This window comes from Pirellulales bacterium, from assembly GCA_035533075.1.
GTDB lineage: Bacteria > Planctomycetota > Planctomycetia > Pirellulales > JAICIG01 > DASSFG01.
Genome location: DATLUO010000039.1, coordinates 1 through 115,343 on the forward strand (window position 1 = coordinate 1; position 115,343 = coordinate 115,343).

Genomic DNA, 115,343 nt, shown 5'->3' on the forward strand with positions numbered 1-115,343 from the left:
CAGGGCCAGGCCCAGAACGAGCTGCCTCAACCAGGGCCTTGTGACGGGCAGGTGGAAGATCACCTTATCGGCGGGCTCGTCGTGCGAGCTAGAAAACGCTTCGTCTAACGCTCGTTGGGCCGTGTCTGCTTGCCGGTAAACGAATTTGCGGCTGACCTGGAAATCTCCGGCCAAGGACGTGATGGGTTGGCTGCCCGCCAAAGCGTCAACCGCAATGCGCTGTCGCTGTTGGGAGGTCAGCGACTTGGCAGGGCAAAACGAGGACTGGGAAAGGAACGATGGCTGGGTAGAATGTTGCACGTCTGTTTCCTCCGTGAACACTGGGTGAATTCAGGACCAGTTTGGGGGAAACAGACACTTTTCGAGAATACCAACTCCAACGTAGGTTGTTACCCTGCTTTGAACCACGCCTATTCTCCACAAGTGTTGTAGATCGGCAGCACGCCACCTGATCTCCCACGTCAAGTGTTTTCAAAAGCGGTGGCTTTCAGGGCGGGCAGCCGCTTGTCCCGGCGCGCCGGGACTCGGTGCGTCCCTACGGGGCAAGTTTGCCAATCGACAGCGAGCATGATGACGTTCAAGCCCGAGCCGATGCCCAGCATCGCCACCCGGTCACTGGGCGAGAGGTGCCCTTGCTCGATGCCGATGGCCGCCGTGACGGGCACCGCCGCCGAGCCGGTGTTGCCCAGAAACTCGACGGTCGAAAAATCGGCCTGCGGACGCAGTCTCAACGTCTCCAACAACCGCCTGCGGTGCGCCACGCCGACCTGATGGGAGAATACTTTGTCGATATCGTCCACGTCGCAACCCAGCGCATCGGTGAATCGGGCGAAGGCCTCTTTGGCGGTGGCCACGCCGGCGTGCAGCAATCGCTCGGAGTCGGTCGTCATCCAGGGCTGCATACCGCCGGCCACCGATTCGTCGCCGCCGCTGTGGCAGAGCGCGTGGTGTTGCGTGTTTGCCCGCACCACCGACGCAGTCAGCCGGTTGTACGTGCGGCTGATCTGGCGATCGACCAAGAGCACCGCCGCGCTGGCCGAGCCGATGGTGAGCGAGGCCACGGCCAGCTTCATCTGCTCCCGTGTGAGCGACGTGTCGCGGTTCAGCCTGTCGATCGTGGTCTCCACCAACGGGCGACTGCTTTCGGTGCCGACGACCAGGCCGGCACGAATCTGGCCCAGCTCGATCATGTTGGCCACTTGAAGCATGCCGTTCAGCATGCCCAGGCAGGCGTTCGACGCATCATAAATCGTGCAATCGGGGCCGAGACCAAGGCCATCGTGGACGCGGCAGGCGGTCGCCGGCTCCAGGTGGTCGCGGCACACCGAGCCGTGAATCAGGCAGCCAATATCGGCCTTGTCGATGCCGCCGGCTGCGATGGCCCGTTCGGCCGATTGAATGCTGACATCGCTAGGCAACGTGCCGGGCGGCCAGAACCGCCGCTCGCGAATGCCGGTCATCAATTCCAGCCGGCCCTCGGGCAGCCGCAGCCGGCGATAGAGGGGCGCCAGCCGCTCTTCGATTTCGGCGGACGTAACGATCTCGTCGGGCAGCGTGTAGCCGAAAGCTTCGAGGCAAACTCGTTGGTAGCGCATGGAGTGCTCACAGATTGGAAGATGCCTTCAACATAAGACGGCAAACCGCGGTGGTAAAGCGGCGATTCAGGGTTCAGGGTTCAGGGTTCAGGATGAGAGATGAGGGATGAGGGATGAGAGATGAGTCAGGCATCTGAACCCTGAACCCTGAACCCTGAACCCTGAACCCTGAGTCCCGGACCCTCCCACTGCTATCACTCCACTGCTAGCACATTATCTTGGGGTCCCAGCGCGGCACACCCACAAAATAGCCGAATTGCTTGCGTTTTTGAGAGACGGGCTTATAAATCTCCCGTCGCTTGTCGCGTGGGCAAGCGGGTGGGCAGAGTGTTTTTGTCTCAGGGATTTCGAGGCTACAAGTTCAAACCCAGGTTGCTCCGGCGTAGTGCCCAAGATGGGGACGTGAGCGTGGCCGCTGGCCGCGTTCACGCCGTGGTGGTGTCAAGGATGACTCGCGAAGCTGAATTCTTCGTCGTCTCTCAATCTTCCGGCTGGCAATCCGTCGGCCGCGATGCCTCCTCCGCTCGACGGCGCTTCGATGAGCCTCGAAGTCGTTCCGTTCCGTTCCTCTATCAGGACAAGGATCTGTCCAAGGAGTGTGGAAGATGAAGCAGTCGAAACCGTTGATCGGATTGAACGCAGACTACCGCCCGGCCAAGAAGGATTCTCCGGCCTTCAGCTATCTCTGCGCGGGCTATTATGACTCGGTGGTGCGGGCGGGCGGTTTGCCGATCGTCATCCCGCCGCTGGTCGAAGATGCCGACGTCGACCGCGTTCTCGACATGCTCGACGCGGTGGTGTTGGTGGGCGGGGGCGATCTCGATCCGCGTCGCGACGGGTTCATGTTGCACCCTTCGGTGCGGATGCTCGACAACCGCCGCGAAACGTTCGACCGCCGGTTGATGAAGCACGTTTCCGACCGCCGCATGCCGGTGTTCGGCATCGGCGTGGGCATGCAGTTGCTCAACGTCCACGAGGGCGGAAATCTCTTCTTGCACATCCCCGAAGACCTGCCGAAAGCCCTGCCGCACCGCGACGCCCTGGATGCCGCCCACCGGCATGCGTTGGAAGTCGTGCCCGGCTCGCTGATGGAGCGGGTGTATGGCGAGGGTGAAATCCGCGTCAACAGCCTGCACCACATGGCGATTGACGAGGTGGCTCCGGGCTTCGCGGCAACGGCGCGATGTCCGGACGGCGTGGTGGAGGCGATCGAGAGCACGCAGAGCGAGTGGTTCGCGATCGGCACGCAATTCCATCCCGAAAGCGACTCCGCCAGCGCGCTCGACCTGCGGATCTTCGAGGAGTTCATCGACGGCATCCGTACACCCAGCGGCGCCATGCGATTGGTGGCTTAAGGCCACAAGGGTTTGCCGCCCCCAGACACAAAGACACGAAGGCCCAGGCCGCCTTCGTGCTCTTTGTGTCGTCGTGCTCCTCTTGCGCGCGTTGCCCAAGCAAACGGGTCCGGCAAAGTTTTACTTCCCCGCGCAGCGGGACGACTTGGAAACCGGCTTGCCTCGCGGATGTTTCCTGATAAGTTAAACTGCTTCTGCGCGTCGGCCTGCCAGAAAAGCGAAGCTCATGAATGGCCGATGGACGGTGGCTGTAGCTCAGTTGGTTAGAGCACCAGATTGTGGATCTGGGGGCCGTGGGTTCAAGTCCCATCAGCCACCCCTTGTAAACTCGTGCTGAGGCAAAAAAAGCGGCCGGGCGGCTTTCGCCGCCCAGCCGCGTTCCACGGGAAGCTACCTTGCCTTACGATTTCACTTCCACTCGCTGTGGTTTTTGCTCCTCCGTCTTGGGCACCGAGATCCTCAGCACGCCTTCCTTGTACTCGGCCGCGATCTTCTCCGCAGCCACTTTGCCGGGGATCGGAATCACTCGACGGAACTCACCGTAGGTGCGCTCGATGCGATGGAAGGTTTTCCCCTTCTCCTCTTTCTCTTCCTTCTTCTCGCCGCTGACCCACAGCTCACCGTTCTTCAACTCGACTTTGAACTCCTCGGGTTTCATGCCGGGCAGTTCAAGCGCGACTTCGTACCCCGTCTCGGTCTCGGCCAGATTGGCTGCCGGAACGAATCCGACCAGCCACCTGCCCTCCTCGGGGGCGAAGAACCTGTCCATCAGGTTCTCCATCTCCCTCTCGAACCGAACCAGAGGCCGAGGAAGCCGTTCGACACGTGGAACCAATGTTCCAAACATGACACACCTCCTCAAGAACTGAACCTTGTCAAAGCCTCACCGGCCGGGCCACCGCGGCCCAGCCTCCATTTTTAATACGCCGCCGGCCCGAACGCGGTTGTGGATTTTTTCCAAACTTCTTGCCGCCGCGGGCGTACAAAATAGGGAGCGGGGAGGAGGCAGGAAGGGGGCAGGAAGTGGCAAGCTGTCGAGCACAAAGGAGACTGATCTTCGCTGACGAACGATATCGGAAGGGAGCCTCGCGAGCGGGGATGTGAGCTTCGACTTTACGTGGCGCCTGCCGAGGGAGGCAGCCAGGCGGCGCATCCTGCCAGCGGGAAAAACGGCGACTTGCAACGCTTGCGAGGCTCGGGATTGAGGCCGCAGAAGGGCGGCTTTTCGTGGAGGATGGGCTTCCTTGCCCGTCGCATGGGTGGTGACGGCCTAGGAAGGCCATCCGCCTGGGAAGTTGAACGTGCGTTCGGGCGCGCGGACGTGCTAGACAGCCCGCCCTAAGATGGGCGCCTGTCAGCAAAGAGCGTAGAAACACGCTTTCTCACGCCGGCACGAAAGCTGCCTCCTAAGCTGGTGCCCGCGATCTTTGAGCAAGTTGCTCTTTACGGCGACGAGATCGCGACGGCTTTGGCGAAGGAGGCGACCATGGCCACAAATCTTAGTACGACGTCCGATTCCGATCTGCCGGCAGAACCACCGCCGTTGAGCGACGAAGCGTTGCTGTTGCGGTATCGCGACCAGCGCGACCAAGACGCGTTCGGTGAATTGGTAGGGCGTTACCAGGAGGAGTTGTTCCATTACTTGTGGCGATATTTGCACGATGCCAGCCTGGCCGAAGAAGTCTTTCAGATGGCCTGTTTGCGGCTGGCCCAGCACAGCGACCGCTTTTTGCCCGACCATCGGGTCAAGCCCTGGTTCTACACCATCGCCACCCACTTGGCGATCGACGCACTTCGTCATGCGGGCCGCCACGCCGCCACCAGTCTCGATGCCGAGCACGGTGACGATGCTACATTGAGTGAGCTTTTGGTCGGACACGGCGACGATCCCACGGCGCACCTGGAACAGCAAGAGCGGCAAGCGTGGCTGAGACAGGCGATCGCGGAATTGCCGCCGCACCTGCGCGACGGACTCAACCTCGTCTATTTCGAGGGTCTGAAATATGCCGACGCCGCGCGGCGACTCGGCATCCCGTTGGGTACGCTCAAGTCTCGGATGCACGAATCGCTGGTCAAGCTGAACGAGGCATGGCAACGGGATGCGAGGGTGTAGCCGGCGAGCGTGAGAAATCAGGCGGTTGTAAGCTGGCCGTTGTGCTCATGGGTACGTGCCAAGGCGTTGATGGCGTCCATCACGTCGATCGGCACGGCCAAGACCACGGTGTTCGACGACGTGGGTCCAAGTCCGTCGATCGTCTGCAGGGTGCGAAGCTGCATCGCGCCGGGGCTGGCAAACATCGTTTTGGCGGCCAGCGCCAGGTTCGCGGCCGCTTCGCGATCACCCTCGGCCTTCGTGATCGTGGCCCGCTTCTCGCGCTCGGCCGAGGCCTGCCGCGACATCATCTTCTTCAGCTCTTCGGGCATGTCGATGTCTTGAATGCGGATGCCCGTCACTTCCAGCCCCCAGCCTTCGATGTCTTTTTCGACGTTGGCCTCGATGGCCTTGCCGATGGCCTCCCGTTCCACGAGGAGTTGATCGAGCGTCATTTGCCCGATCACGTCGCGCAGCGAGGTTTGAGCATACTGCGAGATGGCATAACGGTAGTCCTGGACCTTGATGATGGCGTCGGCGACGTTATCGACCTTGAAAAAGAGCACTCCGTTGATCTGCACCGGCACGTTGTCCTTCGTGATCACCTGTTGCGTGGGGATGTCGTTGGCGCGAATACGGGTATCGACTTTGCGCACCTGATCGACCAGCGGAATGATGCAGAACAGGCCGGGACCACGCACCGCGTGATACTTTCCCAGGCGAAAGACGATGGCTTTTTCCCATTGCGCGGCGAGCTGAATGCTCGACGACGCGATCACGGCGAGAGGCAGCCAGAGCACGGCGAAGGCGATTGCCAACGACGTACTTTCGGCCGCGATCAGCAGGCCCATCAAAGTCCCGATGATTAGCAAACCGACGAACGCCAGACTGGAAATGTAGTTGATCACCGCGGACCTCGCTGTATAGGGAAAAGTGTAAGTTTTCACTCTCCTGCACGATCAATGCCAGTTTGGTCGATCGCGGCGAAAATCGGTGATTCGCCAGCAAACCTGCCCGCGCGGCGGTTGTTTTATCTAAACCGCATGCGTTTGCCGCCTTCCGGTCCGTGCCAACTCGCTCGCTGGGAGCGGAACCGCGCGCCTTTCGGCCACGCCGGAGGCTAGCCACCGCCCCAAGGGGGAAGCTTGATGGGTTCGATGAAAGCAGGCGCGCCGACGGACTTCATGTGCCGTCGATAAAGCTTGCCGCCGCCGGTGGCGAACAGCATATCGAACTGCTTGCCACCGAAGCAGACGCTGGTCGCGCCGCCGGCGGGCAACGGCAGAATTCCGCGCGAACGGCCGTTGCGATCGAAAATCTGTACGCCCATGTGCGTGGCGACATAGGGACGCCCGTCGCGGTCCATGCACATATTGCCGGCGCCGCTGTCGACGGCCCAGTCCGGCACGTGCATCCAGTAAAATCGCTGTTTCAATTCGACCGTGCCGTCTTGCTTCACGCGGTAACTGTAACCCCAATGAGTGCGGCTTTCCATCACGGCCAACCACAGGCCGTCCGGCGACAAAGCGATGCCCGTCGGATTCTTCAAGCCTTCATCCAGAAGCGTCTTCGTGCCGTCGGATTTGATCAGCCACACGTTGCCGGCCGCCCCATCCGTGGCGTAGAGGTCGCCCCGATGCGTGGCGGTGAGGCAAGTCGCCTCGATGTCGTCGACGCACACCGCTTGACCGTCGGCCTGGAAAGCGAAGGCTTTGTCCGCGGGAACGTTCGCGGCGTCAGCGATCTTGCCGTCAAGATCGAGCTTGCGGGTCCGCCCGGCCGCAATGTCGTGAAAGAACACCTGGCCCTGTGGATTGGCGGCGAGATGGCTGCAGGCGTCGCAGGCCTCGCTGACGACCTCCCAAGTCGAGTTGGGGTCGAGCGTCGCCTTGAGCACGACGTTCTGGGTCTTGGCCGTTTGCGGCGCCAAGGGTTTGTGCCAATCTTTCCAGAGAAAACGCATGGCGTCGGGAAAGATCGCCGTCGCGTGCTTGCCGCTGTGCGGGCCGGTTCCCCAAACATGCTGGTGCTCATAGCCGGAAAACTCCAAGGCCCGGTCGAGCGTCATGTTGCCCATCCACCAGTCGCCGACTTCGGGGCCGCCCATCCACTGGTCGTTTTCGCCGTCCTGCTGGAAGACGCGAATCGGCTTCGGCTCGGTTTTGCGCACGAGCACGGGATAGCGGTCGCCGCCGCGCATGCCCACGAACGTGCCGATGGCCGAAAACACGCGTCGAAACTGGTCCGGCCGCTCCCAGGCGAGCGTGAAGGCCGCGATGCCGCCGGTGCTGCCGCCGCCCGTGCAGCGGTCGTTGGGATCGGCCGACAGCCTGATCGGCAGCCCGTCCGGCGTCTGCCGTTTTTCGACTTCGGGAAAAACTTCATCGACGATCAAGCGGGCCAACGAGTCGTTCAGACCGTCGAACTCGAAGCTGCGATCGAAACGCGGATTCTCCTGCTTGTTCCGCGACGCAACCGTGCCCGACGAAACGCCGATGGCAATCGTCACGGGCATCTCGCCTTTGTGGATCAGATTGTCGAACACCACCGGAACGCCGAAGCCCAGCGCATCGAGCCCCACGTACACGCAGGCGGTCTTGTCGCCTTGGTACTGTGCGGGCACATAGACGGTGATATTGCGGCTGGTGCCGGGAAAAACCTTCGATTCTTCGAACCGGAACGAAAACGTCTTTCCCTTCGGCACGCCCTGTTGAGGCTTTGAATCGGCTCCCGGTTCGTAGTCGTCGATGCCCGTCTTCGCCGGCTGCGCGTGGACACGGGCGGCGGTGCAAACGACGAGACAGAGTAGCAGTGTCTGGAAGGCTCTCATTTCTGGCGGGACCCGATGTAGATTAATGTGGTTCCGTCGGTTGATCGAATCGGCTTCGTCCGGCCCGAGTGCGCGTGTGGCGCCGGTGCTGAAAAGCCATTCTACTTTGATCTGTTCCAGAACCAAAACCCGTGCGCCAGTGAAGACGTGCGGTTCAGGTCCATCCGCCATCTCACGGCTCCGCCGCCGGCGCCGAAAAAGCGCCGCATCGGCCCGGTTGTGCGAATCGAACTGCTGCGGATCTGCCCGCGCCACGCGGGACCATGCGGGCAAGACTGATTGACCCGGTACGCGATCCGTGGGAGACTAACGTTGGCATGAAATACGTCATCGAGATTCCCGGCGAGATCGAGCAGGCCCTGGAAAAGCGGGCGTCCGACACGGGCAGTGATGTGCCGCACCTGATCGAAATGGCTGTCGTCTCGTTCGTCCGCAACGAACTGCGCGCTTCGCCAGCCGGCCGCCGGCCTGATCCACCACTCGAAACGCTCGAATTCGTTCCGCCCTGTGACCTGCCTCGGACCGCCCCGCGCTTCGTTCCCATCCAGCAAACTTCGCACCGGACCCCCGACCCGACCGCGGACATGGCATGATCTACGAGGCTCGTCCACGCGAAGCGCCGCTTGGCCAAGGCGACATTCTCGAAGTGTGTCCGCTGGTGTATTGGACCGCCGAGAGGGATCAAGGCGGCGAACTGCAATTACGCAGCGCATCATCCAATGAACGCGTGATCGTGCTCACGCAGGCGTGTGACCTGGCGAACTCCAAAACCTCTAAGGTGCAGATCGCCGTCGTTCATGCCACCGTCAGGCTCGTGCGCGAAGGCATTCTCAAAGCGCAGACGATCCGCGATCAGGTGCGGCGGCACCTCGTATTTGGGTGGTACTTTCTGCCAGCCGCGGAGCGTAACCCAGAATCGATCGTCGACCTGCACGACATCCATACTGTTCCGCGCGAGCTTCTCGAAGAACAAATCCGACAGGGTCACCGAAACTCGGCGATTTCGACACCGTTCCGCGAACATCTCGCCCAGCATTTGGCGACGACGTACTCTCGCATTGCCCTGCCCGAACCCTACGAAACGCTACCGGAATAGATCGCAGCTGGCGGGACTCCTTCCAGGCGCGCCGAAAATCGCTCGTCACAAGCACCCGCGCAACAGCTTGCGGCCCTTGACGATCAAATAGGCTTCTTCCGGCCCGAGCGCGCGTGCCGCGCCGGTGCTGGAAAACCACTCGACCTTAAGGCCATCGTCCACCAGTATGCCCGGCTGACCTTGCCGCCGTGCCGTGGCCACGTAATGAATCTGGCCGAAGAAGGCGCCCGCCTTGACGAGCCGCGGATCGTCGTAGTCCATGCCGACAAGCTCGCCGCGGCGGCGCTGCCAGGCAGCCAAATCCGCGGCGGTCAAGGCGTCGGCCGCCTGTTCGCGAATCTCGTCGTGCTCGGTGATCCAGCCCGCATAGGCGGCGTAGATGTCTTGCGGCGGCAGGTCGCCCAGGTCGGCCCGAAAAGCGTGGACCACCGGACCCGCGATGCCGATGCCCTGCAGCGTCCGCTCCGCCAGGCGATACTCGTAGCGGAAGAGGTAGCAATCGACTTCGTGTTCATAGCCCGGCCAGTGTTGACGGCAGGCGTCGACCAGCTCCATGCGTTGCGGCGGAGCGCCGAAATAGGTGGGCAGTGCCAGCCTCACGGCCAGCTCGGCCTCGGCCCGTGCTTCGGGCGAGCGGTATTGCTGCGGCACCTGCTCGAGCTGCTCGATCTCTTCCAGCGTCGCCAGTGCCCGCAACCGCACCACCGGCTCGGCCGCCATATCGACCAGCACCTCGGTGCCGCGCTCGTCGCCCAGCCTGGCCAACGCCGACGCCGCCTCGGTCCGCACCCGCCGGTGCGAGAGCTCGAGCGTCTGGTGCAACTTGCCGGCCACACGCGGATCGCCGATCATCGCCAAGGCGTTCATAAGCGCCACGACCAGCCCCGTGCTGTCGCTGACGATCTGATTCAACTCGGCGGGCGAACGGGCAAACTCGTCGGGCCGCTCTTCCAGCCGCGCCAGCCGATTGACCATGCCGCCCAAAAGCCCGCTCAGACGCTCAACCCGGCCGGCCGCCGGGTGCCGGCTTACGCGGCCGCAGCGCGTCAGGTAATTGGCCAGATCGAGCACCACGGTGGCCAGCATCGGGCCGTGCATGGCGTCGAGCAGACGCGGAAAGAGCGCGTCGGCCGGATAGGTTTTGTGCTGGAACAACGGCACGAAGGCCAGCAAGACGTCGTTCGTCTCCGACGGCGGGTCGCTGACAACCAGCCCGGCGAACGTCGCCAGCGCGGGCCGCTGTCCGCTGCCGGCAAGCAGTCGCAAAAGCTGCGGCCTGGCGCGGCTGTCGGCGCCCAAATAGCGGTAAATCTCGGCGGCGCACTTCACGGCGACCGCGTCGAGCGACTCCGACAGCGCTTTGGCCGGCAAGCCACACCACAGCTTTTCGAGAACGGGCGACCAGAAGCGGTCGGCCGCGAGCGGTTCTGAGAGCGTGGTCGCCAGGTCATCTCGTCTGGTCAGATCGGCGAGCAAACCGAGCGTCGCCGGCAGATCGGCCGCACTGACGCGCGCAGCGGCCAGCGAGTCGCAGTAAGCCGACCATCGAGCATCGCTCTGGCTGGCGGCCGCGAACACGTCTGGCAGCAGCAAATCGGGCAGAGAATCAGACATAGGGTGCCGGTAACTCGGTTATACCGGGCGACCGGGCAAAGAGCGAGCGGCGGCGGCAGACCTCACGCCGCGGTACGGCGCGGAGTGCCGGCGTTCGCCTGTTGCCGGATTTTATCGTGCTCCAACAGCATGAATCGCACGGTCGCCGGACCCTCGCCAGGCTGCCCGACATAGACCAAGGTCGCGGCATGCATCAGCCGCGGAAAGTAGAACCAGGCCCTTTCCAGCGATTCGCCGGCCTGGTCGGCCGAAACGACGATCAAGTCGCACTCGCCGATGCTGTTGGCCGCGCGGGAGAGCGCAGCGAACGGATCGCCCGGAACGAGGCGGATGCGTACGCCCGTCGGCTGGAGCATGCAGTGGGCGTGTTTCAGCGAAAGCCGGGCGCTGTCGCTTCGCGGAGAGCTTTCAAACAGGTCGATGCCGGTATAGCAGAGATTCCCGACGCCGCGCGTGCGCCGGACCAGGTCGAGCATTCGCCGTGTACGCAGGCCATCATGCATGCCCAACTCCAAGATCCGTTTCACGGGAGCTTTGCGAATCGCCCGGTAGATGACCCTGTCGGCCGAGGGACGGGAAAAATAGGCGAGATGTAGGGCTCGGCAGGAATCGAGCAACTTTCCCATGGCGTGCTCTCAGGTAGGAATCGTCCCTCACGGGCTCTGTATGTAGGGAGCGCCCCTCACTTGTTATAAGTCGGCAAAGCGAGCCAGCGGATTTAACGACTTCTGAGCAGGCCGGGCTGAGCGTCCAGCTCCAGCGGTTCCAGCAGGCCCGCCTTGAGACGTTCGATGGCAATGGCCCCCATCACGGCGTTGTCGGTGCATAGCTCAGGCGGAGCCAAGTAGATTCGCAGGCCGTTTTCGGCGGCCGCTTGATCGAGTCGCTGACGCAGCAGGCGGTTTGCCGCCACGCCGCCGCCTACGCACAGCGTCGTCCAACCAGTGTGCCGCAGGGCGTCGAGCGATTTGCCGACCAGCACATCGACCACCGCCTCTTGAAAGCTGGCGGCCAGATCGGCGGCCGTTTGCTCGTCGGGCGGCGTCACTTCGGCCCCCTGATCGGCGATCTTATACCGCACCGCTGTCTTCAGCCCGCTGAAGCTGAAAGCCAGCCTCGCCGGCTCGTGCAAAAAGGTCCGCGGCAAAGTGTAGGCCCGCGGATTGCCGCGTTCGGCCGCCCGCTGAATGGCGGGTCCGCCGGGATAGCCCAGCCCCAGCATGGCGGCCACCTTGTCGAACGCTTCGCCGGCCGCGTCGTCGATCGTGCCGCCCAGCATTTCGAACTCCAGCGGGCCACCGCAACGGAACAGGTTCGTGTGCCCGCCGCTGACCACCAGCCCCACGCAAGGAAAAACGCCCTCGCCATAAGCCAGCCGGCAAGCATAGATGTGGGCCTGCACGTGGTTGACGGCGATCAACGGGATGTCGAGCGCGACGGCCAACGCTTTGGCAGCCGACACGCCCACCAATAGTGAGCCGGCCAGGCCGGGAGTGTTGGCGACGGCCACGGCGCCGATATCGGCCAGCGTGACCTGAGCGCGTTTGAGGGCTTCGTCGATCACGGGCAAAATCCGCTCGACATGTGCCCGCGACGCGATTTCGGGCACGACGCCGTGAAACCGCTCGTGCAGCGCGTCTTGCGATGCCACGGCCGAGCCGAGCACGTCAAGCCGATCGCTGACGACGGCGGCCGCTGTTTCATCACAGGTGGTTTCGATGGTCAGAACGAGCGTCATTCGCGGCGCAGATATCCGGCGCTCGATTCAAAGTACTTGCGGCGCCGGCGATGTCCGGCCTCAGCGGCTTCGGCCTGTTGCCGCTTGAGGTCGTCGTGGTTGGCCTGGCAATAACGGCAACCCGCTTCTTCCAGGTGAAACGCGATATAGGCCGTGTGGTCTTTGGCCAGCACTCCCAACAGAAAACTGCCCAGTTCGTTGCGCGTGGGGCACGTCAGCCGGTGGCGTCGCCAGATGTCGCCCAACGAATGCGTGCCGCCGTCGCGTCGGGCGTGGATCGCTGCCAACCGCCGCGCCAACTCGGTGTCTTGGCGCGCGGCCGCTTCGATGCGCGCCATCTGGTCGCTGGGCAAAGCCTCGTCGAGGTACGATTCCAGCTCGATGTCGGTAAATGAGGGCGTCATAATGCGAACTCGTTTGCTTCAGATGTGCCTCAATAAGGGTCTGTCCGGTTGTTCAACGATCTGCTTGCTGGGTTGTTTCAGCCAGCCCTAGATGTCATATTTTAACGTGACCATCACCCACGTCTTTATAGTTCGGATCATTGGCCGGCTCAAAGTTCGGCGGAAGCTGATCGTTGCGACGAACCATCTTGCCGATGTATGTGAAGAGGTTCCCGCTGAGTGTATAAACGCCTTGTTTCCAGTTGTCGGGCAGAACCGGCTCTTGCCCGGTTGCAGGCTCTACCACGGCCGCCGTCGAGTTCGGCAACTTTCGCAACTTGCAGGAAGTACCGGGAACGGTCACCCCATCGCCTTGAAACGCCGCTATCAGCGCTTGTTGCTGCTGAGTGCTCAGGCCCAGGTTCTCGAACCCGAGGTCAACATCGCCACGAAGAAACGCGAACTCTGGTGGCGTCTGCTTAAATTCCGCCCAATCGGCCATTTCCGTCAATCGAAAAGATTCGGCGAACCCACGCATTCCTAGCCCTCTTTCAATATGTATCCGTCTGGCTCTTCCTTGTACTGCGACAAATCCACGTCCACAGCGGCAACTTTCTTTCCAAGCCATTTGTCGGAACGGACGGTCTGCCGCCAACTTCCGGGCAGCGTAACTTCACCGCCCTTAGCCGGTTCGACGAACGTAAACATAGACATCACAGAATGGCGAAGTTTGTACAGTGTGCCGGGAACAGCCACTCCTTCACCAGCGAATGCTCTGTAGATTCTGTCTATTTCGCCTTGCGGCAGCCCCAGTTTATCGAATCCGAGATTGCACAGGTGTCCGCCAAGGAATCGCAGTTCCTTCGGTAGGTCGTCGGAGACCGGAGCGCTGGGCGGTTTCTTGGACGGATCTTTGATGCGCACAGCCGTTGTCGAAGATCCCCGCAGCAGTAATTGCCTGGTATTTTCCGGAAACTGCTGCAAGCTTGACAGGTAATTACGGTCCAAAAAATCAGTCATCTAGGTCATTCCTCGCTTCGTACAACTCAGGAAAGACATCCTCCGGCAGATCCTGCTGCCGTACGGCCGCCCGCAGCTTGGCCAGGAAGTCGAACTTGTAATTGGCCACCGTCTGCTCGGAGATTCCCAGCTTCGCCGCCGCGTCTTTGTTGGCGACGCCGCGCACGAAGAGCAGCTCGGTACACTCGATCTTCTCCCAATCGCCGCGCGTCCGCCAATGCGCCAGCAACTGAGTCATGGCCTGCACCAGCGCCGCTTCTTCCAAGTGCCGCCGTTCGCCGCTGCGCACCAGGCTGCTGGCGGCGCGCTGCGAGCCGGGCACGTCCCATTCTTGCTCGCCGCTGGGGCCGCCGCCGATCAGCGGCAAGGCGGGCCGCCGACCTTGCCGCCGCAAATGATCGGTCAGTTTGTGGGCCGCGATCGAAAACAGATAGCTCTCCAGCGGCCGGTGGGTATCGTAGTTCGGCAGACTCGTCAGAAAACCGATGAACGTCTCTTGCACCACGTCTTCGCTCGTGCTGCGGTCGCGGAGCCGCGTTTCGACGAACGCCAGCAGCCGGCCTTCGAAACGGCCGATCAACTCATCCCAGGCGTCGTTTTCGCCGGCGCGGATGCGGTCGATCAGAAGTGTGTCGGACTGGCTGACAGGGGGCATGGAGCGTCTCGTGCCAAAGGTTGGCAGCGGTCCGCCGGTAGGTCCGAGAAGCTCTTCGAAAACTCCCCGTAGGGCGGCCTTCCTAGGCCGTCGCTCGATCCAGACGGCCTGGGAAGGCCGCCCCACGGCGACTTTACGACCATCCCCCGCCACGGAGTACTCTCACGACCAACAGGCCGGCGACCGCTGCTAAGGCCAGTATCGCCGCTGTGGCGGTCAGCCGCAAGCGCCCGGTGTAGTAGCCGCGCGTCAGCGTGTCGAGCTTGAGATAAGCAAACAGGATCGTGAGCAGCCCCAGCAGCGCGCCGCCGCCCGCCGCGGTGTACGCCAACCGCTCCGACACCATGGCTTGCCGATAACTGCCCTCGATGCGTTGCTTGGCATCGCCGTCGAATTCGAGCAGCTCGTGCAGATAAATCATTTCGTCGATCGTCGTCTGCCGCCGCTCTTCCCATTCGCCGCGCACGATGTGCTCGTCGATGTACGAATCGGACAGCGCGACGTGGGCGGCCTTTTCTTCGCCGAGCAGACGCGCGGCGTACGCCCGCACGGCCTTGTGCAAGGCTTCGGGCAACTCATTCTCGCACTCGGTGCGCGAGAGGTAGGGACCGACCGTAATTCGCGTGCGATAAAGGTTGTCCACGCGGCCCGTTTCGGCGTCCATCCAGGCGGGCCGGGGCGAACCGGACGGCGCCGTGCTGGCACCAGCTAGAGGCGGCGTTGCGGGTTTTGCGATGTCCGTCTGGATCTCGACGGTGCCGCCTTGGGGCACGTTAAGCCGTTCCGGTCGTGATTCGATTTCAATCGGGATTCGCGGGGCCGGCGCGATCGGAAGCGGCCCGGTCCGCTCCTGAACTGATTGGACTTGTGGAGGCGGCGGAAGAACAGGCCCGGACCGACGGAACGCGTCTTGGTCGCGGACGACGAAAATCGTCAATAACAGAGCGACCATCAACAACAGAGCCGCAATGCCAAACGCCACCGGTGCGACGGGCCGAACCCGCCCGCGCGTGCGACAGGCACGTCCGCCAAAACCGCCCGCCACGAACAGCACAAAGAACACGACAATGAATGGGAACCAGGCAACCATCATAGGGTTCATAGCGTCGCCGCCCTCCGTTTACCCCGTTCCCAGCTCGCGGACACCTGTACGGCCACCGACATGCTGACCGCCACCATCGTGCCCCAAGGCTGCGGGAACGGCAAAAAGGAATAGAGCAGCCAGGCCCAGAAGATGGCCACCACCACCGGCCACAGCCGCAGCCGCGAGGGACGCAAGGGATCGGCCTGCTTCCACCAGCGGACCAGCAGCATCAGGAAAGCGAAGTAGGCCATGTGCCCCACCAGGCTCGGCGCGCCGTTGGAGTCGTAGAACCGGGCGCTGACGTATTCTTCGGTGAACGCCAGCACCGGCGCGGGGTCTCGCCAGTCGGCCGTCAGCGGCACCAACAAAAAGTCTTTTACTCCCCAGGCCGCCGCGCCCAGGCCGAGGCCCAGCAACATCAGGGTCAATCGCCGCAAAGTCGAGTCGCCTTCGTGGCCCTCCCAGAGTTTGCTGGGAATGAGCACCAGCCAGGAGCCAAGCGTGCTGACCACCAGCAGCCAGGCGAGTTGCCCCGGCTGAAGCGTCTTGGCATGCACGACGCTCAAGAAGACGCTCATGGCGGCCGCCACGGCCGTCGATGCCAAGAGCGAACCGGTCAGCTCTTCCACTCGCTGCCGAGCTGTCTTCGGCGGTGCGACGGACCTGTCAGCAGCCGCTCGGCGATAATTGCGAAATCCGGCATGGGCAGCCGCCTGTCTAGGGACGGCCGGCGCCGCAGGCGCGACAGGCGCCGCGGGTTGGGCCGGCGCGACCGGTCGCTGAGCAGCGACGGCCGCTGGCTCCGCCGACGGCGTGCGACAGGCCATGACCACGCTGCGAATGGCGTAATAGCAGGCATAGACCATCAGCAGCGACACGGCCGTCGGAATGATCACGATGCCGTGCATCACCAGGATATATGCCGACGCGAGGATGATGGCCACCTTGCCGGGCCCCTGAATGCGACCCGTGTTCCAGGCGGTGGAGAATCGGTCAAAAGCGCTTCGAAAGGCGCGGGCGATCGGCTCTTCGTCGGCGACCAGAACGGCGGAGACGATGTCGCTCTTATGGTGCGGGCGTCTCGCCTGCGGAGTGGCAGTGGTGACACCTGCTTCTGGCGCAGAAGAGGGCGGGTTGCCTCCCTCGTGCGCAGCGGCAGGCGGGACGCCTACGCCACAAGTTGCACCCGCGTCCGAGGCGGTCTTCTTGCCATTGCTCGCTACAAACGTTCCGAGCGGCCCGGCCGGCAACAGGGCCATCAGTTCGCCCACTGTCTTAATGCGCGTGTCGGGGCTCTTGGTGAGCGTTTTGGCGATGGCCGAACGATACGGTTCTTCCACCCCGTCCAGGTTCGGCTCGGCGGTAAGGTGCTTCATCAACACCTCACCCACGCTTTCGCCCTCGAACGGCACGTGCCCGGTGAGCATCTCGTAGAGGATGATGCCCAGGGCATAGATGTCGATCTCTTTGCCGTAACGGCCGTTGCCGATCTCCGGCGCCATGTAATGCACGGTGCCGACGCTCTCGGTTTGCCCGCTGCGGCGACTGGCCGAAATAAACTTCGAGAGGCCATAGTCGCCGATCTTGACGATGCCTTCATCGCTGAAAATGTTGCCCGGCTTGAGGTCGCGGTGGACGATGCCGTGATCGTGCAAGTAGGTCACACCGGCGGCAATGCCGTAAAACCAGGCCAACAGCTCTTGGCGAGGCAATCCGTCGGGATGCCGCTCCAAGACGGCTTCCAGCGAGTCGCCGGCGACGTATTCCATCACCACCCAGCTATCGCCGGTCTCGTCTTGCTTGACATCGAACAGCGACAGCAGGTTGGGGTGTTTGAGATTCAAGCACTGCGTGACGCCGCGCAGCTCGACATCGAGATTGCGGCGGATGAGCTTGAGGGCCAGCTCTTTGCCGGCGTCGCTCGTGGCGTAGTAAACTTCGCCGAAGCCGCCGCGGCCGATGCCGCGCTTGAGCGTGTAGCCGTCGAGTGGCCGCGAACCGCTGGCGTAAGTGAACTTCATCGCCGCGGGCCGCGGGGCGGCTTCTGGTTCGGCTTGGGTCGCGCGGAGGTTCATGGCATGATCTTCGTCTTCATCCAGGCTAACGGCTGCGAGTTGCATTTGTCCACACTCACCCTACCAAGCTTTCGATACTGAGCGAAAAATCTTCGCCCGACACCTGCGATTTCAAGGTCAGCGGGCTGCCATCGACCACTCCCTGGCCATCGACTTGAAATCGCCCACTGCGTCGGCACAGCAGATCATCACCTTGCCGATAAAGAATCAGCTCTCGCGACCAATCTCCGCAGACCACATGGCTTTGCGTGCCCGGCCCCAACACGCACGACTCGGCCAGCAGCAGCACGGCGTCGGCCGAGGGCTGCGTGCGATGCCGGCTGACGAACTCCAGCCGCGCCGTGGCACTTAACGGGTGCGGCTGACGAAATCGCAGCTTCACGTTGCCCATCTCGATGGTCATTCCATCGGCCAGTGCCGTCGCCCGGTCGATCGACCGGCCGTCCAACCGCACGGGCCGGCGTGGCTCGATCAGGTAAGCCTCGCCGTCGCGGCGAAGCTTCGCGTGCCGCCGCGAAAGATCGCCCAGCACGGGAATATCGACCTGGCTCTCCGGCACGGGCTGACCAATCGTCACCTCAGCTCGCCCGCAGACCAGATAGCCCCCCACACCGTCCACCCAAAGCAGAAAACGGTCCATCGGCCGCCACGCAACGGCCGGCGGCTTGGGCGGCGTCGGCGAGGGACCGGTATATGTGTTCGTCGATTCATCCATCAAGTGCATTCCGACCGCCGACCAGGCCCGACTGCGTGCCTGCCGGGCAATCAGGTGATCGGGGCACAGCTCGATCAGCCTCTCGGCGTGACGCAAGACCTCCGCCCAATGTTCGCCGGCCAGCGCGGCGTGCAGGCGATCCGCAAGCTCGCGGCTTTCCGCTCTCTTAAGACTACACGCTCGAGCGGCGTCGGCCAACGCAGCCACGTGCGGCAACAAAGCGGCTGCCCGTGAATACTCGCACTCAGCCCGCGTCAGTTCGCCGCGGCGAGCGAACCGCTGCGCCGCGGCAACGTGGCCCGCCGCCTCGCGTAACTTCACGATGGCCGTATCTTCAGCGCGAGTGCGATCAAGTTGACCGAGCCGGGCCAGTGCGGCAGCCGGTTCGCCGGCCGCCAGGCACTGCTCGGCTTCATAAACGCGGCGCTTGACGACCTCCGCCAGCAGTTTTTTGGCGGGACGGAAGTCGCGTAGACCGCTCTGGCAGAGCAGCCGCCCGGCTTCGTCCAGTCGTCCGCCCCGAAAGGCGTCGGTCGCTTCGCGGAGTTTGAGTCGCCACATGGGGAAGGTCTTGGAATTGAGGGACGGCGCAAAAAACATCGTAGGGTGGGACCAGCGAGCTTGCGAGCGCCGGCCCACCATGTTCAAGGCGATAGGTGTTAGGACATGATCCTCACACCGCGCCTAATGCCCAACGCCTGAAGCCTGACGCCTGACGCCTGATGACGCCTGACGATGGTGGGCCGGCGCTCGCAAGCTCGCTGGTCCCACCCTACTACCTGCTTCTATTGCCGTTCCGCCACCGCGCCGACCGTCTGCGGTCCGCCGAAGTATTCGGCGACCTCATCGACGATATTCTCCGGGGCCGGCTCGCTGACGGGAATCTCGTCGCGGAACTCGCCCTCGGCGTTGACGAGCTTCTCGGCCACTTCCAGCCGCGTGCGAAGATCGGTCACCAGTTCTTTGACGCGCGAAAGCTGCGTGTCGTCGAACTTGTAGTCGCTCGTCGTCTGGGCCGCTTCGACCATTTTCAGGCGTGCTTCGAGCTGTTCCACGTCGACCTCGAGCTGCCGCCTGGCGGAAAGCATCCCTTCCAGCTTTTGCCGGGCGGCATCCAGGCTTCGCCGCCGGGCCTGGTGCATCTCTTTCAAGCTGGCCAGCGTGGCGTCGTTCGACTTGTAACGCTCGAAGCGGTTGGCCAGATCGAGCTTCACCTGTTCGGCCGAATAATCGCGGCCGGCATAACGGTAGCTGACCTTGCTGGCCGACAGATCGTCTTTGAGCTTCATCAGCTCGCCGCGGTCCTTGGCGAGCCGCGTCTCGGCGCCGTCGATCTTCTTTTCGAGTTGATCGACTTCGACCTCCTCGGTGGCGATGACGTGCATGTTTTTGCGGATGTCGGGCACCAACTCTTTGACCATCCTTCGCGCCCGTTCGATCTCGAATTCGATCGGCACGTTGTTCTTGACCGAATCTTTGACCCAACACGCCGAGGTGCGGACGTAGCTCACGGCCTCGCGTCCGCCGAACAGCAACACGGCCAGCACGGTCGCACCGGCACCTCCCCAAACCAATCGTTTCAGCATGATAGAACCCTCCCAAAGCCCGGCGGCAGCGCGTCAGCCGGTTCAGCGGTAAAAAGCATCCGGCGCCATCCAACATGGTCGCCAACAAGTTCTCTTCGCCGCTTGGCCAAGAATCTTGGGACTCCGGCTCAATTTTTTTCGGCGCCCGGCCGGCTTCGTGAGAAGTCGGGGCGTCGTCAGCGCCAGAACTCTCACGAGTTCTGCTACGCACACGGAAACTTACCCCACCAATGGGCCAACTGTCGGATTCCGACAGTTGCCACGCGGGCGACGACCATTTTCTCGTGCTAAACTTGCCTGAAGGGTAGGCCGGGCAGGCATCCAGGGAGCAAGGCCCCATGAGCGACCAAGCCGAGGGCGAACCGCATCTCAAGCACGTCAGCGTTTTTACCGACGGCGCCGCGGTTCCCAACCCCGGCGCCGGCGGCTATGGAGTCGTGCTGCGCTACGGCGAGCACGCCAAAGAACTTTCGGGCGGATTTCGGCGGACCACCAACAACCGCATGGAACTCATGGCCGCCATCGTGGGTCTGGAGGCGTTGAAGGAAAAATGCCGCGTCATGCTGCATAGCGATTCGAAGTACCTCGTCGATGCCATCCGGTTCGGCGCCGCTTTCAAACGCCGCAACGCCGCTTGGGCGGCGAATGTATCGGGCAGCAGGCGGGTGAAGAACGCCGACCTGTGGGAGCGGTTGCTGGCCGCCTACGATCGCCATGAAGTCGAGTTGGTGTGGGTCAAGGGACATGCCGGCATCGCCGACAACGAACGTTGCGACGCCCTGGCGATGTCTGCCTGCCAGCGGCCCGGTCTGCCACCGGACGAGGGTTACATCGAAGACGAGCGAGCGCCGGCCGGCCGTGCGGCAGAGTCGAATGTGAAGATCGTGACCGAAGGCCAAGCCTGCCGCAAATGCGGCACGCCGGTCGTCAAGCGGACGACTCGCCGACGTGCGAAGGCCACGCAAACCTATCGGTTCTCATGGTACCTGTTCTGCCCGAAGTGCAAGGCCATGTACATGGTCGAAGAGGCCAAACAGCCCATCGGGGGCGACGAGGCCGGCGCCGCCGAAGCGGCCCGTCAACCCAATCGGAACGGCCAGTTGTTTCCAACGTGACTTGGACGGCTCGATGAGGTGCAAAAACTTCCCTAGCCACCCGGTTTCCGTACCTTGGGGCTGGCCGCCAAGGGATCTTCCGGCCAGGCATGCTTCGAGTAACGCCGCTTCAGCTCCTTTCGGACGATCGGGTAGGCATTCTTCCAGAAACTGGCCAGGTCGGCCGTCACTTGCTGCGGCCGCATGTTCGGGGCCAACAGGTGCAGCAGCACCGGCACGCGTCCGCCGGCCACGCGAGGCGTGTCGTGCAACCCAAACATTTCTTGAATCTTCACGGCCAAAATAGGCGGCTGACCAGGTTCGTATCGCAAAGGCACCATCCGGCCGCTGGGAACGCGCAGCCGCTCGGGCGCCTCGCGCTGGAGTGCGGCAAGTTGCGGCCCCGTGAGCATCGCTTCCAGCGCCGGCACGACGGGCGCCCGACGCAGTTCTTCGAACGATTGACGCCCCATCGCCAGCCAGGGGAGCAAGCGACGCAACGGATTGTCGCCCAGATCCGGCAGGTCCAACTCCGGCATCCATTGCCGGAGAAAGCGGATGCGGGCCACAAAGCTGCTCGCCTCTTCATCGAGCGACAGCGTCCGCTCAAGCTGTTCGGCGGCGGCCGCGGCCAGCAGGGGCGCGGGATCGACGTCGCCGGGCAGGCTGGTCATCGCCTCGTCCAGCACCAGGTCGTCCAGCCGCGTGCGCCGCACCGCCACCACCCGCTCGCGGCTCCGATCGAATTCCACATCGACGCTCACGTGTACGCTTTCCGCCGGCAGCCAGTCGCGTTCGACCGCCGAAGCAAGCGGAACGAGCGACTCCGACTTGCCGGTTTCGCTCAGGCTGACACACACGAACAGCGGGGCGTCGCGCACCGCGCTGGCCCGCGACAACCGCACGCCGCGGCCGCCGAGCATCACCGCCCGCGGGCTGTGGGGCTCGCGGCGTCGCGCCAGGCGATCGGCAAAGGCCGCGAACAGCGAACGCAGCACGACTTCGTCGGCCGGTTCGCCCCGCGAGACGGCTCTGGCCGGCATGTCGGACAGCAGCCGCACGAGTTGTTTTCTCGATCGCAAAACCGCGCTGGCCGCCGCCGCGTCGAGTTGTCCGACGTCGCTATGGCGTGTACCCGACCGGTCGAACGCCTCGAGGGCGGCCACGCGGTCGAGAATGTCGGAGGGCGACGTGTGCCGGCTTTCGTCGTGGCGACCGCCGCGGAACGGATCGCGGTCCGAGAGCAAGGCGCAGGCCAGTGCCACGCGCGGCCCTTGGCCCCGTGCGTGTCCTTCGATCAAAGCACGGGCCAGCCGCGGATGCACCGGCAGACGCGACATTCGGCGGCCCAGCTCGGTGGCGCCGCTTTGGCCGCACGCGCCCAGCCGCCGCAACAGCCGCAGCGACTGCTCGATCGACGAGGCAGGCGGCACTTCGTACCAGCCAAAATGTTCCAGATCGGTTTCGCCCCAGCACAGCAATTCGAGCACGGGCCCGGCCAGATCGACACGGGCGATCTCCGGGCTTTCGAAATCGCGCAGGCCGGCCTGCTCGCGCTCGCTCCACAGCCGCAGGCAGATGCCCGGCGAAGTGCGTCCGGCCCGTCCGCAGCGCTGGTCGGCCGACGCCCGCGAGATGCGCGTCGTCTCCAAGCGGTCGATGCCCAGAGCCGCATCGGACCGCAACACGCGGGCCAGTCCGGAATCGACGACCGCCGTCACCCCCTCGATGGTCAGGCTGGTCTCGGCCACGTTCGTCGCCAACACGATCTTGCGGCGACGGCCCGGTTCCAGCACGGCCTGCTGCTCGTCGAGCGGCAAATCGGCGTAGAGCGGCATCAGGTCCGCGTCGTCGATGCGGCCGCCCCGCAAAAGCTCCCGCTCGGCCTGGCGGATTTCGGCCACGCCCGGCAGAAAGGCGAGCACGTGGCCGCCGGTTTCGCCGAGCAGTGTCTCCACGCCGCGGGCCACGAGCGGCGCTATCGGCCCCTGTGGCGAATGGGGCAGATAGCGCACCTCGACCGGAAACGTTCGCCCCTGGCTGCGGACGATCGGGCAGTCGCCGAGCCAGGCCGCGATGGGTTCGGGAGCGAGCGTGGCCGACATGACGACGATCTTCAGCTCTGGCCGCACTTCGAGCTGAACGCGGCGGGCCATGGCCAGAGCCAGGTCGGTATGGACGCTGCGTTCGTGGAACTCGTCGAACACCACAACGCCGATGTCTTCGAGAAACGGGTCGTCGGCCAGCATGCGGACAAAGACGCCGTCGGTGACGGCCAGGATGCGCGTGGCCCGGCCGGCCTGACGCTCGAACCGCACCTGGTAGCCGATCTCATCGCCGAGTCGCCCGCCGCGCTCGGCGGCGATGCGTGCGGCGGCGGCGCGTGCCGCCAGTCGCCGCGGCTGAAGCACGACGACCTGCCCGAAAGCGGCCAGGCCCGCGTCCAGGATGGCGGGCGGCACGCGGGTGGTTTTGCCGGCCCCGGCCGGCGCTTGCAGCACGACCGCCGGCTGTGCGGCCAGCGACGACAGCAGTTCCGCGAGGACAGCGTCGATGGGAAGGGGCGGCAGCGTCATGTTTGGTCGCTTACATCCGCCGGTCGAACCAGTCGGCAAAGTAGACGGCGGCCAAGACAGGTACAAACAGGGCGATGCCGCCCGCCGCTTTCATCAGCAACGGCCCTGCCGGCGGCGGGCAGACGTGCAACGCCAGCCCCATGGCCGCGGCCGTCGTCGCCGCCAACAGCGTTTTGAGGCCGAACTGAGCCATTGCCACAAAGTCCTATGCGCCGAGTTCCTCCCGAGAATATAGTATGTCCCTCAGACCACGATTACCAGAGTGGGGTCCGGCTTGCTTCGCCCGATTATCTGGCCCTGTCGAAGCGATTTGCAAGATGCTTATGGATAAGTCGGGGTAGGTCAATAGCGGGCTGGCGCGGTAGAATTTGCACGGCGATGGTCTTCGATTGCGCGGCATTCAATCCAAAATCGAAAATCCAAAATCGGCCTGGGGAATCAGCGATGAATCTTGTCAGAAAACCCACCCGTTCCGTCCGCATCGGCTCGGTGACCATTGGCGATAACCGTCCGGTGGCCGTGCAAAGCATGACGGCCACGCACACTCAGGACATCGACGCCACCGTGGCCCAGGTCAACGCCTTGGCCGAGGCCGGGGCCGACGTGGTCCGCATCGCCGTCGATAGCAGCAAAGACGCCGAGGCGCTGGGCGAAATCCGCAAGCAGACCAACGCCAACCTCTCCGTCGATCTGCAAGAAAACTACCGGCTGGCAACGCTGGTGGCCCCGCACGTCAACAAGGTCCGCTACAACCCCGGCCACCTCTATCACCACGAGCGTAGCAAGCCCTGGCAGGAAAAGGTCCGCTTTTTGGCGGGCGTGGCCGCCGACAACGACTGCGCCATTCGCGTGGGCGTCAACTGCGGCTCGGTCGATCCGGCCAAACGCGAGAAGTACGCGGCCGACGACTCGATCACCCCCATGCTCGAAAGCGCCCTGGAGCACTGCGAGCTTCTCGATTCGATCGGCTTCACGCGCTACTGCGTCTCGCTGAAAGATTCCGACCCCAGGAAGGTGGTGGAGGTCAACCGCCGCTTCGCCGACGAGCGGCCCGACGTGCCGCTGCACCTGGGCGTGACCGAGGCGGGCATTCCGCCCGACGGCATCATCAAGACCCGCATCGCCTTCGAGCAGCTCATCAGCCGCGGCATCGGCGACACGATTCGCGTATCGCTCACCGTGCCCAATCCGCGTAAGCCCGAAGAGATCGCCGCCGGCCGGCAGATTTTGGCCGACATCGCCGCCGGCCGGGTGCGCAGCGTCGTCGATTATGGTCTCTCGACGTTGAACATCATCAGTTGCCCGAGTTGTTCGCGGGTCGAGAACGAAGCCTTCGTCGAGTTGGCGCAGCAGGTGAAGGAGATGACGGCCTACGCACGCGAGCACGCCATCACGATCGCGGTGATGGGTTGCCGGGTGAACGGACCTGGGGAGACCGACGATGCCGACCTGGGGCTGTGGTGCGGGCCGAACCATGTGAACCTCAAACGCCGCAGTGAGCAGATCGGCGCGTTTGCCTACGATGCCATTTTGCCCAGGTTGAAGCAGGAGTTGGATGCGTTGATCGCTGCGCAATGAGGGATGAGGGATAAGGGATGAGGGATAAGGTGTGGCACAGTGAAAACGCGAACTCGATCCATCATCGCCGGCATCCTCGCGTGGAGCACCTTTGGGGCCGTCAATGGGTCCGTGATCGGGGCATCCATTCACCTCCTCGCCGGCCAAGCTAGGCCGTCGTCTCGCGGAATGCTGCTCGGCGCGCTAGGTGGCGGATTGGCCGGAACACTACTGTGGCTTCTCGTTGCCGCCCTCAGAAGTCTGCGCCACCAGCCACCACCCTGAATCCCTGCGCGCCGGGAAACCCTGAACCCAGAACCCTTCTCTGAACGCTATCCCGCCTCATGCATCACCGCCGCCAACTCGGTCAGAATCATAGCGGTGGCGCCCCATATCCGGTGTCGGCCCCATTGGAAATGCGGCACGCTCAACTCGATTCCCCGTTGACGCCGCGTGTGGCTGCCGCGCGCCGCCGGATCGAGCAGCCGGGAAAGGGGTACTTCGAGCAACTCGCTTACCTCGTCGGCGCTGGGACGGAACCGCGGCCGCGCATCAATGGCCGCCACCCAGGGAGTGACCAGATATTCGCTCACGAAGACGTAAATCGGCGACAGCGGGCCGAGCAGCGACACCTCGCTCGCTGGCACACCCAGCTCTTCCGCCAACTCGCGCAAGGCAGCCTGTGCGGTCGTCTCACCCGGCTCGCTGGCCCCGCCCGGCAGGCTGATCTGGCCGGCATGGGCGGTTAACGTCGCCGGACGCACCGTGAGCGGCAGATACCAGTCGCCGGCGTGCGGATAAAGCAGGGCGATCACGGCCGCGTCACGCGCGCGGCAGGTGGGCGGCCCGAAATGCCGGCCGTAACACAGCGACGGTTCCATTTCGCGTTGCACGGCCTTGCCGGGCAGGGGCGGCCTGGTCAACCGGTCTCGAATCGCTTGTAAAAGATCCGCGTTCATTCGCCTCCTGCCAAAAGCAGCATTCCGCTACAGTATACTGCGCGCGGCCACGAATGAGGCCATTGCGGTGGCTGGGGCTTACAATTCAAAGTTCCTGGCCGGGGCGGTTTTCGCTATATTCAGTGGTATGGCAAAGAAGAAACCCGACCCGTCGCGTAAGCCCGATCCAAAACCCGCCGACGACAAGGCCAAAGCCACCCCGCGCGACAGCCTGCGCGAGACGGTCGAATCGATCGTGATCGCCTTTGTGCTGGCGTTTCTGTTCCGCACCTTCGAGGCGGAAGCGTTTGTGATTCCCACCGGGTCGATGGCCCCCACGTTGATGGGCCGCCATAAGGACCTGGCTTGTTCCAACTGCGGCTATCACTACCGTGTCAGCGCCAGCGACGAAGAGCGGCGTGGAGGCGGCGACTGGGCGAGTTCGCTGGAGCGGCAGCGGCACGAGGTCCGCGCATGCACCTGCCCGATTTGCCGATATGAGATGCGGTTTGGCCGCGGCGACCCGGACGAATCGGTGCCGCACCGCTCCTATAAGGGCGATCGGATTCTCGTGGCCAAGTTTCCCTATGAGTTCAGCGGCCCCAATCGCTGGGACATCGCCGTGTTCAAGAATCCCGGCAGGGCCAAAGAGAACTATATCAAGCGGGTGGTCGGGCTGCCCAACGAGTCGGTCGTCATCTGCCACGGCGACGTGCTGACGGCCGGGAATCCCGCGGCCCAGGACCGGCTGCAAGGGGTGATCGACGATCTTCCCTCCGAGCTGAACGCCGAAGTTGTGGGCTTCTTGCAGCGGGAGAGCGTGTTGGAGATCGAGCGAAAACCGCCCGCCAAGGTCGAGGCCATGCTGCAGGTCGTCCACGATAACAATTATCTGTCGCCCCGCTTGCCCGCGCGTTGGTATCCCGTTGAGACGAACGCCGACCACTGGGAGCGAATCGACGACGCCAAAGGTTTTCGCTACGACGGCACGGGCGAGGGCGAAGCGCTGGCCGTGTATCAGCACCTCGTCGCCTCGCCGCAGGACTGGCGCGCTCTGGAGCAAAATCCGCGCATGACGGCCGAAGAGCTGCGGATTCAGCCGCAGCTTATCTCCGATTTCTACGCCTACAACACCGGGGTCTCCGACAACGATTTCTCCGGGTCCGACACGCGCGGCTCGCGGTGGGTCGGCGATCTGGCCGTCGAATGCCGCGTGGCGGTCGAAGGCGAGCGGGGCGATCTGCTGTTCGTGCTCGTGGAAGGCGGTTACTTCTTCCGCTGCCGCATCGACGTGGCCAGCGGCGCGGCCCAACTTTCGATTTCCAGCGACGCCCGCTTCGACGAGCAGGCTGCGGCGCCGCTCGCGGCGCAGACGGCAACGACGGCCATCCGCGGCCGCGGAACGCACCGCGTTCGTTTTGCGAACGTCGACGACCAGCTCCATCTGTGGGTCGATGGCGCGGTGGTCGCCTCGCTCCCCTTCCGGCCCTTGGAGAACGGCCTGCCGACCGAGGACGACCTGAACCCGGTGCAAATCGGCTGCCTCGGGGTGGCCGCCGAATTTCGCGACCTGCGCGTGCTGCGTGACATCTACTACGTGGCGAACAGCATCGGGGTATACGAGGACGAGGGGCACGGCCATGAGATACCGCTGCCGCCGGACCAGTGGCCGCCGTTGAACCAGTTGCGGGCGCTCTATTTCCCGCTCTCCGCCGACCGCTTTCTGGTGCTGGGCGATAACAGCCCGCGCAGTGCCGACAGCCGCTTATGGGACGGCCGCGACGAGGAAGGCAGGACTGAATACTACGTCAAGCGCGATTTGCTGGTCGGCAAGGCGCTTTACATTTACTGGCCGCACGCGCTGCCGTTGCCGGGCTTTCCGAATAGCTGGTTTCCGTTCATTCCCAACGTGCCCCGGATGGGCTTTGTGCGTTAAAAAGGGAGGATGGCCTTCCTAGGCCGTCCCGTTGATCGTGGGACGGCCTAGGAACGCCATCCTCCGTGTTACCGTCAAGGAGGACCGATGGAGAACGTCGTCATTTCGGTTCACGGCCTGGTGAAAATCTACGGCCGCCGGCGCGTCGTGGACGGGGTCGATTTCGACGTCCGCCACGGCGAGATCGTCGGGCTGCTCGGCCCCAACGGCGCCGGCAAGACCACCAGCTTTCGCATGGCCTGCGGCATGACCGAGCCCAACGCCGGCAAGGTGATCCTCAACGGTCTCGACGTCACGGGCTGGCCCATGTATCGCCGCGCCCGCGAGGGCGGCATGGGCTATCTGGCCCAGGAGTCGAGCGTGTTTCGCAAGCTGTCGGTTGAGAACAACTTGCTGGGCATGATGGAGATGCTGGGCTTCGACCGCAAGCGCCGCCGCAACCGTTGCGAGGATCTGCTGGAAAAGTTCGATATCGCCCGGTTGCGAAAGTCGCTGGCCATGTCGCTTTCGGGCGGCGAGCGGCGGCGGTTGGAGATCGCCCGCTGCCTGGTCTCCGACCCGCGGCTGATTTTGCTCGACGAGCCGTTCACCGGCATCGACCCGGTGACGATCGCCAGCATCCAGCAGATCATTCGCTCGCTGCGCGATTCGGGCATCTCGATCTTGATCACCGACCACCAGGTGCGCGAGACGTTGCAGATCACCGACCGCAGCTACGTCATCCGCGGCGGCCGGGTGCTTTGTCATGGCCGGCCGAAGGAAGTGCTCTCGAACCCGGAGGCACGCAAGTATTACTTCGGCGAAGGGATGGACATGCCCGACCGCGACAGCCACGATCGCCCGCATGCGGCGTAGTAAGGGAGGGTTAATTTCAGCAGGCGACTGCCCCGGAAGCTTGTTATAATTGAAGGATGCCCGACAAGTGGCGGGAATTGCTCTGGGAACGAGTGAGGTTGTACGTGAGTTAGCGGAAATGCTTTGCGCGGCCCAGACGGGCCGCGTCGAAATGTTTCCGTTTCCGTCACTGACCGGTCCTGACGATGCCCCGTGGCAAGGTATTCGCCGCGCAATGCAAAATGCCGATGCGATCCATTTCAGCCTCAAGGGATTGGCGAGAGACGATTTCCAAAGATGGCTCAAGAGCGGCTATCTCCGCTACGACCCCGGGCTGAACGAGTTTGGCTGGACGAACCGCGAGCTTTACGAAGTACTCACGTCCGAACATCTACTCGCGAAGACGACGTTTTATGGCGAGTCAGGAGAGATCATCGATGAGCCTACCGACTGGCTGGATTTGTCCTAATGGCGATCAAGAACTGACTGAATTGAGGGGCCTCCGTGCCGACGTACTTCGCTACTTCGCCACGCCACATCGGATGCTCGTCATTCGCGTAAAAGAGGTTGCCGGGAGCACCGAGCCACGATTCATTCTATGCACGGGCGTTTTGCGAATGGAGGTGCCGCCGAGTTGGTTGGTCGAGCGATTGCACTGTTCCAGGGTCGATGAAAATACTCTGCTGCTTGAAGATAGGCAACCATCAATGAGGGTCCAATGCTACGCTCTCAGAGTGTTCAGCGATGCCGAGTTCAAGCGATGGCTGGGTCCCGATTTTGCGCTGGTCGATCCCTCCGCTGAGGAATTTCATTCGGTTCCGCAACCCTCGGTCGCGACCTGATTCCGTCGACCGCAGCATGTTGCCTTTGAACGCGCGCTCGCTTCCTCCGCTCGACGACCAGGCTTGCTCGAACGCGAGCATGCTCTTAAACCCCTGCTCCCCTGACAATGCCGAGGGATGGGCACGTGGTCGATCAGCGCTGTAGATGGCGTCCCATTCGCCGGTGTTCCATGCGTACGACCACACATGATATTTCTCTTCGGCCCTATTCCTTGGCGGCCGCTTGGCGAGGCGCTGCTGGCGGCGCTCGATCGTGTCGCCAGCCGCATTGGCGCCGAAGCGATCAGCATCGGTGACGAGCGCGAAGGCGCAAACGTGCTCGCCGGAGCGACGATCCAGCAGATCCAGGTATGCCTGCCGCGCCTCGTCGCGGATGATCGAGCGAAAGTCGGCAAACGTCTCCAAGGTCATCGCTCGTTAGCTTGTGTGGGAGAGCGGCCGGTCGCGAAATTCATTCGGGTCATCGTTCATGTCAGTTCGCAACCTTGGCCATTGTTTTAGTATATCTTCATTGTCCGTCGGGCGTCAGATTGGTGCCAAGTCTGCCGAAAGCCACCAGCGTCCGCGCGGCAAGCTTCGGCGAAGGCATGGACATGCCCGACCGCGACAGCCAAGATCGCCCGCATGCGGCGTAGTAAGGCGTCAGGCATCAGGGGCCGGGCGTCAGGGGGCTCGGGGTTCGGGGTTCAGGAAATTGCAAATTGCGAATTGCGAATTGAAAATTGCCCAACGCCCAACGCCTGACGCCTTTCCAACGGTGGGACGGCGCTCGCCAGCTCGCTGGTGCCCATCTACGGCCTTCCTGAACCCTGAACCCTGAACCCCCTACGGCTTCGTCACGCGCAATGCAAATCGCAACGTCGGCAACTCGACCGACTGCTCGCCAAGTTGCAAATGCGGCTTGATCTGTACGATGCGGCGAATTGGGCTGGCCGTCGCGCCTTCGCCGGCTTGGAGCTTCAGCTCAAAACGTTCGACGCCGGGAGCAATCGTCGTAGACTCCGCGGCGACGCCTTTGGGCAATCCTGTCAACGTCAACTCGATGGCGGTCGCCGCCGAAACGTTGCGGACCACGCTGAACTCCACCTTGGCCGCACCGCCCTGCGGCAGGTTGATCTGCTGCGAGGCCAACTCGACCGTGGCCAGGGGCAACACGTTCAGGTCGAGCGGGAAGGTGGCCACTACGGGTTCCTTTTTGCCGGCCAGGGGCATCGTGGCCTGCACGAGTACGCGGTGCGGGCCGGGCGTCAGTTCTGTGCCGGCCGTCAATTCGATTTCGGCGGCGTTTTGTTCGGCGGCGATCTCACCGTTGGCGGACGCCAACCCGCTTGGCAGGTTGACCAGGCTGAGCTGAATCTTGCCCACGTAGCCCTCGCGTCGCTCGGCGGCGACCCGCAGCTTGACCTTGCCGCCCGGCACCAACCGATCGGCCAGCGAGGCCTGAATCGCCAATTCGGCCCCTTGCCGGCTGACGCCGACGGCCACGTCCGAGAGACGGGTTTCCAGCGCGCCATTGACCGGCAACGACGACCAAACGACCGGTTGCGTCGCCAGCCGCTTCATCGCCGGCACATCGGCCTGCGCAGCCGTGCTGCCGACGATGCGGACCAGCGAGGCACTGCTGACAGCCGCGAAATCGGCCGCCAGGTTGATGGTGGCCTCGTTCTGGCCGGCGGCGATGGTCGCCGCGCTTGCCCGCACGCCTTCGGGCAGACCTTCGACGCTGATCTCGATCGGGCCGATGTATCCGTTGCGAAACGCCCGGACCACGAGACTGCCGGTGCCGCCCCGGTCGAGGCTCAGCGAGCCGCTGCCGATGCCCGCGTATGTGGCTTGGACGGGACCATTGCGGCGTCCGGCGGGCGGAGCAGCATTGGCGATGGCCGGCTGAACGACCAGCTCGAAGTCGGCGGCCGCCGGGCTCAGTTCCAGACGATAGGCGTACTCCGGCCCGCCGTTGCCATAGCGGTCTTCGATCGCGAGGTAATAGTCTCCCTCCACTGTGGCCGTAAACTCACCCAGCGGGTCGTCGATGGGCGGCGTGGCGATGGCCCGCACGACCGGCGGTTCGCGGGGCACCGGCTGGCGGTCGTCGAGCGAAAGCAGCTCCTTGCCGCCGGCCTCACTCACGGTGACGAGGGCGTCGAGGGGACTGCCGAGCTGCTGGGCAGCCACGCGCAAGGCCAGCTTGCCGCCCGCCGCGAGGTGAAAACGAAACACATCACGATCGCCCGGCCGGTCGACGCGGCCATTGACGGTGACGGGCCAATTTACCGGCGCCGCCTGCGGTGGCTCGTCGTTCGGTTCGTTCTCCAGCACCTCCGGCGCGTCGCCGACGGTGAAAAACGCCGGAGCGGCAAGCACGTCGTCGCCGAACGGGAATTGCCAGCGCATAAGTTGCCACGACGGGTCGCCCGTCAAATCGACGGTGTGAATGAACGGCTGGTCGAGCGTGCCGCCGCTGAAGGTGACGGGCACCTTCGACCCGCGCTGGCCGCCCAGGGGATACATGGCGGTGGCGAAGGCGATCGGCCCGATCCGCAACTGGTAGGTGGCGAAGTCGGCGCCGGCGTAGGTGAGGTCGCGGAGACGAAGACAGTAGCTGCCCGACTCAGGGAATGTGTAGACCAGGCGGTTGTCGGGGGCGATGTCACGCGGTGCGGCCGACTGCTGCGCCAGCTCGCGTCCGGCGGAGTCGAAGAGCGTGAGCACCGGCCGCAACGGCGAACCGAGCCGCTGGGCGAGCACGTCGAACACGACTCGCTGGCCGGCCGCCGCGTCGAAGCGAAACCAATCATGGTCGGCCGCCGCGAGCACGCCGGATACCCCGCAAGGCCAACGCACGGGCGTGGCCTCCGACAGGCTGTTGTTGTCTTCGTGCTCCTCGGTCTGGGGCCAGGGGTCGATGCGCACCAACTTGGGATTCGACAGGCCGTGCTTGGCCAGAAAGTAGCAGGCGAAAACACCGGGCGGAGCGTCGGCGGCCACTTCCACGGCCACACGCGCTTGCTTGGCCTCGACGGCGAGAACTTTGGCCAGCTTCACTCCCGGCGGCCCGACAATGCGGTCAAGGTCTTCCAGACGCTCGCCCATGACGGTCACTTCCACGGTTTGTCCGCGGGCCAAGCCGGTCGGCTGCAAATGATGGATGGCGGGCATATCGTCGCGCAGCCGCTGGGCGACCATCTGGGCCCGCGCCGGCGATGCCGCCAGAAGCACCGCGAGAAAGAACGTCCGCCATGCCATGCGAAATTCCTAGCGACGCGCTGAAAGAATTGCGATACCGTGCCGAAACTATACCCCTACTTCGCCGCGGGGGTTTCAGTATTGTACCGTCGCCCGCGCCCTTCCGCTTGCGGAGCAAGCGGGCCACGTAGCCCGCTCGCTCCGCGAGCGGAACGGCTTTGCACCACCTGCTCAACGTTTTCCGTTCACGAGAGCGTTCCATGGCGTCGGCGCCCTTCCGCTTGCGGAGCAAGCGGGCCACTTGGCGCATAAAAAAGCCCTTCGCAGGCGGGGCAGGTACCTGGAAGGGCCGGTAGCCGGAGTTGCCTCCAGCCGCCGCGTAGCATTTTGAGAGCCATCCCGGTGCTTGTCAAGTGGTGAAAAAACAAAAACATCCGTTTCGGCCAAGCCGCGGCGCATGACCACCGCGCAGCAAAAAAGACGTGGCCGCTGCTGGCTTTTTTTGACAAGTTGCTGACTTGTCGCCAATTTGCTGACCTGCAAACTTTCGCTTGCATTTTTCAGCTCACGGTCACGTCTTACGGTAACGGACTTTTGGGCGATTCGTTTCCTTTCGGATTTGAAATCACCCCGCTGAGTTGGAAAGCCTTTCGGTTTTCGGTTCAGCTTAGGTCCGTTACTTAATTGAATAGTAGGCCTGTCCAGTGACCGAGAATAGCTGGACACATGTCTCTAACTCGGCAGCAGCTTGCGAAATTCGGCGAACAGATAATCGCTGTCGTGCGGGCCGGCCGAGGCCTCGGGATGATATTGCACGCTAAAAGCCGGCAGCCCGCGGTGGCGGACGCCTTCAATCGTGTCGTCGTTCAAATTCCGGTGCGTCACCTCCAACTCCGCCGGCAATGACGACTCATCCACCGCAAAGCCATGGTTCTGGCAGGTAATCTCAACCGCGCCGGTGAGCTGGTTCAAAACAGGCTGGTTCGCTCCCCGATGGCCGAATTTGAGCTTGAACGTCCGCGCTCCGCAGGCCAGCGACAAAAGTTGATGCCCCAGGCAGATGCCGAAGACGGGCGCCTTGCCCAGCACTCCGCGGATGGTGTGGATGGCGTAAGTCAGCGGTTCCGGGTCGCCGGGGCCGTTGGAGAGGAAGATGCCGTCGGGCCGCTGGGCCAGCACTTCGTCGGCCGTCGCCGTGCCGGGCAGCACGGTCACACGGCAGCCCAGCGAACGCAAATGCCGGGCGATGTTCCATTTCATGCCGTAGTCGAGGGCCACCACGTGCGGCAACCGGGCGCTTTCGGGCGCGACGGTCTCTCCGCTCAGCTTCGACCAGGGGCTCAGCTCTTCGGTCCACGCACGGATGCCTTCGGGCACAACTTCCCGCACCAGGTCGCGGCCGACCAGTCCGGGACTTGCCTGGGCCTTGGCCACCAGGCTGCGGTCGTCGAGATCGACGGTCGACAGGACGCCTTTCATGACCCCTCGCGTGCGAAGCCGCCGCACCAAGGCCCGTGTGTCGATGCCGGCCAGCCCCACTACGCCGGCCGCCGCCAGATAATCATGCAAGTTGCCCGAAGCTCGGAAGTTGCTCGTTTGCCGGCTCAACTCGCGCACTACGAAGCCGGCGAGATGCGGACGCTGGCTCTCGACGTCTTCGCAGTTGACCCCGTAGTTGCCGATTTCGGGATAGGTCATCGTGACAATTTGCCCGCGATAGCTGGGATCGGTGACGATTTCCTGGTAGCCGGTCATCGACGTGTTGAAGCAGACTTCGCCATCGACTTCGCCGGCGGCGCCAAAGGAGACGCCGGCGTAAACAGTTCCGTCTTCGAGTGCGAGCTTGGCAGGTTGGGTCATGGTTCCGGATCTGCGGGCAGGGCGGCGGTGCTTAAAGTCGTCCAGTGGAGTTGCCCGATAGCTGTTTACGGCTGTGGGTCTCCGGGCGAAGCAAACCACGGTTTGCCAGTCCGGACAGCCTCTGATGAGGGCCCTTGTACCGGCGAACAAGGGCCCTCAGTTTTTTTCTCCGCGCGACAAAAGTATACCCAGCCGGTCGGGCCGGGAAAAGTGGCGGCTTCGGGCCGGTCCCCGTAGCCCTTTCACTCCGCGAGACCCGTGGTTTCTACTCGCCGGCGCCACGCAACCGAAGCACCGCTTCGATCGCGAGCTTGTCCGGATCGTCGGCCATGCGAAGCACAAACCGGTCGAGCTGAGCGAGCAGATCGAGCAAGGCTTGCACGGCGGTTTCCGCTTCGGGGCGGCTGTGTCCTTGGCCGAGCATGTTTTGAGTGATCAACAGCTCTTGATTGTCGGCCAAAATGGCGGCCAGCGGCGCGGCCTCGATGGTGAAAGCCGTGTTGTCCTTCAGCGCGGCGGCCGTTCCGCCCGGTTTCAACGCATCGACGACCTGCCGCACGATTCCGACCGTCGAGCCAAGCACAAAATGATCGTCGATTCGGGCGCAGGCCGGGCCAAAGTTGTACTGCACGGGAGCCTTGTCCTTGGCCACCTTCGCGTTGTGCAGATACGCCGACTTGGAGATCGTCGTGCCTCGATACTCTTCGGTCGACAACAGCAACTGCGGCTTGCCCTGCTGTGCTCCCGTGATATTGACGATGCCGATGATCTTTTGATAGGCCATCAGCAGTTCGGGGGCGAAGTCGTCGGGGTGCTTGAGTTTGAACACCAGGCCGAAGGCCGGCAGCTTCAAGGCGGGCGTCGGTTTGTCGGCCCCATATTCCTGCCTAGCAACGATCAATTGCACGGGCGCGTCGAGCTCGCCGAGCACCTCCGGACCAAAATCGCGGCCGGAGAAGAACAGCCCGAACTGCGTGTCGGCCTGGGCGAACCTGGCAACGACCGTTTCGTCGAACAACTCGTCGCGGGCCAGCCACAGACCCGCCAAGTCGCGGAACATGGTGAAGGCGCCGATCGTGCCCGGCGGCATGAGCGCCGTTTCGTCGGCTTGGCGGGCAAAGAACCACGCCCGTGAAGCGCTCGTGGTCGAAGCCTGACGCGGCAGCTCCGTCCGCAGCCGCAAAGTATCGGCGTCATAGCTGACCGACGACGTCACGTAGGGGGCTTGCTTGATCGCTTCGATCACGCCGGCCAGCAACAGTTCGATCAGCGGATTGTCGGACCGTTTATTCAGCGCCTGTTGCACGTGGGCGTCTTGACGAAGGGCGGCGAGATTGAGCCACGACCAGCCGAGGGCCCCGGCAGGCTGCTTCGACCGGCACTGCGCGAACTCGGCGTTGGCGGCCAGATTCTTCGCGGCGGGGTCGCGATAACGGTCGATCGCCGACTTCAGAACCTCCGACTTGTTGCTGATGAGGAGTAGGTCGTCGACGACGACGTGCATTGCGTCGCCACCGAAGCTCCAGCCGGTGAAGCCCTGGTACTCCTTGGATTTGACGGGCGATGGGCGGCCGTTCATTTTGGCGTCGGCCTCGATCAGTTCCGCCAGGGTACCGTTCAACTTGGCCAACAGGCCGGGATTGCGGCTGCGGATGGCGATCAAGCCCGATTGGGTCGCCGGATCGAAATTCGCCGAAACGCCCCCGCCCAACAGATCACGCACGGCCGCCTCCCAGGTGGTTCCCAGCCGCGTTTCCAGCACTCCCACCACGGCCTGGAGCTGCTGATACTGATCGCTCCGCAGGTATTTTTGATAGCCTTCGACGTTTTCCAGCAGCTTGCGCGTCTTGGACGCCAGAGCGAAATCGAGCAGCGGTCCAGGATTGGCCAGCTCCGCATACCAAACCGCCGTTTCGGGCGCGAGCTTCGCCGCGTCGGTCGCTTGGCCACGGGCGACGGAATCACACAAACCAACCAGGCAAACCAGCAACAGAGCAAATCGGCGACGCATTCGGTTCTCCGTGAGAGACGGCGGGCAACGGTGCGAAAAAGAGGGCGGTCGTCGGAATGTACCCGGAAGGTGGGCCGTGGGTTTCAAGTTTCTTGCGATCGAGCACGTCGACTATCGAACCCGCTTCCGTTTCCGTGTCGGTGGCCGCCTTCGACCGCCTCGGCGGCGGCCAGGCCCGTCAACGTCGCCATCGCCGTTGCCTGGAGCCGGACAGGTGCCCTACAATGGATCAGTTCAGGTTCATACCAGGACGACCAATGATTGCACACATGCCTCCCGCCGATTACGTGGATCCGGTTATCGAGGTTTACAAGAAGGACGTTGACCGTTCGTTGCTGCGCGAGAATCTGAAACTCAGCGTCGCGGAGAGGTTCGAAAAGTTCATGCATTTTATGAACTTTGCAGCCGAGCTGCGAGAAGCAGGAGCGTCGCGCGAGGCTCGGCGCAGCGAATGAGCCTCACGTTTGAAGCATTGTTGCCCGTCTTGGTGAAGGGCGAGGTGCAATTCATCGTTATCGGTGGAGTGGCGGGCATCGCGCACGGCGCGGCCCGCGCGACGTACGACGTTGATGTTGTCTATGCACGCGCCCCGGAAAACATCCGGCGTTTGGTGGCCGCCCTCGAATCGCATCAGCCGTACCTTCGCGGCGTGCCGCCTGGATTGCCGTTCAAATGGGACGAGCCGACCGTGCAGGCGGGACTGAATTTTACGCTGACCACCAAGATCGGCGACCTTGACTTGCTGGCCGATGTCACTGGCGGCGGCTCGTATGAACAGGTGTTGCCATTTTCCGAGGAGTTGGAAGCGTTCGGCGTAAAGTGCCGTTTCGTGAGCCTCGAAAAACTCATCCAATTGAAGCGAGCCGCGGGACGCCCGAAGGATTTCGAGGCAATCGCCGAGCTGCAAGCGCTCTTAGAGGAGCGACGGTCGGGATCTGATGCCACCAGCTAAGCATCGGCGGTCTTGATACGTCACGCCGCGCTCCGTTCTTTTGAAACTCGCCGCCCTCGCGTCGGGTATCTCTATCTGAACAGACCTAACTCCGGTGAGATGTGCGATGGCGGCCCAAGCCCACGATGGATCGAATCCCCTGGCAGGCGTCGAACCCGCCTGGGCCTGGGCGCCTTATCAGCCCGACGCCAAGACTCCCTGGACGCGCGAATTGGCCAGCCATCTTTATCGCAGGGCGGGCTTCGCCGCCCGTTGGGCCCAGCTCGAAGAGGCGCTCGCCGTGGGGTGCCAGGCGACCGTCGATCGCTTGCTGTCGGGCGGCCCCGACACAGAAAGCTTTTATCACGAGGCCGCGCGATCGGTCGAGTCGCTGCTGGGCTCGGGCAATCCACAACAATTAGCGGCCTGGTGGCTCTATGTGCTGGTCCACTCGCCGCACCCGTTGCGCGAGCGGCTCACGCTCTTTTGGCACGGTCACTTCGCCACCTCGGCCGCCAAAGTGACCGATCTACGGATGATGTATGCCCAAAACTCGCTGTTCCGCCAGCACTCGCTCGGCCGCTTTGGGGCCATGCTCGACGACGTTTCCAAAGACCCGGCTATGCTCGTCTGGCTCGATGCGACCACCAATCACAAGGCCCGTCCGAACGAGAACTTTGCCCGCGAGGTGATGGAACTCTTCTGCCTGGGTATCGGCAACTACAGCGAGCACGACGTTAAAGAGGCCGCCCGGTCGTTCACGGGCTGGGAATTGAGGCAAGAGAAGTTCCGCTTCAACCGCTACCAACACGATGTCGGCCAGAAAACGGTGTTGGGCCAGACCGGCGCCTGGACCGGTGACGACGTGTTGCGAATCCTGCTCGGCCAGCCGGCGACGGGCCGCTTTCTGGCGCGCAAGCTGTTTCGATATTTCGTCAGCGAGACCGCAGAGCCGCCCGCCGCCTTGCTTGAGCCTCTGGCCGCGGGGCTGCTCCAGCGCGATTATGATTTGGGTTGGCTCGTGCGCACCGTGCTTGGCTCGAATTTGTTTTATTCGCCCTATGCCGTGCGGCAGCGGGTCAAAGGGCCGGTGGAATTGGCGGTGGGGCTGTTGCGATCGCTGGAGGCGTCGGTCAATACTTACGCGCTGCATGAAGACCTGCAGAAGCTGGGCCAGGGCCTTTTTTTTCCGCCGAACGTGAAAGGCTGGGATGGCGGCACTGCCTGGATCAACTCCTCGACGCTCGTCGGACGCGCCAACCTGGTGTGGGCGATTGTGAGCGACGATGGCCGGATGAAAACTCGCGTCGTTGCGGACCGGCTGGCCGCCCTGGCCGGCGCCCCACAACCGGCGGCGAAGGCGGCGCGATTGGAAGAGTTGTTGTTGGCCTGTCCGCTGCCGGACGCCGTGCAAGTGCAGCTTGCCTCGATCGCCTCGGCCGGCGACGGCGGCGAGCGACAGCGGCTCGCGAGGCTGATTCACGCCGTCGCCACATTACCAGAATATCAATTAGGGTAGAAACAATACCTTGTCGGCCAGCCGTACTCGGAGATGCAAATGCAAACGCGACGCAAGTTTCTGCAAACCACCCTTGGCGGCTCGATGCTGTTGTCGACCGGACTCAGCGCACCGGCCTTTCTGGCCCGCGCCGCCCACGCGGCCCAAGGCGCGTCGGGCGAAAAGGTGCTCATCGTCGTGCAGTTGAGCGGCGGCAACGACGGGCTGAACACCGTCGTGCCTTATGCCGACGAGGCCTACGAAAAAAACCGCATCGTGCTGCGAATACCCAAAGATCAGGTGCTGAAGATCGATTCGCAGGTGGGGCTGCACCCGCAGATGACCGGCTTCCGCAAGCTGATCGAGAGCGGCCGATTGGCCATCGCGCAGGGCGTCGGCTACCCAAACCCCGATCGCTCGCACTTTCGCTCGATGGATATCTGGCACACCGCCAGGCCCGAAGTCGAAGACAAGCGCGACGGTTGGCTGGGCCGCTGCCTCGATTGTTCGGCCGGTGCGGCGGGCGGCGATGTGCCCGCTCTCCATTTGGGCCCCAGCCCCTCGCCCTTGGCGCTGGCCAGCTTGAAAACGGCGGTGCCCTCCATCGAGTCGCTGGAAAGCTTTCGGCTCAGGGCCGACGGCGGCGCTTTGCCGCTGCCGTCGCTAAGCAAACTGGCCGAGGCGGCCCGGCCCGACGCGCCCGAGCTTTTGGAGTTGATGCGTCACAGCGCGCTTTACGCTTATGCTTCGAGCCAGGAAGTGCAACAGGTGCTCAAGCAAGAAAAAGAAGCCTCGCCGTATCCCGCCTTCGCGTTGGCGCAAAAACTCAAGCAGATTGCGCAACTCATCGACGCCGGCCTGAAAACGCGAATCTATTATGTCTCGCACGACGGCTTCGACACGCACGCCAACCAACTCGGCGGGCATGCCGCTCTGCTGGGCGAGCTTTCGGCTTCGGTCTCGGCTTTTGTGGAAGACCTGGCGCAGCGCGGCCAACTCGACCGCGTGCTCGTGCTGTGCTTCTCCGAATTCGGCCGGCGCGTGCGCGAAAACGCCAGTCAAGGCACCGACCACGGCACCGCCGCGCCGGTGTTTCTGGCCGGCGCCGGCGTGCAACCGGGCGTGATCGGCTCTCAGCCCAGCTTGACCGATCTGGACGGCGAGGGCGATTTGAAATTCCACACCGACTTCCGCCGCCTTTACGCCACGCTGCTCGAAAGCTGGCTCCGTTGCTCCAGCGAAGCCGTGCTGGGCAAGAAGTTCGAGCCGCTCGGCATCTTTAAAGCCTGATATGGCACACGTTCTCGCCGTCCTTCGCTACTTGGTGCGGCCCATGCATGCTCGAGCTGCCGCACATGGAAGATATCTGGAAAGCCAATCGAGCACGTGATGATTTCGCTATGCTCGTGGTCGGCCGCGAAGAAACCGACGACTCGGTAACGGAATTCAAGCATAAGCGGAACTACTCCTTTCCCATCGCGGCCGATCCGGAGGGTGCTGCATATTCGCTGTATGCGAAAGAATTGATTCCGCGAACCTATCTCATCATGCGGGACGGCACGATCTGCTTTGCCAGCACCGGTTTTCAAGAGGACGCTCTTGCGGCACTCAAGGCGGAACTCGCCAAACAGCTCGGTGCATCGCCCTAGCCTGGATGCCCATAGTGCCGTATTCACCTAAAAGTCGGCCCCGCCGATCCAACGGGCTCGGGGACCCTTGCCGCGCCAACCAAGCAGCCCGGCTAAAGCCGGCTCAAGATTATTGATGATGTTCGTCCACCACCAGCTAAAGCTGGTGGCAAACACGACGGCTCTCGCGGAACAAAACAACTGCGAGCGCCGGCCCGCCCCGCAGCTCACTCCCCCACTTCGACCACCGCCTTGATGACGCCGCTTTCGGGCCGGGCGTACGTCGGAAAGACCACGATCAACTCGTCGAAGGCCGTGCGGTGCGTGATCCACGGGCCGGTGTCGAGCCGGCCCTCCTCGATCAGCCGGATGATCCGCGCGAAATCCTTCGACAACGCGTTGCGCGAGCACAACAGCGTTCCCTCGGGACGGTGAAACACGGGATGGCGGAAACGCACCTCGTCGGTCGTGATGCCGACGAACACCAGCCGTCCGGCGTGTGTGATCAGGCCGAAGGCGTTCGACATCGACGCGCAATTGCCGGTGGCATCGATCACCACGTCGGGCAAGTGGCCGTCGGTCAGCTCTCGCAACTGCGGTTCCAGGGCGTCGGACATTTCGAGCGTGTGCTCCACGCCCATCACGCGGCGGCAGAACTCCAGCCGCCCCGCGTTGACGTCGAGCATGATGATCTTGGCGCCGGAGAGCTTGGCGAACTCCAAGGTGGCCAGCCCGATGGGGCCGGCGCCGATGATCAAGCACGACTCCTCCGCCTTGAGCGCCGCCCGATCGACCGCGTGGCAACCGATGGCCAAAGTCTCAACCAAGGCAAGCTGCTCGAAGGCCAGTTGCCGCGAGACGTGCAGCTTTCGGGCGGGCACGAGAAAGCGGGGCCGCAAGCCGCCGTCGCAATGAACGCCGAGCGTCTGGTGCTTCTCGCAGCAGTTGGTGTGGCCGCGCAGGCAGGCATAGCACTTCTGGCAGTTGATATAAGGCTCGACCGAGCAGCGGTCGCCGGGCTGGACGTTGGTCACGTCGCTCGCCACGGCCAGCACTTCCACACCCAGCTCGTGGCCGGGAATCCGCGGATAGCTGAAGAACGGCATCTTGCCGAGATAGCCGCCGATGTCGGTGCCGCAGATGCCGACGGTATGCACCTTGACCAACGCTTCGCCGGGGCCGGGCTTCTCCGGTGCGGGCACGTCGACGCGCTTGAACTGCTTGGGAGCTTCCAACGAGATCGCCTTCATCACTACCTCGACTCGATGGCCATGCGGTGCGTCGGCACGGGCCGGCCGGGACGGAAACTTTGCATATTGTTGAGCCGCCAGAGCATTTGATACTGCGCGCCGAGCGCTTGCACGTTGGTCTGCACAAGCTCGCTCAGCAGCTCGGGGGCGATGGCCACTCGGGCGTTCACCGTCAGCTCCGCGGCGCGTACGGTTGCCCCGGAAGCGAGCGACAGCTCCACCTGCGAGTCGGAACTGACCAGGTTCGCGATGGCCGTGGCATCGTCGGACGCGGCCAACACCTTGAGATGGGCCGGCTCCGCCGAAACCCGCCCGCACGCCCTGGCGATGCGGCCCACAAAGTCGAGGGCCAGCTCGTCCAGCCGAAAGGGTTCATCGCGCTCGACGGTCACCTGGCAGTTCAACCAGCCCAATTCGGCCTCGCCCGCGGCGTAAATATCGTAATCGACGTCCGGCGTCGGCGAGCGCGACGCCGGGCGCTGGAGTGCCGCGGTCAACGCCTCGAAGCCTTCGCCGCTGCGAGCGCTGACCGCAAGCAACTCTTTGCCCGGATACCGCTCGCGCACCTGCCCCAGCAACTCCTCGCGGCACTCCGCTTCCAGCCGGTCGATCTTGTTCAGCACGATCAGATCGGCCTCTTCGAGCTGCTTCAAAAAAATGTAAGCGGCCTTGGGCGAGAAACCAAGACCGGGCTGATCGGACAGAATCTTGCGTCCATGCTCGGGCTTCAGCAGCACGGCCAGCGGGGCGATTTCATATTCGTCGCCGTGCAGCGAGCGCAGCGGCTCGATCACCGTGGCCGCCAGGTCGGTGCAGCTTCCGACCGGCTCGGCGATGATGACGTCGGGCTGTCCGTGGGCGGTCAGCCCCTCGACGGTGGCGACCAGATCGTTGAACTTGCAGCAGAAGCAGGCCCCGGTGACTTCTCCCACCTGAAAGCCCTGTGCCCGCAACGATTCGGTGTCGACCAGGCCATACGCCTGATCGTTCGTCACCAGCCCGACGCGCAGACCTTGAGAGGTCCAATGCCGCGTCAGCCGGGCGATGGCCGTGGTTTTGCCCGCTCCCAGAAAACCACCGACCATTGCAAATCGAATACGTCTCGTCATCGCCGCCTGCGTGCTCAATCGGCCTACCATCTACTGTTCGCGTCGCCAGCGTTTTAGACTAGACGATGTTTCCGCCTTACGCTAGGACACCGTTCACTTGCCATGCCTGATTCCTCCCACGACAGCGGACCTCTCTTCGACGACAGCCCGCTTGTGCCGCCCGGCTGGCCGCCCGACGACCCTGAAGTAACGGAAGCAGTCAACCGGGCAATGGCCGACGGAAGCTGGGGCCGTTATCACGGACCTCATCTTCCGCGGCTGGTGGAGGCGCTGGCCGAGTTCTTTGGTCTGCCGCACGTTTATCCCTGCTGCTCCGGAACCTTCGCGGTCGAGTTGGCGCTGCGGTCGGTGGGGGTTGGGTCAGGCGACGAGGTGATCCTGGCCGGCTATGACTTTCCGGGCAACTTTCGGGCGATCGAAGCGATCGGCGCGCGGCCCGTGCTGGTCGACGTGCATCCGCTGAATTGGAACCTCGACCCCAGCCGGCTTGCGGCGGCCATCGGCGACCGCACGCGGGCCGTGCTGGTGTCGCACCTGCACGGCGGCCTGGTGCCGATGACCGCCGTAGTCGACGTTACCCTGCGGCACGGCCTGGCGGTCGTCGAAGACGTCTGCCAGGCTCCGGGAGCCGTTGTCGAAGGCCGCCTGGCGGGCACGTGGGGCGACGCGGCGGTGCTTTCGTTCGGAGGAAGCAAGTTGCTGACCGCAGGACGCGGCGGCGCCATTTTCTCTCGGCGTGCCGATGTGCAGCAACGGGCCAAGGTGTTTTGCGAGCAGGGCAACCATGCGTTTCCACTTAGTGAGTTGCAGGCGGCCGTGCTCCTACCGCAGGTGGCGAAGCTGCGCGAGCGCAACGAGCGGCGGCGGGCCGCGGTGCGGCACCTTTTGAGTCGCTTGCGCGATGCGGCATGCCTGCAACCTCTTGAGAACATCGCCCCTTCGTCCACGCCCGCCTATTACAAGCTTGGTTTTCGCTATGTTCCACCGGGCGGCGGCCGAACACGGGCGGAACTCATCGCGGCGGCCCAGGCGGCGGGCGTGGCGATCGACGCCGGCTTTCGCGGGTTCCTGCATCGCAGCGAAAAGCGGTGCCGCATCTCCGGCGAGCTTGTCGAGTGCCGTCGAGCGGCCGATTCAGCGCTCGTGCTGCACCACCCCCTGCTGCTGGCGCCGCTGGCCGCCCTCGACCGCGTCGCGGATGCACTGCTCCGGGCGGCGGGCCGAATGGAATGAGCCCTTGACGGAACGCCGCGCAGCGCGCTGACTAAGGGTTCTTGTTTGGTCAGCAAGGTAGGGTGGGACCAGCGAGCTTGCGAGCGCCGGCCCACCATTATTAGGCGTCGGGCGTCAGGCGACAGGCATCAGGTTGTTGGTCCTGACGCCTGAAACCTGACGCCTCAAATCGGTGGGCCGGCGCTCGCAAGCTCGCTGGTCCCACCCTACCAGGAACGAGAAGATCCGCAGCCGGGAGCAACCATGAAAACTGCCGTCATTGCCATTACCAAGCACGGCGCGGCCTTGGCGCGCAAGCTCGAAGGCGATCGTTACATCTCGGCCAAGTTCCGCAGCGACGAGCCGGCCCATTACTTCGAGAAGCCGATCAAGGAACTGACGGCCGAAATCTGGCCGCAATACGAAGCGCTGGTCTACATCGTGTCGCTGGGGGCGGTCGTCCGCACGATCGCGCCCTTTCTCAAAGACAAGCACGTCGATCCGGCCGTGATCGTGGTCGACGACAAGGCCAACTTCGCCATCAGCGTGCTGTCGGGCCACGTCGGCGGCGCCAACGTGCTGACCGAGCAGATCGCCGGCCGGCTGGCCGCCCAGGCCGTGGTGACCACGGCCAGCGATGTGGGCAAGACCATTCCCGTCGATATCTTGGGCCGCGAGCTGGGGTGGACCACCGAGTTGGACCAGAACATCACCAAGGTCAGCGCGGCGGTGGTGAACGAAGAGCCGATCGCCTTCGTGCAGGAGACCGGCGAAACGAACTGGTGGCGCCGCGACACGCCGCTGCCCAAAAACATCCAGCTTGTTTCGCTCGACGACGCCCGGCGGTTCAAGACGGCGTTGATCGTCACCGACCGGTTGGTGGAGGAGGAGTTTCTTTCCAAGGCGGTGCTTTATCGTCCCAAGTCGCTGGTGCTGGGCATGGGCTGCGACCGCGGAGTGACCCTCGAGCAGGTCGAAGAGTTCGTCTTTGCGACCCTCCAGCAACACAGCCTCTCGTTCACATCCGTGCGCAATCTGGCCACGGTCGATTTGAAGCAAGACGAGCCGGCGCTGGTCGAGTTCTGCGCCAAGCACAAGCTGCCGATGGTCTGCTACGCAAGCGAGCAACTCAAGAAGGTCGCCGCTCCGAACCCATCGGCCACAGTCGAGAAATACGTCGGCACGCCCGGCGTCTGTGAACCGGCCGCCTTGCTCAGTTCCGAAGGCGAACTGATTGTGCCGAAGCAAAAAGCGCCGATGCTGACGCTGGCGGTAGCGAGGGTGGGGTTCTAATCGCGGTGCTTCACAGCTTCTCCAGGTAGGCAAGAGTTCCTCAGCCCCGTTGCCGAAGATTGCCTAAACGGCCCCGGCGCGGTTTAATGCCTCCTTCGCTTTCGCAGGAGACATCATGCCAGGCAAATTGTTGCTGGTCGGCTTTGGGCCGGGCCAACACGACCATCTCACGTTCCGCGGTCGGGCGGCCATCGAAGAAGCCGAAGTCGTCATCGGCTACACCACTTACATCAAGCTGGTCAAGTCGCTCTGCGAAGGCAAGCAGGTGATCTACACCGGCATGACCGAAGAACTCAGCCGGGCACGCAAGGCCATCGACCTGGCCTACGAAGGCCGCCGCGTGGCCCTGATTTCGTCGGGCGACGTCGGCGTGTATGGCATGGCCGGCCCCAGCTTCGAGATTCTCAAAGAACGCGGCTGGCGGCGGGGCGAGGGAATCGACGTGGAGGTCATCCCCGGCGTGACGGCGGCCAGCTCGTGTGCCAGCGTGCTGGGAGCGCCGTTGATGCACGACTTCTGCACCATCAGCCTTTCCGACTTGCTCACGCCCTGGAACTTGATCGTCGAGCGAATCGACGCCGCGGCCAAGGCCGATTTCGTCGTGGCGCTCTACAACCCCAAGAGCGGCCGCCGCACCAAACAAATCGTCGAGGCCCAGCGGATCCTGCTTCGCTACCGCTCGCCGAGCACGCCCGTGGGCCTGGTGAAATCGTGCTACCGCGACTTGCAGAAAGTGGTGCTCACCACGCTCGACGACATGCTGAACCACGAGATCGGCATGCTCACCACGGTGATCGTGGGCAACAGCCGCACGTTCACCTTCGAGGGGCTGATGGTCACGCCCCGCGGCTATCAGACGAAGTACGATCTGGAAAGCGTCGATCATGGCACCGTCGAGATGATGCGGCGGCAGTTGGCTGAAAAACCGGTGCCCGGCCGGTCGCTCAAGACCTACGGCACGCTGTACGGCATCGGCGTCGGTCCCGGTTATGCGAAGTATCTCACGCAGCAGGCCCGGCAGGCGATCGAACGGGCGGCCTGTGTCTTTTATCCCCGCGGCAACTCGACCGACGAGAGCCTGGCGTTGAACACCATCGAGTCGTTCATGCGCAAGGACGCCCGGATCGAAGAGCTGATGTTTCCGATGACCAAAGACCGAGATTTGCTGGCATATTATTGGAACCTGAACGCCCAGAAGGTGGCCGACGTGCTGGCCACCGGTCAGGACGCGGCCTTCATCACGCTGGGCGATTCGACGATGTACAGCACGTTCATCTACGTGGTGAAGACGCTGCGCGAGACGTTGCCCGACGTGCCGATCGAGACGGTGCCGGGCATCTCCAGCTTTTCGGCGGCGGCGGCGATGATGAACCTGGCGATCGGCGAGGGGACCGAGCGTGTGGCGATCGTACCGGTCAACCGCGACGTGTCGAACGTCCGCGACGCCTTGGAAGCTTACGACACGGTGGTGCTGCTCAAGGCCGGCTCGAAGCTCAACCGGCTGGTGGCGTTGCTGGAAGAAACGGATCTGATCGACCATGCCGTGATGTTCAGCTACATCGGCACCGAAGACGAGCGCGTCGAGACCGACCTGCGCCGCTTCCGCAACGAGACGGCCGGCTATATGACGCTGATCATCGTGAAGAAGTCGCGAACGTTTCAGGTTGACGACGAAGATGTTGTACCGTGTTAGAAAGAGTGGGTCGTTCGTTTTGGGGTGTCGAGGTCGCTGGCCGAATGGAATGCCGCAGCAACGAGTCGCTCGCTCATTTGCGCGTGGCCGTGGTCGGCTATGGCTCGATCGGGCGACGCCACTGCGATAACCTTGCCGAGCTCGGCGTCGGCCGGCGGTTGCTTGTGCGCCGAAACGGCGACGTGAATCCGGCGTTGACCCCGCCCGACGATGCGGAGGTGGCGCGGTGCGCGCGGGAGGCCATCGATGCCGGCATCGATCTGGCCATCGTCTGCACTCCGACGTCGTCGCACACGAGCACCGCGCGGCAGTATCTGGCCGCCGGCATACCGCTGCTGATCGAGAAGCCGCTTTCGCACTGCCTGGCCGACGCCGAACACTTCACGCACGAAACCCGCGCGGCGGGCACCGCGGTCGGCATGGCCTATTCGATGCGCTACCACCCGGCCTATGTCTTGGCGCGCGATTACGTCCGCCAGAATCGGCTGGGCAGAATCGAACGTGCCCGCTTGTGGTTCGAAAGTTACTTGCCCGACTGGCACCCCTGGGAAGATTATCGCCAAAGTTATGCGGCACGGGCGGACTTGGGCGGCGGCGTGCTGCCGACTCTCGACCACGAAATCGACCTGGCAAATTGGTGCTTCGGGCCGCCGGAAAAGACGTGCGGCGCGTCTCGGCGGAGCGGCGCGCTCGAGATCGACGTGGATGACGCGGCCGAGATCAGGCTCAACTACGCTACGCACGACGTCGAAATCAGTCTGAGTTTTGGCCGTCGCGAGCGCCGGCGTGGATTTGAGTTTGCCGGCAGCGAGGGACGGCTGACGTTCTCTTTCGAGCGGCAGCGACTTGAATTTTGGCCCGCAAAGGGGTCGTTGCCCGAAGTGCTCTGGGAGCGGCCCGATTTCGACGTCAACGCGATCTACGTGGCCATGTTGCGCGACGCACTCGATGCGATTGTCGACGGCCGCGAGCCGCCCGTTCCCTTGAGCGCCGGCTTGGACGCGCTCCGCGTCGTCGATGCCGTGCGACGCGGCGGCAGCTAGCGGGCCCTAGCTGGGCAGATCCAAGAGCTGCCGCTTCTTGTCGACCAGCTTGGCATATTCGGCGCTGGCCCAGACGGCCGGCATCACGGCCTGCAGCGACGCTCCCTTGGCTGAGTATTGGCCGTAGACCACCAGCATGCCGACGTGCTCGTAGCCCACGCCGCACTGCGACAGCAGGTTGCGTTGCAGCAGCGCGTTCTCAATGGTCAACGCCGAGCTGAGATTTTGCACCGGCGGCTTGTCGCCCGACAGCCAGAAGTAATCTTCGTCGACCGCCACGTTGCGGCTCTCGGCCAGCTCCCACCGCGGGTCGTATTGCCACGGCGACTGCGCCAATGCCTGTGCCTCGCCCCAGTCGATGGCGTAGGGCGAATAATAGGTCAGCGGCGCGTAGCCAACCGGCTGGATGCGCAGCATCGATCATCCTTCGAGCGGATTTGCTGGTTGCGAGATGTGACGGTTGTGCCGCCGGCCGCGGAGACGATTGCGGGGAGAATTCCCCAACGCGAAGGGCAACCTTCGCCGCGGACGGACTGGGCCTTATTCCAGCCTAGTTCGCGCCCGGCAAGAAGCAAGCAAAAACAGCGGCGGCTGATGATCGAGAACCACAATCCCGCCGGGCCTTACGCCGCGCGGGCTGGGATTTGCCGTCGGCAAGGAATCAGGCAGCCGCGGATGTTCCGCGCAAACCTTCGGCCATACCGGTCCGACGGGCACGCTCTGTTGGGCCGATCCTGCCCGTGACGCTGCTGTGCGTGGGCTTGAGCCTGTGGTGCATTCCTGCCGCTGCCCTGTTCCCTGCCCCTCCTTGCTTCCCGAATTGGCAACCGCTAGCATGCTTCGCTACGCGCTAGAACCTCCTCGGGGCCTTGTGACATGGCCGCAGATCAGCGCACGCCTGCCGCGCGGTTCGCCGAGGCCGAAAAGTGCCTATATTTTGGTGAAGGGTGCATGTCAAGGGAGTCAAGATGATCCGACGAGAACCGAGCCGCCGCAAGCGGGACAAACGAGCGGTCAAGAAACCCGGACAAAAGAGATCCGAACAGACGATTAGCGAAACGCTGGCTGAACTCGACCGGGTGGAAACCGCTTCACCCAAGGCCAAGCCGCTGATTGATTTGTTCCGAGATTGGCTTACCGACGAGTCGGGTTACGACGAAGAAACCTGGCCCAAGTTGAAGAATGCCTTGAATCGCGAACGCGCACGCGTCGGCGCTCGGAGGCTTTTCGATGCCTGACGTCGTCCTGCTCGACGCAGGACCGCTGGGCATGGCGTCCCACCCTCGCCCCAGCTCGGAAATTCTCGCCTGGATGTCGCGACATTTCGCGGCCGGTGTGGAGTTGCTTGTGCCTGAGATCGCCGATTATGAGGTTCGCCGCGAGTTGTTGCGGGCAAACCGGCTGCAGGGAGTTAATCGGCTTGATCAGTTGAAAGCGAGGTTGGGATATTTGCCGATTACCACCGACGCCATGCTGCGCGCCGCCGAGTTGTGGGCCGACGCGCGGAAACGCGGGAAGCCGACCGCCAGCGATCCGGCATTGGACGCCGACGTGATACTCGCCGCTCAGGCACAGTGCATTCTTGGCAAAGACGTTGTGGTGGCCTCGTCGAACCCGAAGCATCTTGGCCGATTTGTTGCGGCCGACTTTTGGCAAAATATCGAGCCGTGACCCTCGCCCAGTGGAAGAGAGTTAGGGAGTACTCTGCTGATAGGCTACGGGCCTTTTGCCAAGCGCTTGAGCGTTCGGATATTGACTCAATGCGGCGATTCGCGGCCGAGGTGCCCGACCTCTTTCGCAAGCTTCATGAGCAGCAGTACCCGGACTGGGCCGTGTGCAATGCCGCTCAAGAATCTTCGCCAGAAGCAATTCGAACGTTGCTCGAGCTTGGAGCCGACATTAACGAGCAAGATTCCAACGGCGACACCGGCCTGTGCTGGGCCGTTATGGAAGGACGGCACGATGCCGCGAAGGTGCTTCTAGAAGGCGAGGCCGATCCAAATCTCGGTTGTCCGATTTTTCACGTGGCTTGCCAGGACGTGGAAGACCGCATCGGCGTCGCTGCCCTTTTATTGGACCACGGAGCCGATATCAACCAGCCGTTTCTTGTCGAAGGGCTGCCGCCGCGAAATGTCTTAAGCGAGGCGATATCGCGAGGTCATGAGGAATTGGTCGCGTTTCTTAAATCGCGCGGCGCCAAGCTGCCTGAAGGGCCGGCTGGCCGCGGCGAGCCTATAGAGCCAGATTTTGAGCCTGGGGATTATACCACCGAGATCGTGCGTCATTTCCGAAAACATTATGGCGACCCCCTGCCTGAAGTCGTTTACGAGATTGTCCCATCTTCCGACAGCCCCATCGAGGTGCATTACATTCCGCTGACCGCCAAGGGCGATTCCTCGGTCCTCTTCACCAGCGGTTTGGGCCCGGAAAAGGGACCCGGAAAAGGGGATAAGTCCCATTATTAAAGACCCGGAAAAGGGGATAAGCCCCATTATTAAATGGGACTTATCCCCTTTTCCGTGCCTTATTAAATGGGACTTATCCCCTTTTCCGGGCCTCCCCTTTTCCGGGCCCAAGTAAGTCAGAGACGTCATGGCGGCCATTGGCGAGCACCCACCAAAGCGCTAGGCCGCCTTGTTCGCCCCCAGGAATCGGCCCCGGAAAAGGGGACCCCGGAAAAGACCCCGGAAAAGGGGATAAGTCCCATTATTAAATGGGACTTATCCCCTTTTCCGGGCCATTAAATGGGACTTATCCCCTTTTCCGGGCTCTTTTCCGGGCTCGAAGGCGGAACGCGATTACCTGGAGGTGCTGACCGACCTGGTGGAAAAGTACGAGGCGGTGGCTTACCCGGCCGAGCCGGCCAGCGACGACGAGATGTTGGCCCACCTGCTGGACGCGCGCGGGATGAGTCAAACGGAGCTGGCGGCCAAGGTCGGTATCGCCGGTTCGACGATCTCGGAGGTGCTGCACGGAAAACGCAAACTGCGCCGTGAGCATATCGCCCGCCTGGCCGCGTTTTTCGGCGTCTCTCCGGCCGTGTTTGGTTCGAAGTAAACTTGCAATCAATTCTTTCGCGGCCCGCGCCGGGACTGGCCGTAAACCGCGGCGACGCCCCGACTTCTCACGAAGTCGGCTGCGCACCGGTGCGCAATGCGGATTCAGCCGGCTGCCGACCGCGACCACAACCTATTGTGGTCACGTTAGCACCAACCACTACATTTTGTGGTCTATAAAAGCTTGACAACAATAGGTTCACGGGTACACTTATCGCTGGTGGACCGCGAAATGCGTCATCCACGCTTTAACCGCCCAGTCAGGCAGGCGCCTGCCGGTCGCGTCACGCCGTCGAGGGACGCACAGACCAGGATCAAGGTCGAATCTTCAGAGCTTTGAGCCGCCCCGCGCAGCAATCGCGGCTCGATGCTGCGCGCCTGGATGAGAGATGAGAGATGAGAGATCAGGGATGAGGGATAGGCCCCCTCTTCCCTCGCTCGTCCTTTCCTGAACCCTGAACCCTGAACCCCGAACCCCGAACCCTCTACCCATGATCCCACCCATCCGCTTGGAGAAAGGCCAACCCATGAGCAACTACCGCAACCCGATTCAACGCTGGCCGGTCCGCGATGGCTACCGCGCCGTCGAACGCGTCTCCGATGTGGCCCTGATGCCCGCCGACGAAGTGCCCGATTCGCGCGTCGAATGGCTCTGGCCCGGAGTCATTCCCGTCGGGCACGTCACGCTGGTGGCCGGCGAACCGGCCAGCGGCAAAAGTTTTTGGATGGCCGACCTGGCCGCCCGTGTCAGCTTCGTTCGCCCCTGGCCGTACCGTGGCGATACGGCCGTAATCCAAAATCCAAAATCGAAAATCGAAAATGGCGCTGTCGTTCTGGTCAACTCCGACGATGCCTTCGCCGAGGTGCAGCAGCCGCGGCTGGCGGCCGCCGACGCGAACCTGACTCACGTGGGGCTGATGCGGCGCCTGCCGCCCGGCAGCCGGTACTCGCAGACATCTTTGGTCGGCCCGGTCATGAACCGCTTGCAGGCCGTGAAAGAGGCCGTCCAGGAAGCCGGCGACTGCAAGCTGGTGATCGTCGACGATCTGGCCCGCTTCGTCCGCAACGGGCTGGGCAAAGTGACCCGCGCCGATCTGCTGCTGGCGATCGACGGCCTGCGATGCATCGCGGGCGAGTGCGACGTGGCCGTGGTCGTCGTCTGGCGGTTGGAGCGGACCGGCCGGACCGCCGCGCGGATGCTGGAAAACCTGTTGCCCTCGGCGGCGATGGCCTGGCTGGTCGGCAACGACCCCTATCGGCCGCGGCTCCGCTGGGCGGTGGCGCTCCGGTGCCACTTCGGCCCGCTGCCTGGGCCGATGGCGTTTCATATTGAAGACCACAGCGTCGTTTGGGAGTCGCCGCCCGACACGGTGCCGGCGGATGTGATGGCGGCCTTTGTCCGCAAGAGCGAGCGGCGGCTGGAGCGCGAGCAGGCGGGCCGCTGGGCGCTGGAACGTCTGGCCGACGGACCGGTGGAAGCCAACACGCTGTTCGACGACGGCGAGGCGTTCGGTTTCAGCCCGCGGACGCTGCGCCGGGCACTGGGCGATCTCGGCCTCAAACCGAAGAAGCAGGGCAACGACGGGCCGTGGTGCTGGGCGCTCAAGGCAGAAGGCAAAAGGCAGAAGTCAGAAGAGAGGGAACAGGAGGAGTGCCAGCGTGTCGAGGTTGTTGGCTCGCCGTCTGCGGAGAGCGGTGACGGGACGGCCTGGGAAGGCCATCCTCCTATGCCGAGCGAAGATGGCCAACTCGCGACAAATGAGGAGGCCGTGCGCGCCGCCACGACCCTCAGCCCGGCCAGCTCCCAGAAGGAGAGGGAGAACTGCGCGAACAGCCCGGTGACTGCTGCTACGGCGGACGGCACACGGAGTGTGCCTGCTACTTTGGTCGAAGATGGCCAACTCGCGACAAATGAGGAGGCCGTGCGCGCCGCCACGACCCTCACCCCGTCCCTCTCCGAGCCGGAGAGCGAGGACTACCCGCCCTCGTTGGCCGAGTTCCCCATCACCGATGCCAGCACGTGCGACAACGACAGAATCACGATCGTCGTGCTGCGCCCCAGTTCGCCCGGCGCGGAGCTGTCGGCCGTGGATGCCGCGCCGCCGTAGGAGACGGAGAGAAAGAGAGACGGAGAGACGGCGCTGCAGTCTGAATCCCGGCGCGCCGCGAAACCCTGAACCCTGAACCCTGAACCCTGAACCCTGAACCCAAAGATGCAAGGAGATCCCATGCGACAAGAGCTGACTGTTCGACAACAGACTGCGTTGAATGCCAAGCTGGACCGACTCGGCCGGGCGGCGCATTTGGCACATGAGCGTGCCAAGGTGTGCGCGGCCAAACTGGTCGAAAACGCGGCCCGCGCCGGGCAGGCCCTCTGCAAAGCCCGCGACCTGTGCGACACCGACGACTGGGACGATTTCCTGGTCAACAAGTTCAAAGGCTCCGAGCGCACCGCGCAGCGCTACATGTACATCGCCCGGCACTGGACGCTGCTCAAAGCCGTCGCCCCGCCCGAAGCGCTCACCTCGGTGCGCAAGGCGACGCAGCTTCTCAATACGTTATTGGTCGGCGAACACTTGCCCGACGGCGCCGCAACGCGGCGCCGCAAAAAGCGGGCAAGCGGCAGGCTGCAACTTCCGGCCCCGCCGGCCGTGCCCGACTCGGCCGCTTCCGCCGCCGCGCCGGCGCCGGACCAGGCCCTAACCGTCGCGGCAGAAGATGACGAGCAGCGGACGGGACTGCGGCGGATGTACCGAGAGATGCAGCGGACGCTCGACGAGCTGAGCCACGAACTGACGGAGCTGACGCCCCGCCATTACCACGTGACGCACGCCATCGAGGCCATCCGTCGCGCGCGTTTTCACTTTTTCCAGGCCGGGCACACGCTGTTTTCCATTTCGGCCTCGGCCGCCGGTTCGGAGGAAAATTCACAAATGCATGGCCAGCAATAGGTTGCGACGAATCCGTGCGCTGCTTCTTGATTGCTGATGGCGTGTCTGCCGCCGCGCGCGGCGGGACGTAAAAAAACCGCCGCCGCGCGCGGCGGCGGTTTGACAAAAACCAATCCGCCACCGGGCGGCAGTTCAGGCAATATCTCACCAGCGCGCGCCGCATTTGCTAGAATCGCGTGGTAAAGCGTTTCAATCTTTACGAGCCCCATGTGAACAGAATCCTTTTTCGCCCCAGCGCGTTCTTGGTCGCGCTGTTGACGCTGCCGCTAGTCTCGCGGGCACGTGCTTGATTCACGCTCTCTTGTTGCCTAGAGTGATGCGGGGAGCCAGTCAGACATGCCGCCGGAGGTAAGGCCGGCGGTCGGTTCGATGCTCCAGTGTTTCACCCAAAAGAACACGCAACGCAATGGAACAACCATCTCTCGACCAACTCCATGGCGATGACGTCGCGGCGATCGACGCCCTGCGCGAGCATTACGCGCGCTTGAAAGCCGAGCTGGGCCGTGTGATCGTCGGTCAGGAACGGGTGATCGAACGGTTGGCGATCTGCCTGTTCGCCCGTGGACACGCTTTGCTGATGGGCGTGCCGGGCCTGGCCAAGACGCTGCTCGTCAGCAAGCTGGCCGAGACGCTCTCGCTGCGGTTCAGCCGCATCCAGTTCACGCCCGACCTGATGCCGATGGACATCACCGGCACCGATATTCTGCAAGACATCATCGGCGGGCGGCGCGAGTTCGAGTTTGTGCATGGGCCGATCTTCGCCAACATGGTGCTGGCCGACGAGATCAACCGCGCCCCGCCCAAGACGCAGGCCGCCATGCTGGAAGCGATGCAAGAACACAAGGTCACGGTGCTGGGCAAGACGTTCCGGCTCGAGCCGCCCTTCATGGTGCTGGCCACGCAAAACCCGATCGAGCAGGAAGGCACGTATCCGCTGCCCGAAGCTCAGCTCGACCGCTTTATGTTCTTCATCGAAGTCGATTATCCCGACGAGGTCGAAGAGATCGACATCGCCCGGCGGACCACGGGCGAGGCACTGCCCGATTTGCGGCACGTGCTGAGCGGCGACGAGATCATCGCCTGCCAGAGCCTGGTGCGGCGCGTGCCGGTGCCCGACCATATCTATGCCTATGCCGCCCGGCTGGTGCGCCGCACGCGGCCGAAAGACGGGACCGCGCCGGGCTGGCTGAAGCCGTTCGTGGCCTGGGGGGCCGGTCCGCGGGCCGTGCAGTACCTGGTGCTGGGCGCGAAGGCCCGCGCCGCGCTGTCGGGCAGCTACATGGCGCGGCTGGAAGACGTGCGCGACGTGGCCTTGCCCGTCCTCACCCACCGCGTCATCACCACCTTTGCCGCGCAGTCCGAAGGCATCGACAGCAGCCAGATCGTGCGGCGGCTGCTGGAAGAGACGGAGGAAACGTGATTCGATTTTGGATTTTGGATTTTGGATTCCCACCAATCCAAAATCCAAAATCGAAAATCCAAAATGGTCGTCCCATGCAACATCAATCCCGCCCGTTCCTCGATCCCAAAGTCCTGGCCCGGCTGGCCGGCATTCCGCTCTTCGCGCGGCAGCCGATGCAGGGCACAGTGTCGGGCAGGCATCAAAGTCCGCACCGCGGCTCCAGCGTCGAGTTCGCCGAGTATCGCGAGTACGTGCCGGGCGACGACGTGCGGCGGATCGACTGGCGGGCCTACGGCCGCAGCGACCGCTATTACGTCAAGGAGTTCGAGGCCGACACCAACCTGCGTTGCTGCCTGGTGCTCGATACCAGCGGCTCGATGGACTTCGGCTCGCGGGGGCAGACGAAGATCGAATACGCGCGGCGGATCGCGGGGGCCTTGAGCTACCTGGCCGTGTTGCAAGGCGACGCCGTGGGGCTGACGTGCATCGCCGGCGGCGTGGTGCGCAACATCCCGCCGCGCCGCAACCCGGCCCATCTCTCGGCCGTGTACGACGTGCTGGAGGCGACGCGGCCGCGCGGCACGACGCAGTTGCCCGAAGCGCTGCACGAGCTGGCCGAGACCGTCCGTCAACGGGCGTTGATCGTCGTTCTCTCCGACCTGTTCGTGGAGCCGGAGCAGTTGCGCGAGTGCTTCGAGCACCTGCGGTTCCGCAAGCACGACGTGGCGGTGTTTCACCTGCTCGATCCGCTGGAGCTCGACTTCGACTTCCGCCGGCCGATGCGGTTCGTCGATCTGGAAGGCGGCACCTCGATCTTCGCCGAGCCGAACGCCATCGCCGAGCGTTACCTGGCGGCGCTGCGGATGTACCTCGATCGCCTGAAGCAGATCGTGCTGGAATCGGTCGTCGATTACCACCGCGTCAACCTCAGCGACGACTACGAGCAGGTGCTGGCCCGCTTTCTTACGCAACGCTCCCGCTGGCGAGGCCGGCCGTGATTTTTCTGCATCCGCTGCTGCTGGCCGGGCTGGCGCTCACGGCGTTGCCGGTGCTGATCCATCTGATCAACCAGTTGCGCTACCGCACCATTCGCTGGGGCGCGATGATGTTTTTGTTGCAGGCCAATCGCATGGCCCGCGGGCTGGCGCGGCTGCGGCAGTGGCTGGTGCTGTTGATGCGGATGCTGGCCATCGCCTGCCTGGTGTTCGTCATCAGCCGCCCGTTGGCCAGCGGCTGGATGGGTTGGGCCGGCGGACACGCCGACACGACGATCATCCTGCTCGACCGTTCGCCCAGCATGGCCGACGCCTCGGCCGGCCGCTCGAAACTGCTGGCCGCGCGCAAGCAGCTTGCCGACGCGCTCGGCCGGCTCTCGTCGACCCGCTGGGTGCTGATCGAAAGCGCGACGGCCCGGCCCCGCGAGCTGGAGTCGCCCGCGGCGCTGGAACAATTGCCTGAGACGGGTCCGACCAGCGCCGCGGCCGATCTGCCGGCCATGCTGGAAGCGGCCCGCGATTACCTTGTCGCCAACCAGTCGGGCAGCACGGAGGTCTGGATCTGCTCCGACCTGCGGGCCAACGACTGGAACGCCGACGACAGCCGTTGGGGCCGATTGCGCAGCTCGTTCGCCGGGCTGCCGCAGCCCGTCGGCTTTCACCTGCTCGCCTACAGCCAGCCGCCGCGGGGCGACGTGGCCGTGCGCGTGACTTCCGTCCGCCACCGTAAGTTGGGCGACGGCATCGAGCTGTTGGTGTCGTTGCGGCTATCGACACCTGCGGCCGCCGGCGGGCCGCTCACGGTGCCGGTGCGGTTCGACATCGGCGGCGCGCGATCGACCTTGAGCGTGGAGCTTTCCGGCACGAGCGTCGAGGTGCGAGATCATCGTATCGTGCTCGACGGCAAGCACCAGCGTGGCTGGGGCCGCGTGTCGGTTCCGGCCGACAGCAACCCCGCCAACAACGAGTATTACTTTGCTTTCGACGCGACGCAGTCGGCCCACGCGCTGATCGTGTCCGACGAGCGCGAGGTCGCCGAGTCGCTGCGGTTGGCGGCGTCGATCTCTCCCGATCCGGGCAACCTCTCTTCCGCCGACGTTGTGCCGACCGACCAGATCGACGGTATCGACTGGAGCAAAGCGGCGCTGGTGCTATGGCAGGCGCCGCTGCCGGCCGGCGAACCGGCCCGGCAGCTTGCGGCGTTGGTCGACCGCGGCGGACAAGTGATCTTCTTTCCGCCGCGACAGGTGACCGATGACTCCGCCTTCGGCCTGTACTGGAAATCGTGGACTGCGGTGGGCGACGACGCGGTGATCGATCGTTGGCGTAGCGACGAAGACCTATTGGCGAATACGCAAAGCGGCGCGGCCTTGCCGGTCGGCAAGCTTCGAATTCGCAAGGTGTGCGCGGTGGCCGGCGAGGCGACTCCGCTGGCGGCTTTGCCCGGCGGCGAGACGCTGGTGGCCCGTGCCGCCACGCCTCGCGGCGGCGTTTACTTCTGGGCCACGACGCCCGCCGCCACCGACTCGAACCTGGCGACTGAAGGCGTTGTGCTGTATGTCGCGGTGCAGCGGGCATTGGCGGCGGGCGCGGCGGCGCTGGGCACCGCCCGGCAGGTGGCGGCCGGCAGCGGCGATTCCGACATGGCGACCACGTGGCAGCGGCTGGCCGGCAGCGAGACGGCCTTGTCGAGCGAATATGCCGTGCAGGCCGGCGCGTATGCCGCTGGCGACGTGCTGCTGGCCGTCAATCGGCCGGAACAAGAAGATTTGGCCGCGTCGTTGGACGATGCTCGTGTGGCCGGCCTGTTTCAGGGCCTCGATTTTACGCGGATCGACCAAGTGGCTTCCAGCGAGCGATCGCCGGTGGAAGAGATTTGGCGGTCGTTCTTGATTGCCATGCTGGCCGCGCTGGTGGCCGAGGCCTGGCTCTGTCTTCCGCGCCGCGTGCAAGTGGGCCTCGCTCCAGTGACGGCGTAGACGGGTGGTGTCTTAATAGTGAGTTGGCCGTAGCAATAGCCGTAGGGTGGGACCAGCGAGCTTGCGAGCGCCGGCCCACCACGACTGCCGAAAATGGTGGGCCGGCGCTCGCAAGCTCGCTGGTCCCACCCTACACCTCGTGACCAACTCACTGTTAAGAGACTACCCGTAGACAACCGCGTTTGCATGGGCGGCGTGGGTGCGCTAGAATTAAATCGTATGTCTACGAGTCAACCGCTTTCCGATCCTGCTCCTCTACCTCTGATCGAATCCGTGCTCGGCGCTTCGCCGGAGGTCGTGCTCACGCGTCCGACGCAAGACGCCGACGAGCAGATAATCGCGTGGAAGGCCCATGAAGAGCGCCTCGCCGCTTGGACGCCAGCGAGCGGCGAACCGGACGTCCGAGCTGACGAAGACGGATACGTGCTGCCTGGCCACAAGACGGTTGCGGTGGCACTGCAGATCGCGGCGCGGCTGCGCGAAGCCGGGGTATGCGCTCCCTTTCGGACCGGGCAAACTGCAAACGGCGGCATCAACTTCGAGTGGAGGAGCGGCAACCGTACACAAAGGCTGACCGTTAACTCTCGCGGTGAAACGGAACTCGCGAGATTTGAAGACTCCAATCTCATCTTCAGGGAACCCGTCTCCTTAGCCTAGGTGCATCGTCACAGTTTACGTGTCGGTGCCAAACTCGTTCAGCAGTCTGTCGATCCGTGCGTGCAGCTCGCCGCGGGAGACCACGAGATCGCATCCCGCCTGACGGGCGGCGGCCAGCAGGCCCGTGTGGACGTGCGGCCCGAATGCGATGACCTTCGCCTGCGGCAGACGCGACCGCAACTCCGGCATCAACTCGCCGATCTTCAGACCCGGCGTCGATAGGTCGATGATGACCAGCGCGGGAGCTTCGCCCTCAAGCCTTTCTTCGATTGCGCTGGTGCCCAGGGCGGTGCGCAGCTCGGCGCCGGCGCGACTCGCGGCGCCCGTGACGGCCGAAACGCACGCCAAATCGGCGGTGATCAACAGGACCGGTGCGGCCATGTCATTCTGGCTCCTTGGGCTGCTGTTGCCCCCTCTCGCTCGTCGCGATGGGAATGGGAAACGCCAGCCCTTCAATATATTGCAGCGGTTCATAAACGTCTGGATTGTCTGGCGCCAATGGGGCCGCAGCGCCTGGGGGCGCTGGCCCGCCCATGGGCATGCCCGGCCAGCCGCCGGCGCCCGCGGCAGGCACGGCCATGCCGGCGCCGATTCGCATGCGTCGCTCGTGGATCGGGTCGTCCGGTGAAGTGCGCCGCAGACGGTCGAGCGTGCCCCGCACGTCCTCGGCCGAAGTCACATGATTACCTGGACTGTAAATCAGAGGCGTGCCGGCGGGCACCGTCGCGACGTTCTCTGAACGAACAGAGGCTTTGAGCCCCCATCGCAGCCATTCAAAGGGCTGATTGCTGTACGGATCGCCGGGCAGCGGGGCGAAGTACTCACCCAAATCGCTCAGTTTCTCCGGAAGTTCGTCATGCCCCAATCGCCACCATTCGGCAGCCAGTGCCAGCAGGGTCGCGCGGCGATAACACAACGTCCAACGCCTCGCCTCGACGAAACCTTCGGTGGGAAGATATGGGTGAAAGAGAGTTGTCTGGCTAAGGACCTGCGCTCGTGCGAGATCGACCCGGGGCGAGACGACGGCCGGTGTGACCCGGCCAAGAACCCGACCAAGAAGGACCAGCTCGGCGGCTCCGGCCTCGGTCATATTCAAGGCCGTCTCATATCTCAGTAGTCGCCGGGCTCGGGTGAATTCCCAGGGCGCCCACCTGAGAACCCATGGATCCGGTCGGGCCTGGATCTGCTCGATCCAACTGAGGTCCGCCTGATATTCTCGCCACAGCACGTCGGTCAACGGCTCATTCGGCACGTCGCGCCGTTGTAGTTTGCCCACCGCAGCTTTCAGGCGATCCACGGTTTGCCCCTCGCGCGCTCCCCAGCGAGTCAACTGCGATAAAGCGGCGCGTTCCATGTCGTCTCCCAAAACCTCGCCGAGGACACCGCTTCGCCGACGTATGAGACGCGCAAAGTTGAGAACGGCGTGGTAGCGCTTCCAAGCCTTGTCCAGTTCGCCGTTGCCCTCGGCTACTTGGCCGTACCGTATGATCGATTCTGCCGTATTTGCCCAGCCGCTCGCCGCGCTCGGCGTCGTTTCTCCGGTGGCTGCGTCGGCCGGGAGCCGTAACAGCGCGCTGACGACGGCATCGACGCGTCCGCGATTCTCCTGCAACCACGTCCTCACGTCCGGATCGGGCCCCTCATTGCCGGGGTCCGTCAATGCCTGAAGGCCCGCGCCACGCTGTGGCCGCAGTTGCTCGCACGCATTGAGGAACAAGCGAACGGCCTGGATGGCTTCCGATCCGGGCGCTGGAGGGCCGTGAACCTCGAAGTTGCCGATCTCCATTTCCGGAATCTCCCACACGCGGTATGCCGGCACCGCGACGAGTAGTGCCAAGGCGGGAACGACCAGCGCGGCGACCGGCGGCAGCAGCGCGCGAAGGCCGCGGCGTTCGAGAATCCAGCGCGTCGAGCGGAGCCAGGTGGCGGCGAACAGCCCGGCCGCCAGCGGTGCCACCGACCACCACCAACCGATGGCCAGCACCTGCATCAACGCCGCCCAGGCCAACAGCAGGCCGGCGAGAATGACACCGAACACCGCCGCCACCAGGCCGCTACGGCAAAACATCGAGCAGAACTGCCCGGCGCCGAACGCCAGCGACGTCCACACGAAATAGCCGGTCACCCCCGCGACCCAGTCAACCCGCCACCGGCTGCCCGGCGGCCAGATGTCGACCGCGAACCAGGACAACACGAGCGGTCGGGTCCAAGCGGAGGCGAAGGACTGGGAAATTGAAACCAACTCCAGCGGCACGACGAGTAGATGTGCAATGAGCAACACCGTCGCCAGCACGACGGCCGCGCCGCCCCAGAACAACTGGCGGCCGCGCCACACGATCCGCGGGGGCACGCCCCGCTCGGCGAAAAAGCGGAATTGCGACCCCTCTTGGTCGCCGAGGAACGTGCAGGACCCAAGCAGTGCGAGCACGAGCCCGACTGCCGGAATCACCCCTACGCCAACAAGCGGGTCGCCCCACGCGGCCAAGGGCAGCAGCAAACCGAGCGCCAGGAGCACCGCCAACATCCGCCGGGAGCGCTGCCACTCCTGCCACAACAGTCGCTTCAAAGCTATCTGCCGCAGGCCCTCTTGCCGATGCCGAGCCGCGGCGCTGCGCCGACCGTGCAACCAGGCCGCGCCAACACGTGCGTCAATCAGCCACACCGCAGCCGTGGCCAGCGGAATGGTCGTGTACAACAGGCCTGGTTCCGGTGGACGCCAACTGGTGAAACCGAAAAGAAGTGCCATATCGAGGCCGCCAAACGTACCGATGGAGGTGACGAAGAGGCATGCCCCAGCCGCGATGGCGCCCAGCACCGCGGCCATCAAGGGCCGTGCCGAGCGGAGCGAGAAAAACACCGACCAACCCATCGCTTGCAGCACCATAGCCGCGTAAATCGAGGCCGCTTCAAACGCGCCGCGTAAGGCACATGGTTCGGTCATGCGCGCGATGGACATGTCGTCGGCCGCCGATGGCAGCCCGCCCAATGCGACGCCGAGCAGCACCACTGTAAGCAGCAGCGTGGCGGCGAGCGCCACGAACACTTTGCCGGCGAAGAGCCGCATCGACGTGAGCGGCAAGTACCGCAGAAACTCGTGCGTCGATTCCTCGCGTTCCAACGCGAACAGCGTGGCCCCGGCGCCCAACGCAAAGCAGGGTGGCAAAATGCCTGCCAGGCCAAACAAGCCGGGCAGCCGCTCCCGCGGGTCGGCTGCGAGCAAAAAGATCAGCCCGTCGCAACCGAGCCCAAAGAGGGCCAGCGCCAGCCAAAACCCGCGCAGCACGCGGTACTCTTTCCACATCAGGCGAAGCATCGCGGTCATGGCACCGGCACCTCCTCGACCGCCGCACCGCGTTGCATCGCGGGCGGCGATTGCAAATAAGCCACAAAGATTTCTTCCAACGCCGGAGTGCGGACCTCGACGGCGGCCACCGACTCGTGCGTGCGCAACGCTTCGACGTGCTCCTCCGCCAGATAGCGCACCAGCAATTGCCACTGCCGTGTACGATGCCGCCTCCGCAGTAGCTCGCCGCAAACCGTCGGCGGCGCCGCCGCGCCGTCGGCCAGCGTTACCGTCAACTCGCGGACCTGCTCTTTGAGCGTGTCGAGCCGCTCGACCAACAACAGCTTGCCGTGGCTGATGATCGCCACAAAATCGGCCACCCGCTCGACCTCGGCAATCTGATGGCTCGACAACAGAACGGTCCGCCCGGCGGCCGCCAGATCGACCATGCTTTCCAGAAACTCGCGCCGCACCAGCGTGTCGAGGCCCGAAGTCGGCTCGTCGAGCACGAGCACGCCCGGCTCGTGGGCCAGCGCCAGCGAGAGGGCGACTTTGGCCCGCATCCCTTTGGAAAGGTCTTTGATCTTTCGCTCGCGCGGCAGCTCGTACTGCTCGACAAGCGACTGATAGCGGGGCAGGTAGGCGGCATCGTAAAAGCCGGCCGCGAACCAGCCGATTTCGGCGACCGTCATCCACTCGTACAGCGTCGGCCGTTCGGGCACGTAGCCCACGCGGCGGCGGATGGCCAGCCCGTCGCGGCGGCTGTCGAGGCCCAGCACCCGCGCCTCGCCGGCCGTCGGCTCTTCCAGCCCCAACAGCAGCTTGATGGCCGTCGTCTTGCCGGCGCCATTCTCGCCCAGCAAGGCGAACACCACGCCCGGCGGCACTTCCAGCGAAACATCGGCCAGCGCCGTGTGGCTGCCGAACCGCTTGGTGACCTTCTTCAACTGAATGACCGGCTCCATACTCACACCTTTTGTTTCTCGCCTCGCTTGGTTGATCGTTTTTCCGCCGCCGACAGCTCCTGCTCGACCAGCGAGCGCAGATCGTCGATTTCGAGCTGGCTTTGCACGGCCTCGGCCAGCACTTGCCGCAGCCGGGCGCGAATCAGCTCCCTGCGCTGGCCGCGGCAGCGTCGCTCGGCCCCCTCGGCCACTTCCAGCCCTGTGCCGCGGACCGGCGAGAGCACCGCCTCGCTTTGCAGCTCGCGATAGGCACGGGCCACCGTGTTGGGATTCAGCGCCAGCTCGCGGGCCAGCTCGCGCACCGAGGGAACGAGCTCGCCTTGGCGCAGCGCGCCGCAGGCCACGGCGAACTTGACCTGCCGCACGATCTGGTCGTAGATGGCCAGGCCGTCGTGAGGATCGATGGAAAGGAACATGGCGCGGACCCAATGTGTACTGTCGTAATAGTACAGTATCAAACGGGGCGGCAGGCGTCAAGCCCCTGTGGCCCGAATCGAATTGCCTGTGGGTTTGCGCAATCTCTGTAGGGAACGGACTCCGTGCCGTTCCGCCGCGCGCCGCTTGACGCCGCGCCGGTTTTGCGGAACGCGAAGGGCGAAGATCCAGCGGGCGACAACGCCGTTCCGCTCGCGGAGCGAGCGGGCCACGTAGCCCGCTTGCTCCGCAAGCGGACAGGCTTTGCGCCGGCCCACGCTACGACTCTTCACGACCCAGCGCCCGCAGCAGTTCGAAGGTGTAGATGCCCGTGTCGTGGCCGTCGCTGAATTTGATGCTGTAGGCGTAGTTTCCGACCGGGCTCATGTCGAGCAGCGTCAGCGGTCGGGCCTCGGCCAAGGAGAGCACGGGCAACATCGTCGCCACCGCCGGCGGCTGCGAGCGCTTTTCGCGGCAGCTTGCACAAGGGCAATGGTCGCGAAGCTCGCTAACGCGGTAGCTTCGCCGCTGGCCGTCGCTCCATTCGATCAGCAGTTCGTTGTCGCCGCGTAACGAAAGGTTGGTAGGCCGAGAGTCCATAGAGAGATGAGGGATGAGAGATGAGGGATAAGGGATGAGGAATGAGGGATGAGCGCCGACTCTCGGCATCTCTCATCCCTCATCCCTCATCCCTCCCGCAAATCGGTGACGAACATACACCCCGGGCTGTGGGTGATCGCGATTTCTGGTTTCGCGGCGGCCAGGGCAAGCTGGGGCGTCACGCCGCAGGCCCAAAAAACAGGGACTTCATCCGACGCCACGGGCACCGCGTCGCCAAAGTCGGGCCGCGAAAGGTCGGTAATGCCCAACTCGGCAGGATCGCCGACGTGGACCGGCGCGCCGTGCATCGTCGGATAGCGGGCCGTGATCTCGCGCACTTGTTCGACGTGTTCGGGGCGAAACGGTCGCATGCTCACCACCAGCGGTCCCGCGAACCGGCCGGCCGATCGGCAGGCGAGCTGGGTGCGGAACATCGGCACATTGCGGCCCAGCTCAATATGCCGCACCGACAGGCCGGCCGCCAACAACGCCGCCTCGAACGTAAACGAGCAGCCCAGCAGAAAGCCCACGAAGTCGTCGCGCCACCATGAGACGATCTCAGTCGGCTCGTTGCTCTCCGGCACACCGTCACGAAAGACGCGGTAGCGGGGCACGTCGGTCCGCAGATCGGCCCCCGGCGCCGACCGCTTCGGCTGCGGATCGCCCGGCCCGGTTTGCTCGATGAGCGGGCAGGGCCGGCTGTTCAACCGGCAAAACTCGGCGAACTCCTCGGCGACCGTCAGCGGCAGCACGACCAAATTCGTCTGCACAAAGCCGGGGGCCAACCCGGCCGTCGGACCCGTATGCCGTCCCGCGCGGATCGCTTGTCGCAATTCGCTCGCGCTGGTTGCGGAAGTGGCTGGAAAGAGAATCATCGTGTTGTTCTTGGGTCCGTTGGCCGTCGTTGATCGACCAGCCTAATCGCTTTTCCTTCGGACCGCGGCAAGCTGCCCGGCGGCACGCACCTGACATCGACCCGCAGGCCGAGCCGCACGTACACTTCGTCGGCGATGCGCCCAGGTTGCTCCAGACGGTCTTCGACCTCGATGGCCAACTGGTCCATCTCGTCTATTCTATACGCCACGAGCCGGAATTCGTCGACCTCCGGAAAACCGCGCACGATCTGCTCCACCGAACTGGGGAAGACGTTCACGCCGCGGACGGTCAGCATGTCGTCGGTGCGGCCCACGATCCCGCCTTCGAGCATCACGAACCGGTTCATTAGATCGTGCTGCCGGACCGGCCGCACCAGGTCGCCCGTCCGGTAACGGACCACTGGACTGCCGGCGCGGCACAGCGTCGTGAGCACCAGTTCCGACAGTTCGCCTTCTTGGGCTGGTTCACCGCTGGCAAGCGAACGGAACTCGGCGATGAACTCGCTTTCCATCACGTGCAAGCCGCGGCCAGCGCGATCGCCGTAACCCCAGGGACCGATCTCGGTGGCGCCAGCATGGTCGAGCACCTCGGCACGCCAAGCGTGCTCGATGCGTTCGCGGGTGGCTGGCACCGAGCCGCCAGGCTCACCCGCCAGAATCAGCACGCGGACGCCGAGCGTGCCGGCATCGAGCTGCCGCTGCCGGCCGACTTCGGCCAGGTGCAAGGCGTAGCTGGGCGTGCAGCAGACGACGGTTGCCCGACTTGTGCGGATCAGCTCCAGCCGCGCTGCGCTGGTCATTCCGCCGCCCGGCACGACCAGGCAGCCGCGGGCGGCGGCGGCCTCGTAGGCGCTCCAGAAGCCGACGAACGGCCCGAACGAAAAGGCCATCATCACGCAATCGCCCGGCGTGACGTCGGCCGCGTCCAGCACGTATTGCCAGCAGTCGGTCCACCAGGTCCAGTCGTCCGCGGTGTCGAGCACGGCCAGCGGACGGCCGCGCGTGCCGGAGGTCTGATGGAACCGCACATAGCGCTCGATCGGCCAAGTGCGGTTGGCGGCAAGTTCGCCGTCGCCGAGAAGGTCGTCTTTGGTCGTGTAGCGAAAGTCCGTCAGAGCGGCCAGCGAGGCCAACGGCAGCGTGACGCCCGCCAGTGCCGTCCGATAAAACCCATTGACCGGCGCGATCTGCTCGAAAAGCGCATTCAGCCGCGCAAGCTGGTGCTTCTCCAGCGAGCGTCGGTCGAGCGATTCCAGCCGTCGGCGTTCGGCGGGCAAGGTGCGCGTCATGCACCAAGCATAAGAGCTTCAGACGCCCTTGTCCAAAGCCGCCTCTTAGGCTTGCTTCTTGGGCTTGATCTGTTGCTTTTGCTCGTCGGTGAGCAAGGCGACGACCTGCTTTCGCACTTCCTTGGTGAGTTGCTTCAGCTCCTTTTCGGCGTGGACCGACTTTTGCCGCTGCTCGTCGGTCAACTGCACAGCGGCATTGACCGCTGCCTGCAGCTCTTTGCCCTTTTTGCCGGCCGCCGCGGCTTCTTTCCTGGCGGCCTGCCGCGCGGCCCGCTGCTCGTCGGTGAACACCTCGTCGATTTTCTTTTGCGCGTCGGCGAGCTTGGTCGCATACTGCGTCTTCAATTCGTCGAGCTTGGTCTGTTGCTCGGCGGAAAGCTGGACGTCTTTGGGCAGCTTGAAGGCGGCCGGCACCGGTGCGGGCTTGGCTTTCTTGCCCTTTTTCCCTTTGGCTTGATCTTCAGCAAAGGCGGATGTCGCCAGCAGCAGGACGATGGCGACCAACGCGGTCGTGCCAATCAGACGGCTCATGGAACGGAACTCCGGAAAAGGGGGTGGATTTGCGTCACTCCTACTAGATGCGCCAGCCGTGCGGATTATTGGCCGCCCGCACGGCGATTTCACCCCGATGGGCGCGCCAAGACCTCGTGTATGGGCATGCGGGAGACGCCGACCTGATTTCCTTCGGGCGACCGTTCATCAGCAACCCCGACCTCCTAGAGCGTTTCAAGAACGATTGGCCGCTGGCCGAAACCGCGCCCATGTCGGACTGGTACTCGCCCAGCGGGCCGAAGGGATACAGGGACTTTCCCGCCTACGGATCTGAGCTCGCCGCGTCCAGAATCTGAGTCTGAGACCGCGAACGTCGGTCGAGCAGTCGTCGCGCTGGGCGGCGCGCTCTACTTACTTGTCAGTCTCATTCAGCAGCTCTTCGATCCGCCGCCGGAGATACTTCTCGCCCTCGGCACCTTCCCAGTTCAGTTCGCCGTACCACCAGTAGCGAACGTGTCCGCGCTTGTCGATGAGATAGACGCTGGGCCACATGTTGTTGGCCCACGTGCGCCAGGTTTGCTGGCGGTTGTCGACGGCAATGGGGTAGGCAAGGCCGTTGTCAACCGCTTTTGCCCGGAGTTGATCGAAGTTGTGCTCGGCCTCTGTCTCGGGCGTATGGACGCCGAGAACCACCAGCCCTTGCGATGCAAACGTGTCGTGCCAACCCTTGTACCAAGGGTAGTTGCGGACGCAGTTGATTCATCCATAGGCGAAGAAATTCAGGGCCACCACTTTGCCACGCAATCGTTCCAGGGTGAGCGGCTCGCTGTTGATCCAGCGGTCAATTCCCTGCAAGGCGGGCGCTTTGTAGGACAGGGGTCGCAGACGGGTCAGATCGAATGGTTCGCCAGCCAGAGCCAACAACCGCTCCTTCTGTTTGGAAGAAAGAACTGCCAGCAGCTTCTTTTGTCCGGCGGCCTCGATGTCGGCCGGCCTTTCCGGAGGCGATTTCTCGCCGTTGGCAGCCTTCTTCGCCAGGGCCTCGCTGGCGCGTTTGGTACCGGCGAAGATTTCTTCAATACGGCGGGTTTGATTGGCCGAGAGCGCCAACTCCGCTGCGACGGCCGGCGTGAGGAGCGCCGCCGTGCCGCGGGCCTGCAAGACAATCTCCCACAGTCGCCGGCGTTGCGGCGCATCCAGAATCTCCATGAGAGCGGCTGCCAGCTTACCCAACAGGAGTGCGGTCTTTTCGCGCATCTCCGGCTCTTTGGCGTCACGCGACGCAAACAGCGGCTGATCGATCTCGGCCAGGGCCTCGTCCACTTGTCCGATCTGCTCCGTCGTAAGGTTCAATTCTCTTTGTATGACAGGATCGCGGACGATCAACAGATGGAAGCTCGTCCCGTCGAGCGGTCTGGCAGGCGATTCATCACGAGCGGCTCTTCTCTTTGCCGGGGATTTGCGGCCGGCAACCTTCTTCGCCGCGGTGGTGGCGCGCGCTGCCGGCGGAGCGCCGTCCGACATCGCACCGGCCATGAGTAACACCGCCACGCTCATGATCGTCGGCCGCACGCATCGCACCTCAAACGCATTCAACATCAACTCACCTCCCGACACAGGTGTAAGCGAATTGCTGGGCCGCGTTGAACTTCCGTGGCGGCAGTTCAACGCGGCCTAACCGCAGGTCGTGCGACACGACAAGCCACGCTTCCTTGAAGCTGGCCCGGCGAGGAAGCAAAAACCGCCATTCGTCCGATACGAACGTATAGTAAACGGAAAACGATTTCATTTGCTGTCAGGCAATGCTTCCAGCAACGTGGCCGCTGATGCACGGTCGATCGCCGATCGGCCAACCTGTGCGAACCGCACGACATCATCACCGTCGATGACGAAGCTCGCCGGATAGGCCGTATCGCCCGGCGCCTGCGACCGCACATGGTAGGCGTTGGCGAACTGGAAATCCGGATCGAGCAGAAAGCGAAAACTCTTTGGCAGACGCTGTGCGCCGATGAATTGTTTAGCGTGCGTCTTGAGATCGAGCGCCGTTCCCGGATAAATCACCGCTACCGTGGCCCCCGCCTTCTCGAATTTCTTGGCGGCACCGATCAGCTCGGAAAACTGGCGGGTGCAGAACGGGCAGGTCCCGCCCACGTAGCCGCGGAGCACCACCAGCGCCACTGGGCCCCGCTCGGTCAGCTCGCTCAAGGAGACCTTGTTCCCCTTGAGATCAGCGAGAGTAAAGTCGTCGGCCTTGTCACCGACCGCGGGCGGCAACGCCTTGTCATCGGCCGCGTTAGCTACGATAGCGCCCCAGACGGACGCGGTGGCGACAAGACAAAAACCGCAAGCACGATAGACGATCGTTCGCATGAAGATTCTCCTGATATTGAAAAAAGTCACTGGTCCAGCGGCCATATCCGGCCTGTATTGCCATTGTTGGAGGAGAGCGTGGCCCAGTCTGTGAGTTGGCTCACAGAAGGGCGGAATTTCCCTGGGGAGGGTCAGGGCGCCGACGCGATCGACGGGCTCAGGCCGTACCTGAATTGGAGAGGGTCATATCCATTGTCCTTTGATTCACTGCGATGAAGAAGTACGTCCAGCTCATCTTCCAGCGTTTCGCCAATGTCGGGGCTGTAGCCGACGTGGACGCTTCGCACCATGCCCGCCTTGTCGATTACCACGAGCATCCTGACAGCCTAATAGTGTGCGAGCGGAACGGGCGGGTGAAAATGCGTATGCGGTAGGTTTGTCGCCTGAGCGTTTAAGCCGTTCAACACGCGGCGGCAGGGCGGGCACTCGGCCAGGTGCTGCTCGACCTGGCTCAGGAATTTACCGTGTAATTTGCCGGCGCGATAATCGGGCAGAACGGGGCGGACCTGGCTGCAATAGAGGCCACCGTGAAAGTAGTCGTCGGCCGCATGCCGCGCGGGAATGAAATGGGCAGTCAACAAGATTGCCACCGCCGCCGCGGCGGTGACGCCAGCCGCGCGCCAGGCGATCGTGCGCCGTCGCTTGGCTCGCATTCGTCCGGCCAGGCCGTGCAAAGTGCCTGCCGGGCAGGCCGTCCAGTCACCATTCGTTCGAGCTTCGTTCACCATACCCATCACTCAATCTTACCGGTTCGGGCGCGGAAAATTTGTGAGCTTGCTCACACTTGCGGCGCGGCCATTGTCAGCGGACGGCGGAAGCGCGGCGCTGCCGATCGAATCGGCCAGGCGAGCGCGGTCGGTCAGGACGATGGTGCGGCGGACCACTTTGACCAGCCCTTCGCGCTGCAGTTCGCCCAACCGCAAGGTGACCGACTCTCGAGTGGTTCCGATCACGTCGGCCAGATCCTGGTGCGAGACTTTCAGCCCAATGCGCGTGCCATCGGGCGATGCCTGGCCGTAGTCGCCCGCCAGTTCCAGCAGCAAATGGACCAGACGGTCACGGCTGGAGCGAAACAGCAGGTGTTGCAAGCGGCGTTCGATCCGCCGTCTCCGCAAGCCGATGAGCTTGGTGATGGCCAGCGAGAGCGGCGCATGGCGCGACATCAGCGATTCAAGTGCTTCGCGAGGTATCTCGACGACGGTCGAGGCGGCGAGCGTCTCGGCATACTCTTCTCGCGAGCCCACGCCGGCGACGGCCAATTCGCCGAACAGGTCGCCCGGCTCGAGGAAGGCCAGGATGGTCTGTTTGCCATCGTCGTTCAGGCTGACCAGGCGCGCCCGGCCGTCGGCGAGCAAGAGCACCGAATCGGCGGCGTCGCGGGGCGAATAAACAAACGTCCTCGGCGGAAAAACTTTGGCCCGCGCTCGTGCTTCGAGCTCAGCCAGCTCCACGGTGTTGAGCCGTTCGAACAAGCCGCAGTGCTTCAGGTGCCACAGTCGCTCTGCCATTCGATTATCGTAGACCGGTCGGATGAGTTCCGCAAAGGCCGAGCTTCTCGGCGGCGCGGACCGACGCGCGGTTCTCGGGGTGGATGACCGACACCAACCGGACGAAACTGAACTCATTCCAGCCGTATTCCATCACGGCCTGTGCGATCTCGGTGGCCAGCCCGCGGCCCCAATACTCCGGCCGCAACCGCCAGCCAAGCTCCACGTCGGGCGGAAAGCCGTCGTTGAAACCGCAAAAGCCGATCAACTCGGCGTCGTCGCGGTGGATGACCGGCCACAGGATCCAGCCGCGCGTCTTGGCTGTTTGAATCCCGCCGTTGACGAACGCCTTAATCCGCTCGTCGGGCGACGGCTCGACGCCGATGTATTTGAGCACGCGCGGATCGGTCGCCAGCGGCTTATACCGCTTCCAATCGTCGGGCACCCAGTCGCGGATGAAGAGGCGTTCGGTTTCAACGAGGACCATAGCGAACACGGCAAACGAGCAACCGGTGCGAGATAGACATTGACCCGCGCCCCACTTCCACTAAAATGTTGCGACTCTTGAGGTTAAATGCAAGCAGCGATGCCTTCTCCCGCACCCGACCTGACCGACGACCGTTCTCCCGGCATGCACGAGGCCTCTCGCCGTGAGAAGCTGCGCCGGCTGGAAGAACTGGGCCTCGATCCTTGGGGCCAGCGCTTCGACGACCACCAGCCGATCGCCGCAATTCGTGCTCGTGAAGGCGAAATCACGGTCGAGCCGGCTCCGCCGGACGCCAAACAGCGGCCCCAGCAGCATGGCCCCCAAGTTCGGGCGGCCGGCCGCGTTGTCTTGCAGCGGCCCCAGGGGAAGCTGATCTTTTTGACCATCCGCGACTGGACCGAGCAGATTCAGGTGTTCATCGGCCGCGCTCAGGTGGGCGAAGAAAACTGGGCCTTGGCCGAATGCCTCGACCTGGGCGACCTGGTCGGCGTCGACGGCGAGCTGAAGCACACCAACAAGGGCGAGCTGACGATCTTCGCCGAAAAGCTCCATTTTCTGGCCAAGTCGATCGAGCCGCATCCCGACAAGCACAAGGGCCTGCACGACCCCGAGCTGCGGCAGCGGATGCGGTATCTCGACCTCATTTACACTGAGGGCGTGCTGCCGCGGTTCTTGAACCGCACGAAGGTCGTGCAATCGGTCCGGCAGACGCTGGCCGGCGAGCGGTTCGTCGAGATCGAAGGGCCGACGCTGCACTCCATCGCCGGCGGCGCGGCGGCCCGGCCCTTCAAAACGCACCACAACGCGCTCGACATTCCGCTTTTTCTGCGGATCGCCCTGGAGCTGCACCTCAAGCGGCTGCTGGTCGGCGGAATCGAGCGGGTCTATGAGCTGGGCCGCGTCTACCGCAACGAAGGCATCAGCCCCAAGCACAACCCCGAGTTCACCATGCTCGAGGTGTATCAGGCTTACGGCGACTATCAGAGCATGATGGACCTGACGGAGAAGATCATCGTCGAGGCGATCCAGGCGACCGGGCAGCCGTTCACGCTGCCCTGGGGCGAGGCCACGATCGACTTCACGCCGCCCTTTGCCCGAAAGACCTACGACGAGTTGTTCGAGGAGCACACCGGCGTTTCGCCCGGCGACACGGCCGGCGTGAAGAAGCTGGCCGACGAAATCGGTTTTGCCACCGAGGGCAAGCACCCCGATGTGATCAAGAGCTTCGTGTTCGAAGAGCGGGTCGAAGACCGGCTGACGGGGCCGGTGTTCGTGCTCGATTACCCGGCCAGTGTTTGCCCGTTGACGAAGCGGAAGCGGTCGGACCCCGACATGGCCGAGCGTTTCGAGTTGTTCGTGCAGGGCATGGAAGTGGCCAACGCCTATACCGAGTTGAACGACCCCGATTTGCAGGAGCAGCTTTTCCGCACGCAGTTGGCCGGGCAAAAAGAGGAAGACTCGATGGCCAAGATGGACCACGACTTCATCCGCTCGTTGCGGCACGGCATGCCGCCGGCCGGCGGTCTGGGCATCGGCATCGACCGGCTGGTGATGTTGTTGACCAATAGTCAGAGCATACGCGATGTGATTTTGTTCCCTTTATTGAGACCCGAGTAGGGTGGGACCAGCGAGCTTGCGAGCGCCGGCCCACCGCGCAAGACGCCGATGGTGGGCCGGCGCTCGCAAGCTCGCTGGTCCCACCCTACAAATTGCCAAGGATGGCTCATGTATAAGTTGCTTCTCTGCTGGCGGTATCTCCGCACACGTTATATCGCGCTGGCCTCGGTGATCAGCGTCACGCTGGGCGTGGCCACCATGATCGTGGTCAACGCCGTGATGTCTGGCTTCTCGCACGAGATGAAGAACCGCATCCACGGCATCCTCTCCGACGTGATCTTCGAGTCGCACAGCGCGACCGGCTTCGACGACCCCGAATATCACATCGAGCACATCCGCCGCGTGGCGGGCGACGATATCGCCGGCATGACGCCCACCGTCCATGTGCCGGCCATGCTCACGTTCGAGTATTCCGGCACCCACCACACGCGGCCGGTGACGCTGATCGGCATCGACGAAGAGACGCAAAGCCAGGCCAGCGATTTCGGAAAGTACCTGCTCCATCCGGCCAACCGCGAACAGATGAGCTTCGAGCTGCGCGACGGCGGGTTCGACACGGCCGACCGCCAGGCCGGCGCTCCGGCCGCCGGCCGCCGCGTGTTGGGCACGGCCGGCTGGTCGCATCGCCGTGAGTGGGTTGAGTGGAAAAAGGCGTTCGACGCCGCCCATCCGCAACGGGTCGAACCGCCGGAACCGGAAGGCGAACAAGCTGCGGTCGGAGAAGTGGGCGACGAGTCGGTCGTGCTGATTTCGGCGACCGAGGAACCGCCGGCCGCCGATACCGAAGCCGACCAGGAACAAGCCCCGGCCGGCTCGCCCGCCATCGACCCGTTCAAGCCGCGGGGCGACGTGTTCGATCCGGCCGCCGAGCAACACACCGGGCTGGTGCTGGGAATCGCGCTGTCGAGCTATCGCGACGACAACGGCAAGGAGCGGTTTCTGCTCTTGCCGGGCGACGACGTGATGCTCACCTTTCCCAACGCCGCCGTCCCGCCGGGAGCCGCCAACGGCAAGTTCACCATCGTCGATTTCTACGAAAGCAAAATGAGCGAGTACGACTCGACCTTCGTATTCGTGCCGATCCAGGAGCTGCAGCGGCTGCAAGGCACGCTCGACCCCAGCACCGGTGTGGGGCGGGCCAACAGCATTCAAATCCGGCTCAAGAACGAGGCCCACGCCGACCTGGTGCGCGACAAACTACGCAAGGCGTTTCCGATGGAGCTCTACGCGGTCTCGACCTGGCGCGACAAGCAGGGGCCGCTGTTGGCCGCCGTGCAGATGGAGACCGCCATCCTCAACATCCTGCTGTTTTTGATCGTCGCCGTGGCCGGGTTCGGCATTCTGGCGATCTTTTTCATGATCGTGGTCGAAAAGACGCGCGACATCGGCGTGCTCAAGGCGCTGGGCGCGTCGGGCCGCGGCATCATGGGCATTTTCCTGTCGTACGGGCTGTCGCTGGGCATGATCGGTTCCGGCGTGGGCATGCTGCTGGGCCTGTGGTTCGTGATCAACATCAACCAGGTCGCGCGTGGCCTGAGTTGGCTGACGGGGCACGAAGTATTCGACCCGTCGATTTATTATTTCTACAAAATTCCGACGATCATCGAGCCGTATACGGTGGCTTGGATCGTCGGTGGGGCGATGCTGATCGCGGTGCTGGCCAGCGTGCTGCCGGCCCGCCGCGCCGCCCGTCTGCACCCTGTGGAGGCCCTCCGCTATGAGTGACACGAAGTCCGCCGCCGCCTTGCGCTCGCCGCGCCGCCGCAACGAACCGCTGCGGAATGCCGCAAGTTCCGACGAAAGCTCAGGCATGCTCCGCTCGGTCGGACTCGTCAAGACGTATCGCAAGGGCGGGGTGGTCATTCCGGTGCTGCGCGGCGTCGATCTGGAGGTCCGCCGCGGCGAGTTTCTGGCGATCATCGGGCAAAGCGGTTCGGGCAAGAGCACCTTGCTGCACATCCTGGGCACGCTCGACGCGCCCGACGCCGGCGAGGTGCATTACCAAGGTCGCCGCATCGATAACCTGCCGCTCTCCGCCCGCGACCGCGTGCGCAACGGCCAGATCGGCATGATCTTTCAGTTCTATCACCTGCTGCCGGAGCTGACAGCCTGGGAGAACGTGCTTTCGCCGCTGATGATTTCCTCCAGCGTCTGGAGCTACTGGCGCAAGCGGCGGGAGCACGCCGAGCGCGCCAAGCAGTTGCTCGACCTGGTGGGGCTGGGGCACCGGCTGAAGCATCGGCCGCGCGAGCTATCGGGCGGCGAGATGCAACGCGCGGCCATCGCGCGGGCCCTCATTTCCGGGCCGCAGGTTTTGTTGGCCGACGAGCCGACCGGCAATCTCGACCACGGCACCGGCCAGGAGATTTTGCAGATTCTCAGCGACTTGAACCGCCGGCAGAGCCTGACCATCGTGATGGTCACGCACGACCTGGCCATCGCCGACCGCGCCGATCGCGTGGTCCGCCTCGTTGAAGGACGGGCGGAACGAGCGTAGGTTATGGCTTGCCGGTTGATAACATATTCGTCGATGTGAGTGTCCTCATGCACTCTGACGCACTCCCTCCTGATCTGATTGATGACAGGATTGTTCCGAGGCCGTATGCGGGCACAAGCGGCGAACAACCCGCAACAAGGATGAGAAACGCGGTACGCCCGAGGGCGCACCGATCTCACCGCTATTAAGCAATCTGTACATGCGCCGGTTTCTGCTCGGTTGGAGGCAACCGGGACATGAACAGCGCCTACGCGCTCAGATCGTAAACTATGCCGATGACTTCGTGATCTGCTGCCGCGGCACCGCCGACGAGGCGATGGCCGTGATGCGGAGCATGATGGCACGGTTGAAGTTGACGGTCAACGAGACGAAGACGCGCATTTGCCAAGTGCCGCACGATTCGTTTGACTTCTTGGGTTACACGATTGGCCGATGCTACTCGCAGCGCACGGGCCGGGCCTATATCGACACGCGACCGTCGCCAAAGAAGGTCGAGCGGATATGCCGCGAGATCGGCGAGCTGCGCGATCACATCCATCGTGCAATCGCGGCCCTGAATCGTGGGCCGCACAGCGTCATTCATGTCGGCTTCAACGACGCCCACGCTGCTGGTCACGCGGCGCCTTGAGTGCCGCTTGAGCCCAAGCTGTTGAATGAGCCGGGCCGGCAACGACAAAAGCGTTGCTCCGGTATCCGCCAGGGCGTCGCTGACGGTGACGCGGCGAACCTTTTCGCTGGGAATCAATCCTCGCTCGGCATCCCAGAGGTCTTGCAGGTTCTCGATCATCGCCACAGTGACGGTGCGACCCATTTCAACAGACTCCATGATGGTTCCTCCCTCGTTTGCCAATAACTGCCCCTTGTTCTATTTGGCCGGCCTTAACTAGGTCCGTTTGGGCAACTGCCGCGCCGCGAGCTGGTCGGCGATCCACTCGACCTGCCCGGAGCAATTGCGAAAGATTTGCGCGGGCCACTGGTCGGGATGATAGGGGCCGTGAAACACGTCGCGCAAGGCGATGGCTTTCTCGCCGCCGGCGACCAGAAAGAGCACTTTCTTGGCGTGACAGAGCACGGGCGCCGTCAGCGTGATGCGATGCGTGTGCAGCTTCTGCACCCAGTTGGCCACCACCCAACGCTGTTTTTCGTGCAGTGCGGCCGTTTGCGGAAAGAGCGACGCGGTGTGACCGTCGGGTCCCAGGCCCATCAAGGCCAGGTCGAAATTCGGCGGCTGGGCGGCGGGCGGCTGAAAGAACCGCCGTAGTTCGTCTTCGTAGGCCTGCGCGGCGGCCGCGGCGTCGGGCAGTTCGGCCTGGATGCGATGCACGTTCTCGGCCGGCAGCGGCACTTTCGAAAGCATGGCCTCCTGGGCCATGCGATAGTTGCTGTCGACGTGGTCCGGCGGAACGTGGCGTTCGTCGCCCCAAAAAAAGTGGATTTTGTCCCAGGCAAGCTGGCCGCGATACGGCGCATTGGGGTCCGCCAACAGAGCGTAAAAATCGCGCGGCGTCGAACCGCCCGACAACGCGACGGTAAACCGCCCCTGCTGCTGGACGGCCTTTTGTGCATAGGCCAAAAATGCCTCGGCGGCGGCGCGACTGAGCGCAACACCATTCTCGACGATTTTGATGTGGGGCGACGGTTGGGCCACGGCGTGCCTCGGTTCGGTTGCGATCGTGCAGTGGGACTGGCGAAGACCTGCCTTCTACTGAGGCATTATAACGTGAGCCGAGCGGAATAAAACGCCGGTCGGTTGAACTTCATCCGGCCGAGAATGCAATGTCGGCGGTGGCTGGGGCAGAGCTTGCCCAAGTGGCGGCCGGCGCTTCGCTTATCTCGGCGGCCAAGCGATGCCCCGGTTGGATGCACCGGGGCATCGCTTGGCCGTCAAGCTTTTGAAGGGCGCCAGCCGCTATCTGGCCAAGCTCTGCCCCAGCCACCGCTTTTCCTCGCGGCAAAACGTCTCATTCATGTCCGCGCGAAGTGTAACCCTTCCAGGCCAGCCCGACCTGGGCCGGCGGGTAGTTCCGAACGTCCCACAGGCCCGCGTCTGGCAGCAGCGCGAAATCGAACCGCTCGTCGGCCTCGACCACCAACACGCTGTCCAGCGGGGCAGCCTCCCACAACTGCCTCACGACATGCAGTAATTCATCGCGGCGGCTCACATAAAACTCGTAGGGCGGAGAGCAAAACACGACCCAAGGTCCGGCATGGGCCAGCTCGATCAAACGGTCCGGGCGACGGAACCAGACGAAGGTGTCGGCCGGCAGCACGGCGCAGGCCCCGGCCACGCCCAGCGTCGCGGCGTTGCGGCGAATGACGTCGGCCGTTGGAAAATGTTGCTCAAAGAACACCGCCGCCTTGGCACCGCGGCTGAGGGCCTCGAAACCAAGCGCCCCGGTTCCGGCAAACAGATCGATGGCCGTCGAACCCGACACGTCGCCCAACAGGTTAAAGACCGCCTCGCGAACGCGGTCTTTCATCGGCCGCGTCCGCGGGTCGCCCGTGCATTCCAGCCGCCGTCCGCGGAGCGAACCACCAATGATGCGCACGGAAATCGGCGCAGCTTGGGGAGTCGTTGCCTGCCGCGCGGTCGGTTTGCTCGCAGCCGGCCGGTCTGGAGAGGGTTTTTTGGGTCTGCGCGCCATGCCGCCGATCATCGCAGCTTACGGCCGCTTCGCCAACCGCCATCCGCCGGCACGAGCTGCACGGTGGCGGGAACCTGCGACTCTTCGCTCGGCGGATCATTGCCAAGCAGCTCATCGTCGAGTGGCTCATCGTCGAGCGGGCCGGGGTCCGACATCGCCGCGTCACCCGGCTCCGGCGGCTCCGGCGCTTCCAGGTCGGAGGCATCGTCGGACGGCCCGATCGCGCCCTGGTCATCCGCCTCCGGCAGGGGAGCGGTATCGCTGGGCGACGGCAAGTCCTCGCCTTGTCCGTCGGGGTTGTCGCCGTCGGGCATGGGCAGGTTGCCCGGCTCGTTGGCCGGCGAACCGTCGGGCGGCGTTTCCTGGCCCCCGGGCGGAGTCGCCGCCGGTGAACTCGACTCCGACGCGAAGAGCTGCCCGGGTTGGTCCATGAACTGCGGCATGGCGCCCCGCGTCGCCACGTTGGGCCGCGTGAAGCCATAGTTGATATAGTGGGCCGAGTCGCGCTCGCGGGCCCGTTTGCGGGCGTCGAAGTAGGCCTTCGCCGGCCACGGACCCTCGGCCAGATAGACGCCGTCGTATTCCAACAGCGAGTTCTTGCGGTAGTGGACCTGGAGAATGGCCACGTTGTAATCGATCAACGCCCGGTAGTAGGCGATCTCGGCATCGGCCAGGCGGCGCTGCGCGTCGAGCAGCATATCGAGCGTCGCCGTGCCCACGTCGTAAGATGCCTTGACCGCCTCCACTTGCTTGGCCGCCGCCACGCGACGATTGAAGGTGGTGCGGCTGACCTGATAGTTGCGGTCCAGATCGCGAATGGAGTTGGTCAGCACGTGCGAGAGTTCGAGCTCCTGGTCTTGCAAAAAGGCCCGCGATTGCGCCAGCACCAGCTCGGCGTTGCGCACGCCCGACATCGCCAGGCGAAAGCCGATGGGCATGGTGAAATTCAAACCAAGCTGCCAATTCTGATAGTTGCCGTTCCAAAGCGTGTTCCAGGCGCCGGAGTGGGGCAAGGCCGTGGCGGGGTTGAAAGAGACACCGTTGTAATTGACCAGGTCGTTGCCGAACCCGCCCCAATGGTACAGGGCCTGAGCGTCCAGGCGGGGCATCAGATAGTTACGCGACGCGATCAGTTTCAGCTCGTTTTGCTTGACCACGAACCGCTGCCGCCGCAGTTCGACGCTGCGCGTCAGGCCTTCGGTCAGCACGGCGTTCCAATCGAAGCGGACTTCCGCCGTGGTGGGGTCGTCGGAGGGGCGAATCAGCCGGCCGTCCGTGGGAGCCAGGCCCATCATGTAGCGCAACCGGCTTTCGGCCGTGTAGAGCAAGCCCAACGTGTTCTCCACCTGGGCGCGGAACAGGAAGTACTGCTCGCGAGCTTGGGCCTCCTTCTCGGCTTCGCCGCCTTTGGTGCCCGTGCGATAGAGTGCGTGGACTTTGCGCCAGGTCTGCAACGCGCTGTCGCGGCCGGCCTGTACGGCATTCAGGTTGCGGTAGTTGTAATAAAGGTCCCAATAAGCACGCTCCACGTCGCTGACCATGCCCCGCACGCCGGCCTCGAAATCGGCCAGCGTGATATCGACGTTCAAGCGGGCCAGCACGACGCCGTTGTAGGTGCCGGGCAGGCTGTTGGGGTTCAGCACCGGCCCGGTCGTGGCTTGGCCGGCAAACAAGCCGACGTTGCTGTTCGGCCCGGCGATGCGGTTGAATTCCACGCCGGAGCCTTGCAGCAACGGATGGCGAAACTCCATTTCGACAGCCGGCGTGTATGCCTGATGGTAGAGGTTCGCCGCGCTGTTGTTGGCATTGTAATTCGTCAATTCTCGGAAGAAGACGCGATCGCCGGTGGCGGTCACTTTGCCGATTTCCGCTTGTTGCTGGGCGTAGTTCTGCTCGAAGACGATCGGCTGAAAGCCGGTGAAGTGCTGGTTCTGCGGAAAATTGTTGTGCTGCCAGTACATCTGCGAATCGAGATAGGCGTCGAACTCGCTGAGGGCCGCTTCCACGCCGTTGCCGGTGTTGGTCTCCTGCATCGCCGGATTGTAGATCGTCTGGCTGGTTTGACTCGTTCCCAGGCTGGCCCCGGTACTTTGGCCCTGGGTCTGCAACAGGATGCCGGTGGGAGCGATCGTCTGGTTGGATGCCGGCAAACCGGGCGTGAACAGCAAACCGCCCAAATTGCGCAGCACCTTGCTGTTCGCCAGGGCCGTCCGCATCGCCTCTTCCAGCGTGACATCCCAGATTTCGTGGACTTCCGGATTGCTCAAGGTGAGCGGATCCTTGGCGTTCGCCACGTCGTCGATGCGGTCGGTTTCCACATCCGGATACTCGATCTGGGTCGCCATGCCGCGGTAATGCGACATGTCTTTGTCGTTGAACAAGTAGACGGGCTTGCTGGGAGTGCAGCCCGTGGCGAGCGTGGCGATGCAGGTGACAAGTGCCACACGTGCGCGAAGTCGGCGGTTCATCGATTTGCAACCCTGGTCCGCTTTGCATTTTGCCCGGCAGCACGCTTCATGCGCAGCGCGGGCGGAATATCCAGCAAAGCTTGTATCGGCGGCACAACCGGCAAACTTGGATGATTCTATTTATCCAGAAAGATCACCAGAACGGGACAAGTCGGTACAAACATCGCATCTTAACACAAATGCCCTTTGGCAAACTACCGTATCGCCGGCCCTTGCGAAGCTTGCGGCGCACCGCTTAACTTGATACGAATGCCCGCCTCATACTCAACCGGCCGATAGCCATGCTGATCTTCGATGCCCATCTCGACCTGAGCATGAATGCCCTGGAGTGGAACCGCGACCTGACGCGGCCGGTGAGCGAAATTCGCCGGCGCGAGGCCGGTCACACCGACAAGGTCGACCGCGGCCGAGGCACCGTCTCGCTGCCGGACATGCGAAGGGGCCAGGTCGGCCTGTGCGTGGCCACGCTTATCGCCCGCCATGTCAAACCCGACAATCCGTTGCCCGGCTGGCATAGCCCGGAAATCGCCTGGGCCCAGACCCAAGGACAACTCGCCTGGTATCGCGCCATGGAAGAGCAAGGCGAAATGGTGCAAATCGCCGACCGGCGATCGCTCGACCGGCACGTGGCCCTCTGGCAAGACACACCGCCGGACCGGACGCCGATCGGTTACGTGCTGAGCCTGGAAGGGGCCGATTCCATCCTCACGCCCGCCAGGCTCGAACGCTCCTATGCCCAAGGCCTGAGAGCCGTCGGGCCCGCGCACTACGGGCCGGGCACTTATGCTTTTGGCACGCATTCGTCGGGCGGCCTCGGCGCGGCCGGCCGCGAACTGCTCGCCGAAATGGACCGCCTGGGCATCATCCTGGATGCCACGCACCTTTGCGACGTCAGCTTTTGGGAAGCGCTCGATCATTTTCAGGGGCCGGTCTGGGCCAGTCATTCCAATTGCCGGTCGCTGGTGCCGGAAGAGCGGCAGTTCAGCGACCAACAGATCAAGGCCCTCGTGGCCCGGGGCGCGGTGATCGGCGCGGCGCTCGACGCCTGGATGATGGTGCCCGACTGGATTCGCGGCAAGACCTTGCCCGAAGAGGCGGGCGTCAAGCTGGAACATATCGTCGATCATATCGACCACGTCTGCCAGTTGGCGGGCAATGCGCAGCACGCGGCGATCGGCACCGACCTGGACGGCGGTTTTGGCCGCGAGCAGTCTCCGTTCGATCTCGACACGATCGCCGACCTCGCGCGCGTGCCCGACCTGTTGCGCCACCGCGGCTACCGCGAGTCCGACGTCGAGGCAGTCATGCACGACAACTGGATTCGCTTTTTGCGGTCGGCCTGGCGCGAATAGCGTGGATTCGGATTCTGTCGGGTGGGACTATTTGAGCGTCGGCAGCGAGGGGTTTCCTTTCTCGACGCCCAGCAACTCCACTTCGAACACGAGCGTGGCGTTGGGCGGGATGCCGCCGTTGCCGGCACCCTGCTCACCATAAGCCAGCCCGGAGGGAATAAAGAGTTGCCATTTGTCGCCCACCTTCATTAATTGCAGTGCTTCGGTCCAACCCGGAATCACGCGGTTCACGGGGAACGAAGCCGGCTGACCGCGGCGGTAGGAGCTGTCGAATTCGTTTCCGTTGAGGAGCGTTCCCTTGTAGTGCGCCTTCACGGTGTCGGTTTTTTTGGGCGTTTCGCCTTTGCCGCTTTTCAACACTTTGTATTGCAGCCCGCTGGGCAACGTCTTCACGCCCTCTTTCTTCTTGTTCTGTGCCAGAAAGGCCTTGCCTTCTTCTTTGTTCTTGGCACCCAGCTCGCGCAGCTTGGCAGTGCGCTTTTCCTGGACCAGCTTTTGAATCTCGGGCATGGCGTCCGTGCGGTCCTTTTCGCTCATCGTGGGCTCTTTGCCTTCCATAGCGTCTTTGAAAGCGGCTAACACGATCTCCTCGTCGAGATCGATCCCGATGTCGCTAAACTGAGCGACTTGCTTGCCCAGTTCATAGCCCTGCATATAGCTGAGCGCCTTGAGTAACCGGGCCTCGTCGGCCGTGGTCAGCTTCAGGCCAGTGCCCTTCTTCTTCGGCGCCGGCTTTTCGTCCTGGTCTGCGTCGGCGTCGTCATTGTCGGCCGGCTGCGCGTCAGCCGCGTCGCGCGCTGGCTTGGCGGCGGCCGGCGCGGTGACGTTTTTCTTCTGCGGCGGATCCGCGGCGAAGGCAAAGGCCCCGGCCATCGCCAGCATGAAACATGAAAACAGAAACAATCTCATGAGAGCAGTCCTCTTCTGATAAGGGTTAGGATTCGTCGGCCACGCGCCGCTGCGTGATTTCGATGGCTTTCAGCAGGCCGCGGGCCTTGTTCAACGTTTCTTGATATTCGCTGGCCGGCAGGCTGTCGGCCACGATGCCCGCCCCGGCTTGCACATACGCCCGCTCGCCCTTGAGCACCATCGTTCGCAGGGCGATGCAGGTGTCCATGTTTCCGCTGAAATCGAAGTAACCGACCGCCCCGGCGTAGGGTCCGCGGCGGTGCGGCTCCAGTTCGTCGATGATCTGCATGGCCCGCACCTTGGGCGCGCCCGACACCGTGCCCGCCGGCAGACAGGCCCGCAAAGCATCGAAGGCGTCGCGCCCCTCGGCCAACTGCCCCGTCACATTCGACGTGATATGCATCACGTGGCTATAGCGTTCGATCGTCATCACGTCGGTCAGCTCGACCGATCCGTAGCGGGCCACACGCCCCACGTCGTTGCGGCCCAAGTCGACCAGCATTACGTGTTCGGCACGCTCCTTGGGATCGGCGAGCAATTCTTTCGCCAAGCGGCGATCTTCTTCCTCGGTTTTGCCGCGTTGGCGCGTGCCCGCCAAGGGCCGCACCGTCACTTGGCCATCCACCACGCGCACCAGGATTTCGGGCGAGCTGCCCACCAACGTGGTCTGCGGCAGCCGCAAGTAGAACATGAACGGACTGGGATTGACCACCCTCAGCGTGCGATAAATCTCGAATGGCGGGGCTGCGACGGAGATCTCCAGCCGCTGGCTGAGCACCACCTGAAAGATGTCGCCGGCCCGAATATACTCCAGGCACTTTTCGACCGCCCGCTCGAAGCTCGGCCGGTCGAAGTTCGACTGATATTGGACGTGCGGCTCGCCCCCCAGGTCGATGTCGGCCAGGCACAGCTTGCCTTCGACCGCCGCCAGCCGCGCCACCAGCCGGTCGACCCGCTCGCAGCCCGCGGCATATTCGTCGGCCAAGGCGGCATCGTCGCCACTGACGCGGGCCATCGCCACCACCAGCATCGTCTTGCGCACGTTGTCGAAGACCACCATGTGATCGAAAAAGGCGAAGGCCAGGTCGGGCAACTGGCGGTCGTCGGCCGGCGGATGCGGCAAGTGCTCGGTGTAGCGCACCGTGTCGTAGCCGGCGTAGCCGACCGCGCCACCGCAGAAGGGCGGCAATTCGGCTAGCGTGGCCGCTCTCACCGACGCGATCCGCCGCCGCAGCTCTTCCAGCGGATCGGCCGATTCGAACTCCTCGACACGCGCGGGACCGGCGGCATTCGGCGCCGTGACGACGACGCGCCGCCCCCAGGCCTCGATCAACAGAAAGGGATCGCCGGCCAGAAAGCTGTAGCGGCCCACTTTTTCGCCGCCGATCACGCTTTCGAACAGGCAGGCGCAACTGCCGCTGTCGAGCTTGCGAAAGGCGGTCACGGGCGTGAGCATATCGCCGGCGAGCTGCCGATAGACCGGCACAAGCTGCACGCCCCGCGCGATGCGGCGGAAAGCGTCGAAATCGGGAAAATACATCATGCCGGATCGGCCCACCGCGGCGGGATTGCTCCGGACATCGCTGGCGGCGTATCAAGTCATCGTTCAGGGGCGTAATGCTTCCAGCTTAGCAGCGGGGCGGGGCCAGGGCAACTTGCCGCCGTCGCCCGGCAGCGAAAGTGGCGCCTTTTGAACCGCGATTAACACGGGGTTCCGCCCTATTTCTTCTTGGGCTTGACGAAGAGCGGCTTCAAGGGGAGGGAAAACCCCGGCAGGACGTCGCCGCCGGTCAGGGTCGCGTTTTCGTCGAGCAGGGTTGAAGCGTCTTTGCCGGTAAACACTTCAATGGTCTTTTTGCGCGGCTCCTTCTCCCCGCCTTACTCTTGCCGGCGCCGGCCGTCGGTGTCTTTCCAGGCCAGATGGGCCTCGGCCTCGATTCCCTTGATCCAGGCTCTCTGTACCTCCGCCTGGTCTTCCTGCGCCACCTCGTTGTAAAGCGGAAAGGGATCGGCCAGAAAGCCCGCCCTGAGAACTTCGCGAGCGGGCTCGACGCTGACGACGCGCACCACATAGGCCGCGGTCTGCGGCTGGTTCATCGCCTCGCCGGCCGAACCCACGCTGAGGCTGAACACCTCGCGCATGAAATCGGCGCCCGGCGCCTCGACGCCTTCGACTTCGCTGATCCTGAGCGGCGACCGGTTGTCGGCGTTGGCGCTGCCGCGCGTCAGCCAGGAGAAGGCCGGCGTCTCGGCGACCGTCAGCCCCGCGCGGTCGGCCAACAGATCCTTCAGCGGCTTGCCGGCCTTGTTGGCCTCCTCGGCCAGTTTCTTGGCCTTGGCCACGGCCAGATCGCGGGCCTTCGTCATCTTCCAGGCGCGGAGAACTTTCGAGCGCACGTCGGCGAACTCCGGCACGTACGCATCGACCTCTTCCGTCTTCCACACCAAGTAACGGTTCGCCTCCACGTCCTGCACCGTGGTGCTTTGGAACTTCGCCATGGCCCGATAGGCGATAAACAAGAAGGCCGCGCTCCCCTGATCGCCCCGCGCTTCGGCCAGATCGGGATACTTCTCCTTGAACTCGCGCTGGGTGAGCATGCCCGTCTGCATTTCCGTCAGCCCTTGGGCCTCGGCAAGCTTATCGAGGCCGGGCATCTTGGTTTCGGCCTCATCGGCGTCGAGGTGGCGGCTGAACTTGCGCATTTTGTCGCGCACGACTTGCAGCGCCGCGTCGATCTTCTGGTTCGCCTTCTCGCGGGCCAGCTCTTTGCGGATCTCGTTCTCGACCTTCCACAGCGGCGCGTGTTTGGGATGCGGTCCCTGACGGATGTCTCGCCGCAGCAGGTACTCGTCGGTGATCGGCGGTGCCACGGCTGGGCGCTTCGTGGTCTTGGGCTTTTTGCCGACCGTCGGCTCATCGGGCGACATGGCGGCGGCGCCGTCCTTGTCGGACCCGGCCGGTTTGCCGGTGTCGTGGGGCGATGCGGCGGGCTGCTCGACATCCGGGCTTGGCTTGGTATCGGCGGACGGCTCTTCTTCATCGGCGGCCAGCAGGCCGGCAACTGCCGCCGTCGGACCAGCGAGTAATTCGGCAACGTGACGCTTTGCACGCCATAGCGACGATTGCGGCTTTTTGTTCTCGCCCGCTTTCTTGTCGCCGCCTTGTTCGTCCGTCGGCTTCTGTTCGCCGTCGGTGGCCTCGTCGGTTTTCGCTTTGTCGGCGCCGTCGTCGGCCGGCTTCTCGGCTGGTTCCTTCTCGTCCGACTCCGAAGGCTTTTTCTCCTCGTCCGGCGTAGACTCGTCGTCTTCGTCGGACAGCGCGTATTGGTCCCACAAGTAGCGTGTGTCTTTGAACTTTTCGTAATGCTCTTTGATCTCGTCCTCGGTTACGGCGGCCTCGTCCAAGAACTTCTCGAACTGGGCGACGACGACTTGAAAGGCGGCTTTCTTGGGTTCCTTGAAGCCCGGCGTGGGCGAGGCCGGATCGGGTTCCTGCTCCTTGTGAGCGTCGAAGAACGCTTGCAGGTCTTCCGTCGGCGCGTCGGCCACTTCGCCAATGAAATCTTCGACGCGCACGGGAGCGACTTCCACGCTGGCCCGTTGCTTTTGCCGGCGGTAATAGTCCCAGCGCTGGGCGGGCGTGGATTGCCCGGCGCCGGCAAGCGAAATGTCGCGCAGCCGTTTGGCCATCAGCTCGCCGCGCAGCGCCTCGAATAACTGGGGCTGAGTCGCGCCCAGTTGCTTTACGATGTCGTTGAAGACTTGCGGTTTGATCTGATCGTTCGTGAAGTCGCGGAGGTATTTATTGATGGCGCCGTCGCTGATGACCATCCCCATTCGCCGTGCGCGCTCGTCGAGCACCCACATTTCGACGACCGCTTCTTCCGTCGCGGGGCCAAACACGCGAGCGGCAATCTGCTGTGCGAAGATCTCGGCAAAATTGGCCGGCATCTTCGCTCCCGCAGTCCAGCACTCGGCCAGAAAATTGATGGCCAGCCGGCGGCGGTTCATCAACTGCCGCACTTCGCTGTCGCGGAGTGCGTGGTCGTAAGCCGTGGCCACGACCGGATCTTGCGATTGCTGCATGCGGTCCGAATCCATCGACACCAGGCCGCCGACGGAGAACCCCACCATGCACATGATCGCCAACAGCGCGTACATGGCTTTTTGGTGCTTGCGGAATACATTGAAGGGCGACGACATCTTGACAGCCAGGTAGGGCAAATACTAATGAGTGAACGAAACCACGCGAACTTCCGTGGCGGTGCATTTTAGGCCGTGTTGACGTAAATGCAATCCCAAGAACGAAGTAGGACGCCTCGAACCACCCTTTTCAATGGCTAAAAAGCATGGCTAAACGCACCTCCAAACCCACGGGCACCTCGCGTGCCGCGCCAAAAAACGCCGGCGGCAAGTCGCTGGTGATCGTCGAATCGCCCGCCAAGGCACGCACCATCAGCGGCTTTTTGGGCCGCGAGTTCGTCATCGAAGCCAGCATCGGCCACGTGCGCGATCTGCCGCAAGGTGCAAAGCAAATGCCGGCGGAATTGAAGAAAGAAACCTGGGCCTACCTGGGTGTGAACGTCAACGACAATTTCAGCCCGGTCTACATCGTGCCGCCCGGCAAGACCGAGCAGGTCCGCAAGCTTCGCGGGCTGGTGAAAGACGCCAAAGAACTCTACCTGGCCACGGACGAAGACCGCGAAGGCGAGGCCATAAGCTGGCACCTGCTCGAGCTGCTCAAGCCCAAGGTGCCCGTGCGACGGCTGGTGTTTCACGAAATCACCAAAGAGGCCATCCAAGAAGCCCTGGCCCACCCGCGCGACATCGACGACGACCTGGTCCGGGCACAAGAGACGCGCCGCATCCTCGACCGGCTTTACGGCTATGAAGTCTCGCCGCTCTTGTGGCGGAAGGTGCGGCCCAAGCTGTCGGCCGGCCGCGTGCAAAGCGTGGCCGTCAAGCTGATCGTGGAGCGCGAGAAGCAGAGGATGGCGTTCGTCGCCGCCACCTACTGGGACCTGCTTGGCCTGTTCGCCAAACAGACCGGCCAGGAGCTGGAAGCCGGCATCGTCAGCTATCAGGGCCAGCAGATTCCGGCGACCAAAGATTTCGATCCGGCCACCGGCAAGCTCAAGGATCCGTCGCTGCTGCTCTTGAATGAACAGCAGGTGGCCGACCTGGCCCGGCGGCTGCGGCAAGCCGAGTTTCACGTCGCTTCGGTTGAAACCACGCCGTATACCTCGAAGCCGTATCCGCCCTTTACCACCAGCACGCTGCAACAAGAAGCGAACCGCAAGCTCGGCTTCACGGCGCGACGCACGATGCAGGCCGCCCAAAGCCTCTACGAGAACGGCCACATCACCTACATGCGCACCGACTCGACGAACTTGGCCAAGGTGGCGATCGACGCCGCCCGCGAGTTGGTCGAGGCGCAGTACGGCCGCGAATATCTGCCCAGCCAGCCGCGGATTTACGCGACCAAGGTGAAGAACGCCCAGGAGGCGCACGAGGCGATCCGCCCGGCCGGGCATCCGTTTGCCATGCCTGAAGCATTGCGGGCCGAACTTTCCCCCGACGAATTCAAGCTCTACGACCTGATCTGGAAGCGGACGATCGCCAGCCAGATGGCCGACGCGCGCGGGCGGCGGATCACGGTGGCCATCGAGGGCGGCGAAGCGGTGTTCAAGGTGGGCGGCAAGACGATCGACTTCGCAGGTTATCTGCGGGCCTACGTGGAAGGCTCCGACGATCCCGAAGCCGAGCTGGCCGACCGCGAGACGGTGTTGCCCTCGGTCGAAGTGGGCGAGAAGGTCGACTGCCGCGAGTTGGAGACGAAGTCGCACACCACGCAGCCGCCCAGCCGCTACAACGAGGCCACGCTCACCCGTGCCCTGGAAGAAATGGGCATCGGCCGGCCCAGCACTTACGCGTCGATCATCGACACGATTCTGGCCCGCGACTACGTGTTCAAACGCGGCAACGCACTGGTGCCCACGTGGACCGCGATTGCCGTGGCCCAGTTGCTCGAAGGGCACTTGCCCAAGCTGGTCGATTACCAGTTCACGGCCCAGATGGAAGACGATCTCGACGCCATCAGCCGCGGCGAGCAAAAGTCGGTCGACTATCTGAGCAACTTTTATTTCGGCAACGGCCAGGACGGCCTGAAGAAGCAACTCGAGCACAAGGTCGAGGTGATCAACGCCCGCGAGGTGTGCCAGGTGTTGGTGGGCACGCCGGACGGGGCCGAGCCGGTTTATGTGCGGGTCGGCAAGTTCGGCCCCTACGTGCAACAGGGCGAGCGCCGGGCCAGCGTTCCCGACGGCTTTCCGCCCGACGAGTTGACGCTCGACAAGGCGATGGAAATGCTGGGCCAGGCCGCGCAGGCCGAGGAGCCGTTGGGCATCTGCCCGCAGACGCACAAGCCGGTGTTTCTCAAGACCGGGCGGTTTGGCCCTTACGTGCAGCGCGGCACGCCCGACGACGAAGAGAAGCCGCGGAACGCCTCGTTGCTCAAGGGGATGCGCCCCGAAGAAATCACGCTGGAAACGGCGCTCAAGTTGTTGTCGTTGCCGCGCGAGCTGGGCCCGCATCCTGACGGCTCTTCTATGGCCGGGCAAGCGGTGGTGGTGAGCAACGGCCGATTCGGTCCGTACGTGAAGTGCGGACCGGAGACGCGTTCGTTGCCGGCCGACGTCTCGCCCCTGGAAGTCAGCCTCGATCGGGCCTTGGCCTTGCTGGCGGAGCCCAAGAAGGCCCGCCGCGGCTTTGGCGCGCCGCAGGAACCGTTGCGAGTTTTGGGCGATTCGCCGGCGACGAAGCAGCCGATCCGACTGTTGCAGGGCCGCTACGGGCTGTATGTGGCCGATGGCACGAGCAACGCTTCGTTGCCCAAGGGCCTGATGCCGGAGGAACTGACGCTGGACCGTGCCGTCGAGCTTCTGGCCGAGCGAGCGGCGCGTGGGCCCGTGAAGCGTCCGGTCCGCCGCGGCCGCACCGGGCAGACCTCGACCGCCGGCAACGGCGGGCCGAAGGCCAAGCGGCCGGCAAAAAAAACCAAGAAAGCGGCGGTTAAGAAGAAGCCGAAGAAGTAAACGTGCTCGATCCGGTCGGCCTCCTCCAATTGCTGCGCGCTCCCGACGGCGTGGGAGTCCGGCGGGATGGCAACGCGGCGACTTGCTCGCAAACGCTGGGCACAGCTATACTTCACGCGGCCAAGAACGAAACGGCCGATCGCCGACAGGTTTCGCCCATGCTCGACCGAAAATTCATTGTCGAAAACGCGGACGCGGTGAAGGAGAACTGCCGGCGGCGCGGCGTGCAGGCCGACGTCGACCGCCTGCTCGAACTCGACGCCGCGCGGCGAGACAAACAGGCCCAGGTTGAAGACCTCAATCGCCGGGCCAACGAGGTCTCCAAGTCGATCGGCAAGGCCCAAGACGCCGCCGAGCGCGAGTCGCGAAAAAACGAAGGCCGCGAGTTGCGCGACCAGACCGCCGCCGCCCAGACCGCGCTCGACGCCCTTCTGGGAGAAATCGACGTCATCCAGCGCGGCATTCCCAACATGTCGCACCCCCAGGCGCCGCCGGGCGCGGGCGACGAGGCCGCCGTCGAGGTGCGCCGCGGCAAGACGCCGCACCGCGAGTTCGATTTCAGGCCGCTCGATCACGTCGAGCTGGGCGAACGGCTGGGCCTGATGGATTTCGAAGGAGGGGCCAAAGTCACCGGGCACGGATTCTATTTCCTCAAGAACGAGGCCGTGCTCTTGGAGTTGGCCCTGCAACGCTACGCGCTCGACCTGCTGCTGGCCGAGGGTTTTACGCCCACGATCACGCCCGACCTGGCCCGCAACGAAATCCTGCAAGGCATCGGCTACATTCCGCGCGGCCCGGAGACGCAAATCTACAGCATTGCCGACAGCGACCTGAGCCTGGTGGCGACAGCCGAAATTACGCTGGGCGGTCTGCTGGCCGACACGGTTCTGGAGGCCGAGGAGTTGCCGATCAAGATGTGCGGCATCAGCCATTGCTATCGCACCGAGGCGGGCGCTCACGGCCGGGCCACGCGCGGACTTTATCGCGTCCACCAATTCACCAAGGTCGAGATGTTCGCCTTCACGGCCCCGGAAGAAAGCGAGGCGACGCTCGATTATTTTTGCGGGCTGGAATGCCGGCTGTTTGACGGGCTGGAGATTCCTTACCGCGTGATCGACACGGCCACGGGCGACCTGGGCGGTCCGGCCTATCGCAAGTTCGACTTGGAGGCCTGGATGCCCGGCCGGGGAGAGCGCGGGGAGTTCGGCGAGGTCACCAGCACGTCGAACTGCACCGACTACCAGGCGCGGCGGTTGGGTGTCCGCTATCGCCGGAAGGGCGAAAAGGGAACCTCGTTCGTCCACACGCTCAACGGCACGGCGGTGGCGATCAGCCGCGCGTTGATCGCCGTGTTGGAGAACCATCAGCAGGCCGACGGTTCCGTGTTGCTTCCCGCCGCCTTGCGGCCGCTGGTCGGCAAAGAGCGCATCGTTCGCCCGTAACGTGGACCCTGTGACTTAGTCGCGCCGCATCTCTGCCTCCACCTTGACCGCGCCGTCGTGTAGAATGGCACTGTGGCGGATACTCTTTTCCAGAATGGGAGAATCAACACATGCCCACACTGGTCATCGAAAACGTGCCGGTATCGCTTTACGACCGAATTCAGCATCTGGCGAAGAGCCGGCAGCGGACGCCGGCGGATACCGTCCTCGAAGTGCTGGAGACGGCGTTTCGCAGCACGACGCCGACCCTCACGGAAGGGCCCTTGCCGCAGGAGCCGTTCTTGACGCAGGAGATTTGCGCCCCGTTCAACCTGCCGTGGCCGAAAGGCGAGCGTGTTGTTCCGATCGAGATCGCCGAGTACATTCCCACAGCTCACGACTTGCCGGAATAAGTAATGTTCACCATTCCTGCTTTGAGCGACGTCTTGACGCAAGGCGATGTTCTGGACGACTGTCCGCTGGTCCGTTTGAGCGCCGATTCAATACCAGCCGATCCACGTGCCATGGCGGTAGAACGATGGTTGGCTCGCGTCATCGTCCTGACCCAGGCATGCGACCTGGCGCAACCAAAAACCGACCTCGTTCTTGTGGCGCCCGTTCGCGACGTCGGGAAGTTAGTTGAACAAGGCGTGTTGAAGGGGAACGTCGTTCGCGATCATGTGCGCCGTCATTTGGTTTTCGGCTGGTACTTCATGCCCGCGGCGGCCACCCCGATCTCACTGCCGGAATCGCTGATCGACCTGCGCGACGTCCATTCGGTTCCGCGCGCCGTACTCGAGCAATTGATTGGCGGCGGCAAACGGATTGCGAGCCTGGTGCCCCCTTACCGCGAGCACTTGGCGCAGCATTTCGCCGTCACGTACATGCGCGTCGCTTTGCCGGAACCGTACGCGACGCAACCGTGAGGGTTCTCTATAAGTTGCTGTACTTGACGCGGGTGGCAATGAACTATCATCGGTGGCGGGGTCCCGGTGCGCGGGGAGCCGAGATCGAATAGCTGGGCCGCCTTCTTCGGAGACGCCCCCTCTTGACACTGTTATATGACAGTGTAATATATGGGCATGCAGCCGCGATGGAAGATTGCTGAATTGGCGGAGGTGGCGGGCAGGGCGCTGGCGAACGCCGGACAACACGAACAGCCCTCGGCCAGGGTGCGCGATGTGCCGGACCTGCGGACCATCCGCTATTACACCACGCTGGGAATTCTCGACCGGCCGCTGGAGATGCAGGGACGCACGGCCTACTATGGCCGGCGGCACCTCTGGCAGTTGCTGGCCATCAAACGCTTGCAGGCCGAAGGGGCCACGCTGGTCCAGATTCAAGAGCGGCTCGCCGGGGCCGACGACCGCAGCTTGAAGAAGCTGGCGAATTTGCCCGCTCGACTGGCATTCGGCGAACGCACTGCCGATAACGGCAAGCCTTCGCCCGTGCCAGAGGCGACAAGAAAAACGTTTTGGGCGGATGCGGCCGCCGTGTCACCGGCCTCGGTTCCATCGGCGCAAGCATCGCCGTCGATCGTGCAGTCGGCGCTGCACGTCAATCTGGCCGAAGGGGTGACGCTGGTAATCGAAGGGGTCGAGCAGGGGGCGTGTAGTGCGGATACGCTGGCGGCGCTCGAAGCAGCCGCTCGGGGCGCGACACGGGGCCTGGTGAAGCAATTGCGCCGCCTTGGTTTTACGGCGGCACAGGAAGGAACCGGTTATGATCCGAGCCATTCGACCGTTGGAAACCCATGACGTAAGCCCGCTTCAAGAGGAAGAGGCCGGCTTCGGCGCGCTGCGCACCGAGCGCGGCTGCCTGCCGCTGACGGCGCTCGACGTCCGCGGCAAAATCTGCGGCTTGCACGCGCACACCGTCGTGCGGCAGACGTTTCACAACGCTTTCGCGGAGGCGATCGAAGCGACGTACATCTTTCCGTTGCCCGACCGCGCGGCGGTGACCTCGTTCACCATGCGCGTGGCTGGCCGGCTGATCGAAGGCGCGCTGCGCGAGCGGCAGCAGGCCCGCGAAGAGTACGACCAGGCGATCGCCGCCGGGCACCGGGCCGCCATCGCCGAAGAGGAGCGCAGCGGCACGTTCAGCCTGCGCGTCGGCAACCTGCCGCCGGGCGAGGATATTTCGGTCGAGTTGACGCTGGTCGGCCCGCTCACCGTGACCCGCGGCGAGGCCGAGTTTCGCTTTCCGCTGGTCGTCGCACCGCGTTACGTGCCGGGCGTGCCGCTCAACGGGCCGCCGGTCGGCCTGGGTGTCGGGCACGACACCGACCAGGTTCCCGACGCCTCGCGCGTTACTCCACCGGTGTTGTTGCCCGGCTTTCCCAATCCCGTGCGGCTGTCGCTGGAGCTTGAATTCGACGCGGCCAGCATGCCGACGACGCCCGAATCGCTCGCGAAATCGCTCCGCTCCAGTCTGCACGGCGTGATCGTCGACGAAACAGCGGGACTGACCGTGCGCGTGCAGCCGGCCGAGCGGTTGGACCGCGACTTTATTCTGCGGTGTACTCTGGCGACCGAGCGGGTGGTGAGCGTGCTCTCGTGGACCCCGGCGGTGGAATCGCGCCCCGGAACCTTCGCTTTGTCGCTCGTGCCGCCGGCCGAGCTTGCCGACCGGCCGCCGCAGCCTCGCGACGTGGTGTTTGTGCTCGACCGTTCGGGCAGCATGAACGGTTGGAAGATGGTCGCCGCGCGCCGGGCAGTTGGCCGGCTGCTCGACACACTGCTGGAGCACGACCGCTTCTGCGTGCTGGCGTTCGATAATGCGGTCGAGTTCTCGCCCGAAACGAAGCGGCAGCTCGCCGCGGCGGGCAACCGCGCGCGTTGGCGGACGATTGAATGGCTGGGCGGCGTCGATGCCCGTGGCGGCACCGAACTGGCCGGCGCGCTGAGCGAAGCGGTCGGCTTGCTGGCCGCGGGCGATGCCGCGCGCGAGCCGGTGATCGTGCTGATTACCGACGGCCAGGTGAGCGGCGAAGATTCGCTTTTGAAGACGTTGGCCCATGCCGCGCACGGCCGCCCGCCGCGGGTGTTTGCCGTGGGCATCGACCGGGCGGTGAATGCCGGCTTCTTGCGTCGCCTGGCCGACCTGGGCCGAGGTGCTTGCGAGTTGGTCGAATCGGAAGACCGCCTCGACGAGGTGATGGACAAGCTGCACCGCTTGACGAGCGCCCCGGCGCTGCGCGAAGTGCGGCTGGAACCGATCGGCTGGCGTTGGCAGGACGATAGCCTGGCGCCGGCGCGGTTGGCCGACGTGTTCGTCGACCGGCCTGTGACCCTCTTTGGCCGGCACACTGCCGCAGGCGGCAACTTGCGGATGCGCGTGCAAGGCACCGACGCCGCGGGCCGGTCCTGGCAGCACGAAGTTTGCGGCGCCGCGACGACCGGCGACTTGCTGACGAGTCTGTGGGGTCGGGCCCGCGTGCGCGACCTGGAAGACCGCTACGCCAGCCGGTTGGGGGCGGAAGACAAAAAGCTGGCCGAGCAAATCGTGGCCGTCTCGCTGGAGAGCCACGTGCTCTCGCGGTTCACGGCCTATCTGGCGATCGACCGATCGGAGGTCGTCAACGCCGACGGCAAGCCGCGCGAGATACTTCAGCCGGTCGAGCTGCCGTCGGGATGGGAACAGCCGGAACCGCTCTTTTGCAGAGCCGCTCCTGCCAGCGGGTTTGTTCTGTATTCTTCCGCGGCGGCTCCGGCCGCGGGGGCACACATCGGCGGTTCCAAGGCACGCCTGCGGCAAAGCGGCGGCGCACCGTTGGACCGGCTGAAGGCGGCGGCCGATTCGTTCAAGTCGCCCGGTTGGTTTTCGCCGCGCCGCACGCGACTTAAGGCACTGATCGACGCATTAGTGGATCTCGAGTCGCAGTTGCAGGCGTTGCGACACCCTCGCTTGCCGGAGGTGAGCGAGTTGATCGAACGCGGCCGCGAGCTGCTGGCCGGGTACAACCGCGGCGCGAAGCAACCGCCGTCGGCGTCGGGCGTTGAGGAATACGTCGCGAAGATCCAGACGCTGATCGAGGAATTGCGGCAGACGCCCGGCCTGGTGCGGGCCGGGTTTTGGAAGTGATCGGCGGGCACCTCCCGCGTGCCTGGCCTGACCCATAACTATCCCAACTATCCAACTATTCTGACCGCGTTTGCCTGCCGTGCTTGGCGTGTTACGCTGGATGTTCGGGCCGCCACAACGCCGACTGTCGGAGAAAAATTGCCATGATACAGCCTGTTCGCCAAGAGTTGCTGAGCGCACTTGCCGAGTTGAGCGGGGCCATGCCCGACGTGCGATTCGGCCAGCTCATCGCGAATCTATCGACTCTTGCCCGCGGCTTGTCGGCCGAAGGGCTTTGGGATGCCGAAGACGAAGAACTGCTGGCCGCGGCGCGCGAGCAATTAGCTTATGTCGCCGAGCACGCGGCCCAGCCCGACTGAACAGCCATGGCCGTCGTTTATCCCGCCTGCCGCTGGTAAAGCGCCACCGGGCTGGTGCGGATGTGCAGGTCGAGCTGCGGGAACGCGATGTCGATGCCCTCGTCGCGGAAACGGTCGTGAATCTTGGCGTGAAGGTCGTGCGTCACCGTCAGCCGGTTCTCCAGGTTCGGCAGGTAACAACGCAACACCAGGTTCAGCGCGCTGTCGCCAAAGCCTTCGAAACTGGCCATCGGCGCGGGGTCTTTGAGCACGAACGGGTTCTCGGCCGCCGCCTGCAGCAATAACGCGCGGGCACGGTCGACGTCGGAGCCGTAGGCCACGCCCACGTTCACCGTGACGCGGTTCATCTGGTCGCTCAGCGTCCAGTTGAGCACCCGGCCGGTGATGAATTCCTTATTCGGAACGATCAACTCCTTGCGGTCGAAGTCGGTGATCATCGTGGCGCGGATGCGAATGCGCGAGACCACGCCGCTGATGTCGTCGACCGTCACCACGTCGCCCACGCGAATCGGGCGTTCGAACAGAATGATCAAGCCGGATATGAAATTGGCGAAAATCTCTTGCAAGCCGAAGCCCAAGCCGACGCTGAGGGCCGCCACCAGCCAATGCACCTTCGACCAGGTGATGCCCAAGAGCGCGCAGGCCACGATGATGCCCGTCGCCGCAATGGCGTAGCGAAAGAGCGTCGTGACGGCGTAGCGGGTGGCCGGTTCCAGCGGCAGCCGCTGTAAGAGCACAATCTCCAACAGGCCGGGGATGTTGCGCGTGGCGACCAGCGTCAGCACGAGGGAGATCACCGCTTCCAGCAAATGCACCACGTTGATCGGCTGCGGAAGCGCGGCTCCCCCGCCTGCGTCTACCACCGAAACGTGCCACAGCGGGACATTCAGCACTGACAGCGCCGGCAGCACGTCGGCCCAAATCAGCCCTAATCCGGCGGCCAGCCCGGCCATCAAGGCGGTCTGCACAAAGCGCTGCGTTTGCAAGTTGATCGTCGTCAGGTCGAGCTGACCCTCGGCGGCGGCCGGCACGGCGGGCAACTCGGCCCCGTCGGGACCGCGCGGCTCGTGCTGCACGGCCGCCCGACGCAACCGTGCCTGCCGAATGGCCAAGCGCCGCCGCATGATCAGCAGCCAACGCAGCAACAGCGCGCCGCTGATCAAGAACGCCACCAACAACCAACCGGTGGCGTGAAACCGCCAGGCAAGCTGCCGGGCCGTATAGTAATAGCCGAGACCCGCCAACACGGCCAGCGCCAGCGGGCTGGCGGTCAGCAGCGGATGCGCGAGGTAGTGCATGCGGTCGACCCATCCGCCCTGGCGGTATGCCCGGAACTCGTGCAAAACGCCGCCGACCGGCCTGAGCACGCGGTGCAGGAACACCGAGAGGGCCGTCATGGCCACGATAAACAGCATGCGGTTCAAGGCCAGCCAACGGTCGTTTTCCAGGGCGTGCATGGTGGCGCCCGCCAGGGTGATCGGCAGCACGAGCGGCATGAACCAGCGGAGCTGCTTGCGGAGCAACCGCGTGCTGTGTTCGGGCCAGCCGAAATGCGCCGTGCCCAGTCCGCGGCCACGACAGACTTGTCGCAAAAACTCCATCGAGGCCAAGGCGACGGCGCTAAAGATCAGGCCGTGGGCCAATGCCCGGTCCAACTCCGACCTTCCCGGCGCGTGCTCCAAGAGCGACCCGAACATCGCCAACAGCAGAGGCCAGGGGGCCGCCATGAGCAGCGTGAAGATCAATGCCCGCAACGTCAGGCTCATGTCGTCGGCGGTGCCACGGGCGGCCTGTTCGCCAAGCTGCCGGACGCGCTGGCGCATGTTCGGCTGCGTCGCCAACAGGGCCAGAAACAACAGGGCCGTCAGACAGCAGGGCAAGGCGTTGGCCTTCGCGCTGCGGACGAGCTGCCCGCCGACGGCCAGCCAGTCTTGAGGCCGAGCGAGCCCGCGGAGCGCCTCGCCGGCCGCGGCGAGGTCGCCTGTGCCCAGCCGCGAGGTGCTGCGCACCCAGAGAATGCGTTCGTCGATGTAGTCGCTCTGACCTGCGATGGCGTCGAACAATTCCTTGTCGGCGGTGGTCACCGAGGCGATTTCGCGTAGGTAGCTGTCGTAAGCGCTGCTCAGCGAGTCGATCAGCTCGCGACGGGTCTGCAGCAAGCGCCGCACCTCGGCCTGGAGCGCTTCGCGGGGCGAGTGCGAGGCCGACAGATCGAGGCCGCGCAGCACGCTCTCGGCCCGCTGGTCGATGTCGCCCAGTTTTTTTCGTTGCTCGGTGAGGTTCAGCGATTCCACCTGCACCGACTCGATCTTCGATTGCGGCAGCCGCCCGGCTTCGAGCTGCCGGCGGTGGCGAAGCAGGTCGGTGCGGCATTGCAGGAAGTACGGTCCGAGCTGCTGGGTCAGGCCCAGCTCAACCCTTTTTTTTACGTCTTTGAATTCGCGGTCCAGATCGTTGAGTGCGTTAGTAAACTCGACCGCTTGCTTCGAGGCCGCTGCCACGTCGTTGTTGACATTGGCGACGCGCCGGGCAAGGTCTTCGTTTTCTTCAGCGATGCCGCGCAACTCGGGATAGGCGTGCTGCTTCTCGCGTTTGGCGGTGCTGAGCTTGGCTTCCGCCTCGCGCTGCCGCCGCGAGTGCAGAAGTTTTTGCCGGTCGACTACCAACTGCTTGCGCACGGCCACCTGACGCTCGGCCAGATCGTGCTGCTTGGGGAGCAGTTCGTCTTCGGCATTGTAGCTTTCTCGCTCGCTTGTGCAGCAGGCGACTTCCTGGGTGAGCGCCTTTTGGCAGGCGGCCAACAGTGCTTGCTTGGCCGCGGTCATTTCCTTTGGTTCGTCGGCGACGGCCAGTGCCGTAAGCTGCGTGGATATTTCACTCAGCTTCTTGTTGGCCGCCTCGATCTGGTCCGGGATGCTCTTCAGCCGCCGTTCAGAGCGACGTTGCGGCTCGGCTTCGAGCTTCGTCAATTCCTCTTGCGCTTGGGCCAAGGCGTCTTGTGCCGCGGCCAGTTGCGTCTCCAGCTCGGCCGCGGTGGCGCCGGCCGGCACATCGGGACGCTCGACTTCGGGCGGCTGGTCGAGCTCGAGGCGCACTTCGCGCAGGAGCTCCGGCGCCGTCTGCGCGGCTGTTTTGAACTTGGCGGATTGCTTGACCAGCGCCTCGGCGCGGTCGAGTTCGGTCAGCGCATTCTGGTAGACTGCGACGATTTCGGCCTTGGCATTGTCGTCGAGTTGCGTGGCGGCCTTGACCTGCGCCATCTGGGTCTTCAGTGACTCGGCCGTGACCTCGGGCAGATTGGCCGCGACCGCTGGCGTAGGCGGCGCGCTGGCCGCTTCGGCAAGGGCCTGCGACGGCAAAAGGCCGCCCAACAGCGCCGCGAAACGGCAACCCCACTTCACAGGGCGTAAAGTATTCATGCTCGCGAGTCCCTCCCTGTCCTCGGTGCGACACCTTCGCAAGTTTTGGCCGCCGGAACAAGGCCACTTCGGGTGGCGACAGTCAGACTTCCTGCACTCCGCCCGTGGCAAAAAAGAGCTTCAGCGCGTGCAGGTTGGCGGCCACGTCGTGTACGCGAACGATCCCGACGCCTTGGCTGGCCAGTGCCAAAGTGACGCCGACGGTGCCCGCCGTGCGGTCGGCCATCTTATCGCCGATGATTTTGCCGATAAAACCCTTGCGCGAGTGGCCGACCATCAGCGGGCAACCCAGGCCGTGAAACCGCCGGCAATGCGCCAACAGCGTCACGTTGTGCTCGTGCGTCTTGCCGAAGCCGATGCCCGGATCGAGCGCGATCCGCGACGGCAGGATGCCGGCGGCCAACAGGGCGTCGCGGCGCTGACGGAGGTAGTCGTAGACGTCGGCCACCACATCCTGATAGGCCGGGTTGTCCTGCATGGTCTGCGGCGTGCCGGGCATGTGCATGGCACAAACGGCGGCCTGCGCGTCGAGCGCCGTTTCGATCATCTGCTCGTCGCCGGCCAGCGCGGTCACGTCGTTGATGATCTCCGCCCCGGCGGCCAGCGCCTCGCGGGCCACGGCCGCCTTGGAAGTGTCGATCGAGATCGGCAGGCCGGTTTGCTCGACCAGCGCCTGCACGACCGGCAGGACGCGGCGCAACTCTTCGCTGGCTTCGACCGGCTGCGAATAGGGCCGGGTGCTCTCGCCACCCACGTCGATCAGGTCGGCGCCTTCGGCCGCCATCCGCAGGCCGTGCTCGATCGCCGCCGGAACGCCGGCAAATTGGCCGCCATCGGAGAAGCTGTCGGGCGTGACGTTCAGAATGCCCATCACCAGCGGCCGCGCCGGAAAATCGAGCCGGCGCGTGCGGAGTTGCCAGTGGCTTGCGCGTTGAGGCACGTTCATCACCACGGCGCTTCCATCATCGAAATCACTTGCACGGCCAACCACTGCACGTCTTGCATCTCGGCACTGCTGGTCGACTGGCCCAACTCGGGAAACAGGTTGGCCGACTGGTCGATCGGATTGAGGCTGGGCGGCAAGGGCACGTTGACCGGTTGGCCAAGCTGGTCGCCGTTGCGGTTCACCCAACTGGCCGAGATTTGCAGCGTGAACTGCGACTCGCGAGGTTCATCGGTGAAGCTCTCCATGAGGACTTGCTTGGTATCGGTGATGATCCGCACGGTCAAGACGCTGTCGGCGTCGGGCGTATTGACGACTTTGTAGGGCGTCACCTGTTCGATCCGTTTGACGACGGCTTCCGTCAGCCACTCGCCCAAATAGCGGCGATAGCTGGTCGACTCGATCATCGGCACGTAGACGGTCTGGATGTCGGGAGCGTAGAGGCTGCGTGCCCCCATGCGATAGTTCACGCAGCCCGGTGACGCGAAGAGCAACAGCACAAGCAGCGAGGGCAGGAAATTGCAAATTGCAAATTGCAAATTGCAAATTGCAAATTGCCCGACGCCTGATGCCTGACGCCTGACGCCTGACCTGTAAATCGCCATCGCTCTCATCTCCACACCTAGTGATTCTTTTCGCTTTCAGGCAAGATTTTCTTCAGCCAGGCAAAATAATCGCGCGGCACCGGCGGATAGTTCTTGATCTCTTGGATCCGGTCTTCCGCCATCTTGGCGAACGGCGTGTCGGCGTATTCGCGGATCGTCTCCGCATAATAATATCCCGCCGCCCGGTAATACTTGATTTTGTAGTAATACTCGCCCGCCTGATACTCGCGCTGAGCCCGCTCGACGCGGATCAGTTGCTTGGTGGCAATCAGCAGTTCGCGCTCTTCGCCGAGCATTTCGGCGGGGAACTGCGTCAGCGTCTGCTCGATGAGTTGTTCCGCCTCGTTCAAGGGCCCGGCCTCGTATTGCGGCCCTTGATAGGCGCGAAGCTTGGCCCGAATGCCCAGCAGGTGCGCCTCGCGTTGGTGCTCGCTCTGAGGGAAATCCTTGCAGACCCGCGCGTACTGATCGGCGGCGTCCTCAAAGCGGTTGTGCAAGAAATACGAGTTGGCGATGGCCATGGCGGCATCGTCGCCCAGCGGTCCTTGGGAATCCTCCAAGTAGACGTCGTTGTAGGCCTTCACCGCGTGCCCGTTGGCATCGACCCACGGCCGCGTTTTATCCGTGAGGTTGGGATACCAATGTGAATCTTTCCGGGCCGAGACGTCCCAGTAGTGAGCGATGGCAAATTGCCGCGGCACAATATCGATCAAATACCGCGAGTTTTCATATTTCTTCAGCAGCGCGCCGTAGGTGTCGCTGGCCTTGGGATAGCGGTCGTCGAAGAAGTAGCTCTCGGCGAGCCAATAGAGGGCGTCTTCTTCCAGCGTCGTGTCGGGCCAGCGGTCGGCGGCCACGCTGAAGCACTTGGCCGCCTCGGCATACTTCTTCTGGTGGAAAAGGGCAATTCCTTCGTCGAATTGCTTCTTGGCCAGCTCTTCGTTGGGACCGCGGCCGAAGGCCTTCTTGATCTTCTTGCCGATCTTCTCGGCCGAGATGTTGTCGGTGGCTTTGTCGAACAGCGTTTTTTTCTCGCTGGAGTACTCCTCGAGGTTTTCGTTGCGAATCAGGTCGGCCGGCGAGATGCTCGGCGGCGGGACGTATTGGGGCTTCTGATAGCTGGCCTGCACCACGCCGGAAGCAGGCGGCTGGCCCGGCGGAGCCTGCGCCGGAGATTGCGCAGCCTGAGCCGACGGCCGGGCAAACGGGTTCCACCCCACGCCCGAACGGCAGCCGGCGGCGGCGATCACGATCGCCGTCGCCGCCATTCGCATTATCACCGGCCGTTTCATTCAGAGAACCCTATTTAAGGTACTCCTGCATTCGTGGTTTGTGCCCTAACAGGTGCGCCAGGTAGTGGTTGAGCACGCCCCGCAGCTCGCCGGCCGCCGAGCGGCCGAGCTCGATGCGCCGCCAACTGTCGGACTGCGAATCGGCAAATCGTTGGAGAAGCTTGAGTGTACCGGCATGAAGCAAGACGACGTGTTTGCTGCCCGGCCGGCATCGCGTGCATAAAATGCCGCCCGAACTGAGTCCAAAGGCAACGCGTCCGACCGGCTCGATGTGTTGGCCGCACTCGACGCAACGGTCGAGCGACGGCAAATGTCCCAGCGAGCGAAGTGCGGCCAGCTCAAAGCGCAGCACCAACGGCGGCACGGCCACCTCGCCCCGCTCCAGCGCCGCCAGCGTTTCGACGGAAAGGTCGAAGAGATCGGGGTGGGGATCGGCGTCGTCAGTCAGTTCGTTGAGCAACTCGGCGACGTAATAACCCGCGTAAAGACTGGACAGGTCGCGGGCCGCCGGCCGAAACCGCTTCTCCAACTTGGCTTCGGTCAACAGGTCGAGGGCATCGGACGATTTGCGCAGGAACACTATCCGACAGCGTGCCAGCAGGTCAAGGGCAGACTCGAACGGCCCCTTGAGCCGCCTCGCTCCCTTGGCCAACCCCCGCACCTTGCCGAATTCGCGCGTGAACAGCGTGACCACGCTACTGGTCTCGCTGAACTCGACCGCGCGGAGCACCAGGGCCGTGGCTTTTTCGGGCTGCATGGGAGGGTGCCTATTCGCTGTGGTCAGATTCCTGAATCCTGAACCCTGAACCCTGAACCCTCAAATAGTGCCGCTCGCGCTCGCGCATTACCTCGCGGTCGGCCGGGTCTTTGTCGTCGTATCCCGCCAGGTGCAGGGCGCCGTGGATGACGTAAAGCAGCAGCTCTTCCGCCGCCGACCAGCCGAACTCCTCGGCGCGCGCGCGGGCAGTGTCGGCGCTGACGATGATCTCGCCATCCAGATACCCGTCGGCTTGTTCCAGCACGAAGCTCAACACATCGGTCGGCTCATCGTGATCCAGCCACCGGCGGTTCAGGGCGTGGATGGTAGGATCATCGACCACCGCCAGACTTATTTCGCCCTCGGCAATGCCTTCGCCTGAAAGCACGCCCGCGACGGCCGCACGCAACCGCGCCGCGTCGATCGTCAGGCCGTCTTGTTCGTTGGTGATGGCAATCTGGAGCATTTACGACTCACCGGGGCAAGCCCTCGTTGTCCTACACGTCTCGCGCGTCAGCCGCGTAGCGGCGAGATAGTTTAGCCGCGGGCGCGAGCCCACGGTACCGATGCGGTAGGTTAGGCAAGCCGCGTAGCGGCGACAGAGGTAGCGCACCACGCGCTCTGTCGCCGCTACGCGGCTGCGCGGATCGTTGGCGTCCCTCTTCCGTGGGCTTGCGCCCACGGCTAAACTCTACCGTCCCTACGGGACTGGGAAACGCAACCGCCGCGCCGCGGCGTCGGACTTGTGTAGAAGGACGAGGGGCAAGCCCCTTCGTGGCGGAACAAAACCGGTACAACAACGAAACCATCGCAAGGCCAACTTTTTAACGGCCCAAGCTCTGCCCCAGCCACCACTTGAGAACCGCGGCCGGGCAGCGTATGACTAATCATGGGCAGTGCCCACCTGACGGCCTCAGTCTCCTCTCGCCCTTTGCCGATGCCCACCATCGCCTATCTTACCGCCGGCGGCGCCGGCATGTTCTGCGGAAGTTGCATGCGCGACAACACGCTGGCCGCCGCGCTCGCCAGGCTCGGTTGCGATGTGCAGCTCATCCCACTCTACACGCCCATCCGCACCGACGAAGATGACGTCAGCATCGACCAGGTGTTTTTCGGCGGAATCAACGTCTATTTGCAGCAGAACGTGCCGCTGTTTCGCTATTTGCCCGGCTTCTTGGTCCGCTGGCTCGATCACCCGCGGCTGATCAACGGCGTGTCCCGTTTCGCCATCCGGACCAGCGGCCGGCAGCTTGGCCGTTTGGCCCTCTCGGTGCTGCGCGGCGAGCATGGCAATCAACGCGGCGAAGTCGTGCGGCTGGTCGACTGGCTGGGCCGACACGTCAAGCCACAGTTGGTCAACCTGAGCAACCTGTTGATCGCCGGCTGCGTGCCCGCCATCAAGCGCGAATTGAAAGTGCCGGTGCTCGTGACGTTGCAGGGAGACGATCTCTTTTTGGAGGAGTTGCCCGAACCGTTTCAGTCGCGGGCACGCGATGAGCTGCGGCGGCTGGCGGCTGAAGTCGATGGCTTCATGGTCTTCAGCCGCTACTACGCCGAATATATGGCCGAACAGCTTCAGGTGCCGCTGGAGCGGTTTCACATCGTTCCGCTGGGCATCCAGACCACCGACTACCAAGCCCTCGACCGTGTGCGCGCGGCGGGCCATCCGCCCACCATCGGCTATTTGGCCCGGCTCTGCCAGGCGAAAGGGCTGCACGTTCTGGCTGACGCCTACCTGCGGCTGCGAACGCTGCCGGGCACGGAGCAGGCCCGTCTGGAAGTGGCCGGCTGGCTGCCGCCGACCGACCGCGAGTTCGTCGAGGCCGAGTTCGCCAAGCTCCGCGCCGCGGGCGCGGGCGACGACTTCCGCTATTGGGGCGCGATCGAACGGGAGCAAAAGCTCGACTTTTTGCGAACGATCGACGTGCTGTCGGTGCCGACGACGTACCGCGACCCCAAGGGCATTTTTGTGCTGGAGGCGCTGGCCAGCGGCGTGCCCGTCGTGCAGCCAGCCCACGGCGCGTTTCCCGAATTGCTGGCCGCGACGGGCGGAGGCGTGCTCGTGCCGCCCAACGATCCGGAGAAGCTGGCCCAAACGCTGCACGACTTGCTGGTCGATCACGCCGCGCGCTTGGAGCTTGGCCGGCAAGGCCGCGAACGCGTGGTGGGCGATTTCAACGCCGATCGCATGGCCGCGGCCACGCTCGACGTCTATCAGCAGTATCTGGCCGCGCCGCGTGGCTCAGCTCACTTCTCCAACTCCGCGATGCTCCTGAAATCGTCCTTCAGTGAGCGATAAAGCCGCTGATAGACGGGAAACGCCCGGTGGTAATACTTTTGCGCCGGGCGGTTGGGGACCGTTTCTTTGACGACGCTCACCGTGGCGCGGCAGGCCTCGCGCACGTCGCGAAACGCCCCGCCGCCCACCGCCGCCAGCAATGCCACTCCATAAGCCGCGCCCTCTTCGGCGTTGAGCGTGACGACCTTCTGACCAAAAACGTCGGCCTGAATCTGCCGCCACAGCGGGCTGCGCGAGCCGCCGCCCGACGCCCGAATCTGCCGCACGGGCACGCCCAGCTCGCGAATGACCTCCAGGCTGTCGCGGAGCGAGTACGTGACGCCCTCCAGGATGGCCCGCACCAGGTGGCCGCGCGTGTGGGCCAGCGTCAGTCCGACGAAGCAGCCGCGGGCGTTGGCGTCGGCGTGCGGCGTGCGCTCGCCGGAAAGGTAGGGCAGAAAAAAGAGTCCCGCGCTGCCGGCAACGACCGCTTCGGCTTCGCGCGTGAGCGCTTCGTAGGGGTCACGGCCGGTTTCTCGCGCGGCGGCGATCTCGGCCAGGCAAAGCTGGTTGCGGAACCATTGCAGCGACCCGCCGGCCGAAAGAGTGACGCCCATCATGTGCCATTTGCCCCGCACCGCGTGGCAAAAAGTATGGATGCGGCCGTCCGGATCGAACTTCAATTCGTCGCTGTACACGAACATCACGCCGGAGGTGCCGATCGACGTGCTCAGTACGCCCGAAGTGACAATGCCGCTGCCCACCGCCCCGGCGGCGCAGTCGCCCGCCCCGCCCACCACGCGGCAGTCGGTCGAGAGGCCCAGCTCCGCGGCGGCCGCGGAGGTGAGCGTGCCGGTGACATCTTCAGATTCATAGCAGCGGCCGAGCAGATCGGCGTCGAGCTGGAGCTTGCTCAACAGCGGCTTCGACCAGTCGCGCCGGGCCACGTCGAGCAGCAGCATGCCGCTGGCATCGCTGACTTCGGTGGCATAGTCGCCGATCAGCCGCCGGCGAATGTCGTCTTTCGGCAGCAGCACTTTGTGCAGCCGGTCGAAATGCCTCGGTTCATGGTTCCGCAGCCAGAGGATCTTAGGAGCGGTGAAGCCGGTGAGGGCCGGATTGCCGACCATCTTGATGAGCTTGCGTCGGCCGCCCGCCCGGCTTTCGATCTCGGCGCATTCGGCGGCGGTGCGCTGATCGTTCCAGAGCAATGCGCGGCGGATGACACGGTCGTTCTTATCGAGAAACACCGAGCCGTGCATCTGGCCCGACAGCCCGATGGCCTTGACGTCGGCGGCCTTGAGGCGGGCTTTTTTGACCACCGCCCGGACCGTGGTGACCGTGGCCCGCCACCAATCGTCGGGATCCTGCTCGCTCCACAGCGGTTGGGGATGATAACACGGATAGGTTTCGGTCGCTTCGGCCAGGATTTTGCCGTGCTCGTCGATGGCCAGCGCTTTGGTGCCGGAGGTGCCGATGTCGATGCCGAGAAAAACGCTCATGGGTGGCTCGATTTCGTGGTGGCGTCCAGCCTGACCCCCTTTCCACCGCGCAAACTTCGACGCGCTCGTTCGATGCGGTCGAGAAACCGCGGATCGTTTTCGAGTTCGGCGAGACGAAGGTACTTCGACAAGTCATCCTTGATCTCCGAGAGAGCCACCTTCTTCATTGGGTTCACCAGGACGTCGGAACGGAGATCCGCCTTGAGGTGGTCGAGATCTTCGGCCGCCTCAGGCGCGAGCACGGTTTCGTAGCGCATTTCTGGCTAGAGTATAGCCAGAACGCGCGAATCGACCAACAGGTCGGCTTGCCGTCGTCCCGCAGTGGCAGTTTAGTCCGCACGGAGGCAGAACTACCGAGGGTTCAGGGTTCCGGGTTCCGATGAGGGATGAGGGATGGGCCAAACGATCGCCTATGGCGGCGTCCCTCATCCCTCATCAGTCGGCAGCCACGTGCGGAACAAAGTCGCCAACGGCCTGTCCGCGGACGACCGTGAAGTGCATGCTTGCCCTCGGCGCGGCTTACCTCGGGGAACGGCACTTCGTCGATTTGTTCGAGAGTTTTATAACGTGCAAACAATTCGGTGCTAAAGGTGCGCTCTTTCCACTCTTTCGACTATCCTAGCCGATCGGCTATAACTTGATCGGAGGCTTTGGTTGGCTCGCAAGGGACGGCCACTGCCTTCGTTTTTTATGGCTCCTCGCTACGGTCCCATTGGCCGCGAAGATCGTCGAGGTAGGTGACGCCGTGTAGTTGCCAGTAGCCACTCTGATCGGCTTTTGGTTTCTGGCCGTGAAACTGCGTGTCGTGCAACTTTGCAGCGTACGGGCGCAGCTCTTCCCGCGCGGCCTGCTGGCCACCCGCCCCGCGCTCTGCGATGGTCATCCCATATCCAGGTGACCAAATCGGGGAAGATCATGGCGTGAAGCGTTTCACCTGGCGGCCAACGAGCAGGAGTTTTGGCGGCAGAAGGCCGCGCACCCGCGGGTCGCGGCCGACGAGCACGGCCCGCAGTTTCTGGAGTTCGTCAAACGGGCCTGCCTGCACGCGGCGCCGCTCGCCAAGCCCAAGGACCTGGCCTGGTTCGTCGCCTCTTACGCCCGCGACGCCCTGGCCCGCGTCGAAAGGCAAAAGGAGCTGCCCGCCTTGCAATCGGTTCGCGCCGCGCTCGAAGAAGCGCTGGGCATGAAGTTCACCGACGAGAAGGGCGAGCACTTCTTTCGCTCGACGCTCGTGCAGACGCTGTTCTACGGTGTGTTCTCGGCCTGATCGGCCGGATGAATCACGAGCACCGCCAGCGCCACCAGTGCCGTGCCGCATACGCCGGCCAGCCCCACAACGTGCACGCGGTCGAGCGGGGTCGCCGCGAGGAACAGGCCCAACGCGGCGAGCCAGACGCCGCCGATGCCCGCCGCCAGCAGGACCGCCGCCAAAACCATCGCTACGTTCACAGCATGCGCTCCATGAAGTGCGCGAAGACCAGGCCCGCCGGCAGGGCCAGCACGGCGACGGTCAATGCCAGATCGGCGAACGAGGGCTGCCCGAGCCCCGCGGCAAAAAGCAGGATGGTCAGCGAGGTGATGGTCGTTGTCAGGTTCAGCGCCAGCAGACGGTCGATCGGTGGTTTTGAGAGCAGCACTGCACCGCACGGCAGGAGCGCCAGGGACAACAGCAACACGCCCAGCAGCCACAGATTCATAGCGGCCACTCCCGCGAGGGCGCCGACGCCTGCTGGGCCTTTGCCAGCTCGTGGACGAGCAGCCGCTGATTCGGCCGATCGGTCGCGATCACGATGCTATTGGGCGTTAGTGAATTGGCGACGGTGACCCAGGCCTGGCGTGTAATGCTGTGCGGCTCTTCGCCGCCGGTGTCGAACGGCAAGTTGCGCAGGCGGCCCGTCGCTGGTTGGCGGGTCACCATCGACTTCATCAGCACGGCGATCACGCGGCCGCAGTCCGAGACGACCTTGCCGGGCAAGCGCACCAGCCATTTCGCCGGCGGCACGACGAACGCCGGTTTCTTCCTGTCGAACTTTCGTAGCGCCATGGCGGCGCCGGCGGCCAGCGTTGCGGCGACGAGCGCCATCAGGCATTCGGGCCACGTCAGTTTGGCTGCGAACGCCAGGTAGAGCGCGGCCCACGGAACTACGCGCAGGAGCAGCGCTGTCAGACGACGATCAATAGCCACAGCAAGCGTGCCTCGAAGAACGGCCAATAAAAAAGCTCCGCGGTAGTGGAGCATATCGCAACTCCCGCGGAGCTTATCGGTTTTGTTTCCGCCGCGGACCTCGCGGACACGTCTATCGTAGGGCAGAACGCCGAAAACTGTCAATTAAACGGACGAGCCAGTTCGGCGGTGAACGACACGTCAAGGGATCCCCAACGCTTCCTTCAAGCAGCCGTCGATCGCGGTCATCGTAGCCGCTGAGACTCGTCCGATCGTGTTCACGATTCGCGACTTGTGGAACGTATAGATGTTCTCGCACTTAATCACCGAAGGCGTGCGAAGTCCGGACAATTTCCAGTCGGGTGACGTCGCGTCAATGGAGAATTGTGTGGAGACGCGAGCCGCGCGTGAGACATTGCTGGTGATCGGCACGACGATCGTGTCCCGCAAGATCGCGTTGCCGCGGTCGTTTTGCACGATGAGCGCCGGGCGCACCTTCGAGCCGCCGCCCGAGGAGAACGGGAAATCGACGAGTACGACTTCGCCTCGTTTCATGTCCGGCGTGGATCGAGGTCGTTGTAGACGTCCAATGCCGGATCATCCCAGCCGGCCGCGGCCGCGGATTCAATTTGCGCCAGGAACGCGTCAGCGGAGGGATCGTCGAACAAATGGCGCACGCGTTCGTATACGTCGGCCCGTAACAAGACGTATTCGGTGTTCGTATCGGGGTCGACGATGCGAACGGGGGTCTCTACTGCCGCACGAACCGCCGAACTTTGTTCTCGCGTCAATCGCGTCATGAGCGGGCTCCTGTTTCAGTACATTTTGGCATCAGCAAGGCGGCGTCACAAGACCGCCAACAGCAACGTTACCTTCCACCAGACCCACCGAAACCTCGATCACTTACGCCAGCGTGCCCCGTGTGACGCCCAATTGGTTGAGCACTTGCAGGCCGCGCCAGGCCGTTTTGCCGTCGTCGAGACCGTCGAGCACGCGGCGGTAACGTGTCAGCAGGGCCGTAGCGGCAGCCGCGTCTTCGCGCAACAGCTCGATGCGAAAGTGTTGCAGACCAAGCTTCAGCATCCGCGGCATGTATTCGGCCGCCGATTGGGCGACCGAGTTGAACACCGTGTTGCGGCAACCGGTGTCGGCCAGTAAGGGGAACTCGGCGCCGACGCGGTCGCGCAGCTCGATGCGGTGCCGGTCGCAAGGACGCCCGCAGTCGCGCCAGTCTTTGCCCTCGGAAAGTGCGGCGGCGAACACGCAATGCTCGTTATGAAACATCGGAATATGCTGATGCACGACCACTTCCATGCGGTCCGCCGCCGTTCGCGGCAGCATGGCCACGAGTTGCTCCCAGCTCAGGTCGTAGCTCGGCACCAGCCGCGTCAAGCCGGCGCCAAAGAATAAGTCGGCCGTCAGCTCGTTGGCCACATTGAGCGAAAAGTCGCCGACGAGCGGCGTCCGCGGGGCGTGCTCCCGAAACCATTCCAGTGCCGCCAGGTTGCGGACCAGGACCGCATCGGCTTCCGCGGCCGCGATCTTGGCCAGCAAGCCTTCTTCCGCAGGTTTGATGATCCGCAGCGTGGCCACGCCGATTTGCAAGCCGGCACTTCGGGCGACAGCCACGGCGTCTCGGTAACGCCGCACGTCTTCGAAATCGCAATAGATCATCGCCGGCTGGGTGGGGCGATTGTCGCGCGACCAGGCACAAACGGCGTCGAGCTGCTCGCGGGTGCGGACCAAAACGTACATCGCCGGCGACGACGCCGACCGCGGCGAGGCCGGCATGATTTCTCGGCGCAGTTCAGCAAGCGCCTCGGTGCATACCACACGAGACTTCGATGGTCGGTTGCGCAAGTCGAGCAGTTCCGCCACGGCCCGGCGGCGAAGGTCGTTGAGGACGCTCTTGGGCGCCATCACCGGTGCGGCGATGTCCAGCTCGACCTCGCCCAGCTCGAAGGGCGTGTCGCCCAGCCGTCCGAATTGTTCGCGGACCAGACTCTCGTCGAGCGCGTGTTTTCGGGCTGCCTCCAACGGCCCCGGCCACTCGACACGCACCGCGTGCTCGCCGTCGCTCAGCCTGACGAGCAAGGGACCGCCGATTCGCCCGGCGATGCGAGCGGTCAGGCGCACTCGACGCGGCGTCGCGTCACGGGCAAAAGTTTGCTCGATGCGACGACGAAACGCGGGGTCGTCGGTCTTCCAGACCAGGCTGCCGGTCGCAACGGCGGCAAGGTTGACGGCCCCTTCGCGAAACTCCAGCTCGACGCGGTGCCCGGCGCCGGGCACGGGCCGGACTTGCCATACGCGACCGCCTTGCTCGTCTTGCTCGGGATGCCCCTCGTCGAAGACGACGCCGTCGCCCGGCTTGATGACCTCGTCGAGCAACGCGGCGGCCGAATGTTCGCTCGCCAATTCGACGATCAACCGGCCGCGGCGTGCTTCGACGACGGTGCCGATGTAAACCCCGCGGCTCTTGGGAAAGCGGCCGTGGACGAGACGTTGATGGTCGGCTCCTTCCAAAAAGCCGGGCGTGAAGCCCCGCGAAAAGCTCTGCGTCAGGTCGAGCCGCTCCTGCCGGTCGAGCGAGAACCGCTCGCCGCGCTCGGCGGCATCGAGCGCGCGGCGATAGGTGCGCGTGGTGGCGGCCACGTAATGGGCGCTCTTCAACCGGCCCTCGATCTTCAAACTGGCCACTCCCAGCCGCACCAGGTCGTCGACGTGACCGTGCCCGGCCAGGTCTTGCGGACTGAGCAGGTAGGCCTGGTCGGCCAGCTCGCGATGTTCGCCGTCGACGATCAGGTCGTACGGCAGCCGGCAGGCCTGGGCGCATTGGCCGCGATTGGCGCTGCGGCCGCCCAACGCCTCGCTGGTCAGGCATTGGCCGCTATAAGCCACGCACAACGCGCCATGCACAAAAACCTCGACGGGCAAATCGGTCGCCGCGCGCACGCGCTCGATGTCGGACAGCGACAGCTCGCGGGCCAAAATCACGCGCTCGACGCCCAACCGGCGCACAAATTCGATCCCGCGCGGCTCGGTGAGCGTCATCTGCGTCGAGCCGTGTACGGGCAACCCCGGCGCCAGGCGGCCGATGAGCCGGGCCAGCCCGAGATCTTGCACGATGACCGCGTCGGCGCCCGCCTCAGCGATGGCCGCCACGAAGCGAGCGATCTCCGGCAGCTCGTCGGAAAAGATCAGCGTGTTGCACGTGACGTAGCCCCGCACGTTATGGCGGCGCAGATACGCGATCACCTCCGGCAGCTCGTCGAGCGTGAAATTCGTGGCGCGATGCCGGGCGTTGAAATTCGACAGGCCGAAATAGACCGCGTCGGCCCCATTGGCCACCGCCGCGCGCAGCGCCGTCCAATCGCCTGCCGGCGCGAGCAATTCGGTGGTGGTGCGAACGGTGGTCATGTTTTCTAACGTAGCCCGCTTGCTCCGCAAGCGGAACGGCTTGCATTTATCAATGTACGCGGCGGCCGTCGAAACCAATAGCGGTGGCTGGGGCAGAGCCGCGCGCTCGGCCAGTTTGCCATTTCACGCTCCGTCGCGGCGATGCCCCGGTACCGCCGCCACCGGAGCATCGCTGGCCGGCGGCGCGTTTTGGTGATTGCCAGGTCGCTCTCGGCCAGCTTCTGCCCCAGCCACCGAAAACGCTCGCTGGCCCCACCTTACGCAGGATGTTATCCTCACAGTTTAGCCAACCTGCATTCCGCACTCTTTCTAGAGGCCCGTTATGAGCCAGCAAAAAGCATCGCGTCGCGATTTTCTCCGCAAGTCTGCCGCCGCCGGCGCGCTGGTGGCCGCGCCGTGGGTCATTCCCGCCCGTGCCTTGGGCCGCGAGGGAAAGATCGCCCCCAGCGAAACCATCAACCTGGGCGTGATCGGCATCGGTCCGCGATGCACGTACGATCTGAAGGCCATGCTCGGCCTGACCGACGTGCGGTGCCTGGCCATCGCCGACGTGCAGGCCAGCCGCCGCGAGGCCGGCAAGAAGCTGGTCGATGAACACTACGGCAACCAGGACCTCAAGCTCTATCGCGATTTTCGCGAGTTGCTCGACCGCAAAGACATCGACGCCGTGCTGATCGCCACCGGTGACCGCTGGCACGGCCCGGCCTCAATGCTGGCCGCCGAGGCAGGCAAAGACGTCTACAGCGAAAAGCCGTGCGGCCTGACCATCGGCCTCTGCCAGCAGCTTGCCGACACAATCAAGCGCACGGGCCGGGTGTTTCAAGCCGGCACGCAACGGCGGAGCGTGCCGAACTTTCAGCAGGCGGTCGAGCTGGCCCATAGCGGCAAGCTGGGCAAGGTCCGCACGCTTTATGCCTCGGTCTACACGCCGTCGCTCGACAACGCCTGGCTCGCCGGCGAGCCGACGCCGGCCCGCGAAGTGGTCGATTGGAACCTCTGGCTCGGCCCGGCCCCCTGGCGGCCGTTCAACAGCCAATATGTGGCGGGCAGGTGGCGCGGCTACTGGGACTTCGATTCGGGGGCCAAGCTGTTGGACTGGGGCGCCCACACCGTCGACCTATGCCAATGGGCGAACAAGGCCGACGACACGATGCCGATCGAATTCGAGCCCCACGACAACGGCATCACGGCCCAGTATGCCAACGGGGTGAAGTTGGTGCTCGATTTCCTCAAGACGCCGTTCGGTGAACGTCCGGGCTGGGTGCAGCACTTGGGCACGTGCCCTGTGCGGTTCGTCGGCGACGAGGGGTCGGTCGAGACGGGCGACAGCGGCGAGATTGAAGTCTCTTCGGCGGCCTTGAAAAGCGAACTGAACGCGCCGGGAAAGAAGAAAGTGGTGGGGCTCGACGTTTCGGCGCATGCCAGAAACTTCTTTGATTGCGTCCGCTCGCGCGACCTGCCGGCGGCGAATGCCCAGGTGATGCGGCGTTCGCACATTGCCTGCCATGCCGCGGCGCTCGCCTGGATCTTGAAGCGTCCGCTGAAGCTCGACCCCGTCAAGGAAGAGTTCGTCAACGACGACGAAGCCAACCGGCTGCGGACGCGGGCGGCACGCGCGTGGAGTTGATGCGATGCGCCCCGGAAACCCCACCTTTGGTGAACTGACAGAATCTGTCAGTTGATAACGCAAGGCGCTGGCGAACCGGCGATTTTCTCATTTTTCTTCACACGCGGGGGCGGGCGAGTGTACAATAAACGCTCCAATTGCGGTGCGGCGCCGCGCCGCTGGTTCCGGTCAGAGTGGTGGGGATCGAAAGGGAGAGGTTCCATGACATCCGCTTCTCGTTGCACAATCCGTCGATTGAGTGTGCTGTCGTTCGCAGTGGTCTTGTTCTTCGGTGTGGCCTTCAGCGGGACGGCACAGGCCCAGTTCTTCCGCCAGGCGGTGGGCGGCATTTCCATCGATCCCAAGGGCGTGCTGGCCAACGCCGAGCGCGACCATAACGGCCTGCGGCAATTCTGGCTCGATCTGCTCAAGCCCGTGCCCGGCGATCTCAAGCAGGCCTCGAAGCTGCGAAAGATTTCGCTGCGCGGGCTGGCGGAGTTGTTGGGCGGCCTGAAAGACAAGGCCGCGTTGCCCGATGAGGTCCGCTTCCTGGCCGGACTGCAACGCATCGAATATGTGATGGTGTATCCTGACTTGAACGACATCGTGCTCGTCGGTTTCGGCGAAGGCTGGAAGGTCGATGAACGTGGCAATGTCGTGGGCGTGACGACGGGGCGCCCCGTAATGGAGATTGACGATCTGGTGGTGGCCCTGCGGACCGCCGGTGAGGCTGCCCGTGGCGGCATTCAATGCTCGATCGATCCAACGCAAGAAGGGTTGGCGCGCATTCAACAGATGGCGCCGCAATTCGCGATCCCGAATCTTGACCCGCGGGTCGTGGGTCCGGAGGTCGAGCGGGCGCTGGGACCGCAAACGATCTCGTTCCACGGCATTCCGCCCACGAGCCGCTTTGCCCACATCCTGCTGGCCGCCGACTTCCGCATGAAGCGGTTGGCGATGAAGTTCGAGCCGACGCCGGTGCGCGGTCTGCCGAGCTATCTGGACATGATCAAGGGCCGGATGCAGGCCATGAACATGCTGCCGCGGTGGTGGCTGACGACGAACTACGACCCGCTCTTGACCGACAACGACGGCCTGGCCTGGCAACTTCGCGGGGCGGGCGTGAAGGCCATGACGGAAGATGACTTCCTGGACGCCAACGGCGAGCGAAAGCACACCGGCAAGTCGAGCGCAGCGGCGCAGAAGTGGGCCGACCAGATGACGAGCAAGTACGACGAGCTTTCGTTGAAGGAACCGATCTTCGGCGAGCTGCGCAACTGC

At 63.9% G+C, this 115,343-nt stretch carries 108 protein-coding genes and 1 tRNA gene (1 of these 109 running past the window's edge); 43 read left to right on the top strand and 66 right to left on the bottom strand.

Annotation, left to right across the window (positions count from 1 at the left end; translation table 11 throughout):
• Together VNH11_04425 and VNH11_04430 are read right to left on the bottom strand one after the other, a co-directional pair.
• Positions 1-300, bottom strand: a 300-nt coding sequence (locus VNH11_04425; protein ID HVA45612.1) for a hypothetical protein, incomplete at its 3' end; no start/stop codon positions are given.
• A gap of 161 nt (positions 301-461) precedes the next feature.
• Positions 462-1,595: a 3-oxoacyl-ACP synthase III gene (locus VNH11_04430; protein HVA45613.1), complete on the bottom strand. Its 1,134-nt coding sequence runs from the start codon at positions 1,593-1,595 to the stop codon at positions 462-464.
• A gap of 605 nt (positions 1,596-2,200) precedes the next feature.
• Between VNH11_04430 and VNH11_04435 the strand changes: the two genes are divergently transcribed.
• Together VNH11_04435 and VNH11_04440 are read left to right on the top strand one after the other, a co-directional pair.
• Positions 2,201-2,950 (top strand): gamma-glutamyl-gamma-aminobutyrate hydrolase family protein, encoded by a 750-nt coding sequence (locus VNH11_04435; GenBank protein ID HVA45614.1) that lies wholly within the window; start codon positions 2,201-2,203, stop codon positions 2,948-2,950.
• Between the two features lie 244 nt (positions 2,951-3,194).
• Positions 3,195-3,268, top strand: a tRNA-His gene (locus tag VNH11_04440).
• Positions 3,269-3,350: 82 nt separating this feature from the next.
• On the opposite strand, the gene VNH11_04445 is transcribed toward VNH11_04440, so the two are convergent.
• Complete coding sequence (locus tag VNH11_04445; GenBank protein HVA45615.1) at positions 3,351-3,797, bottom strand: Hsp20/alpha crystallin family protein; 447 nt, start codon at positions 3,795-3,797, stop codon at positions 3,351-3,353.
• Positions 3,798-4,436: 639 nt separating this feature from the next.
• Between VNH11_04445 and VNH11_04450 the strand changes: the two genes are divergently transcribed.
• Positions 4,437-5,063: an RNA polymerase sigma factor gene (locus VNH11_04450; protein HVA45616.1), complete on the top strand. Its 627-nt coding sequence runs from the start codon at positions 4,437-4,439 to the stop codon at positions 5,061-5,063.
• Positions 5,064-5,080: 17 nt separating this feature from the next.
• Here the strand turns inward: VNH11_04450 and VNH11_04455 are convergent, their stop codons facing one another.
• Positions 5,081-5,989, bottom strand: coding sequence for an SPFH domain-containing protein (locus VNH11_04455; protein HVA45617.1), 909 nt, complete (start codon positions 5,987-5,989; stop codon positions 5,081-5,083).
• A gap of 173 nt (positions 5,990-6,162) precedes the next feature.
• Complete coding sequence (locus VNH11_04460; GenBank protein HVA45618.1) at positions 6,163-7,872, bottom strand: SMP-30/gluconolactonase/LRE family protein; 1,710 nt, start codon at positions 7,870-7,872, stop codon at positions 6,163-6,165.
• Positions 7,873-8,135: 263 nt separating this feature from the next.
• Here VNH11_04460 and VNH11_04465 point away from each other — a divergent pair, with 263 nt between their 5' ends.
• Both VNH11_04465 and VNH11_04470 read left to right on the top strand, forming a co-directional pair.
• Positions 8,136-8,465, top strand: a complete 330-nt coding sequence (locus VNH11_04465; protein ID HVA45619.1) for a hypothetical protein — start codon at positions 8,136-8,138, stop codon at positions 8,463-8,465.
• A gap of 65 nt (positions 8,466-8,530) precedes the next feature.
• Complete coding sequence (locus VNH11_04470) at positions 8,531-8,968, top strand: hypothetical protein (protein HVA45620.1); 438 nt, start codon at positions 8,531-8,533, stop codon at positions 8,966-8,968.
• 45 nt (positions 8,969-9,013) lie between these two features.
• Here the strand turns inward: VNH11_04470 and VNH11_04475 are convergent, their stop codons facing one another.
• The 11 genes from VNH11_04475 to VNH11_04525 form a co-directional block, all read right to left on the bottom strand.
• Positions 9,014-10,582 (bottom strand): HEAT repeat domain-containing protein, encoded by a 1,569-nt coding sequence (locus VNH11_04475; protein HVA45621.1) that lies wholly within the window; start codon positions 10,580-10,582, stop codon positions 9,014-9,016.
• Positions 10,583-10,644: 62 nt separating this feature from the next.
• Positions 10,645-11,109 carry a hypothetical protein gene (locus VNH11_04480; GenBank protein HVA45622.1) on the bottom strand — a complete coding sequence of 155 codons (465 nt, stop codon included), beginning with the start codon at positions 11,107-11,109 and terminating at the stop codon, positions 10,645-10,647.
• A gap of 191 nt (positions 11,110-11,300) precedes the next feature.
• The gene (gene tsaD / locus VNH11_04485) at positions 11,301-12,320 is read right to left on the bottom strand and encodes a tRNA (adenosine(37)-N6)-threonylcarbamoyltransferase complex transferase subunit TsaD (protein HVA45623.1); all 1,020 of its coding nucleotides are present in this window, start codon (positions 12,318-12,320) and stop codon (positions 11,301-11,303) included.
• The gene (locus VNH11_04490; protein ID HVA45624.1) at positions 12,317-12,724 is read right to left on the bottom strand and encodes a hypothetical protein; all 408 of its coding nucleotides are present in this window, start codon (positions 12,722-12,724) and stop codon (positions 12,317-12,319) included. Before VNH11_04490 ends, tsaD begins: the two co-directional genes overlap by 4 nt.
• 94 nt (positions 12,725-12,818) lie before the next feature.
• Positions 12,819-13,241, bottom strand: coding sequence for a hypothetical protein (locus VNH11_04495; GenBank protein HVA45625.1), 423 nt, complete (start codon positions 13,239-13,241; stop codon positions 12,819-12,821).
• A 2-nt stretch (positions 13,242-13,243) separates the two neighbouring features.
• Complete coding sequence (locus VNH11_04500; protein HVA45626.1) at positions 13,244-13,723, bottom strand: hypothetical protein; 480 nt, start codon at positions 13,721-13,723, stop codon at positions 13,244-13,246.
• The gene (locus VNH11_04505; protein HVA45627.1) at positions 13,716-14,378 is read right to left on the bottom strand and encodes an RNA polymerase sigma factor; all 663 of its coding nucleotides are present in this window, start codon (positions 14,376-14,378) and stop codon (positions 13,716-13,718) included. The genes VNH11_04500 and VNH11_04505 overlap by 8 nt, the downstream gene beginning before the upstream one ends.
• Positions 14,379-14,511: 133 nt before the next feature.
• Entirely contained in the window at positions 14,512-15,042 is a 531-nt protein-coding gene (locus VNH11_04510; GenBank protein ID HVA45628.1) for a hypothetical protein, read from the bottom strand.
• Positions 15,043-15,476: 434 nt separating this feature from the next.
• The gene (locus tag VNH11_04515) at positions 15,477-17,582 is read right to left on the bottom strand and encodes a serine/threonine-protein kinase (protein HVA45629.1); all 2,106 of its coding nucleotides are present in this window, start codon (positions 17,580-17,582) and stop codon (positions 15,477-15,479) included.
• Between the two features lie 10 nt (positions 17,583-17,592).
• On the bottom strand, positions 17,593-18,813 hold the full coding sequence (locus VNH11_04520) for an FHA domain-containing protein (GenBank protein ID HVA45630.1): 1,221 nt from the start codon (positions 18,811-18,813) through the stop codon (positions 17,593-17,595).
• A 224-nt stretch (positions 18,814-19,037) separates the two neighbouring features.
• Entirely contained in the window at positions 19,038-19,838 is an 801-nt protein-coding gene (locus VNH11_04525) for a hypothetical protein (GenBank protein ID HVA45631.1), read from the bottom strand.
• A gap of 338 nt (positions 19,839-20,176) precedes the next feature.
• On the opposite strand from VNH11_04525, the gene rnhA reads away from it, so the two are divergent.
• Positions 20,177-20,953, top strand: a complete 777-nt coding sequence (gene rnhA / locus VNH11_04530) for a ribonuclease HI (GenBank protein HVA45632.1) — start codon at positions 20,177-20,179, stop codon at positions 20,951-20,953.
• Positions 20,954-20,985: 32 nt separating this feature from the next.
• Here rnhA and hrpB read toward each other — a convergent pair whose 3' ends face one another.
• Positions 20,986-23,508, bottom strand: a complete 2,523-nt coding sequence (gene hrpB, locus VNH11_04535; protein HVA45633.1) for an ATP-dependent helicase HrpB — start codon at positions 23,506-23,508, stop codon at positions 20,986-20,988.
• Positions 23,509-23,518: 10 nt separating this feature from the next.
• Positions 23,519-23,701, bottom strand: a complete 183-nt coding sequence (locus tag VNH11_04540) for a hypothetical protein (protein ID HVA45634.1) — start codon at positions 23,699-23,701, stop codon at positions 23,519-23,521.
• Positions 23,702-23,952: 251 nt separating this feature from the next.
• Between VNH11_04540 and ispG the strand changes: the two genes are divergently transcribed.
• Positions 23,953-25,086 (top strand): (E)-4-hydroxy-3-methylbut-2-enyl-diphosphate synthase, encoded by a 1,134-nt coding sequence (gene ispG / locus VNH11_04545; GenBank protein HVA45635.1) that lies wholly within the window; start codon positions 23,953-23,955, stop codon positions 25,084-25,086.
• Between the two features lie 311 nt (positions 25,087-25,397).
• Here ispG and VNH11_04550 read toward each other — a convergent pair whose 3' ends face one another.
• Positions 25,398-26,024 carry a CoA pyrophosphatase gene (locus VNH11_04550; protein HVA45636.1) on the bottom strand — a complete coding sequence of 209 codons (627 nt, stop codon included), beginning with the start codon at positions 26,022-26,024 and terminating at the stop codon, positions 25,398-25,400.
• A 127-nt stretch (positions 26,025-26,151) separates the two neighbouring features.
• Between VNH11_04550 and lepB the strand changes: the two genes are divergently transcribed.
• From lepB to VNH11_04565, 3 genes are all read left to right on the top strand, one after another.
• Positions 26,152-27,939, top strand: coding sequence for a signal peptidase I (lepB, locus tag VNH11_04555; GenBank protein ID HVA45637.1), 1,788 nt, complete (start codon positions 26,152-26,154; stop codon positions 27,937-27,939).
• Positions 27,940-28,026: 87 nt separating this feature from the next.
• A complete protein-coding gene (lptB, locus tag VNH11_04560) occupies positions 28,027-28,794 on the top strand; it encodes an LPS export ABC transporter ATP-binding protein (GenBank protein HVA45638.1) in 768 nt (255 codons plus the stop codon).
• A gap of 49 nt (positions 28,795-28,843) precedes the next feature.
• A complete protein-coding gene (locus VNH11_04565; protein HVA45639.1) occupies positions 28,844-29,242 on the top strand; it encodes a hypothetical protein in 399 nt (132 codons plus the stop codon).
• 235 nt (positions 29,243-29,477) lie between these two features.
• On the opposite strand, the gene VNH11_04570 is transcribed toward VNH11_04565, so the two are convergent.
• The 4 genes from VNH11_04570 to VNH11_04585 all read right to left on the bottom strand — a co-directional run bounded on the left by VNH11_04570 (position 29,478) and on the right by VNH11_04585 (position 36,672).
• Positions 29,478-30,026, bottom strand: a complete 549-nt coding sequence (locus tag VNH11_04570; GenBank protein HVA45640.1) for a DUF4303 domain-containing protein — start codon at positions 30,024-30,026, stop codon at positions 29,478-29,480.
• Positions 30,027-30,440: 414 nt separating this feature from the next.
• Positions 30,441-32,861: a PPC domain-containing protein gene (locus tag VNH11_04575; protein HVA45641.1), complete on the bottom strand. Its 2,421-nt coding sequence runs from the start codon at positions 32,859-32,861 to the stop codon at positions 30,441-30,443.
• Positions 32,862-33,533: 672 nt separating this feature from the next.
• Positions 33,534-34,661 (bottom strand): glutamine-hydrolyzing carbamoyl-phosphate synthase small subunit, encoded by a 1,128-nt coding sequence (gene carA / locus VNH11_04580; GenBank protein HVA45642.1) that lies wholly within the window; start codon positions 34,659-34,661, stop codon positions 33,534-33,536.
• Positions 34,662-34,926: 265 nt separating this feature from the next.
• Positions 34,927-36,672: a DUF3352 domain-containing protein gene (locus VNH11_04585; GenBank protein HVA45643.1), complete on the bottom strand. Its 1,746-nt coding sequence runs from the start codon at positions 36,670-36,672 to the stop codon at positions 34,927-34,929.
• A 269-nt stretch (positions 36,673-36,941) separates the two neighbouring features.
• On the opposite strand from VNH11_04585, the gene VNH11_04590 reads away from it, so the two are divergent.
• From VNH11_04590 to VNH11_04610, 5 genes are all read left to right on the top strand, one after another.
• Positions 36,942-37,127 (top strand): hypothetical protein, encoded by a 186-nt coding sequence (locus VNH11_04590; protein ID HVA45644.1) that lies wholly within the window; start codon positions 36,942-36,944, stop codon positions 37,125-37,127.
• Positions 37,124-37,624, top strand: coding sequence for a hypothetical protein (locus VNH11_04595; GenBank protein HVA45645.1), 501 nt, complete (start codon positions 37,124-37,126; stop codon positions 37,622-37,624). Before VNH11_04590 ends, VNH11_04595 begins: the two co-directional genes overlap by 4 nt.
• A gap of 106 nt (positions 37,625-37,730) precedes the next feature.
• Positions 37,731-39,122 carry a DUF1800 domain-containing protein gene (locus tag VNH11_04600; protein ID HVA45646.1) on the top strand — a complete coding sequence of 464 codons (1,392 nt, stop codon included), beginning with the start codon at positions 37,731-37,733 and terminating at the stop codon, positions 39,120-39,122.
• Positions 39,123-39,161: 39 nt separating this feature from the next.
• Complete coding sequence (locus VNH11_04605; GenBank protein HVA45647.1) at positions 39,162-40,391, top strand: DUF1501 domain-containing protein; 1,230 nt, start codon at positions 39,162-39,164, stop codon at positions 40,389-40,391.
• The gene (locus tag VNH11_04610; protein ID HVA45648.1) at positions 40,391-40,750 is read left to right on the top strand and encodes a TlpA disulfide reductase family protein; all 360 of its coding nucleotides are present in this window, start codon (positions 40,391-40,393) and stop codon (positions 40,748-40,750) included. The genes VNH11_04605 and VNH11_04610 overlap by 1 nt, the downstream gene beginning before the upstream one ends.
• A 206-nt stretch (positions 40,751-40,956) precedes the next feature.
• Here the strand turns inward: VNH11_04610 and VNH11_04615 are convergent, their stop codons facing one another.
• Together VNH11_04615 and VNH11_04620 are read right to left on the bottom strand one after the other, a co-directional pair.
• The gene (locus VNH11_04615; protein ID HVA45649.1) at positions 40,957-41,979 is read right to left on the bottom strand and encodes a zinc-binding alcohol dehydrogenase family protein; all 1,023 of its coding nucleotides are present in this window, start codon (positions 41,977-41,979) and stop codon (positions 40,957-40,959) included.
• A gap of 2 nt (positions 41,980-41,981) precedes the next feature.
• Entirely contained in the window at positions 41,982-43,064 is a 1,083-nt protein-coding gene (locus tag VNH11_04620) for a GTP-binding protein (GenBank protein HVA45650.1), read from the bottom strand.
• A 126-nt stretch (positions 43,065-43,190) separates the two neighbouring features.
• Between VNH11_04620 and VNH11_04625 the strand changes: the two genes are divergently transcribed.
• The 4 genes from VNH11_04625 to VNH11_04640 all read left to right on the top strand — a co-directional run bounded on the left by VNH11_04625 (position 43,191) and on the right by VNH11_04640 (position 48,329).
• Complete coding sequence (locus VNH11_04625) at positions 43,191-44,321, top strand: aminotransferase class V-fold PLP-dependent enzyme (GenBank protein ID HVA45651.1); 1,131 nt, start codon at positions 43,191-43,193, stop codon at positions 44,319-44,321.
• 243 nt (positions 44,322-44,564) lie between these two features.
• On the top strand, positions 44,565-45,593 hold the full coding sequence (locus tag VNH11_04630; GenBank protein HVA45652.1) for a cobalamin biosynthesis protein: 1,029 nt from the start codon (positions 44,565-44,567) through the stop codon (positions 45,591-45,593).
• A gap of 115 nt (positions 45,594-45,708) precedes the next feature.
• Positions 45,709-47,286, top strand: coding sequence for a precorrin-3B C(17)-methyltransferase (gene cobJ / locus VNH11_04635; protein HVA45653.1), 1,578 nt, complete (start codon positions 45,709-45,711; stop codon positions 47,284-47,286).
• Positions 47,287-47,330: 44 nt separating this feature from the next.
• On the top strand, positions 47,331-48,329 hold the full coding sequence (locus VNH11_04640; GenBank protein ID HVA45654.1) for a Gfo/Idh/MocA family oxidoreductase: 999 nt from the start codon (positions 47,331-47,333) through the stop codon (positions 48,327-48,329).
• 6 nt (positions 48,330-48,335) lie between these two features.
• Here the strand turns inward: VNH11_04640 and VNH11_04645 are convergent, their stop codons facing one another.
• The gene (locus VNH11_04645) at positions 48,336-48,746 is read right to left on the bottom strand and encodes a hypothetical protein (GenBank protein HVA45655.1); all 411 of its coding nucleotides are present in this window, start codon (positions 48,744-48,746) and stop codon (positions 48,336-48,338) included.
• A gap of 551 nt (positions 48,747-49,297) precedes the next feature.
• Here VNH11_04645 and VNH11_04650 point away from each other — a divergent pair.
• The 10 genes from VNH11_04650 (at position 49,298) to VNH11_04695 (ending at position 59,369) form a co-directional block, all read left to right on the top strand.
• The gene (locus VNH11_04650; protein ID HVA45656.1) at positions 49,298-49,567 is read left to right on the top strand and encodes a hypothetical protein; all 270 of its coding nucleotides are present in this window, start codon (positions 49,298-49,300) and stop codon (positions 49,565-49,567) included.
• Positions 49,560-50,000 carry a hypothetical protein gene (locus tag VNH11_04655; protein HVA45657.1) on the top strand — a complete coding sequence of 147 codons (441 nt, stop codon included), beginning with the start codon at positions 49,560-49,562 and terminating at the stop codon, positions 49,998-50,000. The genes VNH11_04650 and VNH11_04655 overlap by 8 nt, the downstream gene beginning before the upstream one ends.
• 89 nt (positions 50,001-50,089) lie before the next feature.
• A complete protein-coding gene (locus VNH11_04660; protein ID HVA45658.1) occupies positions 50,090-50,794 on the top strand; it encodes an ankyrin repeat domain-containing protein in 705 nt (234 codons plus the stop codon).
• Between the two features lie 343 nt (positions 50,795-51,137).
• Complete coding sequence (locus VNH11_04665; protein HVA45659.1) at positions 51,138-51,386, top strand: helix-turn-helix transcriptional regulator; 249 nt, start codon at positions 51,138-51,140, stop codon at positions 51,384-51,386.
• Positions 51,387-51,876: 490 nt separating this feature from the next.
• A complete protein-coding gene (locus tag VNH11_04670) occupies positions 51,877-53,493 on the top strand; it encodes an AAA family ATPase (protein HVA45660.1) in 1,617 nt (538 codons plus the stop codon).
• Between the two features lie 120 nt (positions 53,494-53,613).
• A complete protein-coding gene (locus VNH11_04675) occupies positions 53,614-54,336 on the top strand; it encodes a hypothetical protein (GenBank protein HVA45661.1) in 723 nt (240 codons plus the stop codon).
• 406 nt (positions 54,337-54,742) lie between these two features.
• Entirely contained in the window at positions 54,743-55,756 is a 1,014-nt protein-coding gene (locus tag VNH11_04680) for a MoxR family ATPase (GenBank protein HVA45662.1), read from the top strand.
• Positions 55,757-55,830: 74 nt separating this feature from the next.
• Positions 55,831-56,736 (top strand): DUF58 domain-containing protein, encoded by a 906-nt coding sequence (locus VNH11_04685; GenBank protein HVA45663.1) that lies wholly within the window; start codon positions 55,831-55,833, stop codon positions 56,734-56,736.
• Entirely contained in the window at positions 56,733-58,712 is a 1,980-nt protein-coding gene (locus tag VNH11_04690) for a BatA domain-containing protein (protein HVA45664.1), read from the top strand. The genes VNH11_04685 and VNH11_04690 overlap by 4 nt, the downstream gene beginning before the upstream one ends.
• 219 nt (positions 58,713-58,931) lie before the next feature.
• Positions 58,932-59,369: a hypothetical protein gene (locus VNH11_04695; protein HVA45665.1), complete on the top strand. Its 438-nt coding sequence runs from the start codon at positions 58,932-58,934 to the stop codon at positions 59,367-59,369.
• A gap of 15 nt (positions 59,370-59,384) precedes the next feature.
• On the opposite strand, the gene VNH11_04700 is transcribed toward VNH11_04695, so the two are convergent.
• The 16 genes from VNH11_04700 to VNH11_04775 form a co-directional block, all read right to left on the bottom strand.
• Positions 59,385-59,750 carry a hypothetical protein gene (locus VNH11_04700; protein ID HVA45666.1) on the bottom strand — a complete coding sequence of 122 codons (366 nt, stop codon included), beginning with the start codon at positions 59,748-59,750 and terminating at the stop codon, positions 59,385-59,387.
• A gap of 1 nt (position 59,751) precedes the next feature.
• Positions 59,752-62,691 carry a hypothetical protein gene (locus tag VNH11_04705; GenBank protein ID HVA45667.1) on the bottom strand — a complete coding sequence of 980 codons (2,940 nt, stop codon included), beginning with the start codon at positions 62,689-62,691 and terminating at the stop codon, positions 59,752-59,754.
• Positions 62,688-63,617, bottom strand: a complete 930-nt coding sequence (locus tag VNH11_04710) for an ABC transporter ATP-binding protein (protein HVA45668.1) — start codon at positions 63,615-63,617, stop codon at positions 62,688-62,690. Before VNH11_04710 ends, VNH11_04705 begins: the two co-directional genes overlap by 4 nt.
• Before the next feature lie 2 nt (positions 63,618-63,619).
• Positions 63,620-64,033 (bottom strand): GntR family transcriptional regulator, encoded by a 414-nt coding sequence (locus VNH11_04715; GenBank protein ID HVA45669.1) that lies wholly within the window; start codon positions 64,031-64,033, stop codon positions 63,620-63,622.
• 277 nt (positions 64,034-64,310) lie between these two features.
• Complete coding sequence (locus VNH11_04720; GenBank protein ID HVA45670.1) at positions 64,311-64,631, bottom strand: DUF971 domain-containing protein; 321 nt, start codon at positions 64,629-64,631, stop codon at positions 64,311-64,313.
• Positions 64,632-64,717: 86 nt separating this feature from the next.
• Complete coding sequence (locus VNH11_04725; GenBank protein HVA45671.1) at positions 64,718-65,506, bottom strand: putative hydro-lyase; 789 nt, start codon at positions 65,504-65,506, stop codon at positions 64,718-64,720.
• Positions 65,503-66,795, bottom strand: a complete 1,293-nt coding sequence (locus VNH11_04730; GenBank protein HVA45672.1) for an AMP-binding protein — start codon at positions 66,793-66,795, stop codon at positions 65,503-65,505. Before VNH11_04730 ends, VNH11_04725 begins: the two co-directional genes overlap by 4 nt.
• A 45-nt stretch (positions 66,796-66,840) precedes the next feature.
• A complete protein-coding gene (locus VNH11_04735) occupies positions 66,841-67,326 on the bottom strand; it encodes a hypothetical protein (protein ID HVA45673.1) in 486 nt (161 codons plus the stop codon).
• 372 nt (positions 67,327-67,698) lie between these two features.
• The gene (locus tag VNH11_04740; GenBank protein HVA45674.1) at positions 67,699-68,046 is read right to left on the bottom strand and encodes a redoxin domain-containing protein; all 348 of its coding nucleotides are present in this window, start codon (positions 68,044-68,046) and stop codon (positions 67,699-67,701) included.
• The gene (locus tag VNH11_04745) at positions 68,047-68,886 is read right to left on the bottom strand and encodes a hypothetical protein (GenBank protein ID HVA45675.1); all 840 of its coding nucleotides are present in this window, start codon (positions 68,884-68,886) and stop codon (positions 68,047-68,049) included.
• A 4-nt stretch (positions 68,887-68,890) separates the two neighbouring features.
• Positions 68,891-69,076 (bottom strand): hypothetical protein, encoded by a 186-nt coding sequence (locus VNH11_04750; GenBank protein HVA45676.1) that lies wholly within the window; start codon positions 69,074-69,076, stop codon positions 68,891-68,893.
• Positions 69,073-69,657: a peroxiredoxin family protein gene (locus VNH11_04755; protein HVA45677.1), complete on the bottom strand. Its 585-nt coding sequence runs from the start codon at positions 69,655-69,657 to the stop codon at positions 69,073-69,075. Before VNH11_04755 ends, VNH11_04750 begins: the two co-directional genes overlap by 4 nt.
• A gap of 131 nt (positions 69,658-69,788) precedes the next feature.
• Positions 69,789-69,974, bottom strand: a complete 186-nt coding sequence (locus VNH11_04760) for a hypothetical protein (protein ID HVA45678.1) — start codon at positions 69,972-69,974, stop codon at positions 69,789-69,791.
• 9 nt (positions 69,975-69,983) lie between these two features.
• Positions 69,984-70,385, bottom strand: a complete 402-nt coding sequence (locus tag VNH11_04765; protein ID HVA45679.1) for a zf-HC2 domain-containing protein — start codon at positions 70,383-70,385, stop codon at positions 69,984-69,986.
• 15 nt (positions 70,386-70,400) lie between these two features.
• Complete coding sequence (locus VNH11_04770) at positions 70,401-71,165, bottom strand: Crp/Fnr family transcriptional regulator (GenBank protein HVA45680.1); 765 nt, start codon at positions 71,163-71,165, stop codon at positions 70,401-70,403.
• 4 nt (positions 71,166-71,169) lie between these two features.
• Positions 71,170-71,631 (bottom strand): GNAT family N-acetyltransferase, encoded by a 462-nt coding sequence (locus VNH11_04775; GenBank protein HVA45681.1) that lies wholly within the window; start codon positions 71,629-71,631, stop codon positions 71,170-71,172.
• Positions 71,632-71,730: 99 nt separating this feature from the next.
• Here VNH11_04775 and lysS point away from each other — a divergent pair, with 99 nt between their 5' ends.
• The 3 genes from lysS (at position 71,731) to VNH11_04790 (ending at position 75,745) form a co-directional block, all read left to right on the top strand.
• Positions 71,731-73,248 (top strand): lysine--tRNA ligase, encoded by a 1,518-nt coding sequence (gene lysS, locus VNH11_04780; GenBank protein HVA45682.1) that lies wholly within the window; start codon positions 71,731-71,733, stop codon positions 73,246-73,248.
• A 108-nt stretch (positions 73,249-73,356) separates the two neighbouring features.
• Positions 73,357-74,973, top strand: a complete 1,617-nt coding sequence (locus VNH11_04785; protein ID HVA45683.1) for an ABC transporter permease — start codon at positions 73,357-73,359, stop codon at positions 74,971-74,973.
• Entirely contained in the window at positions 74,966-75,745 is a 780-nt protein-coding gene (locus tag VNH11_04790; protein HVA45684.1) for an ABC transporter ATP-binding protein, read from the top strand. The genes VNH11_04785 and VNH11_04790 overlap by 8 nt, the downstream gene beginning before the upstream one ends.
• A 247-nt stretch (positions 75,746-75,992) precedes the next feature.
• On the opposite strand, the gene VNH11_04795 is transcribed toward VNH11_04790, so the two are convergent.
• From VNH11_04795 to VNH11_04810, 4 genes are all read right to left on the bottom strand, one after another.
• On the bottom strand, positions 75,993-76,571 hold the full coding sequence (locus VNH11_04795; protein ID HVA45685.1) for a hypothetical protein: 579 nt from the start codon (positions 76,569-76,571) through the stop codon (positions 75,993-75,995).
• 57 nt (positions 76,572-76,628) lie between these two features.
• Complete coding sequence (gene pgl, locus VNH11_04800) at positions 76,629-77,393, bottom strand: 6-phosphogluconolactonase (GenBank protein HVA45686.1); 765 nt, start codon at positions 77,391-77,393, stop codon at positions 76,629-76,631.
• 313 nt (positions 77,394-77,706) lie between these two features.
• Positions 77,707-78,294 (bottom strand): RsmD family RNA methyltransferase, encoded by a 588-nt coding sequence (locus tag VNH11_04805; GenBank protein HVA45687.1) that lies wholly within the window; start codon positions 78,292-78,294, stop codon positions 77,707-77,709.
• A 104-nt stretch (positions 78,295-78,398) separates the two neighbouring features.
• Positions 78,399-80,858 (bottom strand): TolC family protein, encoded by a 2,460-nt coding sequence (locus tag VNH11_04810; protein HVA45688.1) that lies wholly within the window; start codon positions 80,856-80,858, stop codon positions 78,399-78,401.
• A 281-nt stretch (positions 80,859-81,139) separates the two neighbouring features.
• Between VNH11_04810 and VNH11_04815 the strand changes: the two genes are divergently transcribed.
• Entirely contained in the window at positions 81,140-82,210 is a 1,071-nt protein-coding gene (locus VNH11_04815; GenBank protein HVA45689.1) for a membrane dipeptidase, read from the top strand.
• 27 nt (positions 82,211-82,237) lie between these two features.
• Here VNH11_04815 and VNH11_04820 read toward each other — a convergent pair whose 3' ends face one another.
• The 4 genes from VNH11_04820 to VNH11_04835 all read right to left on the bottom strand — a co-directional run bounded on the left by VNH11_04820 (position 82,238) and on the right by VNH11_04835 (position 87,343).
• Positions 82,238-83,119 carry an FKBP-type peptidyl-prolyl cis-trans isomerase gene (locus tag VNH11_04820; protein HVA45690.1) on the bottom strand — a complete coding sequence of 294 codons (882 nt, stop codon included), beginning with the start codon at positions 83,117-83,119 and terminating at the stop codon, positions 82,238-82,240.
• A 25-nt stretch (positions 83,120-83,144) separates the two neighbouring features.
• Positions 83,145-84,662, bottom strand: a complete 1,518-nt coding sequence (trpE, locus tag VNH11_04825; protein ID HVA45691.1) for an anthranilate synthase component I — start codon at positions 84,660-84,662, stop codon at positions 83,145-83,147.
• 176 nt (positions 84,663-84,838) lie between these two features.
• Positions 84,839-84,961: a hypothetical protein gene (locus VNH11_04830; GenBank protein ID HVA45692.1), complete on the bottom strand. Its 123-nt coding sequence runs from the start codon at positions 84,959-84,961 to the stop codon at positions 84,839-84,841.
• Positions 84,962-84,997: 36 nt separating this feature from the next.
• The gene (locus tag VNH11_04835; GenBank protein HVA45693.1) at positions 84,998-87,343 is read right to left on the bottom strand and encodes a SurA N-terminal domain-containing protein; all 2,346 of its coding nucleotides are present in this window, start codon (positions 87,341-87,343) and stop codon (positions 84,998-85,000) included.
• 125 nt (positions 87,344-87,468) lie between these two features.
• On the opposite strand from VNH11_04835, the gene topA reads away from it, so the two are divergent.
• The 7 genes from topA to VNH11_04870 all read left to right on the top strand — a co-directional run bounded on the left by topA (position 87,469) and on the right by VNH11_04870 (position 96,076).
• The gene (topA, locus tag VNH11_04840; GenBank protein ID HVA45694.1) at positions 87,469-90,213 is read left to right on the top strand and encodes a type I DNA topoisomerase; all 2,745 of its coding nucleotides are present in this window, start codon (positions 87,469-87,471) and stop codon (positions 90,211-90,213) included.
• Between the two features lie 158 nt (positions 90,214-90,371).
• Positions 90,372-91,655, top strand: coding sequence for a serine--tRNA ligase (serS, locus tag VNH11_04845; protein ID HVA45695.1), 1,284 nt, complete (start codon positions 90,372-90,374; stop codon positions 91,653-91,655).
• A gap of 110 nt (positions 91,656-91,765) precedes the next feature.
• Positions 91,766-92,047 (top strand): hypothetical protein, encoded by a 282-nt coding sequence (locus VNH11_04850; protein HVA45696.1) that lies wholly within the window; start codon positions 91,766-91,768, stop codon positions 92,045-92,047.
• A gap of 3 nt (positions 92,048-92,050) precedes the next feature.
• Positions 92,051-92,560, top strand: a complete 510-nt coding sequence (locus tag VNH11_04855) for a hypothetical protein (protein ID HVA45697.1) — start codon at positions 92,051-92,053, stop codon at positions 92,558-92,560.
• Between the two features lie 156 nt (positions 92,561-92,716).
• A complete protein-coding gene (locus tag VNH11_04860) occupies positions 92,717-93,391 on the top strand; it encodes a MerR family transcriptional regulator (protein ID HVA45698.1) in 675 nt (224 codons plus the stop codon).
• Positions 93,357-95,717 carry a VIT domain-containing protein gene (locus tag VNH11_04865; protein ID HVA45699.1) on the top strand — a complete coding sequence of 787 codons (2,361 nt, stop codon included), beginning with the start codon at positions 93,357-93,359 and terminating at the stop codon, positions 95,715-95,717. Before VNH11_04860 ends, VNH11_04865 begins: the two co-directional genes overlap by 35 nt.
• A 143-nt stretch (positions 95,718-95,860) precedes the next feature.
• Positions 95,861-96,076, top strand: a complete 216-nt coding sequence (locus tag VNH11_04870; GenBank protein HVA45700.1) for a hypothetical protein — start codon at positions 95,861-95,863, stop codon at positions 96,074-96,076.
• A 17-nt stretch (positions 96,077-96,093) separates the two neighbouring features.
• Here the strand turns inward: VNH11_04870 and VNH11_04875 are convergent, their stop codons facing one another.
• The 6 genes from VNH11_04875 to ybeY form a co-directional block, all read right to left on the bottom strand.
• Positions 96,094-99,495 (bottom strand): mechanosensitive ion channel domain-containing protein, encoded by a 3,402-nt coding sequence (locus VNH11_04875; GenBank protein HVA45701.1) that lies wholly within the window; start codon positions 99,493-99,495, stop codon positions 96,094-96,096.
• A gap of 82 nt (positions 99,496-99,577) precedes the next feature.
• Positions 99,578-100,441: a dihydropteroate synthase gene (gene folP, locus VNH11_04880; GenBank protein ID HVA45702.1), complete on the bottom strand. Its 864-nt coding sequence runs from the start codon at positions 100,439-100,441 to the stop codon at positions 99,578-99,580.
• A complete protein-coding gene (locus VNH11_04885; protein HVA45703.1) occupies positions 100,441-100,977 on the bottom strand; it encodes an LptE family protein in 537 nt (178 codons plus the stop codon). Before VNH11_04885 ends, folP begins: the two co-directional genes overlap by 1 nt.
• A gap of 83 nt (positions 100,978-101,060) precedes the next feature.
• Positions 101,061-102,335 (bottom strand): outer membrane protein assembly factor BamD, encoded by a 1,275-nt coding sequence (gene bamD, locus VNH11_04890; GenBank protein HVA45704.1) that lies wholly within the window; start codon positions 102,333-102,335, stop codon positions 101,061-101,063.
• Positions 102,336-102,345: 10 nt separating this feature from the next.
• Positions 102,346-103,092, bottom strand: a complete 747-nt coding sequence (gene recO, locus VNH11_04895; GenBank protein ID HVA45705.1) for a DNA repair protein RecO — start codon at positions 103,090-103,092, stop codon at positions 102,346-102,348.
• A gap of 10 nt (positions 103,093-103,102) precedes the next feature.
• Entirely contained in the window at positions 103,103-103,558 is a 456-nt protein-coding gene (ybeY, locus tag VNH11_04900; GenBank protein HVA45706.1) for an rRNA maturation RNase YbeY, read from the bottom strand.
• Positions 103,559-104,029: 471 nt separating this feature from the next.
• Here ybeY and VNH11_04905 point away from each other — a divergent pair, with 471 nt between their 5' ends.
• On the top strand, positions 104,030-105,391 hold the full coding sequence (locus tag VNH11_04905) for a glycosyltransferase family 4 protein (GenBank protein HVA45707.1): 1,362 nt from the start codon (positions 104,030-104,032) through the stop codon (positions 105,389-105,391).
• On the opposite strand, the gene xylB is transcribed toward VNH11_04905, so the two are convergent.
• From xylB to VNH11_04955, 10 genes are all read right to left on the bottom strand, one after another.
• Positions 105,340-106,872: a xylulokinase gene (xylB, locus tag VNH11_04910; GenBank protein HVA45708.1), complete on the bottom strand. Its 1,533-nt coding sequence runs from the start codon at positions 106,870-106,872 to the stop codon at positions 105,340-105,342. The genes VNH11_04905 and xylB overlap by 52 nt on opposite strands.
• Entirely contained in the window at positions 106,869-107,129 is a 261-nt protein-coding gene (locus VNH11_04915; GenBank protein ID HVA45709.1) for a hypothetical protein, read from the bottom strand. Before VNH11_04915 ends, xylB begins: the two co-directional genes overlap by 4 nt.
• Before the next feature lie 431 nt (positions 107,130-107,560).
• Complete coding sequence (locus VNH11_04920; protein HVA45710.1) at positions 107,561-107,755, bottom strand: hypothetical protein; 195 nt, start codon at positions 107,753-107,755, stop codon at positions 107,561-107,563.
• Between the two features lie 30 nt (positions 107,756-107,785).
• A complete protein-coding gene (locus tag VNH11_04925; GenBank protein HVA45711.1) occupies positions 107,786-108,085 on the bottom strand; it encodes a hypothetical protein in 300 nt (99 codons plus the stop codon).
• A gap of 32 nt (positions 108,086-108,117) precedes the next feature.
• On the bottom strand, positions 108,118-108,321 hold the full coding sequence (locus VNH11_04930) for a hypothetical protein (protein HVA45712.1): 204 nt from the start codon (positions 108,319-108,321) through the stop codon (positions 108,118-108,120).
• Complete coding sequence (locus VNH11_04935; protein HVA45713.1) at positions 108,318-108,569, bottom strand: monovalent cation/H+ antiporter complex subunit F; 252 nt, start codon at positions 108,567-108,569, stop codon at positions 108,318-108,320. Before VNH11_04935 ends, VNH11_04930 begins: the two co-directional genes overlap by 4 nt.
• Positions 108,566-109,057 carry a hypothetical protein gene (locus VNH11_04940; GenBank protein ID HVA45714.1) on the bottom strand — a complete coding sequence of 164 codons (492 nt, stop codon included), beginning with the start codon at positions 109,055-109,057 and terminating at the stop codon, positions 108,566-108,568. Before VNH11_04940 ends, VNH11_04935 begins: the two co-directional genes overlap by 4 nt.
• A 180-nt stretch (positions 109,058-109,237) precedes the next feature.
• Complete coding sequence (locus VNH11_04945) at positions 109,238-109,591, bottom strand: type II toxin-antitoxin system PemK/MazF family toxin (GenBank protein ID HVA45715.1); 354 nt, start codon at positions 109,589-109,591, stop codon at positions 109,238-109,240.
• Entirely contained in the window at positions 109,588-109,836 is a 249-nt protein-coding gene (locus VNH11_04950) for a hypothetical protein (GenBank protein HVA45716.1), read from the bottom strand. Before VNH11_04950 ends, VNH11_04945 begins: the two co-directional genes overlap by 4 nt.
• 103 nt (positions 109,837-109,939) lie before the next feature.
• The gene (locus tag VNH11_04955; GenBank protein HVA45717.1) at positions 109,940-112,456 is read right to left on the bottom strand and encodes a U32 family peptidase; all 2,517 of its coding nucleotides are present in this window, start codon (positions 112,454-112,456) and stop codon (positions 109,940-109,942) included.
• 322 nt (positions 112,457-112,778) lie between these two features.
• Here VNH11_04955 and VNH11_04960 point away from each other — a divergent pair, with 322 nt between their 5' ends.
• Positions 112,779-114,083, top strand: coding sequence for a Gfo/Idh/MocA family oxidoreductase (locus VNH11_04960; GenBank protein ID HVA45718.1), 1,305 nt, complete (start codon positions 112,779-112,781; stop codon positions 114,081-114,083).
• Between the two features lie 201 nt (positions 114,084-114,284).
• A protein-coding gene (locus VNH11_04965; protein ID HVA45719.1) for a DUF1598 domain-containing protein crosses the window boundary here: on the top strand, positions 114,285-115,343 show its 5' portion. The gene runs 297 nt beyond the window's last position; the window shows 1,059 of its 1,356 coding nt (coding positions 1-1,059); the start codon lies at positions 114,285-114,287; its stop codon lies off the right edge, out of view.

Coding starts and splice junctions, on each gene's coding strand:
- VNH11_04430 (HVA45613.1), bottom strand. CDS start 1,595: ATGCGCTACCAACGAGTTTGCCTCGAAGCTTTCGGCTACACGCTGCCC.
- VNH11_04435 (HVA45614.1), top strand. CDS start 2,201: ATGAAGCAGTCGAAACCGTTGATCGGATTGAACGCAGACTACCGCCCG.
- VNH11_04445 (HVA45615.1), bottom strand. CDS start 3,797: ATGTTTGGAACATTGGTTCCACGTGTCGAACGGCTTCCTCGGCCTCTG.
- VNH11_04450 (HVA45616.1), top strand. CDS start 4,437: ATGGCCACAAATCTTAGTACGACGTCCGATTCCGATCTGCCGGCAGAA.
- VNH11_04460 (HVA45618.1), bottom strand. CDS start 7,872: ATGAGAGCCTTCCAGACACTGCTACTCTGTCTCGTCGTTTGCACCGCC.
- VNH11_04465 (HVA45619.1), top strand. CDS start 8,136: ATGCGGGCAAGACTGATTGACCCGGTACGCGATCCGTGGGAGACTAAC.
- VNH11_04475 (HVA45621.1), bottom strand. CDS start 10,582: ATGTCTGATTCTCTGCCCGATTTGCTGCTGCCAGACGTGTTCGCGGCC.
- tsaD (HVA45623.1), bottom strand. CDS start 12,320: ATGACGCTCGTTCTGACCATCGAAACCACCTGTGATGAAACAGCGGCC.
- VNH11_04490 (HVA45624.1), bottom strand. CDS start 12,724: ATGACGCCCTCATTTACCGACATCGAGCTGGAATCGTACCTCGACGAG.
- VNH11_04495 (HVA45625.1), bottom strand. CDS start 13,241: ATGCGTGGGTTCGCCGAATCTTTTCGATTGACGGAAATGGCCGATTGG.
- VNH11_04500 (HVA45626.1), bottom strand. CDS start 13,723: ATGACTGATTTTTTGGACCGTAATTACCTGTCAAGCTTGCAGCAGTTT.
- VNH11_04505 (HVA45627.1), bottom strand. CDS start 14,378: ATGCCCCCTGTCAGCCAGTCCGACACACTTCTGATCGACCGCATCCGC.
- VNH11_04510 (HVA45628.1), bottom strand. CDS start 15,042: ATGGACGCCGAAACGGGCCGCGTGGACAACCTTTATCGCACGCGAATT.
- VNH11_04515 (HVA45629.1), bottom strand. CDS start 17,582: ATGCAACTCGCAGCCGTTAGCCTGGATGAAGACGAAGATCATGCCATG.
- VNH11_04520 (HVA45630.1), bottom strand. CDS start 18,813: ATGTGGCGACTCAAACTCCGCGAAGCGACCGACGCCTTTCGGGGCGGA.
- VNH11_04525 (HVA45631.1), bottom strand. CDS start 19,838: ATGCTGAAACGATTGGTTTGGGGAGGTGCCGGTGCGACCGTGCTGGCC.
- rnhA (HVA45632.1), top strand. CDS start 20,177: ATGAGCGACCAAGCCGAGGGCGAACCGCATCTCAAGCACGTCAGCGTT.
- hrpB (HVA45633.1), bottom strand. CDS start 23,508: ATGACGCTGCCGCCCCTTCCCATCGACGCTGTCCTCGCGGAACTGCTG.
- VNH11_04540 (HVA45634.1), bottom strand. CDS start 23,701: ATGGCTCAGTTCGGCCTCAAAACGCTGTTGGCGGCGACGACGGCCGCG.
- ispG (HVA45635.1), top strand. CDS start 23,953: ATGAATCTTGTCAGAAAACCCACCCGTTCCGTCCGCATCGGCTCGGTG.
- VNH11_04550 (HVA45636.1), bottom strand. CDS start 26,024: ATGAACGCGGATCTTTTACAAGCGATTCGAGACCGGTTGACCAGGCCG.
- lepB (HVA45637.1), top strand. CDS start 26,152: ATGGCAAAGAAGAAACCCGACCCGTCGCGTAAGCCCGATCCAAAACCC.
- lptB (HVA45638.1), top strand. CDS start 28,027: ATGGAGAACGTCGTCATTTCGGTTCACGGCCTGGTGAAAATCTACGGC.
- VNH11_04570 (HVA45640.1), bottom strand. CDS start 30,026: ATGACCTTGGAGACGTTTGCCGACTTTCGCTCGATCATCCGCGACGAG.
- VNH11_04575 (HVA45641.1), bottom strand. CDS start 32,861: ATGGCATGGCGGACGTTCTTTCTCGCGGTGCTTCTGGCGGCATCGCCG.
- carA (HVA45642.1), bottom strand. CDS start 34,661: ATGACCCAACCTGCCAAGCTCGCACTCGAAGACGGAACTGTTTACGCC.
- VNH11_04585 (HVA45643.1), bottom strand. CDS start 36,672: ATGCGTCGCCGATTTGCTCTGTTGCTGGTTTGCCTGGTTGGTTTGTGT.
- VNH11_04590 (HVA45644.1), top strand. CDS start 36,942: ATGCCTCCCGCCGATTACGTGGATCCGGTTATCGAGGTTTACAAGAAG.
- VNH11_04595 (HVA45645.1), top strand. CDS start 37,124: ATGAGCCTCACGTTTGAAGCATTGTTGCCCGTCTTGGTGAAGGGCGAG.
- VNH11_04600 (HVA45646.1), top strand. CDS start 37,731: ATGGCGGCCCAAGCCCACGATGGATCGAATCCCCTGGCAGGCGTCGAA.
- VNH11_04605 (HVA45647.1), top strand. CDS start 39,162: ATGCAAACGCGACGCAAGTTTCTGCAAACCACCCTTGGCGGCTCGATG.
- VNH11_04615 (HVA45649.1), bottom strand. CDS start 41,979: ATGAAGGCGATCTCGTTGGAAGCTCCCAAGCAGTTCAAGCGCGTCGAC.
- VNH11_04620 (HVA45650.1), bottom strand. CDS start 43,064: ATGGTCGGTGGTTTTCTGGGAGCGGGCAAAACCACGGCCATCGCCCGG.
- VNH11_04625 (HVA45651.1), top strand. CDS start 43,191: ATGCCTGATTCCTCCCACGACAGCGGACCTCTCTTCGACGACAGCCCG.
- VNH11_04630 (HVA45652.1), top strand. CDS start 44,565: ATGAAAACTGCCGTCATTGCCATTACCAAGCACGGCGCGGCCTTGGCG.
- cobJ (HVA45653.1), top strand. CDS start 45,709: ATGCCAGGCAAATTGTTGCTGGTCGGCTTTGGGCCGGGCCAACACGAC.
- VNH11_04640 (HVA45654.1), top strand. CDS start 47,331: ATGGAATGCCGCAGCAACGAGTCGCTCGCTCATTTGCGCGTGGCCGTG.
- VNH11_04645 (HVA45655.1), bottom strand. CDS start 48,746: ATGCTGCGCATCCAGCCGGTTGGCTACGCGCCGCTGACCTATTATTCG.
- VNH11_04650 (HVA45656.1), top strand. CDS start 49,298: ATGATCCGACGAGAACCGAGCCGCCGCAAGCGGGACAAACGAGCGGTC.
- VNH11_04655 (HVA45657.1), top strand. CDS start 49,560: ATGCCTGACGTCGTCCTGCTCGACGCAGGACCGCTGGGCATGGCGTCC.
- VNH11_04660 (HVA45658.1), top strand. CDS start 50,090: ATGCGGCGATTCGCGGCCGAGGTGCCCGACCTCTTTCGCAAGCTTCAT.
- VNH11_04670 (HVA45660.1), top strand. CDS start 51,877: ATGATCCCACCCATCCGCTTGGAGAAAGGCCAACCCATGAGCAACTAC.
- VNH11_04675 (HVA45661.1), top strand. CDS start 53,614: ATGCGACAAGAGCTGACTGTTCGACAACAGACTGCGTTGAATGCCAAG.
- VNH11_04680 (HVA45662.1), top strand. CDS start 54,743: ATGGAACAACCATCTCTCGACCAACTCCATGGCGATGACGTCGCGGCG.
- VNH11_04685 (HVA45663.1), top strand. CDS start 55,831: ATGCAACATCAATCCCGCCCGTTCCTCGATCCCAAAGTCCTGGCCCGG.
- VNH11_04695 (HVA45665.1), top strand. CDS start 58,932: ATGTCTACGAGTCAACCGCTTTCCGATCCTGCTCCTCTACCTCTGATC.
- VNH11_04700 (HVA45666.1), bottom strand. CDS start 59,750: ATGGCCGCACCGGTCCTGTTGATCACCGCCGATTTGGCGTGCGTTTCG.
- VNH11_04705 (HVA45667.1), bottom strand. CDS start 62,691: ATGACCGCGATGCTTCGCCTGATGTGGAAAGAGTACCGCGTGCTGCGC.
- VNH11_04710 (HVA45668.1), bottom strand. CDS start 63,617: ATGGAGCCGGTCATTCAGTTGAAGAAGGTCACCAAGCGGTTCGGCAGC.
- VNH11_04715 (HVA45669.1), bottom strand. CDS start 64,033: ATGTTCCTTTCCATCGATCCTCACGACGGCCTGGCCATCTACGACCAG.
- VNH11_04720 (HVA45670.1), bottom strand. CDS start 64,631: ATGGACTCTCGGCCTACCAACCTTTCGTTACGCGGCGACAACGAACTG.
- VNH11_04725 (HVA45671.1), bottom strand. CDS start 65,506: ATGATTCTCTTTCCAGCCACTTCCGCAACCAGCGCGAGCGAATTGCGA.
- VNH11_04730 (HVA45672.1), bottom strand. CDS start 66,795: ATGACGCGCACCTTGCCCGCCGAACGCCGACGGCTGGAATCGCTCGAC.
- VNH11_04735 (HVA45673.1), bottom strand. CDS start 67,326: ATGAGCCGTCTGATTGGCACGACCGCGTTGGTCGCCATCGTCCTGCTG.
- VNH11_04745 (HVA45675.1), bottom strand. CDS start 68,886: ATGTTGAATGCGTTTGAGGTGCGATGCGTGCGGCCGACGATCATGAGC.
- VNH11_04750 (HVA45676.1), bottom strand. CDS start 69,076: ATGAAATCGTTTTCCGTTTACTATACGTTCGTATCGGACGAATGGCGG.
- VNH11_04755 (HVA45677.1), bottom strand. CDS start 69,657: ATGCGAACGATCGTCTATCGTGCTTGCGGTTTTTGTCTTGTCGCCACC.
- VNH11_04760 (HVA45678.1), bottom strand. CDS start 69,974: ATGCTCGTGGTAATCGACAAGGCGGGCATGGTGCGAAGCGTCCACGTC.
- VNH11_04765 (HVA45679.1), bottom strand. CDS start 70,385: ATGGTGAACGAAGCTCGAACGAATGGTGACTGGACGGCCTGCCCGGCA.
- VNH11_04770 (HVA45680.1), bottom strand. CDS start 71,165: ATGGCAGAGCGACTGTGGCACCTGAAGCACTGCGGCTTGTTCGAACGG.
- VNH11_04775 (HVA45681.1), bottom strand. CDS start 71,631: ATGGTCCTCGTTGAAACCGAACGCCTCTTCATCCGCGACTGGGTGCCC.
- lysS (HVA45682.1), top strand. CDS start 71,731: ATGCCTTCTCCCGCACCCGACCTGACCGACGACCGTTCTCCCGGCATG.
- VNH11_04785 (HVA45683.1), top strand. CDS start 73,357: ATGTATAAGTTGCTTCTCTGCTGGCGGTATCTCCGCACACGTTATATC.
- VNH11_04790 (HVA45684.1), top strand. CDS start 74,966: ATGAGTGACACGAAGTCCGCCGCCGCCTTGCGCTCGCCGCGCCGCCGC.
- VNH11_04795 (HVA45685.1), bottom strand. CDS start 76,571: ATGGAGTCTGTTGAAATGGGTCGCACCGTCACTGTGGCGATGATCGAG.
- VNH11_04810 (HVA45688.1), bottom strand. CDS start 80,858: ATGAACCGCCGACTTCGCGCACGTGTGGCACTTGTCACCTGCATCGCC.
- VNH11_04815 (HVA45689.1), top strand. CDS start 81,140: ATGCTGATCTTCGATGCCCATCTCGACCTGAGCATGAATGCCCTGGAG.
- VNH11_04820 (HVA45690.1), bottom strand. CDS start 83,119: ATGAGATTGTTTCTGTTTTCATGTTTCATGCTGGCGATGGCCGGGGCC.
- trpE (HVA45691.1), bottom strand. CDS start 84,662: ATGATGTATTTTCCCGATTTCGACGCTTTCCGCCGCATCGCGCGGGGC.
- topA (HVA45694.1), top strand. CDS start 87,469: ATGGCTAAACGCACCTCCAAACCCACGGGCACCTCGCGTGCCGCGCCA.
- serS (HVA45695.1), top strand. CDS start 90,372: ATGCTCGACCGAAAATTCATTGTCGAAAACGCGGACGCGGTGAAGGAG.
- VNH11_04850 (HVA45696.1), top strand. CDS start 91,766: ATGCCCACACTGGTCATCGAAAACGTGCCGGTATCGCTTTACGACCGA.
- VNH11_04855 (HVA45697.1), top strand. CDS start 92,051: ATGTTCACCATTCCTGCTTTGAGCGACGTCTTGACGCAAGGCGATGTT.
- VNH11_04860 (HVA45698.1), top strand. CDS start 92,717: ATGCAGCCGCGATGGAAGATTGCTGAATTGGCGGAGGTGGCGGGCAGG.
- VNH11_04865 (HVA45699.1), top strand. CDS start 93,357: ATGATCCGAGCCATTCGACCGTTGGAAACCCATGACGTAAGCCCGCTT.
- VNH11_04870 (HVA45700.1), top strand. CDS start 95,861: ATGATACAGCCTGTTCGCCAAGAGTTGCTGAGCGCACTTGCCGAGTTG.
- VNH11_04875 (HVA45701.1), bottom strand. CDS start 99,495: ATGAATACTTTACGCCCTGTGAAGTGGGGTTGCCGTTTCGCGGCGCTG.
- folP (HVA45702.1), bottom strand. CDS start 100,441: ATGAACGTGCCTCAACGCGCAAGCCACTGGCAACTCCGCACGCGCCGG.
- bamD (HVA45704.1), bottom strand. CDS start 102,335: ATGAAACGGCCGGTGATAATGCGAATGGCGGCGACGGCGATCGTGATC.
- recO (HVA45705.1), bottom strand. CDS start 103,092: ATGCAGCCCGAAAAAGCCACGGCCCTGGTGCTCCGCGCGGTCGAGTTC.
- ybeY (HVA45706.1), bottom strand. CDS start 103,558: ATGCTCCAGATTGCCATCACCAACGAACAAGACGGCCTGACGATCGAC.
- VNH11_04905 (HVA45707.1), top strand. CDS start 104,030: ATGCCCACCATCGCCTATCTTACCGCCGGCGGCGCCGGCATGTTCTGC.
- xylB (HVA45708.1), bottom strand. CDS start 106,872: ATGAGCGTTTTTCTCGGCATCGACATCGGCACCTCCGGCACCAAAGCG.
- VNH11_04915 (HVA45709.1), bottom strand. CDS start 107,129: ATGCGCTACGAAACCGTGCTCGCGCCTGAGGCGGCCGAAGATCTCGAC.
- VNH11_04920 (HVA45710.1), bottom strand. CDS start 107,755: ATGACCATCGCAGAGCGCGGGGCGGGTGGCCAGCAGGCCGCGCGGGAA.
- VNH11_04935 (HVA45713.1), bottom strand. CDS start 108,569: ATGAATCTGTGGCTGCTGGGCGTGTTGCTGTTGTCCCTGGCGCTCCTG.
- VNH11_04945 (HVA45715.1), bottom strand. CDS start 109,591: ATGAAACGAGGCGAAGTCGTACTCGTCGATTTCCCGTTCTCCTCGGGC.
- VNH11_04950 (HVA45716.1), bottom strand. CDS start 109,836: ATGACGCGATTGACGCGAGAACAAAGTTCGGCGGTTCGTGCGGCAGTA.
- VNH11_04955 (HVA45717.1), bottom strand. CDS start 112,456: ATGACCACCGTTCGCACCACCACCGAATTGCTCGCGCCGGCAGGCGAT.
- VNH11_04960 (HVA45718.1), top strand. CDS start 112,779: ATGAGCCAGCAAAAAGCATCGCGTCGCGATTTTCTCCGCAAGTCTGCC.